Source organism: Cyclobacterium sp. 10D3-21 (genome assembly GCF_055809755.1).
In genome coordinates this window covers 5,421,115-5,536,457 of record NZ_CM147924.1, presented here as the reverse complement: position 1 = coordinate 5,536,457, position 115,343 = coordinate 5,421,115, and the positions used below count along the sequence as shown (strand labels likewise).

94 protein-coding genes (2 of these 94 only partly in view) are annotated in these 115,343 nt (G+C 37.2%); 54 read left to right on the top strand and 40 right to left on the bottom strand.

From position 1 onward, the window contains the following. The 3 genes from AC0L7T_RS21355 to AC0L7T_RS21345 all read left to right on the top strand — a co-directional run. Nucleotides 1–246, top strand: the 3' portion of a protein-coding gene (locus tag AC0L7T_RS21355) for a hypothetical protein (protein WP_473338268.1). It extends 207 nt beyond the left edge of the window; the window shows 246 of its 453 coding nt (coding positions 208–453); the start codon falls outside the window, past its left edge; its stop codon occupies nucleotides 244–246. Between the two features lie 171 nt (nucleotides 247–417). Next, nucleotides 418–693 (top strand): hypothetical protein, encoded by a 276-nt coding sequence (locus AC0L7T_RS21350; protein ID WP_473338266.1) that lies wholly within the window; start codon nucleotides 418–420, stop codon nucleotides 691–693. 17 nt (nucleotides 694–710) lie between these two features. Next, nucleotides 711–1,202 (top strand): hypothetical protein, encoded by a 492-nt coding sequence (locus AC0L7T_RS21345; RefSeq protein WP_473338264.1) that lies wholly within the window; start codon nucleotides 711–713, stop codon nucleotides 1,200–1,202. On the opposite strand, the gene AC0L7T_RS21340 is transcribed toward AC0L7T_RS21345, so the two are convergent. After that, nucleotides 1,135–1,359: a hypothetical protein gene (locus AC0L7T_RS21340; protein ID WP_473343391.1), complete on the bottom strand. Its 225-nt coding sequence runs from the start codon at nucleotides 1,357–1,359 to the stop codon at nucleotides 1,135–1,137. The two genes, AC0L7T_RS21345 and AC0L7T_RS21340, sit on opposite strands and share 68 nt — an antisense overlap. 320 nt (nucleotides 1,360–1,679) lie before the next feature. On the opposite strand from AC0L7T_RS21340, the gene AC0L7T_RS21335 reads away from it, so the two are divergent. The 4 genes from AC0L7T_RS21335 to AC0L7T_RS21320 all read left to right on the top strand — a co-directional run bounded on the left by AC0L7T_RS21335 (nucleotide 1,680) and on the right by AC0L7T_RS21320 (nucleotide 5,117). Continuing rightward, complete coding sequence (locus AC0L7T_RS21335; protein WP_473338263.1) at nucleotides 1,680–2,573, top strand: hypothetical protein; 894 nt, start codon at nucleotides 1,680–1,682, stop codon at nucleotides 2,571–2,573. 10 nt (nucleotides 2,574–2,583) lie between these two features. Next, nucleotides 2,584–3,216 (top strand): hypothetical protein, encoded by a 633-nt coding sequence (locus AC0L7T_RS21330; RefSeq protein ID WP_473338261.1) that lies wholly within the window; start codon nucleotides 2,584–2,586, stop codon nucleotides 3,214–3,216. 456 nt (nucleotides 3,217–3,672) lie between these two features. Next, a complete protein-coding gene (locus AC0L7T_RS21325) occupies nucleotides 3,673–4,563 on the top strand; it encodes a hypothetical protein (RefSeq protein WP_473338260.1) in 891 nt (296 codons plus the stop codon). Then, on the top strand, nucleotides 4,551–5,117 hold the full coding sequence (locus AC0L7T_RS21320) for a hypothetical protein (RefSeq protein WP_473338259.1): 567 nt from the start codon (nucleotides 4,551–4,553) through the stop codon (nucleotides 5,115–5,117). The genes AC0L7T_RS21325 and AC0L7T_RS21320 overlap by 13 nt, the downstream gene beginning before the upstream one ends. 49 nt (nucleotides 5,118–5,166) lie before the next feature. Here the strand turns inward: AC0L7T_RS21320 and AC0L7T_RS21315 are convergent, their stop codons facing one another. Next, nucleotides 5,167–5,424 carry a hypothetical protein gene (locus AC0L7T_RS21315; RefSeq protein ID WP_473343390.1) on the bottom strand — a complete coding sequence of 86 codons (258 nt, stop codon included), beginning with the start codon at nucleotides 5,422–5,424 and terminating at the stop codon, nucleotides 5,167–5,169. Nucleotides 5,425–5,887: 463 nt separating this feature from the next. On the opposite strand from AC0L7T_RS21315, the gene AC0L7T_RS21310 reads away from it, so the two are divergent. From AC0L7T_RS21310 to AC0L7T_RS21295, 4 genes are all read left to right on the top strand, one after another. Then, nucleotides 5,888–6,589, top strand: a complete 702-nt coding sequence (locus tag AC0L7T_RS21310; RefSeq protein ID WP_473338258.1) for a hypothetical protein — start codon at nucleotides 5,888–5,890, stop codon at nucleotides 6,587–6,589. Between the two features lie 3 nt (nucleotides 6,590–6,592). Continuing rightward, on the top strand, nucleotides 6,593–6,913 hold the full coding sequence (locus AC0L7T_RS21305) for a hypothetical protein (protein ID WP_473338257.1): 321 nt from the start codon (nucleotides 6,593–6,595) through the stop codon (nucleotides 6,911–6,913). A gap of 284 nt (nucleotides 6,914–7,197) precedes the next feature. Beyond that, nucleotides 7,198–7,737: a hypothetical protein gene (locus AC0L7T_RS21300; RefSeq protein ID WP_473338256.1), complete on the top strand. Its 540-nt coding sequence runs from the start codon at nucleotides 7,198–7,200 to the stop codon at nucleotides 7,735–7,737. Next, a complete protein-coding gene (locus AC0L7T_RS21295; RefSeq protein WP_473338254.1) occupies nucleotides 7,734–8,249 on the top strand; it encodes a hypothetical protein in 516 nt (171 codons plus the stop codon). The genes AC0L7T_RS21300 and AC0L7T_RS21295 overlap by 4 nt, the downstream gene beginning before the upstream one ends. Here the strand turns inward: AC0L7T_RS21295 and AC0L7T_RS21290 are convergent. Continuing rightward, nucleotides 8,246–8,449 (bottom strand): hypothetical protein, encoded by a 204-nt coding sequence (locus AC0L7T_RS21290; protein ID WP_473338252.1) that lies wholly within the window; start codon nucleotides 8,447–8,449, stop codon nucleotides 8,246–8,248. The two genes, AC0L7T_RS21295 and AC0L7T_RS21290, sit on opposite strands and share 4 nt — an antisense overlap. Before the next feature lie 102 nt (nucleotides 8,450–8,551). Between AC0L7T_RS21290 and AC0L7T_RS21285 the strand changes: the two genes are divergently transcribed. From AC0L7T_RS21285 to AC0L7T_RS21265, 5 genes are all read left to right on the top strand, one after another. Continuing rightward, nucleotides 8,552–8,710 carry a hypothetical protein gene (locus tag AC0L7T_RS21285; protein WP_473338250.1) on the top strand — a complete coding sequence of 53 codons (159 nt, stop codon included), beginning with the start codon at nucleotides 8,552–8,554 and terminating at the stop codon, nucleotides 8,708–8,710. 108 nt (nucleotides 8,711–8,818) lie between these two features. After that, complete coding sequence (locus tag AC0L7T_RS21280) at nucleotides 8,819–9,067, top strand: addiction module protein (RefSeq protein WP_473338249.1); 249 nt, start codon at nucleotides 8,819–8,821, stop codon at nucleotides 9,065–9,067. Next, nucleotides 9,064–9,351: a type II toxin-antitoxin system RelE/ParE family toxin gene (locus AC0L7T_RS21275; RefSeq protein ID WP_473338247.1), complete on the top strand. Its 288-nt coding sequence runs from the start codon at nucleotides 9,064–9,066 to the stop codon at nucleotides 9,349–9,351. The genes AC0L7T_RS21280 and AC0L7T_RS21275 overlap by 4 nt, the downstream gene beginning before the upstream one ends. A 737-nt stretch (nucleotides 9,352–10,088) precedes the next feature. Beyond that, on the top strand, nucleotides 10,089–10,298 hold the full coding sequence (locus tag AC0L7T_RS21270) for a hypothetical protein (protein ID WP_473338246.1): 210 nt from the start codon (nucleotides 10,089–10,091) through the stop codon (nucleotides 10,296–10,298). Nucleotides 10,299–10,436: 138 nt separating this feature from the next. After that, nucleotides 10,437–10,748, top strand: a complete 312-nt coding sequence (locus AC0L7T_RS21265; protein ID WP_473338244.1) for a hypothetical protein — start codon at nucleotides 10,437–10,439, stop codon at nucleotides 10,746–10,748. Nucleotides 10,749–11,270: 522 nt separating this feature from the next. Here AC0L7T_RS21265 and AC0L7T_RS21260 read toward each other — a convergent pair. Next, nucleotides 11,271–13,133 carry a carboxypeptidase regulatory-like domain-containing protein gene (locus tag AC0L7T_RS21260; RefSeq protein ID WP_473338243.1) on the bottom strand — a complete coding sequence of 621 codons (1,863 nt, stop codon included), beginning with the start codon at nucleotides 13,131–13,133 and terminating at the stop codon, nucleotides 11,271–11,273. Between the two features lie 214 nt (nucleotides 13,134–13,347). On the opposite strand from AC0L7T_RS21260, the gene AC0L7T_RS21255 reads away from it, so the two are divergent. Together AC0L7T_RS21255 and AC0L7T_RS21250 are read left to right on the top strand one after the other, a co-directional pair. After that, a complete protein-coding gene (locus AC0L7T_RS21255; protein ID WP_473338242.1) occupies nucleotides 13,348–14,589 on the top strand; it encodes a hypothetical protein in 1,242 nt (413 codons plus the stop codon). A 32-nt stretch (nucleotides 14,590–14,621) separates the two neighbouring features. Next, nucleotides 14,622–16,661 (top strand): IPT/TIG domain-containing protein, encoded by a 2,040-nt coding sequence (locus tag AC0L7T_RS21250; RefSeq protein WP_473338240.1) that lies wholly within the window; start codon nucleotides 14,622–14,624, stop codon nucleotides 16,659–16,661. 818 nt (nucleotides 16,662–17,479) lie between these two features. Here the strand turns inward: AC0L7T_RS21250 and AC0L7T_RS21245 are convergent. After that, entirely contained in the window at nucleotides 17,480–20,446 is a 2,967-nt protein-coding gene (locus AC0L7T_RS21245; RefSeq protein WP_473338238.1) for a KAP family P-loop NTPase fold protein, read from the bottom strand. A 623-nt stretch (nucleotides 20,447–21,069) separates the two neighbouring features. Between AC0L7T_RS21245 and AC0L7T_RS21240 the strand changes: the two genes are divergently transcribed. The 4 genes from AC0L7T_RS21240 (at nucleotide 21,070) to AC0L7T_RS21225 (ending at nucleotide 25,011) form a co-directional block, all read left to right on the top strand. After that, nucleotides 21,070–22,719 carry an amidase family protein gene (locus tag AC0L7T_RS21240; RefSeq protein ID WP_473338236.1) on the top strand — a complete coding sequence of 550 codons (1,650 nt, stop codon included), beginning with the start codon at nucleotides 21,070–21,072 and terminating at the stop codon, nucleotides 22,717–22,719. Between the two features lie 771 nt (nucleotides 22,720–23,490). Beyond that, entirely contained in the window at nucleotides 23,491–23,700 is a 210-nt protein-coding gene (locus AC0L7T_RS21235; RefSeq protein WP_473338234.1) for a hypothetical protein, read from the top strand. A 537-nt stretch (nucleotides 23,701–24,237) separates the two neighbouring features. Next, the gene (locus tag AC0L7T_RS21230) at nucleotides 24,238–24,792 is read left to right on the top strand and encodes a hypothetical protein (protein WP_473338233.1); all 555 of its coding nucleotides are present in this window, start codon (nucleotides 24,238–24,240) and stop codon (nucleotides 24,790–24,792) included. A 30-nt stretch (nucleotides 24,793–24,822) separates the two neighbouring features. Continuing rightward, nucleotides 24,823–25,011: an energy transducer TonB gene (locus tag AC0L7T_RS21225; RefSeq protein WP_473338232.1), complete on the top strand. Its 189-nt coding sequence runs from the start codon at nucleotides 24,823–24,825 to the stop codon at nucleotides 25,009–25,011. 325 nt (nucleotides 25,012–25,336) lie between these two features. Here the strand turns inward: AC0L7T_RS21225 and AC0L7T_RS21220 are convergent, their stop codons facing one another. Then, complete coding sequence (locus tag AC0L7T_RS21220; RefSeq protein ID WP_473338231.1) at nucleotides 25,337–25,894, bottom strand: formyl transferase; 558 nt, start codon at nucleotides 25,892–25,894, stop codon at nucleotides 25,337–25,339. 949 nt (nucleotides 25,895–26,843) lie between these two features. Here AC0L7T_RS21220 and AC0L7T_RS21215 point away from each other — a divergent pair. Further along, a complete protein-coding gene (locus tag AC0L7T_RS21215) occupies nucleotides 26,844–29,363 on the top strand; it encodes a tetratricopeptide repeat protein (protein WP_473338229.1) in 2,520 nt (839 codons plus the stop codon). Between the two features lie 994 nt (nucleotides 29,364–30,357). On the opposite strand, the gene AC0L7T_RS21210 is transcribed toward AC0L7T_RS21215, so the two are convergent. Then, complete coding sequence (locus tag AC0L7T_RS21210; protein ID WP_473338228.1) at nucleotides 30,358–30,876, bottom strand: hypothetical protein; 519 nt, start codon at nucleotides 30,874–30,876, stop codon at nucleotides 30,358–30,360. Between the two features lie 997 nt (nucleotides 30,877–31,873). Between AC0L7T_RS21210 and AC0L7T_RS21205 the strand changes: the two genes are divergently transcribed. Further along, complete coding sequence (locus AC0L7T_RS21205) at nucleotides 31,874–32,422, top strand: hypothetical protein (protein ID WP_473338227.1); 549 nt, start codon at nucleotides 31,874–31,876, stop codon at nucleotides 32,420–32,422. Between the two features lie 223 nt (nucleotides 32,423–32,645). Here the strand turns inward: AC0L7T_RS21205 and AC0L7T_RS21200 are convergent, their stop codons facing one another. The 4 genes from AC0L7T_RS21200 to AC0L7T_RS21185 form a co-directional block, all read right to left on the bottom strand. Beyond that, nucleotides 32,646–32,900 (bottom strand): hypothetical protein, encoded by a 255-nt coding sequence (locus tag AC0L7T_RS21200; protein WP_473338225.1) that lies wholly within the window; start codon nucleotides 32,898–32,900, stop codon nucleotides 32,646–32,648. Between the two features lie 433 nt (nucleotides 32,901–33,333). Beyond that, entirely contained in the window at nucleotides 33,334–34,206 is an 873-nt protein-coding gene (locus tag AC0L7T_RS21195; protein ID WP_473338223.1) for an alpha/beta hydrolase, read from the bottom strand. 335 nt (nucleotides 34,207–34,541) lie between these two features. Next, on the bottom strand, nucleotides 34,542–37,052 hold the full coding sequence (locus AC0L7T_RS21190) for a DUF3857 domain-containing protein (RefSeq protein ID WP_473338222.1): 2,511 nt from the start codon (nucleotides 37,050–37,052) through the stop codon (nucleotides 34,542–34,544). A 474-nt stretch (nucleotides 37,053–37,526) separates the two neighbouring features. After that, a complete protein-coding gene (locus AC0L7T_RS21185; RefSeq protein WP_473338220.1) occupies nucleotides 37,527–38,018 on the bottom strand; it encodes a hypothetical protein in 492 nt (163 codons plus the stop codon). Nucleotides 38,019–38,237: 219 nt separating this feature from the next. Here AC0L7T_RS21185 and AC0L7T_RS21180 point away from each other — a divergent pair, with 219 nt between their 5' ends. After that, a complete protein-coding gene (locus AC0L7T_RS21180; RefSeq protein WP_473338219.1) occupies nucleotides 38,238–39,635 on the top strand; it encodes an arylsulfatase in 1,398 nt (465 codons plus the stop codon). A 372-nt stretch (nucleotides 39,636–40,007) separates the two neighbouring features. On the opposite strand, the gene AC0L7T_RS21175 is transcribed toward AC0L7T_RS21180, so the two are convergent. Next, nucleotides 40,008–41,456 (bottom strand): sodium:solute symporter, encoded by a 1,449-nt coding sequence (locus AC0L7T_RS21175; protein WP_473338217.1) that lies wholly within the window; start codon nucleotides 41,454–41,456, stop codon nucleotides 40,008–40,010. A gap of 62 nt (nucleotides 41,457–41,518) precedes the next feature. Between AC0L7T_RS21175 and AC0L7T_RS21170 the strand changes: the two genes are divergently transcribed. Further along, complete coding sequence (locus AC0L7T_RS21170) at nucleotides 41,519–44,602, top strand: glycoside hydrolase family 3 N-terminal domain-containing protein (RefSeq protein WP_473338216.1); 3,084 nt, start codon at nucleotides 41,519–41,521, stop codon at nucleotides 44,600–44,602. Between the two features lie 154 nt (nucleotides 44,603–44,756). Here AC0L7T_RS21170 and AC0L7T_RS21165 read toward each other — a convergent pair whose 3' ends face one another. After that, a complete protein-coding gene (locus AC0L7T_RS21165) occupies nucleotides 44,757–45,164 on the bottom strand; it encodes a response regulator transcription factor (RefSeq protein ID WP_473338215.1) in 408 nt (135 codons plus the stop codon). A gap of 469 nt (nucleotides 45,165–45,633) precedes the next feature. Here AC0L7T_RS21165 and AC0L7T_RS21160 point away from each other — a divergent pair, with 469 nt between their 5' ends. Next, entirely contained in the window at nucleotides 45,634–46,056 is a 423-nt protein-coding gene (locus AC0L7T_RS21160; RefSeq protein ID WP_473338214.1) for a Dabb family protein, read from the top strand. Nucleotides 46,057–46,107: 51 nt separating this feature from the next. Here AC0L7T_RS21160 and AC0L7T_RS21155 read toward each other — a convergent pair whose 3' ends face one another. From AC0L7T_RS21155 to AC0L7T_RS21135, 5 genes are all read right to left on the bottom strand, one after another. Continuing rightward, nucleotides 46,108–46,401 carry a thiamine-binding protein gene (locus tag AC0L7T_RS21155; protein ID WP_473338213.1) on the bottom strand — a complete coding sequence of 98 codons (294 nt, stop codon included), beginning with the start codon at nucleotides 46,399–46,401 and terminating at the stop codon, nucleotides 46,108–46,110. Between the two features lie 4 nt (nucleotides 46,402–46,405). Continuing rightward, nucleotides 46,406–46,966: an aminoacyl-tRNA hydrolase gene (gene pth / locus AC0L7T_RS21150; RefSeq protein ID WP_473338211.1), complete on the bottom strand. Its 561-nt coding sequence runs from the start codon at nucleotides 46,964–46,966 to the stop codon at nucleotides 46,406–46,408. Between the two features lie 300 nt (nucleotides 46,967–47,266). Further along, a complete protein-coding gene (locus AC0L7T_RS21145) occupies nucleotides 47,267–47,857 on the bottom strand; it encodes a 50S ribosomal protein L25/general stress protein Ctc (protein WP_473338209.1) in 591 nt (196 codons plus the stop codon). Between the two features lie 29 nt (nucleotides 47,858–47,886). Beyond that, nucleotides 47,887–48,813: a ribose-phosphate pyrophosphokinase gene (locus AC0L7T_RS21140; protein WP_473338208.1), complete on the bottom strand. Its 927-nt coding sequence runs from the start codon at nucleotides 48,811–48,813 to the stop codon at nucleotides 47,887–47,889. A gap of 135 nt (nucleotides 48,814–48,948) precedes the next feature. Continuing rightward, nucleotides 48,949–52,941 carry a response regulator gene (locus AC0L7T_RS21135; RefSeq protein ID WP_473338207.1) on the bottom strand — a complete coding sequence of 1,331 codons (3,993 nt, stop codon included), beginning with the start codon at nucleotides 52,939–52,941 and terminating at the stop codon, nucleotides 48,949–48,951. Between the two features lie 610 nt (nucleotides 52,942–53,551). On the opposite strand from AC0L7T_RS21135, the gene AC0L7T_RS21130 reads away from it, so the two are divergent. The 10 genes from AC0L7T_RS21130 to AC0L7T_RS21085 all read left to right on the top strand — a co-directional run bounded on the left by AC0L7T_RS21130 (nucleotide 53,552) and on the right by AC0L7T_RS21085 (nucleotide 66,232). Next, a complete protein-coding gene (locus AC0L7T_RS21130) occupies nucleotides 53,552–54,247 on the top strand; it encodes an endonuclease/exonuclease/phosphatase family protein (protein ID WP_473338205.1) in 696 nt (231 codons plus the stop codon). Nucleotides 54,248–54,501: 254 nt separating this feature from the next. Then, entirely contained in the window at nucleotides 54,502–55,446 is a 945-nt protein-coding gene (locus AC0L7T_RS21125; RefSeq protein ID WP_473338203.1) for a nitrilase family protein, read from the top strand. A 10-nt stretch (nucleotides 55,447–55,456) separates the two neighbouring features. Next, the gene (locus AC0L7T_RS21120) at nucleotides 55,457–55,870 is read left to right on the top strand and encodes an NUDIX hydrolase (RefSeq protein WP_473338202.1); all 414 of its coding nucleotides are present in this window, start codon (nucleotides 55,457–55,459) and stop codon (nucleotides 55,868–55,870) included. Between the two features lie 388 nt (nucleotides 55,871–56,258). Then, nucleotides 56,259–57,560 (top strand): aminotransferase class V-fold PLP-dependent enzyme, encoded by a 1,302-nt coding sequence (locus AC0L7T_RS21115; protein ID WP_473338200.1) that lies wholly within the window; start codon nucleotides 56,259–56,261, stop codon nucleotides 57,558–57,560. Between the two features lie 20 nt (nucleotides 57,561–57,580). After that, on the top strand, nucleotides 57,581–59,002 hold the full coding sequence (locus AC0L7T_RS21110) for a phytoene desaturase family protein (RefSeq protein ID WP_473338199.1): 1,422 nt from the start codon (nucleotides 57,581–57,583) through the stop codon (nucleotides 59,000–59,002). A 95-nt stretch (nucleotides 59,003–59,097) separates the two neighbouring features. Beyond that, entirely contained in the window at nucleotides 59,098–60,966 is a 1,869-nt protein-coding gene (locus AC0L7T_RS21105; RefSeq protein ID WP_473338198.1) for a tetratricopeptide repeat-containing sensor histidine kinase, read from the top strand. 683 nt (nucleotides 60,967–61,649) lie between these two features. Then, nucleotides 61,650–62,066, top strand: coding sequence for an OsmC family protein (locus tag AC0L7T_RS21100; RefSeq protein WP_473338196.1), 417 nt, complete (start codon nucleotides 61,650–61,652; stop codon nucleotides 62,064–62,066). Continuing rightward, a complete protein-coding gene (locus AC0L7T_RS21095; protein WP_473338195.1) occupies nucleotides 62,063–62,302 on the top strand; it encodes a hypothetical protein in 240 nt (79 codons plus the stop codon). The genes AC0L7T_RS21100 and AC0L7T_RS21095 overlap by 4 nt, the downstream gene beginning before the upstream one ends. 26 nt (nucleotides 62,303–62,328) lie before the next feature. Continuing rightward, nucleotides 62,329–63,339: a PDC sensor domain-containing protein gene (locus AC0L7T_RS21090; protein ID WP_473338194.1), complete on the top strand. Its 1,011-nt coding sequence runs from the start codon at nucleotides 62,329–62,331 to the stop codon at nucleotides 63,337–63,339. Continuing rightward, complete coding sequence (locus tag AC0L7T_RS21085) at nucleotides 63,329–66,232, top strand: ATP-binding protein (protein ID WP_473338192.1); 2,904 nt, start codon at nucleotides 63,329–63,331, stop codon at nucleotides 66,230–66,232. Before AC0L7T_RS21090 ends, AC0L7T_RS21085 begins: the two co-directional genes overlap by 11 nt. On the opposite strand, the gene AC0L7T_RS21080 is transcribed toward AC0L7T_RS21085, so the two are convergent. The 6 genes from AC0L7T_RS21080 to serA all read right to left on the bottom strand — a co-directional run bounded on the left by AC0L7T_RS21080 (nucleotide 66,225) and on the right by serA (nucleotide 74,081). Beyond that, a complete protein-coding gene (locus tag AC0L7T_RS21080) occupies nucleotides 66,225–67,490 on the bottom strand; it encodes a dihydrolipoamide acetyltransferase family protein (protein WP_473338190.1) in 1,266 nt (421 codons plus the stop codon). The genes AC0L7T_RS21085 and AC0L7T_RS21080 overlap by 8 nt on opposite strands. Before the next feature lie 81 nt (nucleotides 67,491–67,571). Beyond that, a complete protein-coding gene (locus AC0L7T_RS21075) occupies nucleotides 67,572–68,831 on the bottom strand; it encodes a competence/damage-inducible protein A (RefSeq protein ID WP_473338188.1) in 1,260 nt (419 codons plus the stop codon). Nucleotides 68,832–68,933: 102 nt separating this feature from the next. After that, nucleotides 68,934–69,437 carry a dihydrofolate reductase gene (locus AC0L7T_RS21070; RefSeq protein WP_473338187.1) on the bottom strand — a complete coding sequence of 168 codons (504 nt, stop codon included), beginning with the start codon at nucleotides 69,435–69,437 and terminating at the stop codon, nucleotides 68,934–68,936. A gap of 25 nt (nucleotides 69,438–69,462) precedes the next feature. Next, a complete protein-coding gene (locus tag AC0L7T_RS21065) occupies nucleotides 69,463–70,416 on the bottom strand; it encodes a DUF4412 domain-containing protein (protein WP_473338185.1) in 954 nt (317 codons plus the stop codon). Nucleotides 70,417–70,497: 81 nt separating this feature from the next. Beyond that, nucleotides 70,498–71,421, bottom strand: coding sequence for a universal stress protein (locus tag AC0L7T_RS21060; RefSeq protein ID WP_473338184.1), 924 nt, complete (start codon nucleotides 71,419–71,421; stop codon nucleotides 70,498–70,500). 767 nt (nucleotides 71,422–72,188) lie between these two features. After that, nucleotides 72,189–74,081 carry a phosphoglycerate dehydrogenase gene (gene serA / locus AC0L7T_RS21055; protein ID WP_473338182.1) on the bottom strand — a complete coding sequence of 631 codons (1,893 nt, stop codon included), beginning with the start codon at nucleotides 74,079–74,081 and terminating at the stop codon, nucleotides 72,189–72,191. 263 nt (nucleotides 74,082–74,344) lie between these two features. Here serA and AC0L7T_RS21050 point away from each other — a divergent pair, with 263 nt between their 5' ends. The 7 genes from AC0L7T_RS21050 to AC0L7T_RS21020 all read left to right on the top strand — a co-directional run bounded on the left by AC0L7T_RS21050 (nucleotide 74,345) and on the right by AC0L7T_RS21020 (nucleotide 81,236). Further along, complete coding sequence (locus AC0L7T_RS21050) at nucleotides 74,345–74,548, top strand: hypothetical protein (protein ID WP_473338180.1); 204 nt, start codon at nucleotides 74,345–74,347, stop codon at nucleotides 74,546–74,548. A gap of 15 nt (nucleotides 74,549–74,563) precedes the next feature. Next, nucleotides 74,564–74,947: a DUF983 domain-containing protein gene (locus AC0L7T_RS21045; RefSeq protein ID WP_473338178.1), complete on the top strand. Its 384-nt coding sequence runs from the start codon at nucleotides 74,564–74,566 to the stop codon at nucleotides 74,945–74,947. Nucleotides 74,948–75,056: 109 nt separating this feature from the next. Next, a complete protein-coding gene (locus AC0L7T_RS21040; protein ID WP_473338176.1) occupies nucleotides 75,057–75,734 on the top strand; it encodes a TetR/AcrR family transcriptional regulator in 678 nt (225 codons plus the stop codon). Beyond that, a complete protein-coding gene (locus AC0L7T_RS21035; RefSeq protein WP_473338174.1) occupies nucleotides 75,727–77,439 on the top strand; it encodes a peptidase domain-containing ABC transporter in 1,713 nt (570 codons plus the stop codon). Before AC0L7T_RS21040 ends, AC0L7T_RS21035 begins: the two co-directional genes overlap by 8 nt. Nucleotides 77,440–77,443: 4 nt before the next feature. After that, nucleotides 77,444–78,799, top strand: coding sequence for an HlyD family secretion protein (locus AC0L7T_RS21030; RefSeq protein ID WP_473338172.1), 1,356 nt, complete (start codon nucleotides 77,444–77,446; stop codon nucleotides 78,797–78,799). Further along, the gene (locus AC0L7T_RS21025) at nucleotides 78,796–80,193 is read left to right on the top strand and encodes a TolC family protein (RefSeq protein ID WP_473338170.1); all 1,398 of its coding nucleotides are present in this window, start codon (nucleotides 78,796–78,798) and stop codon (nucleotides 80,191–80,193) included. Before AC0L7T_RS21030 ends, AC0L7T_RS21025 begins: the two co-directional genes overlap by 4 nt. A 2-nt stretch (nucleotides 80,194–80,195) precedes the next feature. Further along, the gene (locus tag AC0L7T_RS21020; RefSeq protein ID WP_473338168.1) at nucleotides 80,196–81,236 is read left to right on the top strand and encodes a phosphatase domain-containing protein; all 1,041 of its coding nucleotides are present in this window, start codon (nucleotides 80,196–80,198) and stop codon (nucleotides 81,234–81,236) included. A 125-nt stretch (nucleotides 81,237–81,361) separates the two neighbouring features. Here the strand turns inward: AC0L7T_RS21020 and AC0L7T_RS21015 are convergent, their stop codons facing one another. The 3 genes from AC0L7T_RS21015 to AC0L7T_RS21005 form a co-directional block, all read right to left on the bottom strand. Further along, nucleotides 81,362–81,736, bottom strand: a complete 375-nt coding sequence (locus AC0L7T_RS21015; RefSeq protein WP_473338166.1) for a response regulator — start codon at nucleotides 81,734–81,736, stop codon at nucleotides 81,362–81,364. Between the two features lie 213 nt (nucleotides 81,737–81,949). Continuing rightward, nucleotides 81,950–83,581 (bottom strand): chaperonin GroEL, encoded by a 1,632-nt coding sequence (gene groL, locus AC0L7T_RS21010; RefSeq protein ID WP_473338164.1) that lies wholly within the window; start codon nucleotides 83,579–83,581, stop codon nucleotides 81,950–81,952. A gap of 53 nt (nucleotides 83,582–83,634) precedes the next feature. Then, nucleotides 83,635–83,913, bottom strand: coding sequence for a co-chaperone GroES (locus AC0L7T_RS21005; RefSeq protein ID WP_020890459.1), 279 nt, complete (start codon nucleotides 83,911–83,913; stop codon nucleotides 83,635–83,637). 227 nt (nucleotides 83,914–84,140) lie between these two features. Here AC0L7T_RS21005 and AC0L7T_RS21000 point away from each other — a divergent pair, with 227 nt between their 5' ends. Further along, complete coding sequence (locus AC0L7T_RS21000) at nucleotides 84,141–84,854, top strand: hypothetical protein (protein WP_473338162.1); 714 nt, start codon at nucleotides 84,141–84,143, stop codon at nucleotides 84,852–84,854. Nucleotides 84,855–84,909: 55 nt separating this feature from the next. Here AC0L7T_RS21000 and AC0L7T_RS20995 read toward each other — a convergent pair whose 3' ends face one another. The 7 genes from AC0L7T_RS20995 to miaB form a co-directional block, all read right to left on the bottom strand. Beyond that, complete coding sequence (locus AC0L7T_RS20995; protein ID WP_473338160.1) at nucleotides 84,910–85,887, bottom strand: sterol desaturase family protein; 978 nt, start codon at nucleotides 85,885–85,887, stop codon at nucleotides 84,910–84,912. A gap of 161 nt (nucleotides 85,888–86,048) precedes the next feature. After that, entirely contained in the window at nucleotides 86,049–86,414 is a 366-nt protein-coding gene (gene secG, locus AC0L7T_RS20990) for a preprotein translocase subunit SecG (RefSeq protein WP_473338158.1), read from the bottom strand. A gap of 14 nt (nucleotides 86,415–86,428) precedes the next feature. Further along, complete coding sequence (locus tag AC0L7T_RS20985; RefSeq protein WP_473338157.1) at nucleotides 86,429–86,764, bottom strand: hypothetical protein; 336 nt, start codon at nucleotides 86,762–86,764, stop codon at nucleotides 86,429–86,431. Continuing rightward, complete coding sequence (locus AC0L7T_RS20980) at nucleotides 86,761–87,303, bottom strand: hypothetical protein (protein ID WP_473338155.1); 543 nt, start codon at nucleotides 87,301–87,303, stop codon at nucleotides 86,761–86,763. The genes AC0L7T_RS20985 and AC0L7T_RS20980 overlap by 4 nt, the downstream gene beginning before the upstream one ends. 40 nt (nucleotides 87,304–87,343) lie before the next feature. After that, on the bottom strand, nucleotides 87,344–87,877 hold the full coding sequence (gene lptE / locus AC0L7T_RS20975; RefSeq protein WP_473338153.1) for an LPS assembly lipoprotein LptE: 534 nt from the start codon (nucleotides 87,875–87,877) through the stop codon (nucleotides 87,344–87,346). Continuing rightward, nucleotides 87,864–89,177: a sigma-54 interaction domain-containing protein gene (locus AC0L7T_RS20970; protein WP_473338152.1), complete on the bottom strand. Its 1,314-nt coding sequence runs from the start codon at nucleotides 89,175–89,177 to the stop codon at nucleotides 87,864–87,866. The genes lptE and AC0L7T_RS20970 overlap by 14 nt, the downstream gene beginning before the upstream one ends. A gap of 10 nt (nucleotides 89,178–89,187) precedes the next feature. Next, nucleotides 89,188–90,651, bottom strand: a complete 1,464-nt coding sequence (gene miaB, locus AC0L7T_RS20965; RefSeq protein ID WP_473338151.1) for a tRNA (N6-isopentenyl adenosine(37)-C2)-methylthiotransferase MiaB — start codon at nucleotides 90,649–90,651, stop codon at nucleotides 89,188–89,190. Nucleotides 90,652–90,944: 293 nt separating this feature from the next. Between miaB and AC0L7T_RS20960 the strand changes: the two genes are divergently transcribed. The 3 genes from AC0L7T_RS20960 (at nucleotide 90,945) to tamL (ending at nucleotide 99,909) form a co-directional block, all read left to right on the top strand. Continuing rightward, nucleotides 90,945–92,456, top strand: a complete 1,512-nt coding sequence (locus AC0L7T_RS20960) for a catalase (RefSeq protein WP_473338150.1) — start codon at nucleotides 90,945–90,947, stop codon at nucleotides 92,454–92,456. Nucleotides 92,457–92,561: 105 nt separating this feature from the next. Further along, a complete protein-coding gene (locus tag AC0L7T_RS20955; RefSeq protein WP_473338148.1) occupies nucleotides 92,562–97,589 on the top strand; it encodes a translocation/assembly module TamB domain-containing protein in 5,028 nt (1,675 codons plus the stop codon). Between the two features lies 1 nt (nucleotide 97,590). Then, nucleotides 97,591–99,909 (top strand): translocation and assembly module lipoprotein TamL, encoded by a 2,319-nt coding sequence (tamL, locus tag AC0L7T_RS20950; RefSeq protein WP_473338147.1) that lies wholly within the window; start codon nucleotides 97,591–97,593, stop codon nucleotides 99,907–99,909. On the opposite strand, the gene AC0L7T_RS20945 is transcribed toward tamL, so the two are convergent. The 5 genes from AC0L7T_RS20945 to AC0L7T_RS20925 form a co-directional block, all read right to left on the bottom strand. Further along, on the bottom strand, nucleotides 99,906–100,112 hold the full coding sequence (locus tag AC0L7T_RS20945) for a hypothetical protein (protein ID WP_020890445.1): 207 nt from the start codon (nucleotides 100,110–100,112) through the stop codon (nucleotides 99,906–99,908). The two genes, tamL and AC0L7T_RS20945, sit on opposite strands and share 4 nt — an antisense overlap. Before the next feature lie 265 nt (nucleotides 100,113–100,377). After that, nucleotides 100,378–101,454: a DNA polymerase IV gene (gene dinB, locus AC0L7T_RS20940; RefSeq protein WP_473338145.1), complete on the bottom strand. Its 1,077-nt coding sequence runs from the start codon at nucleotides 101,452–101,454 to the stop codon at nucleotides 100,378–100,380. Between the two features lie 8 nt (nucleotides 101,455–101,462). Beyond that, a complete protein-coding gene (gdhA, locus tag AC0L7T_RS20935; RefSeq protein WP_473338143.1) occupies nucleotides 101,463–102,812 on the bottom strand; it encodes an NADP-specific glutamate dehydrogenase in 1,350 nt (449 codons plus the stop codon). Next, complete coding sequence (locus tag AC0L7T_RS20930; RefSeq protein WP_473338141.1) at nucleotides 102,813–104,093, bottom strand: anthranilate synthase component I family protein; 1,281 nt, start codon at nucleotides 104,091–104,093, stop codon at nucleotides 102,813–102,815. An 84-nt stretch (nucleotides 104,094–104,177) separates the two neighbouring features. Next, entirely contained in the window at nucleotides 104,178–104,900 is a 723-nt protein-coding gene (locus AC0L7T_RS20925; protein ID WP_473338139.1) for a YceI family protein, read from the bottom strand. A gap of 689 nt (nucleotides 104,901–105,589) precedes the next feature. On the opposite strand from AC0L7T_RS20925, the gene AC0L7T_RS20920 reads away from it, so the two are divergent. Continuing rightward, nucleotides 105,590–106,105 carry a gamma carbonic anhydrase family protein gene (locus AC0L7T_RS20920; RefSeq protein ID WP_473338137.1) on the top strand — a complete coding sequence of 172 codons (516 nt, stop codon included), beginning with the start codon at nucleotides 105,590–105,592 and terminating at the stop codon, nucleotides 106,103–106,105. A gap of 107 nt (nucleotides 106,106–106,212) precedes the next feature. Here the strand turns inward: AC0L7T_RS20920 and aceK are convergent, their stop codons facing one another. Then, nucleotides 106,213–107,940, bottom strand: a complete 1,728-nt coding sequence (gene aceK, locus AC0L7T_RS20915) for a bifunctional isocitrate dehydrogenase kinase/phosphatase (protein ID WP_473338135.1) — start codon at nucleotides 107,938–107,940, stop codon at nucleotides 106,213–106,215. 216 nt (nucleotides 107,941–108,156) lie between these two features. Here aceK and AC0L7T_RS20910 point away from each other — a divergent pair, with 216 nt between their 5' ends. From AC0L7T_RS20910 to AC0L7T_RS20890, 5 genes are all read left to right on the top strand, one after another. Further along, a complete protein-coding gene (locus AC0L7T_RS20910) occupies nucleotides 108,157–108,798 on the top strand; it encodes an NUDIX hydrolase (RefSeq protein WP_473338133.1) in 642 nt (213 codons plus the stop codon). A gap of 50 nt (nucleotides 108,799–108,848) precedes the next feature. Further along, entirely contained in the window at nucleotides 108,849–110,048 is a 1,200-nt protein-coding gene (locus tag AC0L7T_RS20905; protein WP_473343389.1) for a DUF819 family protein, read from the top strand. A gap of 11 nt (nucleotides 110,049–110,059) precedes the next feature. Continuing rightward, nucleotides 110,060–110,311: an NAD(P)H-dependent oxidoreductase subunit E gene (locus tag AC0L7T_RS20900; RefSeq protein ID WP_473338132.1), complete on the top strand. Its 252-nt coding sequence runs from the start codon at nucleotides 110,060–110,062 to the stop codon at nucleotides 110,309–110,311. A 324-nt stretch (nucleotides 110,312–110,635) separates the two neighbouring features. Continuing rightward, nucleotides 110,636–114,589 (top strand): PAS domain S-box protein, encoded by a 3,954-nt coding sequence (locus tag AC0L7T_RS20895; RefSeq protein ID WP_473338131.1) that lies wholly within the window; start codon nucleotides 110,636–110,638, stop codon nucleotides 114,587–114,589. A 77-nt stretch (nucleotides 114,590–114,666) separates the two neighbouring features. Then, nucleotides 114,667–115,343, top strand: partial view of a hypothetical protein gene (locus AC0L7T_RS20890; protein WP_473338130.1) — the 5' portion only. It continues 631 nt past the right edge of the window; 677 of the gene's 1,308 nt are visible here — the first part of the coding sequence; it begins with the start codon at nucleotides 114,667–114,669; the stop codon falls past the right edge of the window.

Sequence of the window (115,343 nt, the reverse complement as noted above, 5' to 3'; positions counted from 1 at the left end):
TGGTCGGATCAGTATAGGGATCCGTATCATAATTGGTTGTTGATGGATACCGGTGGATTTAGGGATTTCTATGGTCTTATCGATGGTTTCGGTGGGACTAATTATGAAAGTGCCGGAGAATTGGCCAAAGGTATTGTTGCATCGAATGGATTGGTTATTTCCGTTGGCGTAAATGGTCCGGGAGATGGCAACGGCAATATAATTCCAGGTGAGGAATTTTATGTTTATTATGTAGATCAAGCTTAGGGGGGGACAGAGCGACATGCCTATGATTATGGAAGCTCTCTTTCGATAGCAGGAAATATTACTTTATTAGGAGGTCTTTCTTTTGAGTTAGGCTTTGTATGGGATAATGATGGTGACAGAACTGGCTATTTCACTCTTGGACCAAGTTTTGGTTTTGATGCCTCTATTGGAGTGTTGGCAAAGGATTACACACCAAGAAATCAACAGGATGGATTCGATGTTTCGGATTTGCAAGGTTTTGGAGCATCCTATAATGGAGCTGCATTATGGTATGATGGAACATGGGGAGGAAGTTTCGTAGACCATGATGATTGGTTTAATCTATTTACGGAAATGGGAGAAACCTATTATGAAAGTGGTGCTGGAGCATCTTTTGGCTCTCCGGCCGGAGGAACCTATGAATACACTTACACTTGGACGTTTTGGACTACCCTAGGAGGTCGCTAAAATTTAACATCAAAAAAATGAACAAAGCAAAGTATATCCTTTTGTCAATGGTTATAGTGCCTATTCTATTTTTCGCAGCGCGTAATGCTGGATTTTTAGGTATGGGTAATTTTATAGAAAGTAGAAACTGCAAGGATGAAGTGAGGTTGAGAGATAATGTCATTAAGGGGCAAGTCACTGATAAGTTTCGTGATAGCCATAATCATAATGTCAAAACAATCATTCTAAAACTGGATGATGGAACGACTAAAAAATCATCTTTTCTCATGTTGGACATTAGCGGGGCTTATGATGACCTTCGCATTGGTGACAGAATCGAAAAGAATTCTGGCAGCCTAATGCTAGCTATTCAACGAGGAAGTTCACAGCACCAAATTCAACTTGATTATAATTGTAGAAAAGATTTGGATCCTAGATCCCTGAATGGGTGTAGAATCGGCTTCACCCCGATATTCCCATACTCCTTTGCAGTCGTAATCCTTTCAATAACATTTGCAATGGCTTACTAAATAAATGTTCACCATTTTGACCATTCTCTTCAGTCTCACCGAGCAAATAACCCACACTAGTATCCAGAATCAGAGCCAGCTTCTTTGCAGCTTCTATCGATGAAGTCATCTCATCACGCTCATACTTACCTATCGTAGTGAGAGAAGTCTGGAAAATCTCTGCCAGTTCTTTTTGCGATAGGTTTTTGGCCTTGAGCCACCCTCTTGTGTGTAGTATCCTCTACACCCTCATATTCCTAAACTCCTTTGAAATCGTCATCCTTTAAAAGCCATTTGCAATGGCTTAGTAAAGCACTTCAAGGTAAATAAAAATTTAGTATTTTGATCCCTGTCTGATTAAGGTTGGAATAAACAGCCTAGATCTTCTATTTATTTATTACCAGCATTATTGATTTGTATATCCTTTAGATAAAAACTACTTTTATTTATGAGTAAAGCTTATCAAATAGGAAACGAGGAAATAAGTCTCTGACCGCCATGGTTCCAGGCTTAAGCCCTTATCATTTTGGGTTTAATAATCCGGTCCGGTACAATGACCCGCTGGGGCTGATGGGGCAGGATCCAGGTATTTGGGGTACGGGGAATGCACATGCTTCAAATGCATCAAAAAATCCACTGGGTGGATTTACAGGCCCGGGTTCGGGGAATCACTGGTCAGATGGAATTGGATATTCAGATTGGTCCATGTGGGGAGGTAGCCAAATGTACAAAGATGCTTTTGCCAGTGGAGGATTCAAATTTGGAGGGAAGTTTTACCATTTAGATGGAGATGGAAATCGCATTCAGTATGAAGAGAGAAATGGTAAGCTTGGCTATTGGGTGGATTATACTGCGACTACGTTATCTGGTAATTACCTGGATGGAAATACTACTTTGTCAGCAAAGCCATATCAATGGGTTAATGTTACCCAAAATGGGGGCAATTTATATGCTGAAATAAGTTACTCTTTCAATGAGATGAAGTATGATTACATGCTTGCAGAGAATGTGGGAGTCAATGCAATGTTTAATATGATTGGAAATTACTCAGTTAAAGAAATAGACGGAAAATATCATTTCTTTGCTTCTGCCGCAGGAACAACACCTGCAAAATCTCAAGGTGATGTAGCTTTCCAAGGGAGTGCCCAGGTAGTCGTAAATGGTAAAGCAGTAAATAACAATCCTTTTGTTTATCAAGACGGCTATAATGCGGCCTATCCTTCAGGGTTTCAAAACATAGGCGCAGTATCATTTGAGTTGCCGACCAGTGGGAATGTTATGATAAATCTAAACTTTAGTTATCATATAGTTTTTGGTTCGCAGGGTCAACGCCATTCAGCAATTATGACAATCCCCGTTCATATAAGACAAATAGGGTTACCACGAAATTGACGAGAATTTTATGAAATATAGGATAGCAATATTACTTTTATTTGTCTTGGCCTGTGGTTGTGATCAAGAGAATAATACTGAAGAAGTTGATGATGCATATCAACCAAATCCGGAAGCAGTAGAATTAAATAATAAGGCTGTTAGTTTTATTAGTAACGTAGCGCATAGTTATGATTCAATAAAGGGATCATTATATGATTCTGCGTTAATCTATCTAAATCAAGCTATAGAAGTTGATAGCATATATATTACAGCCTATACAAATAAAGCACAGATGTTACGAAATAAAGGGCAATTAAAGAAATCAATTGATGTATTAGAAAAAGTAGAATCTATAAAAACTGGCTTTGCAGAAGTAATAATGGGTCAAGGGCTAGTATATGAAAAAATGGGTAATATATCCCAAGCTCATAAAAAATATATTGAAGCATTGGAGGCATATAAAGCAAGATTGGAAGATAGTGCAGACCCTGTTAAAGTCAAGTTGGATATTGTTTTTTTGTATATGTTCATAGAAGATAAACATCGAGGCATGAATGATCTCGAATTTTTGAAAGAAGAATATCCAGATAATCAGCAAGTAATAGCTATGGAAAGCTATTTAAAGGGGTTTAATAAAGAAGAATTTATAAGAACTTACTAAAAGAAAAGTCTCTGAGATAAGGGTCCTCGACCTTGGTGTAGGTGTGTCGTGAAGTCCTTGATGTGGATCAAAGACATGTTGTAAAAAAGATGGTAGAAGGTCTACCGCAATCGCTGAGTAAGCAGAGGTTGCAAACCACCGCTAGGTGCTCTTTTGGTAACGAAATGGTGTTGAACGGAAAGAAGAAAAGGTTTGCTGGATGAATCAGGTGCGAATAAGAGAGACGATTGCAAGTGAATCTCCGATGAAGTGTCGATAAAAGGAATACATTGTCGAAAGTTCAAAAGATCACATTTTAAAAAACCGTCTGATTTAGGTTGAAATAAACAACCCAACCGATCTTCTATTTATTTATTATCCGGCATAATTTATTTGTAAATCCTGTAGAGATAAACTACTTTTAGTTGCAAGTGATGATTACTAAATAAGATATTGAGAAATACTTCCTTAGCCGTCATGAAGCCAGGCTTAAGCCCCTACCATTTTGGCTTTAACAATCCGATTCGGTACAATGACTCGCTGGGACTGATGGGTCAGGATGCAGGGATATGGGGTACGGGAGATACTTACGCCTCAAACAATTCCCAGAATCCGTTTGACTTTATGCCCAAATTTACCCGAACCAATCCGGGTTCTGGGAATCATTGGTCGGATCAGCATAGGGATCCGTATCATAATTGGTTGTTGATGGATACCGGTGGATTTAGGGATTTCTATGGTCTTATCGATGGTTTCGGTGGGACTAATTATGAAAGTGCCGGAGAATTGGCCAAAGGTATTGTTGCATCGAATGGATTGGTTATTTCCGTTGGCGTAAATGGCCCAGGAGATGGAAACGGCAATATAATTCCAGGTGAGGAATTTTATGTTTATTATGTAGATCAAACAAATGGGGGGGTACAAGATATTACCGAAAAATTCTATCAGCAGTTAGTACGAACAGAGTTGTTTTTCACGAATGCCAGAGAGATATTCGATAATGCTGATTTCACCGTTCCAGGTAATCAGAAAGCGGAGAAATTAAGATTCTTTGCTAATATGGTGAAGACTGGCGCACCCATTGATATAAAGCAACCAGGTAAAGGGTTTAGTGCCGGAGAGATTGGAAGACAGGCCATTTTTGAAGGCAATGTGTATGACTTTGACGACTTTGGAAATATCAATTTTGGATATGCAGCTCGTGTCTTTGGAATTCCTCTAGGTGAAGCAGTAAAAGCTGCAGGGTTTTATCAAACCTTCTTTCAAGGTAATCCTGATTTTAGTAATTGGGAAGGATTCTTTGATGCTTCAAAGGATACACGAAATATAAAGTATGGATACAATTTCACACCAATATGGGCAAGGTAGGATTAGGTGTTTTAGGAGTAATATGTTTTACCGGTGTATGGTTGTACAACCAATTTCAGGTTAACCCTGTACGGAATCAAATAGTATTTGAAGAAAATATTGAATCAGTAGCAGATTCATTAGGCAAGATGAATCGGTTACTTCATAAATTTCCAACACGTACCAGAAGGGTTAATTACTTCATGGATCGAGAAGGTTACCTTTATTTAGGTGCTGAAAAGATTGCGCCATTGAAAGGAGCAATAAACAATCCTAAGGTTCGTGATGATATGTTTTTTGAGAATTTTACGGATGATGAAATAACTCAATTCTTTTATTTGATGGCTTATCTCCTTAAGAACAATATTGACGCATCAAATCTTGAAAAACCTATTGGAAAATATCTGTTTAACTATAGGAGAACTGAAGAAAATAGATTTAATGATATGCGAGAAATCATGATCGTGGAAAGCTTTCGTGATACTTTAAACTCTTATTTTAAAGAGACTTTTCAAATATTAGATCGAAAATCAAATCTTGTCTTAATAGCTCCGAGAAAGGCAGAAATCCGATAAGAGAAACAGAAATGAAATGAAAGCCTCGAGAGATCGGGGCTTTTTTATATCACAGAATCTTAGAAGAACGGATAAAATGATCGATAGTAGTCAGTAAAGACTGTTTTTCCTTCTCAGGAAGGTTGGCAATAGCCTGTAGACGTTGCAACATCTTTTTATCCTTGAACAGGTTATCCTCTTCCGTCTCACCGAGCAAATAACCCACACTAGTATCCAGAATCAGAGCCAGCTTCTTTGCAGCTTCTATCGATGAAGTCATCTCATCACGCTCATACTTACCTATCGTAGTGAGAGAAGTCTGGAAAATCTCTACCAGTTCTTTTTGCGATAGGTTTTTGGCCTTGCGCCACCCGCCTGGGTGTAGTATCCACTACACCATTTTATTGCTAATCTCCTTTGAAATCTTCATCCTTTAAAAGCCATTTGGAATGGCTTACTTAAGCACTTCATAGTAAATAAAAATTTAATATTTTGATCCCTGTCTTATTAAGGTTGGAATAAACAGCCTAGATCTTCTATTTATTACCAGCATTATTTATTTGTAAATCCTGTGGAGATAAACTACTTTTAGTTGTAAGTAAGGATTAATAAAGAAGATGTTGAGAAATACTCCCCTGGCAGCTATGGTGCCCGGTTAAAGCCCCTACCATTTTGGCTTTAACAATCCTGTCAGGTACAATGACCCGTTGGGATTGATGGGGCAGAATGCTGGGATATGGGGTACTTGTGATACTTACACCTCAAATAACTCCCAAAATCCCTTTGACCTTATGCCCAAATTTACCCGGACCAATCCGGGTTCGGGGAATCATTGGTCGGATACATATAGAGATCCTTATCATAATTGGATGTCAATGGATACCGATAGTTTTAACAGTATGGGATATATATTTAAGTTTAAGTGGGTGGATGATCCGACTACTACTGTATCTGGTGATTACAGAGACGGATCACTAACAGTGTCAGCTAAACGACCGCAATGGGTTTTATATGATGTTCAATCATCAGGGGAGTATGGAAATCAATATGGTACTCGTCCAAGAAATGTTGAAGATTTTGTTGATAGGTTTGATGGAATGACCTATGATGAAATAATGCTCGGTAATAGTTCTTTCCTAGGGATAAAATACCCAAATAGATTAGCGGATGCTCGATATGGTTTTATAAGGGATCCTCAATCTCCAGGAACAGGAAGGCAGGTAGATATGATACACTTTATGGTAGTAGGCCAGAAAGGAGTAATGATGGGAGTTGCAAATGAATTTCAGCAGTGGGTTCAAGGAGTTTTTGGAAATGACCATGCAATGGGAAGTGCATTTCATCCGCAGGATTTGTATTCAAATAGACTAGGTGTAGAATTCTTTCAAAGTTATGGAACGTTAATAGAACAGAACCCTACTAAAATTGCACAATACATCGGGCAGTTTTTGAATGACCCTGGAAGAAATAGATATAAAAGCGTATTTGAATAAGTTATGAAAAAAAGATCTATAACAGTTGGCGCTATTGTACTATTAGTTTTATCTGTAGTTGCATTTTATAGCTATCAATTTGAAAGTAGTAGTGAAGCAATAATTGCTAAGAACAATTTAGAGAATATCCAAGAAGTAGAAATTGGAATGGATACTTCTCAAGTGTTGGCTATAATGGGAAATCCTTTAGATAAGAGAAATTATAAAGGAGAATTGTTTTATGATTATGAAATGCCTCCTGGAGTGTCTTTTCAATGTCAAATCATATTTAACCCATCAGGTCTAGTGATATTTATAAGCCCTGATCCTAAAAGTTTGAAATAACTTGAAAGTCCCCCTCCTGGGTGTAATGTGCTAGGTGTGTTTGTAACTACACCTTTCTATTTTAAGAATTTGCAATTCGAGCGATGTATGTTATTTCTATTTTATGGGAGAAGCTTATCAAATTCGTGATCAAGAATTGCCTTATTTCTTAACCTTTCAAGCCTGAAGATTTTGTTTATTCAAATGCTAGGAATTATTCAGGATTGAAAGGCTTAATTGAAGTGGATTGTTGGTAAGTTTGACGTTTATTCTAGTAGTATATTTGTAAGGATAATAGGGTGTAGTTGCAAACTACACCCAGATGGGGTGGTGATTTCTCTAACTTTAATCATGCCTTGAATATTGGTGGTGGTATTTATGGAGCAATGGAGGGTCTTACTTCAAGTCAGGGTTATTGGCTCGGCAAGAATGGAAAATATTATGAAGGGTTTTCAGGTCGAGGACCGAATCAATATACAGGAAGTAGAGCAAGTGCTCTAAAATCTGCCTATTCTTATAAGTTAGCCGGTAAGGCTGTTGTTATAGGTCAGGTGGCTCTAGGGGTTTACGTAACGAGACAAGGATATATTTCAGATGGGGGTCAATTCGGATATAGTGCTCAAAGGGCAGCGGTAGGTAGCGCAGCAGGAATTGGTTTTGGGTTGGTAGGAGCTCAGGCAGGGGCAGCAGCAGGAGCGGCTATTGGTGTATGGTTTGGTGGAGTTGGTGCTATTCCAGGTACCGTCATTGGAGGAGTAATTGGAGGCTTTGTCCTCGGAGTAGGTGGAAGCTATTTAGGTAGCTACTTTGGCGAAAGTGCAGTAGATCATTATCATGGGCGATGATGGGGAAAATGGAACTGTGGTTAAATATCGTGCACTACTGCCTTTATAAGGCTGAACACAAACGCTACTATTGGTTTAATAAGCTGAATCCATTCATGCTCTTAGGGAAGATACCAGCAGTAAAAAGAAAGTTTGAAGAGCAAGGGACTTCTCATTCAGAAGTAGTTAATAAAGTCTGGAATGACAAGCGTTTTGGTTTTGGAATCATGGTATCTGGCGGGGCAGTTGTTACATTTATTTTCTTGATAGGATTAGCAATTTTCGATATTACCAACGCCCTCTTAGGCTATCCGCTTGAACAGTCCTTTTTACCTTTTTTGATTTGCTTGGGATTAGCTTATTTGTTCTGTCATTTAATGGTTTTTCAGAATGACAAATACTTAAGTTACTTCAAGAAGCTAGATAAACGAACGAGAAAGGAGAAACGGAAATACGCCTTATTAACACTTTTGTTTGTATCAGGTTCTGTAGTTCTATGGCTATACAGCTTCAGGTTTTTGCCAGAGCTTTAGTGCGTCAGTTCCTGTCTAAGACTTGCTTTGAGCAAGAAAGCAGAAAGCAAATCCATGACGGTTTTCTTTTGATCGTCAGAAAGCTGCTGAGTTTTATTAAAAAGACTAAGAAGCTCGTTATCCACTATGTGGGTGCGGGCTTTTTCGTTTTGTTGTATATAGACAAACTGATCCAGAGACATATCCAGTACTTTGGCCATCTTCTTGGCAATCTCTAAAGAAGGAATTTTGCTAATTTTCTGGCAACCGATCAATAGCTCATGGAATAACAGGATTTGTGTATATTTACCTCTCAAACGAGAATGGAACTCCTGTGGAAGTATTTCCCTGAGAAATTTCAGGACAGGTTCGACGACTTTAGTGTGACACATACCGGTACGGACGTGGTACAGAAGGACGATTACTATCCTTTTGGAGGAAGTTTTAATGCCTATACCGATCTGAGTACGCCACAACAGTAATACCAGCACAGAACGCTTCAAAAGAGTAAGAAATCAAGACCAGAGAAAGTCGCCGGATCAATTTCATTCATTAAAATAAACCTAAAAATATTAAATAATCGTTATTTTGTGGAAAAGGAAATAATCATGGGAGCTGCACAAATTAGAGAAATACTTCACGAATACATTGATAAAGCAGATGAACGCTTTATTAACTTAATGTATGCTATGGTACAGGCAGACATGAAAGAAGAGAATTATGAGCTAAGTGATAAACATAAAAAAATATTAGATGAAAGAATAACAGCACATAAGGCCAACCCATCATCAGGATCTAGCTGGGACGAAGTAAAAGCCCGTATTAAAAGCCGGCTATGAATTATTCTCTTATTATTAAGCCAGAGGCAGAACTTGACATTTTAAGGTCTGCACAATGGTACGAGAGAAAGCAGCAGGATTTAGGATTACGATTTTTGGATGAAGTGGAAGAAAAGCTGGATTTAATAACTAGTAAACCACTTCATTATCAGGTCAGGTACAAAACTACCCGATTTTCTCTGGTAAAACATTTTCCGTATGCTATTCATTTTATTGTAGAAAATAAGAAAGTGATTGTTTTAGCCGTTTTAGGCACTCGGGAAGATCCTGAGAAATGGCAATAGTTCATCCTACTGGGCCGCTTAGACTGCTTGTTGGTGTGTCGTGAAGTCGTTGATGTGAATCATAGACATGTTGTATAAAAGATGGTCGTAGTTCTACCGCAATCACTGAGTAAGTGGAGGTTGCCATCCCATCTAGGTGTAATTAGCAATTAAACCTTTCTATCCATTGCAATGAATTTCATAAAAATTATTTTAAATCGGCCATTAGTAATGGTCTGCTATTACCCTGTTCCTATAGGGGGTAACTTGCCGGTGGCTGAGCGGAGTCGAAGCCATAGGTTAACATATCCGAAATACCTACCCCTTCCGCTCAGGGTCCAGTAATCCTAAATCCAACCTGCTCTCATTTGCAACGCCACCTTCCCTCCCTAGGTGTAGTATCCACTACCCTCTTTTATTCAAAATTTCCTTGAAAATCGTAATCCTATTTTTGCCATTTACAATGGCATACTAAAGCATAACTTAATAAACGAAAGTTTAAAATTGTGACCACTATAGGTCTAAGGCTCGAAAATGGTATCCAAACTGATTCAAGCTTAGTTCATTAATCGGTCAGTATTTATTATCCCTGTGGAGATAAACTATTTTTAGTTGCGGGTGAAGGTAATTAAATCTGGGTTCAGGTAACCCTCTGTTTTCTTAATTTCCTATCCTTAAAAAATGCTTAGGCAAACCAAACCCATCGAGCTTATTTGTCAATTTAACCTTATATTTAAGGCAATTATCAAATATCCATTATGGAAATAAAGTTTCAAACCAAAGAAGAGTGTAACCGAGAACAGCGGGAAGCTTTTCTAAAGCTGGCACCGGAAGACCGGTTTTATGCCTTTCTGGATCTTTGCGCAAACCTGAAAAAATTTCCTGTAAAATCAAGCAAGACGAAAGTTACCGAAAATTTTGTAATTGAAATTACAACTCATGACAAAAATCTGGAAGGAAAACATTGATGCATTTTTAAGGGAAGCCTCTCAGGAGGAGGTAAAGATGCTTTTGGTTGGGGGGGTGCAGTAAACTTCCATGGATATCAAAGGCAGTCTGCAGATGTGGGTTTTTGGATAGATACGACAGAAGAAAACTTTTCAAAAATGATCCGGGTATTTCGAAAAATGGGATATGAAATCCACCATTTCCCGGAAAAGGTTATAAATAGAGAGCAGAACATCTCTGTTAAGTTCACTCCCACGGATTTAAATCTGGAATTAATAACAAATTTTCATCTAGGAAAAAGCTTTAAACAAGCATTTGATGAAAGCGAAAAGGTGGTGATAAAAGACCATGGAATTTACAAATGGAACGTGCTCAATTTAAATGACCTGTTGGAAAGTAAAAAAAGGGCTTCCCGACCAAAGGATTTGCTTGACATCATGGAACTGAAATCAATCCATGGGATGAAATAATTTAGTTTTTTCCATTCCGTATGGTAGGTGCAGGTAAGATTGATCCCACTAGAAGTAATTTGTATTTACACCTTTCTATCCACCGGAACCGTACTTTAAAAACCATCTTGTAAAGGCCCATACTGGGTATAGGTGCGTCCTGAAGTCCTTGATGTGAATCAAGGACATGTTGTATAAAAGATGGTAGTAGGTCTACCGCAATCGCTGAGTAAGCTGAGGTTGCGAACCACCTCTCGGTGCTGTTTCGGTAACGAAACGGTGTTGAACGGTAAGTGGAAAAGGTTCGCTGGACGAATCAGGTGGGAATATAAAAGATGAATGCAAGAGGGAGTAACATCCTCTACAACACCCTTTTATTCCTAACCTCCTTTATTGGCATAAATCTTTTTATACCATTTGTTATGGCGTACCGAAATACCTTTAGCAAACGAAGCTTGATACTGGATGAAAAATACTGTATTCTCTCCCATAAGCATAGGGCAATGGTGCAATATTGGTCAGATCATTAAAAACAGTGGCAATTTACCTTAATTGTGTAGTGGGAAACTGAACCAGATACGAAGTGATTTTATTTGCCGGTGCATTGGAATCAATTTGATCTTTTTGGGCAATAAGGTATTCCCCATCCAATGTAACCGTTATATTCCTCCAGGCTCCTCCAGAACTAGGGAATTTTTTTACGATTTCCCCTTTAATAAAGTCAAATAATAATAAGCCTCCATATTTCTCAATCGCATAAAAATGGGTGTCGGAGATTCCATGATAGGCAAAATCGGCGTAAAGAATATTAACCCTATGGCCCCAATCAAGATAATTATTATTAACCAACACACTAATGTCAGATTGATGTGCTAAAACGATGATATCCTCGATTCTATTATATAGCACTTGATTGAAAGATGCCATTCCTGTTAATGCCTTGACAGTGATTAACGGGCTCGCTTTCTGCTCGAGTTTCATTAAGCCATAGGTGAAATGCCCTCTAGCATAAAAATATAGGCTGTTTTGGTCAGGGCTTGCCTCTAGTGATCTGACATTGTAGTATTTGTCTTCGCCGTATCCATTTTGCGGATGGGAAAAAATTCGGTTGTCATCGGTTGAATCAATCATAAACCATTCTGATCCACTAGTACCGGTTATATAACATGTAAAGATGCCCATGCCATCGTTCTTGAACGCTATTTCCACCACTCTATAGTCATTTTCTGGTCTTAATGGCACGCTAGGTAAGGCAAGTCTTTCCATAACTATCCCGGAATTGGGATCCACTACCGCTATTTCGGATCTTCCACCCACGTATAAAAGTTGGTTATATGGATTTAATGTGATGATACTATTGTGTTGGCTTGAAGGGGTCCAAGGAAACTCCTTGAGAATGGTTAAGGTAGACAGGTCAATCTTATATATTTTATCGGGGCTTTGGGTAAGTACCCATTGGCTGTCCTCACCCGGGACATTAAACCTACTAGCAATCATCCCATTCAATTGCAAGGACTTGGAAAAAAACTCAGCGCGGAATTCATCAATAAATAAATTTCCATATTGATCTTCCCACTCAATGTGAAAAGGATAGGAGAATCCCAATCTGCCACATCCATAAATAAAGGTGGCTAAATCCCCCTCAGTATTGTAGGAGGCTTCAGACACTTCGCCTAAACAACCCGTAAATATAGAGGTGATTCGTTTAATATTTACCTGTCCGTTAAATTGGATTTGAACGCGACTTTTGGTTTCAGATAAGCTTTCACCAACTATTCCCTCGACGCTTAAAATTCTGGAAGGAAGTGCTTGAAAGACCTCAATCACTTTCTCCACATTGCCAGCCAAAATTTTGATTTGACCTGTTCGATTTTCCGGCCCTTCCTCATTACTATCCCATTTTACTAGAATGGTACCTATTCCAATTTTACTATCTTCCGATACACTTAGCCATGTATCGACTGATGTTGCAGTCCAAATGGCATTGGATTCCACAGAAAGTTTAATTTCGCCGTTAACCACGGAAGCATTAATCACTTCATTTGAAACAGAAATTTCCACGTTGCCGGCTTCTAGGGAAACACTCTTCTCGTTTATTATACTTCCTGAAACGCTGATTTTTTCCGAACGACCGATATAATTTTCTTTGGAAAAATTTATTGTATAATCACCTCCATCCAGGTTTTTGATCTGGTATCTTCCAAATGCATTTGTGGTTGCCTGGTGTTCCATATTCCCGGATTGAACGGAGACCTGTACACCTTGCAAGCCGACTCCGGAAGATGTGATATACCCAAAAATATGACCCTGGAAAGTCGGCGTCTCTTCTAAATCTTCAGTACAACTTATAGAAAATAAAAAGACAAAAACCAGTTGGACAATCAAAAAACTACGTCCTATACGCATACAAAAATATTAATTTATCGTTTGGCGAAATTAAATAATAAGTTGATTATATTTGTGAACTGTAGAAAAAAAGTTTTTATATTATTACCAACCTATTATTTTTATAGCCCATATGTGGAGGAACCACCTTTTTTTTGGCTGCCAATTTTTTGGATTGCTTATAATCGTCTTTGGATGCCAAATTGACGAAGACGATATCGAGCCTATTCCGGGCATGGACGTATCTAAAACGCCTGTTTTAATAAATCACTTGGAAAATTCCGGGGAATTTGAAATTAAAAATACAGGAAATGTACCGCTAGAATGGAGTGTGTCCACCTCAGCCGATTACTACATGATTTCTCCCTTTAATGGAAAACTGGATCCAGGGCAAACCATTAATCCGAAAATAACTGTCTTCAAAGAAGAATTGCCGGAAGGAGTTTTTCTGTCAACAATTTACCTCCAAACAGACAAAGAAATATTTAATCAATTATACGTTGAAATTATTTCATACACGGAGCAAAAATGGTTGTTGGATGTAGGGATAGTAGATGCGGAGTATAGCAATGCTTTGGATAAAATAGTAGCGGCATCAAATAACAATTCACTGTTACTAATTGATGGTTCAAACCAAACAATAAAGTCAGTGGAATTAGGTATTCCGGCAACTGCAGTATCACTTCATCCGGACGGCAAGCATGCTGTGGTAGGACATATAGCAGCAGTTTCCTTGGTCGATTTGGAACAAGAAAAAGTCCTGAAACAAACGGGTCTCCCTTTTGAAATGTTTGACCTTGTAGCAGGACCGGACAACTATATTTACATTAACCCTGCCGGATATCAACATGGAGGGACGCTTTATAATTTAAATTTGGATAACAATCAAGGCCAGTGGTCATTTGGTGTTTCCATAGACGAAAGAACTAAACTTTCCTTACACCCATCGGAAAAATATGTTTTTGGGGTGAATATTGACAATGTATATAAATTAGATATCTCTAACGGCATAGCTGAACTTACATCTAAGGCACCGTATCATCTTGGTCATAAGATTGGGGGTGATATTTGGATACCTGAATCCGGAAACAAATTCTTCGCAAGAACCGGCAATGTATTTAGGATATCCGAGGATAATTCATTTGACTTTACCTATCTGGGTAAGACCTCATCAAGCGATTATTTTTTAACCATCAACCATGCTCCCAAAATCAGCAGAATCTACGGAATCCATAAGGTTGGAAATAAACAGGATATGCTGGCTATATTCGACTCCAATTTTCAATTATTAGAAGAGACACCCTTGCCAAATTTTTTAGTTGATAATTCAAATGGGAATTTTCAATTACTAAAATCCCATACACGCTTCGGTTTTTTTAATGCCCAAAGTACCGAATATTTTATTCTAAACCATTCCTCAAATCCAACCCAGCCCGGATCGGGTAAATGGGCACTTACCAGCATTGCTGTCAAATAATATTTAACAATTCTTCCAGACAAAGAATAAGAATGGAAACTCGAATTCTCGGTAATAAGGAAATTTTTTTGGCCATGAAAACGCTCAATTTCGTAAAAATCGCTTTGCTAATCTCTTGTATTTATTTATTCAATGGTTGTAGTGAAGAAGAACCAACGCTACCTTCAGAACCTACGATAGAAACTGGGGTTGTAGCCGTCAAAGAAATAGGTGGGGCTACGTTCAGCGGACTTTTAACAGGTCCAGAACGCATTACAGATCATGGTTTCATTTATGGGCAAGACTCTCTTTCAATATCGCCTTATAACAATAGATTGTCCTTAGGTAGGCCCACTGAATCAGGAACCTTTACACATGATTTGACAGTGGGCTTGAAAGGCGCTGAAATTTACTATTTCGGAGCCTATATAACCGTTGACGATGACTATCAATTTGGCGATATTAAGCCATTTTATTCTAATGGGAGTGTTCCCCCGGAAATTGATCGGATAAATCCTGAAAAAGGACACCTTGGAGAAGAAATTATTATATATGGTAAGAATTTTGGCACCAACCGTTCCTATACTCAGGTGAAATTTGGGGACACCTATTCAGAAACTTATTATGTAGTGGATACCGCTATTTATGTGAAAGTACCTGCAAATCTGCCAACTGATAAAATGCAATTGACAGTAACAGTTTTAGATAAGTCTACTGATACGTCCTTCGAACTTCATACTCCTGAGATTCAAAAAATAACTCCTGAAAGCGCCACATTTAGAGATATTATCACCATTCAAGGCGCTCATTTTGATCCCATTCCTACTCAAAACGAAGTTTGGCTTGGGGATATCAAAGCCATCTCTATCTCAAGTACCAGAGATGAAATAAAATTTGTCGTTCCCGATGATCTTCAGGTGGGCACTACCGTAATTAAAATAAAGAGTCAAGTACAGGAAGTTATATCCGAGCAATTTTTCTCCCTGCTAGCACCTGAAATTTTTGAATTTCCGGCATGCGCAGACTCTGATACCCAAATTGATATCAAAGGTGATAACTTTCATCCCAATTTTATTAAAAACAGCGTGTTTTTCGGGGATACTAAGGCGGAAATTATAGGTGGAGATAAGAAGAATCTACAATTGAAGGTTCCCCACGGCCCCTTTCCTAAGAGTAAATCCAAAATAAAAGTACAGGTTTCGGATGTGATTGTTGAGACGGACAGAGATATTTGTATAACTGACAAATGGGTAATGATCAGTAATTCATTATCTTTTTATTTTTATAGAGGCATTGGAACTTTCTCCTTTCCTGACAACGGGTATGTTTTGTCCATCTCCCATGACAGTAGAGATAGAAATCTTTGGGAATTTGATCCGAATAGCGAAGCTTGGACCAAAAGTGATTTGCCATTTTCTTCAGAGTACAACGGGTCAAGTTCTAACAATGAGAAGAAGGGATATGTCTACTTAACTACTGAAAAAAATAATTTTTGGGAATTTGATCCTGTGAGTAAGCAATGGAGAGAATTGAAGGATTTTCCCGGATATAAAAGATACGTTAGTGCTATGTTCTGTATCGGAAATCACGTTTATCTGGGTGCGGGCAAGATTTCTACTTTCGGAGGTACAACCTATTATAAGGATTTCTACCGATATGACATTGAGACGAATACTTGGGTTCGACTCAAAGATATTACAATCCCTTCATTAGGTGTCAGGAGGCCTTCAACTTTTGTTATTAATAACCAAGCTTACCTAGCAGGTGGAGATTTATCTAACGGTCATCACGACTTCTGGAGGTACAGCCCCGGTGAGGATCGATGGGAGCAGATGGCCGATCTTCCAGATGCTTACGACAGAGATTTGAGTTTTTCGCTGAATGGAAAGGGATACCTTACGAATAGAAATGCCTATGTTTGGGAATATGACCCTCTATTAGATAGTTGGGTAAGCTTCTATAAATATAGCCATTTTAGCAAACACGAAGGATTTGCCTTTATAACTGATGGCACTGCTTACATTGGCGGTGGAATTAGTAATTCTACCACCAAACCTCAACCTTGGAAAGAATTTTTCCGGTTGAAAAAATAAGCTTAGTGCAGGCTAAAGTAATGGTCTATGGTCTTTTACAGATAGAGATTTATGGAAATGTATCTCGTTTCTGCTTTTAACTCATGATTTAATTTGGTTATTCTACTATAGGCCTCTAACTGAGTAAACTTTTTTGTGTATTATTTCCTTGCCTAGGTGTAATATTCACTACATCCCTTTTATTACTAACTTCCTTTGGAGTCGTGAACCTAATTATGCCATTTGCAATGGCATACCAAAGAACTTCTTAGTAAACGAAAGTTTAAAATTTTGACCACTATAAGGCTAAGGCTTGAAAATGGCACCCAAAATTATCAAGGCTTTGTCCATTAAACGATCAGTATACATTTGTAATCCCTATGGAGATAAACTAATTTTAGTTGTGGGAAAGGCTTATCAAATCAGCCATCAGTAAATTTCGATTTTTTTTAACTCTCCAAGTGCTGGGATTGGCGGATGTGTTTTCGAGAAAGGATACAGGGATTTTTTCCTGGAGAACTTAACTTATTGCAGAAATCGAGCAGGACGAGATCGTCCCATGGAGAGATGAATATCTATGCGATATTCCTTATAACCTGGGCTGGGGGCAATATCCACGCCGCCCTTGTATTCCTAACTTTCTTTGAAATCGTGAACCTTTTTAGGTCATTTGTACAGGCAAATTGAACATTGTGGTCTTAGATAATGGATCGTAAGTAGGATGAAATAAATTCATTAGATTCCCGTAAGGGGAGGAGTTGTGAGAATAACTGAAGATTAAAGGTGTTCATGAGTCTGAAACTATGCTGAGTTGCTAGGTTCAATAGTCCTAGATTGTTTTAATTATTTGTATTATCTAATATTCTGTCAATTATCTTATTCATTTTTGAGATATATTCTTCTTCGTCAAATTTAGAATTAATGATTTCTGTTGGATTATTTGTCCAAGATTTATAATCTGAAAAAAATAAGGTTGTATCAATATCTAAATTATCTAAATTATGATTATTGGTAGCGACAACTGCTGCATAAAAATGTACAACTCTTTGGAAAATTAAGTTGATTTTATTTTCATTACCGACTTCAGTTAAAAACTGTTCAAATCCTTCTAAGCCATTTTTCCCTTTGTAGTCATTCCATATGTGAAAAACGAATGGTTCAAATACGTAAGTTGACTCGAAAGTCTCAGGATAATATTTTGGGCGAATTAAAGTATTTAAATAATCAAGAGGGTTAATTAAAATGGCTTCTCTTAAAATAGGGAAAGATTCTTGTAGTAACCTAACCCTATTAGTTTCTTTATCTATCGTATCAATACACGAATATAAAAGAAAATATAGGTTGATTTTATCAGAAGTAAATAAGGGGCGATTGGAGATTTTAGACCATTTAGTTAGTAAATCTAAAACCATGATTTGGATTTTTTCTTTACTTATTTGGAATGAAAAATCTCTTTGAGTTTCTTTTCCCATCTCTCGGTAGCAATATTGATAAATTATTTGCCTTAGAAAAAATGATATAAAACAACTTTTTTCAAATTCATTTTTATAGTAATCAAAAATATCCTTTACTAGTTTAACCTTTTGACTTTCATCAATTTCAGGTCCTTCTGCTTTGTTAATTCTTGCTACAATTTCCATGAGCTCCTCTTGCGGCCAATCTGTCTTGTTGAATAACACATTTAAATACGTATAAATCAATTTTCTAAATTGACTTATGCTACCATAAGACATTTTAAATTGATGGAATATTCCTAAAATTTCATAAATATCTTTATTACTTTTTAAATCTGATAAAATTGATTTTGAAAAATCATCTTCAAAAATTGATTCATTTCTTAAATCACGAAAGAATTGTGATAGAGTTTTTTTATTTGACAATGTTGCACCCGGATAAAAGTATAATGCATGGTTAGAGTCATAAATTATACTATTGTATGAGTTGTTTCTTTGCTTTTCCTTATTAAATAATGCTTTCAAAAGAAGTTCCGGTTTACCACCTTCATTGAGTGGTACATTATATAACTGGTCCAAATCAACCTGCGATCCATTTTTGTTATTAGCCTTTTCTTTAGATTTATCCTTATTTTCTTGAAGTATACTATACATCATTGATTCATTAACTGTTTTGGATACTAATGAAATAAGTTTCTTTAAATGTGGCATAATTTCAGTAGATTCTTTTATTATTAGAATTCCTTGATCATTTGTTAATAGATTTTCCTGATGTGATTTATGCGATAAAACCATCCAAATATTAATATATTTGAACTTTATTAAACTTAAAATAAACATATCTCGAAAATCAACATCATTTTCTACCTGGCTATAGTCAAAAATGAATTGATTTAAAAACCGGTGCACATCTCTTATGTTTTTTAAGTAATTTACAATGTCAAAATTGATATCTATATCTACTATTCCTTTTGATTGTACTTTGTCATTAGTAAACCTATAGGAATTAATAGGTAAACTATTTAATAATTGTTCGGATTTATTATTATTATTTAATTTTGAATACAGCTTGTCATAAAACACCTCATTTAATATTTTTTCGTCATAAATTGGTAAGAATAGTTCAAATTGAATGATTTTGTCTAAATATTTTCTATAATTATAACTGTTAATGTTTCTAACAGCATTATCTATATAATACCTATCATATGCGATTATAAAAAAACAATTATAAAAGTTTGATGTATTTCTAATAATTCTTAAGACTTCAATAATCTCTTTATTATCTAATCTATCTAAATCATCAACAAAAATAATTATTTTCTTTTTAAGATATTTCATTGACAAATTTATTTCTGTATATTTTTTTGTAATATCTTCATCTTGATAATACAACCCTATTCCAGTATTTATGATCTTGCTTAAGATGTCATTTGAAATATTTTGTAAAGAGTTAGAATAAACAATTATTTTATTTGATATAGTACTATCATATTTTTCAATTGAATCTTGTAATACATTAAAAAAATTATCAATTAAATTTTTAGGTTTATTACTAAACCAAGGGTTGAAATTAATCATTATGAACTTATTATCTGAGTTCATTGAATTAATTTCTTTTTTTAATAGGCTGAAAAATGAAGTTTTTCCGGCACCCCATTCTGATCTTATTCCAATTGCGAATGATTGTTCTGCTGTGGTTGAATTAATTCTTTTTGCGAGCTCTAAGGCTTTTGAATTCCAATTAAATAAATCCTTATAATTTTTGTCAAATCCTAATGGGACATCCGTAAAAAAACCTAATTTATTTCGTTTATTTTCTTTTTTTTTGATAAAATAAAGTTTAGTAAAGTGTTTAATGTAGTTTAAGTAAAATAAGTATATGAAAACTGATGAGAAAATTATTAGTATGTCTAAATATTTTATTTCATTGTAACCGTAAAAGTTATATCTTGTACCATTAAATCTGTAATAAGAATAAATTAATCCGATGAATATAATTATTGTTGAATGTGCTTTTGAGAATTTTTGTTGGTTTTTGTAAATGTTTATAAGGTATATTATTGTTAATGTCCATATTATTAAAATTATTAACAATCCTAAATTGTTTTGTTTATATGTAGATAATATATTTTGGACAATATATTTATCATATATATCTAAAAAATGATTCCAGAATAGTTGCATTGTAAAAAGAAAAAGCATTATAATTATACCTTTTCTTGAGTAAACTGAACTATGTAAATCAGTCCAAAATGGGTTTCTTTTTAATCTTTCAAATTTTAATTTTATTTTTTTTCGCCAATATTTAGCTCGATTATATTCAGTATTTGGTTTGGGTTTTGACAACATTTTTAATAATTCAACTGGTTTTAGGCTTCTACAAACTAATTATTTGTTTGCACATCAGCCTTTCTGATTTATGGATTTATTCTAAGTTTTGAAATATACTAAATTATTAAAGATTAATTTTAAATATTTAAAGTTTCACGCCTGGTTGTAGGTGTGTCGTGAAGTACTTGATGTGAATCAAGGACATGTTGTTTAAAAGATGGTAGTAGGTTTATTGTTATCGCCGTAAGTGCTAAAAATTAGGATTGATTAAAAGGTTTTATTGAAGTGGGATATTGGTAATTCCATCTTTTTACAATTATAATGGATAGAAGGGCGTATTGCAAACACAGCAAGACAGGGCAGAAGGCTTTACAAAAAAGGCGTGTCGAGATTTTTAATTTTGGAGAATTTAATATCTTTATCAATTACAGGTCGATAAAAATAGTTGGCTGTTTGCAAACTAACACCCAGTCACCTGGAGGATTTGTCTACGCTGAGCGGTGGTAAAGGGGTATTGGAAAAACCACTCGGGTTTGTATTGAGGCTGTAAACCTGCTCTGGAATATAGAAAAAGAGTGCTTGCCCAATTGAAAGAAAAAACCACTCAACAAGAATCAAGACAATACTAAAAAACACTCCTTATGAAAAATAGCTGCTATCTTTTGTTACTTATCACCCTTGTGTTTGCTTGCAAACAAAAACCAAAGACAATTATTCCACCATGGGTCCCATATGATGAAACTGAAGAATTAATTAAAAATGCAGCCCATGACTCTGAAAGAATGCCATATAAACGCATCCAATCTCAAATCATGGATAAAAATAAACTATGGGAAAATGTATCCGATCAAATTAGCGATTTCTCTGAAGAAGATTATCAAAGGTTAAAACCACTCATCTTAGAACAAGACATCCCCACAATCCAGTCCTATATCCGCACTGCTGATCTAACTTATAAAACATTAACGCAATGGTATCTTTACAGAATCGTCAAATATGAAAATGACAAAGATAAAATGCTGAATGCCATAGTTGCTCTCAACCCTAATGCTGTCCATGAGGCAAGAGAAAAAGACAAAAATAGAACTGCTGAAGATCATCCTATTTATGGTATGCCGATCCTCGTAAAAGACAATACAAATGTCGAGGGAATGCCGACCACTGCTGGAACTTATTTATTAAGGAATAATACAGCACCTGATGCATTTATTATAGAGAAAGCAAAGGAGAAAGGGGCGATTATTTTAGGAAAAACAAACCTTAGCGAATGGGCTAATTTCCTGTTTAATGGAGGTCCTAATGGATTTAGCGCTGTAGGAGGTCAAACACTTAATGCTTATGGTCGCAGAATATTTGACTCAAGCGGATCAAGCTCAGGTAGTGGCGTAGCTATGGCGGCAAATTATGCTGTAGCTGCTGTGGGTACAGAAACTTCAGGATCAATTCTATCCCCCTCAGGTAAAAGTTCACTTGTGGGATTGAAGCCAACTGTTGGATTGTTAAGCCGAGGTGGTATTGTTCCACTTTCCGGTACGCTGGATACACCTGGTCCAATGACCAGAAATGTAACCGATAATGCCATTCTGCTTTCTGCGATGGGTGGTGAAGATCCCGATGATGCTGCAACCAGAGACAATCCTAAAAACAAAAATTACTGGGAAGACCTGAGAGCCGGAACATTGGAAGGACTACGATTTGGGGCTAATAAAAGCTTTTTAGAGGATTCCGTATTTAGGCTAAACATAGAAAAAATTATATCATTGGGAGGCATCGTTATTGAATTTGAACCGGAAAGTATAGATTTTGATGGCTTACGTGATTTACTAGGTGCTGACATGAAAATAGACCTACCGAATTATCTGAATAAATATGCGGTTGATGATATTACATCGCGCACTATGGAAAAGATTGTGGCCTATAACAGGGAGGACTCTTTAGTCAGGATTCCATATGGACAAGCTCGCTTTGAAGAAGCCTCTAAAATAGACCTCAAGCCAGAAGAGTTAATTCAATTGAGAACAAGGTTACATCGTGAGGGGGTACGCTATTTTGAAACAACTATTGTAGCACATCAATTGGATGCAATCTTATCTCTCGATAGCCAAAATTCCGGCTATGCTGCTGCTGCCAAATACCCGTGCCTTACTATTCCTATGGGTTACATGGAAACCGGGCAACCCATAGGGATTACATTTATAGGCAGACCTTTTGAGGAAGATAAACTTTTGAAAATGGGATATGCTTTTGAACAAGCAACTAAAGCTAGAAAATTACCTGAAGACTATAAATAGAAGAAGCCCTATCTAAACATCATCGAATGAGGTGTCCATAGGTCTACAACCTGAGGACACACCTTTGGACTCATGCTCCAATTTGTGATTTTCTAGTGATTACATCACTTTCTGAGTAGGGTCAGGACAGGCAACTGCAAATCCCCATCTAGGTGTAATTAGCAATTAAACCTTTCTATCCATTGCAATGAACTTCATAAAAATTATTTTAAATCGACCATTAGTAATGGTCTGCTATTACCCTGTTCTCAGAGGGGTAACCTGCTGGTGGCTGAGCGGAGCCGAAGCCTTAGGTTAGCGAATCCGAAATACCTATTCCTTCGGCTCCGCTCAGGGTCCAGTAATCCTAAATCCAACCTGCTCTCATTTGCAACGCCACCTTCCCTCCCTAGGTGTAGTATCCACTACCCTCTTTTATTCAAAATTTCCTTGAAAATCGTAATCCTATTTTTGCCATTTACAATGGCATACTAAAGCATAACTTAATAAACGAAAGTTTAAAATTGTGACCACTATAAGGCTAAGGCTCGAAAATGATATCCAAACTGATTCAAGCTTAGTTCATTGATCGGTAGGTATTCTTTTGTAACTCCTGTGGAGATAAACTATTTTTAGTTGCGGGTGAGGGAAATTAAATTAGGGTTCAGGTAACCCTCTGTTTCCTTAATTCCTTATCCTCAAAAAATGCTTACCAACTGAGAGACCAACCGAATCCTTTGCGCATATTTGTCAATTTAACCTTATATTTAAGGCAATTATCAAATATCTATTATGGAAATAAAGTTTCAAACCAAAGAAGAGAGTAACCGAGAACAGCGGGAAGCTTTTCTAAAGCGGGCACCGGAAGACCGGTTTTATGCCTTTCTGGATCTTTGCGCAAACCTGAAAAAATTTCCTGTAAAATCAAGCAAGACGAAAGTTTCCGAAAATTTTGTAATTGAAATTACAACTCATGACAAAAATCTGGAAGGAAAACATTGATGCATTTTTAGGGGTAGCTTGCCGGTGGCTGAGCGGAGTCGAAGCCATAGGTTAACGCATCCGAAATACCTACCCCTTCCGCTCAGGGTCCGGTAATCCTAAATCCAACCTGCTCTCATTTGCAAGGCCACCTTCCTATTAATTTTAATGAACCTCAGTAAAATCAGATTTAGTAAGGGTATACTATAAACCTGTTGGCTATGGGTAATCTACCGGTGGCTGAGCGGAGCCGAAGCCATTGGTTAATGTATCCGAAATACCTATCTCTTCGGATCCGCAATGGATCCGGTTATGCGTCAGCCCAAATTAAAAATCCCTTCAAACGGCTCTATCAAGTCATTAGTCCATTTAGTTTCGCACGAAACAATCCTATCAGGGTTGTTCACCCTAATTCCATGTATCCGTGTTGGATAACTAACAAGAAGCTTATTGTGATTAATGATTTGGTATACACCGATTTGTCTTTAATAAAGTTGGTTTTTAGGTATAATTTAGTATTTTTATATTGTTTATCTATTAAAACATAAATTTAAGCACATGATATGTTTTTTAATTAGATCGTTTATATTTTCCGTTTTTACCTTGGGTCTGGTGTTGACACTCGATGCCCAGGCCCAGGAATTTAGCTATTTAAACAGGTTCCAGTTTCCTATTTCGGATACCACAAAATACCAGGCAAAATATTATCAGCAATCTTTTGAAAATCAAGACAGCCTGGTAGCAGGGATTTATACCCTGGACCACAGTATTCACAGTAAGAAAATTGTTTATTTTGATGAGAAAAAGGAAGAAACCCTGCGCAAAACATTTTTTTATGATTCATTGGGCAACGTAAAATCTTATAGGGAAAAGGATTTTGTTTTGGCATATGAATTTGAAATTGGTTTTTATCCCAATGGTATTGTGAAATCAAGGAGGGTATCCAAGTCAGGGGAAGAAGAAAAAGTCGAATTTTTTGATGAGAAGGGAAATCCTACAACTCCTCCAGCTGCTCTTGAAGGAGTTATGCCCATCCCATACGGGGGGATGGTGGGTTGGAATAAATATTTGGCTGAAAACGTGGAATTTCCTCTGAATGCCTTGTACAGGTGAAAGGGTGGTACGGTCTACATTTACTTTTGGTTGGATAAAGAGGGGAACATCGTAAATCCAGAAATTATGAATCCAGAGCAAGTCTATCCCTCCCTGGCCGAAGAAGCCCTACGGGTAGTTAGGGATTACCCCCATCAATGGACACCTGCCCAAAAGGATGGTGAAAACATTTCAATTGCTATGCGCACGCCCATAAGATTTGCCACGCCAAAACGTTAAAAATCGGTTAAAAGGGCAAGAGGACAATATGGTGACATAATTCTTCCACTAGGTGTAATATCCACTTCACCCTAGTATGCTTAACCCCCTTTGAAGTCGTGAACCCTTTAAGACCATTTGTATTGGCATCCCAAGATACTTCTTGGTAAACTTAAGTTTAAAATTCTGACCACTATAAGGCTAAGGCTCAAAAATGGCGTCCGTACTTATCCAGTTAGTGCTTTATACGGTCAGTATTCATTTCTAATTCCTATGGAGACAAACTATTTTTAGTTGTAGGAAAGGTTTATCAAATCAGCGATCAGGAAATGCTGAGTTTTAAACTTTAAATAAAAAACTCGATTTTTTCGGGAACATTTTTTACCTCCCTGGATCCCATTGTCTTTAAAATCAAAAACTTAATGTCCGCATATAAAGTTCTTTCGGAAGATTTAAAATTCCTTCCCTTTTCCAATTGAATTTTTCCCTTGGGCAAAAAAGGATTATTTTGGAAAATCTCCAATACTTTTGGAACAGTCTGGGCTAACAATAGGGTTGTTTTAATATTGACAGCCACTTCTCCGTCTCCCTTAACAAGCCTGGGACGGACCTGCGCCAAAATATTCCCGGTATCCACTCCTTTGGAGATATAGTGAATGCAACCGCCGAGGTATTCATAATCCTGATGATACAATGCCCAAAATAAAGTGTCATTTCCCCGATACTGTGGGGCCATTCCATAATGATTGTTGATAGCAGCGATTGTTGGAATTCGGATAATGTGGTCTTTTAAAATAGGTGCCTGAGATGTAAATAGGATGTCCGGTTGTAAACTTTGAATAAGGGCTTCACCTTTTTCTGTATTGATTTCCTGTGTTGAAAATTGAATTCGCTCACATTCCAAATCTTCATATCCATTATTATTGAAATGGCTGTTAATCCTGATGTTAAGAATCTTTTTCAGAATCTTTTTTCCCTTTTATTGAACCAATCCGCGAAGTTTATTCCTGTTTCCTTTTTAGAATCCGCAATAAGATGTATGAGCGTCACATCGCCAAAATTTCGAACAATTTCCTTTACCACCACCCTGTCACGAGGTGCTAGTCCACTTATAATTACAATTTTCATTTCTTTCAATCTGGTGAAAAATCAACCAATAGTGCTCGTATCATTACAGTATAAAAGATCAAGCCAATATGAGATCCCGATTGGGTTTAGTATCCACTACACCCTTTTATTGCTAACCCCACCTAGGTGTAATTTGCAATTACACCATTCTATCCACCTTAATGAAATTTAGAAAATCATTCTAAAATGGTCATTTGCAATGGCCAACTAAAGCCGATGCTAGATATGAGATAGAAAGCAGATAAAATATTTTTGAGATTCTTGCAAGGGCAGTAATTGGGGTAAACCGGGCAGCTTATTTTTATTTAATTGCCGGCAACCAATCTAGTGGTCCGAAAGCTAAAACACTTGACCTACAACTCAAATTCAAACCAAGGAATAGATGTATTTTTAATGGCTACAACACTTTACTTAAATTCTGCAAACCTTTAGAATAGCTTGGCCGAATCCTATTTCTTTTAGGTGCAAAGATAGCGCCAATGGGGAGTTTTGAAAATTATTCCACCTAAATATCATTAACAGGCTAAAATAATTGGGGAAATAATAAAAAATACTTACAAACTAATCTTAGGATTGTTCTTTTGACAACTATTGGCAATTGTGGGAAAAGCTCAATTAATGGCTATTTATCCTTTCTCCTTACATAAATTGTACTTTATGGTGATATTTTTTTAAAGTATTTCAGTATATTACCTGAGGCATTTAATGAGAGAAAAAGCAGATCCATGAAATTTGATAAGTCTTGTTTAGTTTTACTATTTACATTTTTAAATATTTTCCTATTTGCACAAAATACCAGTGGCAAAATTTTTGAAACTACTTTTCGGTGGAAGCCTGAAAATGGGAAAAATGGATGTGATGCAACAATAAACTTAAAGCTCAATTATTATTTAAAAAATGACAGGCCATGGGTCAACATTTCTTATACCATTGAAAAGGGGAATACCGTTTATTTCGAAGGAAAACAATATGCAAGGCAGCAAATAGGAGAAGAAGCCTACAATTCTATTAGGGTGCAACACCCAAGATTTGTGGTTGACCTTTATGAAGGCAGTAATTTTATTACATCAATTGGCTTCGATAGTAAAGGAAATATGACCTATGGAGGAGATTGGCTAAACATATTCGAGGGTCATATACATGCAGAACACACCAAGCGAAATCTTCCAAGTGGAGAGAGAGCTAAAGAGATTTTTTTAAGCAATGCATTTGCTATTAAAAATATGCGCCTCACTTATATTGACGCAGTAAATTTCCATTTGGTTAAAATGTATGCTTTGGGTGAAAATGATAGTAATGATAAAAGTGCATCAGCTATTCCAAGTACTGACTCCGACCAATCGGTAAGCAACAATAATGGCTACGAAACTTCTCAATCAAATTCCTCAAGCTACCAAAGTAGCACAAGTGCTGCAAATTCACATTACAAAGACGCCTTAGAAAGACAACAAGTTTATACCCAAAATTTAGAAGCCGCAGCTAATCAAATAGTTAATGTGGGTTTAAGTATTGCCAACGATATTCAACAAGCTAGGATTAGGAATGTAAATAATAAAAATGAAAACATAAGGGAATATCTTGAGGAAATTATCCCTTTAGACAAGGACTGCGAAGCCTTGTATACAACGGATTATTCAGACTTTCTTGTAAAGGAAAAAACATTACGAAGTTATGAAAACCTAGCCATTGATAATTTAAACTGGCTTATTGAAAAGGAAGGTGACGCAAGGTATAAAAATTTAAAATCAGAAATTTTTTCCAACCAAGTAAATAGACTAAGGAAAATATTAGCGTACAATACCGCACAGCTATTAAAAAATGAGAAGGAACTTGAAAATATGGCGCTAATCAATGAGTTTTATTATGCTAATTTAAATGAACTGGTTGATTTCGCAGGAGATTTGTCTACAGATTTGGGCTATCATAACAATAATGTTCATGGATCAACAGGATATGGATTGTTTAAATTTTGGAGAAATTTTGTTGACGAAGAGAAGAGTGAAAGAGCTCGAAAAATGTTAGCCGCTAATGAAACAAATAAATTTTTAGATCCTTTTTATGAAATATTTTTTTACGTAAGGCAAAATTATGTCAGCGACTATTATGACAAGAAAGCCATTGATTTATTTAAAGCAGCCAATGATCAAACCAAAAAGTTATTGCTAAAGGGTGTGCTTTTTGGAAGAAACTATGTTAAAGATTTAGCTTGGGATCAATTGTACATAAAAGATGACAGACTATTGAAGTTGTTTTTGGAAAATACAAACGAAAAAATATATTATTATGAAATTGAATTTAATGGAACCAAAGGGAAAGAAAAAATGCCTTTGTATAAATTCTTAAATTCAAAATATGGATTTAAAAATTCAGCGTCTAATGCACTTGTAAAAGATAAGTTAAAAAGAGATAAAAAATTAACTGGAAAAAATCCGGATGATTTTGTTGAAGAACAATTGGCAAAAGAAAAAAAAGCCGCTCTTTTTGAAAATGAAAAAAAAGAAATTCAAAAATTGATTTCGCAATCTCAAGTACTGTCTGAAAGTGGGGATTTTGACAAAGCCCTATCGCTTATTCAAAAAGCTAGAGTGGATTTCCCTAACAACTATGATTTAATAATAACTGAAGCACATATTTATAATAAACTCAATAATAATGACCGTTTTTTAGAACTACTCAAAGAAGGGGAAAAATCAGCTAACGCAAACGATGTATTGTTTTTTAATATTGGCGTACTTGAACAAGCAAATGAAAATTATGATGAAGCAGAAAACTACTATTTAAAAGCAATTGAGATTAATCCTGAAAATGTGGATGCTTATTATAATTTAGGAATTGTGTACAGTAAACAAGCAACCTTACTTAAAAATGACATCAATAGTTTTATAGACCAACCTGAAAAATATGACGAAATCTTCCTAGATATAATAGAAGTTTTCAGAAAGTCAATTTCAAACTATAAGCGTGCAGTAAAGTTACAGGAATACGATTTTGATACATTATTTGAGATGGGATTTACCTGTACTGCACAAGCAAATGAAATCGGGAAGCAGGCCAATAAAAAATTAGAATACCCAAAAAAATTCGGCTGGCTTTATTTGAAGAGGATGGAAATGTACAATCATTCATTGTTCTTTTTTAAAAAAGCGCAACAATTGGATGATACAGATGAGGACTTAAATAAAAACATAATAATCCTTCAAAAAATTGTTGATGATTTTAATGAGAAGCGTAGGAAAAAAAGCTAGGCTATCTTGAGGAATTTAGGCTCGCAGTTACCCTACTTTAATATCCCACTTTGGCTTCGTTCAGGATTCGGTTGTCTGTCTGGGCATTCAAAGTGATGGAAAGCAGCAGGGTTTAGGATTACGATTTTTGGATGATTGGAAGAAAAGCTGGATTTAATCACTAGTAACCCACTTCATTATGAGGTCAGGTACAACACTATCCGATTTTCTCTGATAAAACATTTTCCATATGCTATTCATATTCTTGTAGAAGATAAGAACGTGATTGTTTTAGCCGTATTAGGCACTTGGGAAGATCCTGATAAATGGCAATAGCTCATCCTACTGGGCCGCTCCGACTGGCTTTAGTATTATCTTCACCTCCGGCTGGGTGTAGTATCCACTACACCCTTTTATTCAAAACCTCCTTGAAAATCCTAATCTTATTTAAGCCATTTGTAATGGCCTACTAAAGCACTTCTTAGTAATCAAAAGTTTAAAATTTTGACCACTGTAAGGCTAAGGCTCGAAAATGGCACCCAAACTGATTATACCTTTGTACGTTAATCGGTCAGTATGCATTTGTAATTCCTATTGGGATAAACTATTTTTAATTGTGGAAAAGGCTTATCAAATCAGCGATCAGGAAATGCCGTATTTTTTTATATCCGAGTTGTGGGCTGGGGGATGTATTTTCGAGAAGGGATTACAGGGATTTTATCCTGGAAAACTTAACTTACTTCAGAAATCGAATATGACGAGATCGTCACATTTAGGGATGAATACTGTTTCGAGATTTCAAAAAGTTTGTCAGCAAAAAATTGCTCAAAATAATAGTGGAAAGACCTGAATATTATTTATATACGCTAGTGCTAAAAATTAAGATTGATTAAAAGGATTGATTGAAGTTGGATATTGGTAATTCTACCTTTTTACAATTATAATTGATAGAAGGGCGTTTTGCAAACACACCAAGACAGGGTAGTGTGAAAAAACTCTGCTATGGCTCCTGTCTTTAGAATAATTCCTCACAATCTTTTAAATATTTATTTGATAACCTTTGAAATCGTGCCCACATAAAAATAAAGAGAGATGTAACAATTAACCCTATCGAAATTATTAAAATATTATTAATTGAATTTTCAATATTGATAGCTATAGTAATGATTAAACAATTAATAATTCCTCCTCTTGCAATTCGGTCTCTACTACTTCTCATTTCAATTTGCTTTGATAATTCATTTGAATAAGATTGTACTTTTGCCAATGAAATAGTTATGACGTATTTTCTAATTCTATTGTTTGGAGAGAATTTATTAATAAATTTATCAATCAAATCAGTAAATAATTTCCCTAAAAAATCTACAACCATTCCAACTATGTAAATGATTCCAATAATTACTAGTGATAAAATTATTTGATCATTAAAATACGAATCAAGGTTTCTGACAAAATTTTTTAATAATATTTGTATCCAGATTAAAGAAATTGATCCAGTTAAAAAATATTCAATTAAAATCCCATTTAAATTCATAGTTGTAAAATTTAATAATATAAGGAAGTGGAGCAATTTTAGGTAGTCATTTTGTCTAAATAAATTACGGAATGAGATCAATCGTTATAAGTCATTGAATTTTTCAAAATATTTTTGGTAACCTTCATTGTACGATCTGAAGTGGGTGTGAATCTCATCAGTTAATTATTACTAATATAATCTAATTTATCTTTTTTTTGACATTTTAAACATTTTCTTAGTAGAAATTATCCCTCGACTGGATATAGTATTATCTTCACCTCCGGCTGGGTGTAGTATCCACTACACCCTTTTATTCAAAACCTCCTTGAAAATCCTAATCTTATTTAAGCCATTTGTAATGGCCTACTAAAGCACTTCTTAGTAATCAAAAGTTTAAAATTTTGACCCCCGCCTGGTTTAGGTTTGAATAGGTTGTCAAACTGATCTCTGCTCAGCCTTCAAAAGACTTTTACTTCAATCAGTGGTCGACAGGATTAGGTCTCGCTCAATTGCCTTCCTTTGGTAAAGCCAGTAATTCAGAAAATTATAAAGCATCTTTCTTTAGTAGCGAATAGGATTTCAATATAGGTTTGGAATTATTGTTTATTTCTAAAGATTAGCTTAAAAAATACCCTAATAGGGGTATTTTTTTTGAAAAAATAAACCCTTATCTTTCGAAAAAGAAAGAATTAGTAGGGATGGGGAAAGTTTTTTTAAAATGGGTCGGAATCGGTGTAACGCAATCGTAGAGCGAATTTTTTGGTTGAGGAAAAGGGGTGACATCTCCTTTGAAAAGTCTGAGCAAACAGGGTAAATAATGATCAAATGGACTTGCTTTGCTGTGGACTAGCGAAAAATTAAAAAATTCTTGTACAACTTCAAGCCTGCCTCTCAAGGTTGGTTCAGGGGATGACCCATACTAAAATTCACTACAAATAACAGTGGTACAAAACCAATCCCAGTTTAAAATTACAGCATTTACATAAACTATATAAACTAAATAAATAAAAACAGAATGAAAACAAGCTTATTATTTCAATTATCAGCAGTGGCTATTTTGACTGCATTTCTATTCACTTCCTGTTCTGAAGAGGAGGAACCTGAGGCCAATATAGGTACGCTAACGTGTAAAATTGGTGGAGAGACATTTACAGCAGTTTCTTTTGAAAACACCTTGGTAGGAGATGACACAGGTAAAAGATTTGACGTAAGGGCCACCGATGCATCAGGAAAAACACTGATAGTAACAATCAATGACGATGAACCTTATGGTACCAACTTTTCACATATAGGTGAAAAAGTCTACGTGGATTTTTTCAAAAATACACCTATAAACCTCGCTACAATAGGGACATTGATACATGTCGACCAGACATTTTTTATGACAAGCTGGGATGGAGAGGAATCTGGATATTCTTTGATTTCAAGTTCCGATTTATCAAGTAAAAGGATTAGTGGTGTCTTTGAATTTGAACTCGTAGATCCTACAAACAATGAAATAATACTCGTAACGGAAGGGAAATACACCAATGTGACCTATATTTCAGCCCCTATACCCGATTGAAAATGACAATACCGTCTGAGAAGTCGGATTTTGATATGGACCAGAAGTAGGTGTAGTTTTTTAACTACACCTTTCTTTAAAATAAAAACAACTTTAGAAAATCATCCCATACAGGCCATTTGCAATGGCCTGTCTCAAACCCTTATTCAGCAAAATCCTCAAAAAAATACAACTCCTTATCAATCTTATAAAACTTTAAAAAAATCATTTCAATATCACCCTATCAAACCTTTATTGCCCCAGGTTTGAATTTAAGGAAAACAAGTCGGGCCAGTAATAGCCAAGGGAAACCATGCATTATAAAATCTCCCCAATCGATTAATTTCATGCCATTGGCACCTCCTGCAATCCATTTGAGTTTGCCCCAAATATGTGGCTCTGGAAAAAAGGGTGCCAATCCCAACCAGGCGCACATGATCCCTACCAAAACCCAATTATTAATAGGGCTCTTAGTTGTTTTAACTTCTTTATTGACCATTGTTGTAGAATTTCGTTTTTAATGCAATTATTAATTACCACCAAGCAGGAGCCGCAGCTAAGCTTTATTTGTCTATACAAAGGTAGATTGCTTATCCATTCAAAGTGGTGACAATTGTTACAGTAAGTGATTCCCAAGGGCCAAGCAAACCTTATCTCAGAAGCTGTTACTTCTTTTGGTTTTTTTACTTTGACTAACTGCTTGATTTATATGAGGGCACATCAATTATAGGATTGGCTCCAACTTCACTCAGCCACTTATGGACTTCGCTCAGCTACCGCAGCTGGGTGTAATTTGCAATTACACCTTAATATTAATCAAAAATGTACTTAAGAAAACATTCTCTACCGGCCATTTGCAATGGCCTTCCTCAAACGCTCTCTCAGAAAAATATCCAAGACATTTTCTATATTTAACAGTCCTTGATTTTAGATTATTTTACTATCCCTTTAAGCCAGGTTTCGGCCAATTGTGGCCATGATTCTCCGGCAGGATTGCCAGTCCTTAGGCCATAGCCATGTCCTCCTTTGGGTAGTAAGTGCAAGGAAACAGGCACCTTGTTATCCCTCAATGCCGTAGCCATTACCAGCGCACTGTTGGCATGCGTGTCATCAGCTGTAGCAAAAAGAAACATTGGAGGGGTGTTTTCATTTACTTTCAATTCAGGGGTTAGGCTTCTGTTTTCTCCTCTGTCCAGGTAAGCAGGGTAGATCAACATGGCGAAATTAGGCTTTGCAGACACCTTATCCTTGTCATCTTGTGGCGTATAGGTTTCTTCATTGTACAGTGTACTCGCTCTTGCAGATAGTCCTCCACCTGCAGAGAAACCGATCAGCCCAATTTTGTCAGGATTCAATTTCCAGTCATTTGCCCCGCTTCTAACAATGCGTATGGCCCGCTGTATGTCATTCAAAGCTCCATCTTGCTTTTGCGGCACCCGGTATTCCAGTACGAAAGCGGTATAACCCAAGGTATTCAACCATTCGGCCACTTCATATCCTTCTTTATCGATGGCCAATATTTTATAGCCTCCTCCTGGACACACAATGACAGCTGCACCATTGTTTACATTATCATCCGGCAAGAAAACCTTTAAAGTAGGGTCGGTGACATCCGTCAATCGGGTAACTCCACCACTATTGTTATCTGTTACGACCGCGGGATGTTTGGCAGCCGTCTCTCCCGGTACTTTGCCAGGCCAAATGTGGATTAGGCCATCCTTTTGCGCATGCGCTACGAAAACAAGAGAGAAAAACAAGGAACAAAGTGTAAACAATACCTTTATTGGTTGAAGTCGGATTTTCATGGGAGGCTTCTATTTTTGGCGTTTCAGATCAAATCAATTTTGGAAATGGTTTCGTTTGCACTTATTAACAATATGGAAGAAAACGAGGCTTGAATATACCTTAAAAAAAATATTCTACCAATAGCTAATCATAGCAATGGTAGAGGGTGGTTCACTAAAAAAGCAATGATCATTATTCTTAAATCCTGATTTAAAAAAAATAATAAAGGGCAATGTAAATGCGCTTAATTGCTAAACCTTATGTATCGATTTGTATTAAGCCTTCCTTTGCGTAGGGTCCCCTCCTAAATCTCCTGGCTACAATTAAATTATGAAATTTGATTGAATTAGGGCTATTAATCTTCTTTTGGTATTGTTTGGGTGATTGGTACGGGGTATTTTTTGGCCTTCGGTTCAATATCTCTTCTTGTCTTACAGAAAGTCGACTTTACCCTTTCAGAAAGATTGAAATAGGGTATCCAGATACCTGCAGCCACGACAGCCTGTATAAGCGGCCTGTTTTCCAGTGTAAATGTTTCTTCGGTAAGAATGGTGTCTACCAGGATTGCCAGCAAATTGATCACATAGAAAATGGTCATTAGCATAGGTGTATTCGTCCTTCTGGTGAAAAACAGGAGGATGAGCAATAAGGAAAACACCACAAGTAATACATTGTTAGTCAATTCAAAGGCAACGGCTTCGGTTAGTCCCATATTAGAGGCATTTAACCAAAGGGATTTGTCTAAATATCCCACAGAGAAAAAATTAATAATGATCCAAATGGGTGTGATTATTATGCCGATGGCCGGCAAAACAAGCCATCCACCAATGTTTTTGTTTTCAGCATATACCCAAGGTTGAGGGTCAAAATCTTTATAAATTTTAATACTAAAATAGCTTCCGAAAACCAATAAAACCAGCACTACAAATATTGCCAAACCGCTCTTTTCACCTGTTGTGACCATGGGATTGTAGGTAAGGCTAAACATAAGGTCATTTTTTATTTTTTCATGTTCGGAAAGAAATTCAGATACCTTTTCTCCTTCAATAAAGCTTTCATTTAAATCATAGCTGTATTTTACTGCTATTCGCTCTCCATAGCCTTTGATTTCATTGGTGTATAAATAAGAGGAACCTTCAATTTTCCTTTCATCATCATTTACATTCCAAAGCTCAGGAAGCATTATTTGCGTTTCTTGTACAAAAGTGAAGGGATTCCCTAAGTTATAGAGACTATTACGGGCAATAGAACTAGGGTAATTAATCATTGACTCCAGGACCAGGGGATAGATTCTGGAATATATGAACGTTTCACCCTCATCTTGTAGCCAAAATTTTTCTATTTTATAATTTTCAACCACCAGCACTTCATTGTCCTTGAAACGATTTTCATCGTAAAAACGTATGTCTTCGGTTTCAACTATCCCTGGATATAGGTTGGTGTAAAAATTCAGGTATTCCTTTTGTATGGATGAAAGTGGATTGTTTTCAAATTCAGCCCTTATATTATCTGCTTTTCCTCCCCTATAAATCGTTTTGACCTCCAACATGGCCTGTCCCCCAATGCTGTCAACATAAATTTTCTCCTTAATATCAATCTCAGACTTTTTCGGTTTCGGAAGGGGTATCAATTCTGAAACATTATCCTTTATCAGCAATCCAAGCCCATAATCCGGGAAATAATTATGATCCAGATCTCCTCCCTGATTGGAGATGGTAGGGTCTACAAAATAATCTGTATCCTCTAGGGTAATGGCAACCACACAATGGTCAAATGCACTGTTGGAAGGATGGAGTTGATCAAGATTGTGCTTTAGGGAAGTATTGACCAATAAAGGAAACGCAGGAATGCCTTCTTTTTGTAACAAGGCAACCAATAACAGGGATTTATCCTTGCAGTCACCAAATTTCTGACGATATACTTTTTCCGGAGTGTGGGGTTTATAGGCCCCAATGCCAGATTCCAGTCCCAGATAACGAATTTCATCCTGTACCCAGCGAATCAAAGCCAGGGTTTTTTCCTTTTCCCCCAGGGTTTCCTTTATTGGATCTGGCAACCGGAATTTAGTATCCCTTGTCCTGTAGAGGGGCATGGCCCATTGAACTACATCTGCCCAGCTTTTTTGAGTGGATATGGAGGTCATGGGCAAATCCAGCGTCCAAATAGGAAGGTTATTATCCAATTCCACCGGTTTTTCTGGCCTGTTGGTCCAACTATAAACTTTACCATTCTTATTTTGCTGGATGGTTGGGTCCAGCTCATGGTTGATGTTTTTGAAATAGACTACCTGCTTGTTTTCTGCAAAAACCCGGTAATTGATATGGTTAACAGGGATGGTAAATCCATGGTATAAGTTTGATGAGAAATTGCCAAGGTGTATGGGATTAAAGCCCTCAATGGAATAACTTATGGCAATGACATCACCTTTTTGTACCCCATCCAAATGATATAAGGCAGTCATGCTTCCATCATACAAGTGCCTTTCTTTGCCAGATTCAGTGCTGGCCAGGGTGATTTTATTTAAATCCAATTGATTCAAAAATTTGTTGTTCCGTTCAATCCCGATTTTATGGAAAACCAATTTCTGAAAGCTTGGATCAAATTCGATGGATATATCAGACATTTCCTGTATCCCATCAGCAGTAAGCACCTGGTATCGATATTGATGGAAGACCGTTTGTTTAGCTAAATGGATCTGTCTTTCATAGTCTAAATAATAATAAGGCCAGTTTTCTTCTATGCCTGGCTTGGACAATGAGATGGGATCAATCCATTCAGGAGAAGGAGCTTTGGTGACGCTTGACTGAAATGCCTGGGATTGAAAGACAATGAACCCCATAAAAAAAATAATATAAACCTGTTTCATTTTCAATGAATTATAAAAAATATTGGAAATATAAGTATAGTTCAAAATAAAAACCAAGCCTTCACTACAATTTTTTTGATTACTGGTTTGATTTGGGTGGGTAGCAGGAGCATACGCTAGCCATCACTTCTGCTAGTTTTTTACAGTGATCAAAGCCTTTTAGTTTACCGTTCCTGATTAAACCCGAAATAGGCAACAGGGACATAATCCGGGTTAAAGAAATATAAAGACACGATTTTGGCGGTATTGCTGGGTTTTTTCTGCAACAATGCGGACAAAATCCAGCCCAGTTAACCACCAAACGATGCTTCAGCCGAGGTCTTAGAATTCAGGTAAAAAATTCGGTGTAAAAAGACCTGATTTAACTACCAAGGATAGTTATCCTATCCCATCATTTCGGTGCTGGCGAAATATCATTTTACATTTTTTTGGGATTGTATTGGTCACTGATAGTAAATGTAACCTTTCCAAGATTTACTCCCCCATTTCGTATTCGCTTTTCAGCACTTTTATGGTTAACACATTGTTGTCGGAGGAGATGATTTCCCACTCCTCTAATGTTTTACCACCCCAGAAAGTACCTTGAATATTTAGAATATCACCGTCTTTGGTCCAGCTGCCTTCAAAATCACTTGTGACAATAGGAGGGGTACCGCAGAAGCCACTGTTGGCACGGTGAATAAAAGTCCCATCATTAAGAAAATGATAGCCATAGGTATTCTTAGCTAATTTGTTCACTTTTTCCAAAGTCATGCCATTTTCATTGTAGGAGACATTGCTCCAGAAGCCTACGGGCAAAGGACCTGTTTCCGAGGCAGAAAGTTGAGGGTCTTCCACACAGGAAACAATAAAAAATAGGGCTATAAGTAGAAGGGTAAAAGGGCTTTTCATGGCTTTTTTATTTTTTGTTTTACCCAAGACGTAGAGATAAATAATTTTGTTGCGGTTAGATTTAAAAACCTCCATTTTTTTTAAAAGTTTTAATGCTTTGAGAGGGGGAACATTTTGGTTTTGGGTATTAAAGGATACCGTATTTCAATTGGTCAATAAAATTTGCGGAGAGAATTAGACAATCGTGTTCCCAATGATTCAGCCCGAATTGGTATATTGTCTTTGAACTAGCAGTGAACCCTATTGAGGTATTTGGGGTGGAAATAAAACAATCCTTTTATAAAAAGTCAATTGATGCATTTACTAAAGAAAACCATGGCTTTGGTATTATTGATTTTATCGATAGCGTTCCAGACCATCTACGCACAGCAAATCAATAGTAAGGAAAGGCCAAACATAATTTTTATCATGGCCGATGATTTGGGATATGGAGATTTAGGTGCTTATGGTCAGAAATTGATCCAAACCCCAAATATAGATGCCTTGGCCAATGAGGGCATGATGTTTAGTCAGGCTTATGCCGGTGGGCCAGTTTGCACCTCATCCAGAAGTGTACTTATGACTGGCTTGCACAATGGGCACACAGTGGCGAGAGACAATGTACCGCATTATCCAAGTTACCTAAAGGAAGGGGATGTCACCTTGGCTCAGGTGTTAAAGGAAGCAGGATATAGGACAGGTGGGGTAGGGAAGTGGTCTTTGGGAGATGCCCAAACGGAAGGCTGCGCCACCAATATGGGATTTGATACCTGGACAGGTTATTTAAATCAGGACCATGCCCATTATTATTACCCCAGTTACCTGGATCATGACGAAAGAAAGATTCTATTACCGGATAATCCCATTCTAAGAAACAATTACAGCCATGATATTCTCACAAATGCCACTTTAAATTTTATCCGTGAAAATAGTAAGACCCCTTTCTTTTTCTATTCTGCCTATACCATTCCCCATTTTTCAGCCCTCGAAGAAGATGAACATGGTGTAACTGTCCCTTCCACCTATCCTTATACGGACAAAGACTGGCCCGAAGCAGCTAAAAAATACGCCGCCATGATTTACCGTCTCGACAAGGATGTGGGCAAAATCGTTAAACTCATAGATGAGTTGGGGATTAGAGAAAACACCTTAATTATTTTCACCTCAGACAATGGAGGACATAGCAATACATGGAAAGGATTCAAAACCAATGGACAACTAAAAGGGTACAAGCGGGACATGTACGAGGGAGGAATAAGGGTTCCTTTCATCGCCTCCTGGCTCGGAGTCATCCCAGCTGGTCAACAATCAAATGAGGTGATTGGCTTTCAGGACATGATGCCCACCTTTGCCGGTTTGGCCAATGCATCCTTACCTGGAAATATCGATGGCATTTCTGTCATTGAGGCCTTGAAAGGGAATGCCCTTCCTGAAAATGACCGTGTGCTCTATTGGGATTTTGGTCACACCCGACGAAGGTATGACCAGGCCGTCAGGATTGGAAATTGGAAAGGAATCCGGAGAGGACAGGGCCAGCTGATAGAAATCTATGACCTTGCCAGGGATGTTTCCGAGCAGCATGACCTGGCCAAGGACCACCCGGACCTGGTCCAGAAAATGGACAGGCTAATGGAAACCATGGTGATTCCTTCCCCAAGGTATCGTGTGGAAGAAATATACAAAGGTGGACCAATCTGGAAAAAAGACTGGTAAAAGTAGGCCCTTATTTCAAGTGAAATAGAACGTTCTTTTTCGCCCGTAATCGGACATAATTCTGTTCGGAACCGAAGCAGATGAAACCTTTAAAATGCAAATATGGCCTAGAATAGCTATTCTAGGCCATATTTGCATTTTGGCACTTAATTGGTCTTTATTCTTTTCAAAAATTCGATTTTATCCATGAGAATATTTACAGGAATGATACTTTGGGCCATTTTGCTGGTCCTATGTTGGCCAATTGCCCTTATTGTATTATTGTTATACCCGCTGATTTGGTTGATTTTATTGCCTTTCCGTTTGCTCGGTTTTGGGGTTACGCTCACCCTTTCGATGATATTTGCATTGTTTATGCTGCCCTTTTCACTTTTACGCTGATGTAGCTCCTTTACTGGAAAGAAGCAAGCCAAGGTAGGTAATCGCCGCATTTACCAGAAGGATTTCAAAACCAAATTGGAAGCCATTGAACCAGGCAGCAGAATTCCAGTCGATTATAAATGAGAGGCAAGGGCTTAAGAGACAAATATATGGCACCAGCTTGTCCCGCACGGCCATTTTATTGGTCAGCCCAAAGGCGAATAGTCCAAGCAAGGGCCCGTAGGTAAACCCTGCAGCTTTAAATACGGCACTAACCACGCTTCTGTCGTTGACCTCATTGAATACCACTATGGTTAAAAATACAAGGAAGGTAAAACCAATGTGTATCCATCGCCTGGTTTTGTCCTGATTGATATTTTTGCGCTCGGGTAATTTGACTATGTCTATGCAAAAAGAGGTAGTCAATGCTGTCAAAGCAGAGTCTGCACTTGAGAAAGCAGCAGCAGTAATACCGAGTAAGAAAACCACTCCCGTCAACGTTCCAAAGTGATTCAGTGCCAGGAAAGGAAACAACTCGTCGGTCGCTTTGGGTAAATCGATACCATTTATTTCAGCGTAATGGTACAATAGCACGCCTAAGCCTAGAAATAAAAGGTTGGAAATGAAGAAGGTAATAGAGAACCAAAAGATGTTTTTTTGCGCATCTCGTTGATTGCGACAAGTTAGGTTCTTTTGCATGATGTTTTGATCCAGCCCATTCATGGCAATGGTGATGAATATACCTGCCGCAAACATTTTAAAGAAATTCTGACTTGTATTTCCCTCCCAAACGAAAATGGAAGAAAGTTCGCTGTTTTTTACTATTGTAAGCAATTCACCCCCACCCACACCCAGGTGCTTGCCGATTACCACAATGGTAATAAGGACGGCTAAAAGCAAAAAGAGGGTTTGGAGGGTATCTGTCCATACGATGGTTTTGATACCGCTTTTGTAAGTGTAGAGCCAGATCAGGATCATGGTGGTCAGAATCGAACCGTAAAAGGGGATACCGAAGGCGTCGAAAAAAGCGATTTGTAAAACAGTAGCTGCTAGAAAAAGCCTGAAGGAAGCACCTATGGTTTGGGAGACAAGAAAGATGGTGGCGCCAGAAATATAGGCCTTAGGTCCAAACCTGGTCTTTAGGTATTCGTAAATAGAAATCAGGTGAAGTTTGTAAAAAAGCGGAATGAGTACCAGTCCAATAATGGCATAGCCTACCATATTGCCCATTACAAATTGCAAATAAGCCCAATGGGTGTTGCCTACCTCCCCGGGAACGGAGATAAAAGTAACTCCTGATAATGCTGCCCCTACCATCCCAAAGGCTACTAGAAACCAGGGAGATTCCCTGTTTCCAGTATAGAAAGTCAGACTGTCAGATTTCAGTGAAGTTAGATAACTGATAAATAATAAAAGCGCAAAATAAACGGCTATCACACCAAAAACGAGCAATGGACTCATGGTTCTCTCTTTAAAATAGAATTTTTATCCCCAATGATAGGCATTTTCTTTAAATCATTTTAATGAGAAGCAACAAAAATGGTATCTTTCAAGCGAAATTGATAGCATTTGAAAGTATGAACAATTATAGACAAAGTACCAGAAGTTCTTTAGGTGGAGGAAACCTTGCCCACAAGCAGTCTTTCTATACAGTGGCAAAAAAGGGATTGCTCATTCTGATTTTGCTATCCCTCAATATAGTTTCACTCTATGCGCAGCATCAGCGGCCACCTTTTTTAGCTGAAAAATACGATCACTGGGCAGATTCAGTATTGTCTACCTTAACTTCAGAGCAACGCATAGCGCAGTTGATCATGATACCTGCTTATTCGAACAAAGACAAAGTACATGTGGATTCCATTGCTGCCTTGGTAAAGAAACACGGGGTGGGAGGAATTATCTTTTTTCAGGGAGGTCCAGTTCGTCAGGCACACATGATCAATCAATTTCAGCAACTTTCAAAGGTGCCATTAATGGTAAGCCTGGATGGGGAGTGGGGGCTAAAAATGCGATTGGACAGCACGGTAAGGTTTCCCTATCAAATGGCCTTAGGAGGATTGAGTGATGAAAGCCTAATTTATGATATGGGAGCAGAAGTGGCTCGGCAAGCCAAAAGAGCAGGGATTACCGTGAACTTTGCGCCAGTAGTGGATGTCAACAACAATGCAAACAATCCAGTAATTGGATTTCGCTCTTTTGGTGAAGAGAAAGTAAATGTAAGCAGCAAATCTATGGCCTATATGAAAGGCATGCAGGACAATGGCTTACTGGCTTCTGCCAAACATTTTCCTGGGCATGGCGATACGGAAGTGGATTCACATTATGGGCTTCCTGTGCTAAATTTTTCCAAAAAGAGATTGAAAGATTTAGAATTGTATCCTTTTCAAAAACTGATGGATCAGGGTTTGGGAAGTGTAATGGTGGCGCACATGGAGATTCCAGTTTTGGATAGTGCAGAAAATAGCCCCTCTAGTTTGTCCAAACCCATTGTTACGGATTTACTCAAAAATGAAATGGGCTATGAAGGACTTATCTTTACTGATGCCTTAAACATGCAAGCAGTGGCTAAATATTACCCTCCGGGTAAAGTGGATGCCAAAGCACTAGTTGCTGGGAATGACATGCTTTTAAATACGATGAATGTTTCCGCAGCGATTGAAGAGATAAAGGCAGCGATTGGACGAGGAGAAATTAGTCAAGAGGAAATAGACAAGAGAGTACTCAAAGTGTTAAAAGCCAAAGCCTGGTTAGGGCTGGATAAATGGGCACCTGTTGAAACGGATCATTTGATAGCGGATTTAAACAATTCAGAAGCTAACTTTTTAGCCGAAAAATTAACAAAAGCTTCACTTACCCTTCTTAGGAATGAGGAACAAGTTCTTCCTGTTAAAGGGCTTGAAAACACAAAAATAGCAAGCCTTTCAATAGGTGCAAATCAAAGGACTGCATTTCAAAATTACCTGGATCGGTACAGCCCTATGGATCATTTCATATTTCCTAAAGATGGAGGGATAGCGGATATTAATGCATTAAAAGAAAGTCTTTCTGGCCATCAATTGGTACTGGTAGGGCTTCATGGACTGGGTATCCGAGAGGGAAACAATAACTTTGGAGTAAGCCCTGAAATGGTGACCTTATTAAGGTCACTTATTGAGAGCCACACTGTTATCGTTAGCGTCTTTGGAAATGTTTACAGCCTGGGAAAAATTCAGGGTTTAGAGAAAGCGGCTGGGGTTATCGCTGCCTATCAGGAAACTCCCCTTACACAAGACCTAACGGCCCAAATGATTTTTGGAGGAATAGGAGCCAGTGGGAAATTACCAGTTACGATAAACCAGGCTTTCTCCAGAGGTGATGGGATAAAACTTGATGGAGGGATTAGAATGGCCTATACCTTGCCTGAAGGTGTAGGCCTGGCTTCAAAAGATTTGAATGGAATAGATTCCATGATGCAGATGGCGATCAAAATCAAGGCCATACCGGGTGGACAAGTGTTAATGGCTAAAGATGGCAAAGTTTTTTACCACAAAGCTTTTGGGTACCATACCTATGATTCCCTGCAGGAAGTAAGGGTGGATGACTTGTATGACCTGGCATCAATTACCAAAATCAGCACCTCCCTGGCGGCATTTATGCATTTAAAAGGTAGGGGTAAGTTTGATGAAAATCAGACTTTGGGCCATTATCTGAAAGCTGCCAGAGGGACAAACAAAGAGAACTTGGTCTACCGGGATATTTTAACCCACCAGGCAAGATTGCGTTCATGGATACCTTTTTGGATGTCCACAGTTAGAAAAAGTGGAAAGTTTAAATGGTATACCATGAAGGCGGATTCTTCAAGGCGTTTTCCTATAAAAGTAGCAGACAAGCTATTTATCCACCGCAATTATGACAAGAAAATTTATAAGGAAATCTTTTCCTCTCCTTTAAATGCTGAGCCGGGATATGTCTATAGCGATTTGTCATTTATTCTTGCGCCTAAGGTAGTGGAGGAAATCACAGGGGAAGACTTTTATGCTTATTTGGAAGAGAATCTTTACAAACCCCTGGGGGCTGGAACACTTACCTTTAACCCTTACCGAAATTTCGGCATGGATCGAATAGTTCCAACAGAGTATGATTCGGCCTTCAGGAAGCAACTCCTGCATGGCACAGTGCATGATGAGGGTGCCGCTATGCTGGGCGGAGTAAGTGGACATGCAGGCTTGTTTGGTACGTCCAATGACTTGGCCAAGCTGATGCACCTATACCTTTATGATGGGTTGTATGCTGAAGAACAATTAATTGCTTCAGGGGTGGTTCATGATTATTCCAAGTGTGTATTCTGCGAGGAGGGAAATTATAGGGGTATGGGGTTTGACAGGGCCAATAAACCGGGAGATCCAAATGGCAATGCAGCGCCTAGTGCTTCGGAGAAAAGTTTTGGGCATTCAGGATTTACAGGTACCTATACCTGGATTGACCCTGAAAATAAAATCGTTTATGTATTTCTCTCGAACAGGGTTAATCCTACCAGGGAAAACAGGAACATCTATAAATTAAATGTTCGGACCAATATTATGGAGGAAGTTTACAAGGCGATGAAAAAAGCAAAGCTTAGGGAATAACAACAGAAATTCACGCTCCATTTTTAATTGAGCACCTAGGGTGAGAAATAATTTATTTGAATTTTAAGGACATTGGAACTGTCAAATAGAAACAGCTATTTTCGTCTGACTTAGCAGATGAAAATAGCTGTTTACAGTATCACCTTAGGCTTAATCAATACTGTCCTTCGAGTATTTTTGCTTTAAGTGTTTTTACTTTATCCAGCGTCATTGGTTTTACGATATAGTCACTGACAAAATCATATTTTTTGGCTTTGTCCATTTCTTCCTGATTTATGGAAGATGAAATTACGAAGACTTTTATGGGATGATCATAGGAAACACTGCCGATTTTATCCAAGAGTTCCCAGCCATTCATTAAGGGCATATTGATGTCCGTAAGGATAACATCTGGCATCGGTTCATCCTTTTCAATTCTTTTTTGAAAATCTTGCCATGCTTCTTCACCGTTTAAGAAAAAAAGAGCTTGCTTAGTAAAGGAGGTTATTTCCATGATTTTTTTTGTACCAAAATTATATAGGGGATCATCATCCACTACATAGGTTAGCCCTATTTTACTCATAAAAAAAGATTTTTATTGGTATACCCGATAAAGATTCATGTTATTCATTCAACAAACCTTTTGTCAAATTCAAAATGTTAAAAAAGAATTTTGGAAGGGTTGCAATTATTTGAAAATCAACGGACTCATGGCTTTTCATGTCGTTACGATAGTGGTGCTATGTCTCCACTCCAACTCCACTGATTCCTCTTTAAAGACAACACTTTTCACTAACTCTACTACATAATTCGGGTTAAATGTAAATTATTTAATTCAATTTATGCCCCAATAGTGTGGAATTTTTAAGAAAACCACAATAATATTACGGTGTTTGTGGGGTTTCTGTTTAATATTAGTACGTGTCAACCAAGCTAAACGCTGTTCTATTTTATCCAAGAGCTAACATAATTTGATAGCAAGCATCTATTTTTGTTTTTTTTCTTTTACTTTACAATTCAGATGATATCAACACTTAAATCCTTAGCTTGCCATGAAACGATTATTTTCAATTGCAGTAGTATTATTATTAGCTGCTGGCTGCCAGCCGGGAGAGAATAAAGAGACCAATGAAAAACCCAAAGAGATGAAAGAAACGGTGAGCGCTGAAAAGCCTTTATTAAGACATGTAGTCTTATTTTCTTTTAAAGAAGAATCAAGTCCATCAGACATTGCACAAGTAGAGGAAGCATTTATTGGACTTCAGGATAAGATCCCTCAAATCATAGATTTTGAATGGGGAACCAACAATAGTCCTGAAGGGCTTAATAAAGGATTAACCCATTGCTTTTTCCTCACTTTTGAAAGTGAAGCTGATAGGGATATTTATTTGCCACATCCTGCTCATAAGGCATTTGGAGGTATTTTGGGGCCTCATCTTAAAGATGTAACGGTAGTGGATTATTGGACCAAGTAAACTTAAAAAAGCCTTTCTTTAAGAAAGGCTTTTTTAATAATCTGTAGGGATTTAATGCTTATGGGGAAGGGTTTTCTCCTCCATACTTACGTCATTTCCTTTACGTATCTGCATGCGGTAATATACCAATATTTCTTCAGCACCAGCATTAAGTACAGCTTCTTGTGCGTCTTTTGCGATTGCCATCAACCTTTCTTCCGGTCCTTCCATGACGGTCTCAAAAGGAGTAACCTCATATTTTACACCTGAAGCTGCAATGACCGCAATGGCTTTGTCTACTAATTGGTAGCTGTCCAAGGTTTTACTTTTTGGAACGATTTGAATACCAAGGTTAATGTTTTTCATTTTCTTATTTATTGTAAAAATTCATTGTTTTCTCTAAACCGATGGTGCTAAAGGCCGTGATCATCTCAATGGCTTTGTCCATATAAATTGGCAGGGCATCAATTTCTTCCTTTGACCATCTTCCCAAAACATAGTCTATTTGTCTTCCTTTTGGGAAGTCATCACCAATACCAAATTTAAGTCTGGAATAATTTTGTCCACCGGTTAGTTCTTCAATGTTTTTCAAGCCATTGTGACCAGCGCTGGAGCCTTTTGCTTTCAATCTTAATTTACCAAATGGAAGCGCAATGTCATCGACTACAACTAAAACATTTTCTTTGGGTATCTTTAATACTTTCATCCAATAATTGACAGCTTTTCCACTTAGGTTCATATAAGTGGTAGGCTTGATCAAATGAATTTGACGCCCTTTGTGTTTTAGCAGGGAGGTGAAGGCTAGCCTGTCACTTTCCCAGCTTAATTTATTTTCATCAGCCAGTCTGTCCAGGATTAGGAAGCCTACATTATGTCTGGTCAATTCGTATTCAGGGCCAATATTTCCTAACCCTACAACAAGGTATTTCATGTGCTTAGTTTGACTTTTCTAAAGTCGATATACTGTTTCAATTGGAATATGCATTAACTCCTCTTTCCTAATGGGGATCTTATCGAAATCAATTAAATGTCAAAATTTCCAACTTCGTTATACCAAAGTCAGCCATCAACTTGTGATCTCATAACTTATTGAGAAGGATTGAGACAGGTTATACCGAATCCAATTGCAAAATCTAGTAATAGAATCAACTTATTTTCTGACGAAGATAAAAAAATCCTGTTCCGTGAAAAACAGAACAGGATTAAAATTTCATTGAAATAAAGTTAGAGATTAAATTTCTCCTTCTTCTTCTTCACCTTTCTTACCTCTCAATGCTCTAGGGATACCTACAGTAGCGATAGTTACATTTGGACTGTTAAGTAATTCAAATTTCTCAACGCTCAAATCACCTACTTTTACTGATTTACCCAATTCAAGACTGGAAATATCAAATGGTATTTCGTCTGGAAGATCATGTGCAAGACCTTTTACCAAAAGAGTCCTGGTTTTGGTCTCTAATTTTCCACCTTTGATAATACCTGGAGAAGAACCGTATGGTTTTACCGGTATTTCCATTTTAATGGCTTTGTCATCACTAAATGCCAAGAAATCAGCATGAAGCAATACTTCACTTACTGGGTGAAATTGTGCTTCTCTTAGGATGGTTTTAATAATTGTGCCTTCGATATTCAGATCCACCATGTGAACTTCAGGTGTGTAAATCAAATCCCTGAACAAAATAGCAGGTGATGTGAAATGAATTTGTTCTTCAATGCCTGGTCCGTAAACAACACAAGGTACATTTCCTTCTTCACGGATGACATCAAGAGATCTTCTGTCGAGATTTGCTCTTTTAAACCCTATAATCTCAATTGATTTCATAATTTATGTTTAGTTAAAATATTAAATTCTTAAATAAAAAGGGAACTAATAGACGTATTCCCCGTGACAGCATGAATTGCTTTGGCAAATAAATCTGCTACGGTTAGTACTTTTATCTTAGAGGATTGCTGCATTGCTGGAATGGTATCTGTGATGACCAATTCAGAAAGAACAGATTTCTCAATATTATCATATGCTTTGCCAGACAATACCCCATGTGTAGCGATGGCCCTAACAGACGAAGCTCCTTTGTCCATGATGATTTGTGCAGCCTTGCACATTGTACCCGCAGTATCTACAAGATCATCAATCATGACAACATCCTTTCCTTCCACATCTCCAATCAACTGCATGGATGCTACCTCGTTGGCTCGTTTTCTGTGCTTGTCACAGACTACCATTTCTACTTCAAAATGCTTGGCATATGATCTGGTTCTACCAACGCCACCTACATCTGGTGAGGCGAAAATTAGATTTCCTAAATCCAAGCTTTTCAAATAGGGCACAAAGATAGCAGATCCATTCAAATGATCCAAAGGAATATCAAAAAATCCCTGGATTTGACCTGCATGGAGATCACAGGTCATTATTCGGTCTGCGCCAGCCGAGGTTATCATATTGGCGATAAGCTTGGCAGCAATACTGACTCTAGGCCTGTCTTTACGATCCTGCCTCGCATATCCAAAATAGGGGATTACAGCACAAACCTTATAGGCACTAGCTCTTTTGGCAGCATCGATCATCAAACATAACTCTAATAAGTTATCTGCGGAAGGATTAGTAGATTGAATCAAAAAGACATTGCAGCCTCTAATCGATTCATTATAACTGGGGGACATTTCGCCGTCACTAAATTTAGCTAAGGTTAAGTCCCCAAGTGCCTGACCATAAGCTTTGGCAATACTTTGCGCCAATAGTGGCGTGTTAGAACCTGAGAAAATTTTGGTCTCGGGCATGATATTATTTTTTTAGGTGGTTTTTGTTCAAAGGAATAACAAATGTAATAAAAAATTGACGGTTACCTTTTTTAGTCAAAAATAAAACGAAGGTATTTTTCCTTTTTAGTTCACCTAGGGAATGATAGTGGCTTTCTATAATGTTATCGGATCGACATTTTCAAGCAAATAGCCTATTTCTTCCTGAATCTTATTGCCTATTTTAAACAGGTTTTTATCTTGCTCTTGTTTACCCATTTGATCCGTTAACTGCAATAGGATAAAAAAGCCTGTTGTACCAGCTGAGCTTTTTATTTTTTTACTGATGTCCAATAGGGATTCAACATTGTTGTTTTTAAGTGCATCCTCTAAATTGGTTTTATTTTCTAACAAATTTAAGCGTGCTATTTTCAAAAGTTCTTTTCCTATTTCCTTGTCACCATCGAATAAGTCTAAAAGGTGGGTTTTATCAAAATGCTTAGTAATATAATGAGTCTTTTGGTTATTAGGTATTTGTTCAGTGGGTTCGGTTTTATGAAGCATTAAAAGCTTTATGATTCTTTCTGTTAGTTTACCCTGTACCAAAGGTTTACTAATATAATCGTTCATTCCAGCCTCTAGGCATCTTTCTTTTTCGCCTTTAACGGTGCCGGCAGTTAAGGCAATAATTGGTATGTCTCTTCCATGATCGATTGTTCTAATGGCTTTAGCAGTTTCGTATCCGTTCATTATGGGCATTTGGATGTCCATGAGAATAAGGTCCGGACGGTTTCTGATAACGTATTCATAGGCCAAAAGCCCATTTTCCCTCTCAATTATGTTTATTGTAGGACTTATTTTTGACAAAATTATTTTGGATAACTTCATGTTAACCGGATTGTCCTCAGCTATAAGGACATTGAAATTCTGGGTGGTTAGAAAATCAAAATTCTTTTCAGATTTAATCTGAATGTCGTTAGAATTATTAGCATTCGGGTTTTTTAGCTTATTAAATAATTGAACCATTTGATGATCTTTTATTGGCTTAATTAATCTATGGTGAACATTTAGCTTAGAAAGTTTGTCAATTTCCTGGTCATTGTCATTTGAGCTAGAAAGCAAAACAATAGGAACCTGTGCAATGGATTCGTTTTTTAAAGAACGTATTTTCTCTATGGTTTCGACACCATTTAAAAATGGCATACGAAGGTCTATTAGAATTAAATCTATTGGCCATTCATTTTCCAAAATTTTAAGCCCTTCTATACCATTGCTGGCTTCGAGGCATTGGATTTTTTTGACCTCTAAGATCTCTTTTACCAAATACCTGTTCGTTTGGTTGTCGTCTACAACCAATATTTTTTTCAGTCCAAGGTTGTCAAACAAATTTTCTATTTGACCCTCCTCTACTAAGAGGTCAATGTCAAAATAAAAAAGACTTCCTTTATTTGGTTCACTTTTTAATTCGAGTTTAGTTCCCATCAAACCCAATAGTTTGTTGGAAATGGTAAGTCCAAGTCCTGTACCTCCAAATTTTCTTGTAGTACTTGCATCTTCCTGAGAAAAGGCATCAAAGATTTTGAGCTGATTGTCTTTGGATATGCCTATTCCAGTATCCTTGACAGAGAAACGAAATTTCATGGGGCCATTATCTTGGACCTTTTTATCCAAAACTTCAACTTTCAACTCTACTTCTCCTTTTACGGTGAATTTAATGGCATTTGTTAATAAATTCACCAAGATCTGCCGAAGTCTGACATCATCACCAAAAACAAAGCGAGGCAAATGAGGAGAAAGATTTAAAATAAGTTCTAAGCCTTTCGAGTGAGCCTGGTAATTGATAATGTCCGCAACCTGTGTGCCCAATTCGAAAATATCTACTTTATCAATGGACAAGTCCATTTTTCCAGCCTCTATTTTGGAGAAGTCTAAAATGTCATTAATTAAATCTAACAATGAATGGGCTGAATGATAAACCGTCTTCATGTATTGAAGTTGGGTTTCAGACAATTGGGTTTTCATTAATAAATCTGAAAAACCTATAACACCATTCAAAGGCGTTCTGATTTCATGACTCATATTGGCTAAAAAATCAGATTTAGCTTTATTGGCATTTTCCGCACTTTCCTTGGCTACATTGAGTTGGGTGTCAAATTCCTTTCTGGCACTTATGTCCTGATAAGTGCCATACATTAGGGTAGGATTGCCATCGGCATCCCAGGAAAAAACCCTACCGACCTCAAAAACCCAAACCCAATGACCCTCCTTATGCTTTAAACGTATTTCACATTGGTAAACTTCGGTTTTTCTATTGAAGTGATTTTCTAACCTTTTTTCTTTTTCTATTAGGTCATCATCATGGCATAGCTCATTCCAATCCTTCTGAAAAAGAATGATTTGGTCATCTATCCCATAGCCGATGATTTCCCAGAACCTTTGATTTACCAAAATTTGCTTCGTCTCCATATTCCATTCCCAGGTCCCGGTATTGGTACTTGTAAGGATGGCATTGAGCCGTTTACCGTTATCTAATAAGGCTAGTTCAGCCTTTTTTCTGTCGCTAATGTCATTGGTGATACCAACCATTCCTATGATTTCACCGGTTTCATCAATTAAGGGTAGTTTTGAAATTAAGCAGAACCTCTTTTTTCCATTCCTTTGTTCAAGAACAACTTCTTTGTTAATTATAGCTTTCCCGTCAAATATAACCAACTCATCCTCAATTCTGGATTCTTTAGCTGTTTCAGCATTAAATAACTCTTCATCTGTTTTTCCTAAAGCTTCACTTTCATCAGTCAGGCCTACATATTCCAGTTCTTTTTGGTTAATAAGCGTCTTTTCAAAACGTATATTTTTTGTGTAAATATTGATGGGAATGTTATCGATAATTGTCTTTAATAAGGATCGTTCTTTGTTGATAGAAAGTACTGCAGATTCAAGCTCTTCATGCGTTTTAATTGATTCTGAAATATCTATTCCATTGAATAGTACAAAGGGTTGGCCTAGTAATGGTTCAAATAAAATACTGTTTATTTGAAAGGTATTGACCTGTCCTGATTTCGATGTGAGTAGCCCAACTCCATAGAATACCTTTTCTGTCTTTATTTTCTCTAAGTATTTATAAAAATTATCTTTATTTACGGCTAATTCCGAAATGTTAATTCCCGAAAGTTCTTCCCGTGAATAATTTAAAACCTTTATGCCGGATTGGTTTATGTGGATGATATTTCCGTTAAGATCATGCTTCAGCATTAGTCCCTGGGCATTTTCAAAAAAGTCCTGGTATTCTTTTACTGTATCCTTTGCTTCTATTACATTCTTTTTTTCAGGGCTTATAATTTTCAATACACAAAGAATGTCTCCATCTGAAGAAGGTAATTTTTCAAAACTTACCTCGTACCATTCAATTTGGTTATTGGTGCTAAGACAGTATTCCTTGACTTGCTTTTGTTTCGTTTCTATTGCAATTTGAATTAGTTTTTCAAACATTTCTAAATCAGCAGGCGGAAAATCTAATTCACTTATCCTATTGTTGAGAAATACCTCGGGTGGTATGAAAAGATTCCCACCATCTGCGCAGAAATATTCCCTGACTATAAGTTCTTTATCTAATATAAATACAATGTCACCGAATTTAGCAAGGACTTCTCTAAATTTTTTAATGGATTTACCCAGTCTGTTCCTATCAAGGGATAATTCAATTTGCTTGCTAACTTGTTTGCCTAAAGTAGCTAAAGCTTTCCTTTCCTTAGCTTCTAGTTTCCTGGGCTTATAATCCATGACACACAAAGCGCCAATTGGAAAACCACTTTCGGAAAGAATCGGAAAGCCTGCATAGAAAGAAATAGACTTTCCTTCTAATTCAATAGGGCCAATGGAGTCATTAGCGATATCGGCGATCTCTAAGGTGCCTGTTCTTGTGATGAAATGGAAGTCTTCAGCCTTTTCTCGTGTCACCTCGCTTATGGTCAAACCTACTTTGGATTTGAACCAAACCCTATCCTGATCCAAAATGGTTACCGCCGCAATTGGTGTTTGGCAAATATCCGCCACTAATTCTACCATATCGTCAAAGGAGGTTTCAGGTAGGCTGTTCAATATCTGACCAGCATCTATTGCTTTCAACCAATTTTTGTCCTTGACTGGATCTTTGTTAGTGGAAGTACTCATTAGGGGATTTTTACCATCAATTAAAGGTTGATTTTAAAGAAAATTACAAGTATTTCCTAAAATATCATCTCTAAATTTCCAGACATTGGCGTGGAAAAATCCATCATATTATTCGATAAACAAAATTAATTATTTATATAACATTTTTCATTATGTAAAAGATGGAATCTTGAAAATAAAAGAAATTCTATATTTGGGGAGGGATTTTGGTATCCATGCTTGTTTAGGGTAAGTTATACAAGTTTAATACAAAGAATCGCTAAAAGAAATAATTTAGCTGGCGAATGAAAAGGTAAAATTCATCTATTTAAAAAGTTTTAATAAATCTTGTTTGATCAAAAACGGAAGATTTTTTCTTAATTTTATTACTAAGGATTTTTAAACTTATTTAGCATTAACAATGGGATATATTGAATTTAGAAAAAACCTTAAAATATTAATAAATGGTACCTTTGTAAAACCAATTATTCATTCAAAATAAGCATAATTTATGAAAATGTTCCTTAAAAAAACATCTCTTCTTTTTTCTTTATTTTTTCTAGGTGTCATTGTCTTTTCTTTATTTTTCTCAATTGCTGTTTGTGCACAAAAGGGGGGGGATATTAAAATAATGGCATACAATATTCATCATGCCAACCCTCCTTCTAGGTCTGATAGTATTGATATTGAGGCAATTGTGAGAGTGATAATGGCGGCTGATCCAGACCTGGTAGCCCTACAGGAAGTGGATGTGAATACCATGCGTTCAGGAGTTGGTCTTAATCAGGCAAAAGAGTTGGCCATGCGCACAGGCATGAATTATTATTTTGAGCCATCTATACCTTTTCAATGTGGAGGGTATGGCAATGCTATACTTTCTAAATACCCCATTGAAGAAAAGTCCTTTTTTCAATTATCAGCAGAAGAGGGAACAGAACCCAGAGCTGTTTTGAGCATTCAAGTTACTTTACCTGGCGAGAGGGAGGTGAAGTTTGCTTCCACTCATCTTGATTTTAGTGCTAGTACAAATACAACCCAACAGGCTAAAGATGTCATTGCCCATTTTAGAAACGAGAAGCTGCCAGTAATAATAGCTGGAGACTTTAATGCGGTAGTAGGTTCGGATGCTATAAAGGTAATGGATAGCAGTTTTGATAGAACCTGTTCAGGAGAATGTCCGCCAACCATTCCAGTAAATAACCCTAAAAAAGCGATTGATTTTATTTTTTTCAAGTCAAAAGAAGTGTTTACTGTACAACAGCATGAAGTAATATCAGAAACTTATGCCTCTGATCATCTACCTGTTTTTGCTGTATTAACGTATTAAACAGTGGTCATTTTAGAGGATAATTCCGTAAAGGATAGTCCAAAATGGGATAATATTTATTACTTTACCTCTGAATCGTTAGGGCTTAGTTGAAACTGAAATACAAAGACTTATTTTGTTTTTTTCATTTGATTAGCTTATTTATTATTGAGGGTTTGATTTTACCAAGAATCAGTTGGCGGTCTTTCCTATTTATTCAAGTAATTGACGGCTCATCTTTATTGTCGAAAAAAGTTAATGAAATTTAAATTTATATGGATTTGAAAATAGCTTCAGCTCAATTTGAAAATAAAAGTGGAGACAAGGAGTATAACCTTAGTGTGATTGATGAATTAAGCAAAAAAGCCGCGGAAGATGGTGCAGATGTTATCGCTTTTCATGAATGCTCCATTACTGGGTATTCTTTTGCGCGCAACTTGAACAAAGAGCAAATGTTGGAACTGGCAGAAATTGTACCAGATGGCCCCAGCGTTCAGCAACTGATCCACATAGCTCGAAAGAACAATATCACCCTACTGGCAGGCCTATTTGAGAAGGATAAAGAAGGGCGAATTTTCAAATCTTACCTGTGTGTAGATGCAGAAGGTCTTCAGGCCAATTACCACAAATTGCATCCCTTTATTAATCCGCATATTAAACCAGGTTCAAGCTATTGTGTTTTTGATTATAAAGGTTGGAAATGTGGGATTTTGATATGTTATGACAATAATATTATTGAGAATGTAAGGGCAACCTGTCTATTAGGAGCGGAGATAATTTTCATGCCACATGTTACCATGTGCACGCCTTCTACCAGGCCTGGTGCCGGATTTGTAGCCCCTGAACTTTGGCAAAACAGAAAGAAAGATCCGACTTCATTAAGGTTGGAATTTGATGGGATGAAGGGTAGGCAGTGGCTTATGAAATGGCTGCCTGCTAGAGCTTATGACAATGGGGTTTATGTGGTTTTTTCTAATCCAATTGGAATGGACGATGACCAGTTAAAAAATGGCTGTTCCATGATCATAGACCCATTTGGTGATGTAATTGCGGAATGTCGAAAACTCGACAATGATTTGGTTATTGCTGATTTGTCTAGGGAGAAGCTTAAACTGGCTGGGGGCTACCGTTATAGGAATGCAAGAAGACCAGAACTTTACAAGGAAATACTAGGCCAGGAACATGATGCTACCCAAAAGGTAGCATGGTTGGACAATTAAGATAAAAAATATGGAAAGCCAAGTTCCCGAATGCTTTTATAGAGTGAGCGTAAAAGCCTTAATACGCGATGAAGAAAATCGCTTTTTACTGGTTAAGGAAGACAATGGTTTTTGGGAGTTACCAGGAGGAGGATTGGATTTCGATGAGTTTCCTCTGGAAGGCCTTAAGAGAGAGCTTTGGGAGGAAATGAAATTGAAAACCACCTATATTTCCAAACAACCAGCTTATTTTTTTACGGTTAAAAACCACAATAACGTATTTATCGCCAATGCGATGTATGAGACCCATTTAGAAAGTTTTGATTTTGAGCCTACGAATGAATGTGTAGAAATCCGGTTTTTTTCACCAAATGAAGTATTTGAAGAAAAGAACATTTATCCAAATGTTTACGCCTTTGCAGAATTGTATCAAAAAGAACCCTAAATCAATTTATCTGGGCTCTAAATGATGGATTATATCGTGCTTATTGACCTTTGCCAAAGAATTAGAAAAATGCCATGGCTTTTTTCTTGCACCGGAAATTACTCCGAAGTCTATTAAACTTTACTCGTTTAATTTTTCTTAAACTAATTCTATCACGCTTTCTTGCTCAAAAGAAGCTGGGAGCCTTTTGGTTACATGATTTGTAGGGAGGGAAATGGGCAGGATACTAGGAATCATAATGGGTATTCTTGGATTGATCTGCTTGGTAAAGATCCCTGCATTTTTAGATTATTTATAGTATTTTGCGCACCTGAAATGCCCAGAATCCTATTTTATTTTATCCAAAATGCCCGGTAGGTTAATTCTTTCCGGTAATAAAAAGAAAACCATGAAAAATAGTCCCAACAGAAGAAATTTTTTTAAAAAATCGATTGTACTAGCCGGCGCATTTTCAACAGGAAGTTTGTTTAACGAACTTCATGCAAAAGATTTTGAAAAAATAGCCAATGTATATAAAGACTTAAGCCCTGCTGATATAGCTAGTAACGAGGATTTTTGGTCCTTAATACAGCAAGCCTATCCAGCAAGCTCTTCACCGGTATTAAACCTTAATAATGGAGGTGTTTCACCCAGTCCTCAATTGGTTCTTGATGCGGTGGATCGCTACAGCAAAATGTCCAATATGGCGCCATCCTATTATATGTGGAGAATTCTAGACCAGGGAAGAGAGCCTTTAAGAGAAAAACTGGCACTATTGGGAGGCTGTGATCCTGAAGAAATAGCTATCAATAGAAATGCAACAGAGGCATTAAACACGGTTATACACGGTTTAGACCTTAATAAAGGAGATGAAGTAATTGGTAGTATTCAAGATTATCCCAACATGATGAATGCTTGGAAACAGCGAGCCTTGAGGGAGGGTATTGTGTACAATCAATTGTCTTTCGATTTTCCAATTGAAGACGAAGATTTTATTGTAGACATGTACAGGCAAGCGATTTCTCCTAAAACCAAAATAATACATGTCACCCATGTAATCAATTGGGTAGGACAAATTATGCCGGTAAAGAAAATCTGCCAGATGGCGCATGAAAGAGGGATTGAAGTAATCGTAGATGGTGCACATTCTTTTGGCTTACTGGATTTTAATATCCCCGATTTAGAAGCAGATTATTTTGGGACAAGCCTTCATAAATACCTTTCAGCGCCTATAGGAACAGGCATGATGTGGGTGAAAAAGGAACATATTGCTAAAGTTTGGCCTTTATTCTGCGATCAAGATCCGAAAAGAGGGGATATAAGGAAGTTTGAAACGCTTGGTACAAGGAGTTTTCCATTGGAACAAGGGATAGGTGAAGCGATCAATCTACACAATGGAATAGGTAAAAAGAGAAAAGAAGAGCGGGCGAGATATTTAAAGAATTATTGGGCAAAAAAAGCAGTGGAAATTCCAGGTGTAAACATCCATACTTCGTTAAAACCTGCATTCAGTTGTGCTATTGCGGGAGTATCGATAGACGGAATGACACCAAGAGTACTTGAAAGTACGCTTTTGAAAACCTATAAGATTCATACTTCACCTATTAGTTATGAAAATATAAATTGTGTCCGAGTTTCTCCTCATGTTTATACTAAACCTTCTGATTTGGACAGGTTAGTGAAAGCACTAGGTGAATTGGCACCGAAATAATGCCTCAAAAAATTAAATAAATGGTGGAAAAATCTTATGACGCAATAGTCGTTGGTTCAGGCCCAAACGGCTTGGCTGCGGCTATTGTGTTGCTTCATGAAGGGTTGAAAGTATTGCTGATAGAAGGCAAGGATCAGGTTGGAGGAGGGATGCGTACCAAAGAAGTTACGCTCCCTGGATTTCACCATGATATTTGTTCTGCAATTCACCCTTTGGTTTTATCTACCCCTTTTTTTAAGTCTCTTCCACTATCTGATTTTGGTCTAACCTATTTACATCCAGAGATTTTGGCCGCACACCCACTTTTGGAGAGCGATTCGGTAGCCTTATATCCTTCTTTGGAACAAACAGCAGATGCATTGGGAGTAGATGGAATCCGGTACAAAAACCTTATCGGGCCCTTGGTCTCCCATTGGGAAGATTTGACGGGTGATTTTCTCGGTCCTCTTAAAATGCCCAGAAACCCAGTGAAATTGGCGGCTTTTGGTATAAAAGCCCTTCAACCGGCTACCTGGATGGCCAAATCTTTAAGAACTCCCCAGGCCAAAGCATTGTTGGCAGGGATGGCGGCACATAGCATTCAACCTTTGAGCAATTGGGCGACTTCTGCTATTGGTATGGTATTAATGGCTTCTGGTCATGTAGCAGGTTGGCCTGTAGCAAAAGGAGGCTCTCAATCCTTAGCCAATGCCCTCTTGGGTTATTTTTTAGCCAATGGGGGAGTATTTCAATCGGGCTGGATGGTAAAAGACATTAATGAGTTACCACCAGCCAAAGCTATATTGTTTGATGTAAGCCCCAAGAATTTGCTAAAAATAGCAGGTGATAATTTCTCTAAATTGTATAAATGGCAACTCAGCCGGTATAAGTATGGAATGGGTGTATTTAAGGTTGATTTTGCACTCTCTGGTCCTGTACCATGGCTTTCAGAACAAGCCAGAAAAGCCGGTACGGTACATCTTGGTGGCCGTTTTGAGGAAATCAGAAAAGCTGAAGACATTATTTGGAAAGGCGGGTATCCTGATAATCCCTATGTTTTAGTGGGGCAACAATCAATCGTGGACGCAACTCGTGCCCCGGAAGGGAAACATACTTTGTGGGCCTACTGTCATGTGCCCGCAGGAAGTAAAATCGATATCACTGATACCATTATCCATCAGATAGAAAAGTATGCGCCAGGATTTAAAGATTTAATTTTAGCTTCAACTTCTATGAATGCGCAAGACTTTGAAGCCTACAATCCAAATTATATCGGTGGGGATATTAATGCGGGTGTTCAGGACATTACTCAAATATTTACCCGTCCGGCGATGAGGTCTTCTCCTTACAGGACATCCGCAAAAGGTATTTATATTTGTTCTTCTTCAACCCCGCCTGGTGGAGGAGTGCATGGGATGTGTGGAGTGTATGCTGGCAAGCAGGTGATTAAGGATTTATTTTGATGGTTTTTTAAGCGATTTCATTATCTTTAAGCGATTAAGTTTTTTTTAAATTTTGAATCAATTTTGAGCAAAGTTCACAAAGCAGTTCTTGAGTCATGCTTTATTTAAATATTGTATTTTTTATCACCCTTAGTTTTTTACAAGTTCAGGTTCTTTTTGGTGCCAATATAGAAGTCATTGACTCTTTATTGCATGAATCGATGTCGGTTCAATATGATCAAAAGGAGATGGCAATAGCCCACGTTAAAAAGGCAAGGGAATTGGCCAAGGATTCTGATGACCCAAAATTAATGGCCCGAATAAATAATCAGGAAGGCACGGTTTACTACATTTCAGGAGATTATGAACTTGCGCTTATAGCCTTTTTGGAAGCCTATGAATTTGCGATTATGGGTGATTTTATTCGTGAGAAAGAATACGCAATGAATGGCAGAGCACTTGTTTTGATGGTGGAAAGGGAATTTGAAGTGGCTAAAGATTTATTTGAAGAGTGTATCCGTATAAATGCCACAAAAGGCGATAGTGTTAGGCTGGCAAAAAACCATTTTAATTTAGGGATTCTATTCAATGAGATAGGAGACCTTGATAAATCAAAGGTACAGCTTAATACAGCGCTTAATTTTTTGACAAATTATCCAAAACAGGGTTTGAATTCAATGGTCAATAATCGAATGGCTAAGGTTTATTATGAGATGGGGGAACATGAGAATGCCCTGTCCAAATATAATTCCGTTTTGCAAGATAGTCTAACCCTTACCAATTGGGAAAAGACCTTTGCATTGACTGGCTTGGCCCAATTAAAGTTTGATACAGGTGATATTGAAGAGGCATTGGTGTTAGGAAAGGAGGCATTGAGTACCGCCAAGGTCCATGGAGCCAATTGGGATTTGCAAAAAATCACCAAACTCCTAAGTGTTATTTATAAAGAGGAGAAGAAATTCGAAAAGGCATTTCATTATTTGGAACTTAGTCAGTCTTACAGGGATAGCCTTTATGATGAAGAAAAGAGCAGACAAATTGCAAGACTTCAGTTGAAATTGTCACAAGTAGAAAATGAGAAATTAAGAGCGGAGAATGAAAAGGACCAAACAACACTAAGGCAGAACAATAGGCTCTTTGTATTTCTTATCCTGCTGATATTGTTTCTTGGTTTTACCATTTACTTTTACCGCAAGAATATAAAATTGAAGGAAAAGTTTAATAGCTCTCTGAAGAAGAAAAATAGGGCGATTGAAAAAAATAAAAACCTCATTGATCAAAAAAACAAAAATTTAATTGAAATAAACGCTGTAAAAACGAAGCTGTTAAGTGTTATTTCTCATGACCTAAGATCTCCAATAAATTCAATAAAGCAACTTTTGGAAATGAGGGGTAAAGGATATTTTACTGAAGAAGATGAAAATGAAGCATTCGATCACCTGACCATACAAGTTAAGAATACTGAAATGATGTTAAATGAGCTTTTGCAATGGGCCAATAGTCAATTAGATGGGTTGAAACCAAATCCATCTGAAGTGTCTCTTTCAGAGGTGGTAAGTGAGGTATTGTTGGGATGTAGTTTTCAGGCTAAAACAAAATTTTTAATTACTGAACATCGCGAAAAGAAAACTCCGGAAATACGGGTAGATAGGGTTCAATTAAAGATTATTCTTCAAAATTTAATTGGAAATGCAATTAAATTTACTCCCGAGTATGGTACAATAAAAGTGTATTATGAAATAAATGAGACATATGTAATATGTCATATTAAAGATTCAGGTGTTGGGGTTGATGAGAATTATCATGATTTGATCAATAGTGGGGATTATGCTAGAATTCCTTCAATGGTAGGAACAGCCAATGAGAAAGGTACTGGCTTAGGTATTTTGCTTGTGAAGCAATTTCTTGACCTCAATGGAGGTAAATTAAAAATGGAAAGTGAGCCAGGTCTTGGGACCCACTTTATTTTATACTTTAAGCGATAGTGGCAAGGCTACAATCCAAGCATATGTAGGCACGATTTTGGCGAATTTGCTCTTTTTTCTTCAACAATGCTGACAAAATCTCAAGTTAGCATCATTCCTTAACTTTTTCACCGATGTATTAGAGTCCGGGTTGAATAAAACATAATGTTTTTGAGGTGCTCCCAAAAAACGTGGGAATGAGATTTCAGGCCAATAATTAGGAGTGCAGGTTTCCTTTAGGGTGACTGTCGTATTTTATCCAGATTCCGTAATGGTTTAACCTTTAATTTGATTGCCTGAAAGAATTAAAAGGAAGGGAGTTCGATAATAGTATGTAAAGTTATTTTCTGTCCGGTACGTTAATTTTTATTAATTCTGATTTCATTTACTTGCTAAAGGATCTATTTTTTTAATCTTGGAGTTATAATCCTTTAATATGAGTTTAACGTTACTTAATATTGTTCCCTTAACCCAGTTTTAGCAATAAAGACCGTAGAAGTTTGTTTCGGTCTTTTTTCAAAAAGTGCAATAATCAAGGAAAATAGACTATTAAATATCGGGTCATAGCTCCGCTATACTGGTATTAAAACAAAAAATGATAAGCTGACGTTAAGTGATTTCTCCGAATGATAGAATGTTTATTGCGAATTTCGGGTTTAATTATTGAATGAATTATTAATCACCTAAAACCAAAAGTAATTACAATGGATAAGAAAGAAATAACACTTCAGATGATTTCTGACAGGGAGTATGAGACAGTCAATCCTGAGGGGAATAAAGTTCAAATGGATATGTACAATGGGTCAGAAAAGAAATTTCAATCACCTATGGAGTTGCTTCTTTCTGGATTAGCTGGATGTTCTGCTGTCGATGCCGTTTTAATGATGAAAAAGAAAAGGAAGCTTGTTGATAATTTTGAAATAAAAGCTGAAGGTATAAGAAATGAAGGGACACCAGCCTATTATAAAACAATCCACTTGCATTTTATTTTAACCTCCCCAGATGCAACTGAATTGGAGTTTGAGAAGGTGATCAAGCTGGCGGTTGAAAAATATTGTTCAGTTGCCTCAAGTTTAAAATCAGAAATTACCTATTCTACTGAATTAAAGAAGCTTTTATGAGGGTAGTTAGAGAAAGTAGTAAAGAGGGAATAAGAATTAGCTTGTTTGAGTGGAACAATAAATTTATTCTAAAATTCGAGTCAGGTAATTTGGAACAAACTTTCAAGGTTCCAGCGATGGATGTCCTTGAAGAAAAGGATTTAGATTCCTTAATGGAAGGAGATTTCTACAAAGAAGTGAAAAAAAGGTTCGATGAAATGCATCAATCACTTCAAAATGCTACAAAAAATTTCTAAATTTGTCTCAATTTAATTATTTGAAGATGAAATATTTATTTTTTGCAGTTATTCTGATATTTTTGTTATCTTCCTCTTGTCAATCGGATGTAAATACACCAATTGATAAAAATTTGTTATTATTAGATTCTATTATTCGAATTGTTGAAGCTGATTTATTGCCCTTAGAAGATGAGATTATGAAATTAGCTTCTTTTTCAACTTTTCTGTATGAAAAGGGGTATAATAAGACATCAACGGTACATGATGTTGATATAAAAAAATATGTAAGACTTCAAAATGGGTTGTTTTATAACCCCAATCCGAATGGCGAAGGAAGTACTGTTTTTATTTCACTCGCTTCAGAAAATATAGATTTATCCATTAAAGAAGTTTATTGGACAGCAGAGATGGACAGTGTATTTAAGGAAATTATTGATAATAGCCATTTGGTAAGCCAGGTATATTTTAATTCGGCAAATAAATTTAGTAGGCTATATCCTTCCAATGATCTTAATACTATGGATCCTTCTACTGACCTTACTTCATTTAACTTCTACTACCTTGGGGATGCACTTAGGAATCCAACGAGGAAATCCGTTTGGGTGGAGGAAGTATACATAGATCCTATGGGAAAAGGGTGGATGCTTTCATTGATACAACCAGTTTATTATAAAGATGAATTAAAGGGCGTTTTGGGTTTTGATATAACCATATTAGATCTGATGCGCAGATTCTTAAATGAATCAGACAAGAAATTAATCATAATAGACAGTCAGGGTAGTATTGTAGCGGGTGGAGAAGAGGCAATAAAAGCTCTAAATATGCCCCCACTAAAGAACCATACTTATATTCAAACAATTAATTCAGATAGTTTCCGAAAGGAAGACTTTAACTTGTACAAGAGTAAAAGTAAAGAAGTCCGCAGGATGGCTTCTAAATTTTTGTTAGAGAAAGCGAACTATCAAAGTTTTGAACTGCAGGGTAAATTATTTGAAGCATACAGTAGAAAAATGGATATTATGGGCTGGTATTTATTAGATATTCATGACGAATAGAAACTATAATCAGGGTGATGATATAATACAAGTACCAGCAAGGCCAAAAAGGCTTTGGTGGTTGATAGGCCTTGGATGTGGGGCGATAATTATTACCCTTATTTTAGCGCTCTTTTTTTATAATTCTATATCAAATAATCAGATAGACAATCGGAATTTTTTTTTAAATAAGCAACTTGAATTCGCAGCAAATGAAGCACAAGGATATTTAAATAGCCTCAATGAAGATTTGATTTTTTTCGCTAACAGCCAAGAGGTCAATAATCAGCGAGAAATAACTGGTCCCTCCAAGGAATTAGATGAGCTAAGAGCCAGGAGATTGTTTACCAATTACATGGATTTGATCGATACCTTGGTTATTAAAAAAGGTGATTTCACACAAGTGTTTAGCGTAAATGAATCTGATCAGCTGATTAAGAGCACCGTAGAGACGAGTTTGATCGAAAATAAATCTGGTACTCAGGATTTCATAGTAGTATCAGATAAAGGAGATGTTTTGCTTAATGTAAAATTAAACCTAAATAAATATTTCAACCGGCTGTTAGATAACTATTATCTGGGATCAAATACCGATAAATTGGTCTACATGAACAATGGGTTTTTCAAGATCAACGGGGAAGGTCATATATTTTTTCAAGACAAATCATTCAAGACAAAAATTATTCAGGAAATTAAAGGGGGGATTAGAGGTGATTATTCTGGTTTAATCTCAGGAGCTTTTGACGCCAAGCCGAAAGAATACCTCCTAGTTCAGTATCCTTTTACATTGATACACCTGAAGGATAATTTTGCCTTTGCTTTTGCTCAAGAAAAGACCACCATTGATTCAGCTATCTTTGAAAACTATTTTCACTTGTTTTTAGCCTTATTGGCCTTGTTAACTTTGGTCATCATTTTCATTTATAAATATTTCAAAATTACCAGTGAAAACAATAGGTTTCTGGAGTGGAAATCCAGACGTCTAAATCAACTTTTAAAACAACAAACCATATTACTTCAACAGTCCAAAGGATTTATATATTACCAAAACAAGGACGATACAATTTATAAGGTTAGTGAAAATGTAAATGAGGTATTGGGGTACCATCCCAATGAATTAGTGAATCGTCCCCTTGAAGACTTTATGGTTGGTGGAACTCAGGACTTTTTGGAAACAAGAAGGGCTTGCATTGAAGTAAAGAAAGAAGTTTATTCTTATGAATTTACCTCAGAAAAGAAAAATGGGATGTCCATTAGGGTGAGGATTTTTGAAAAATTAATTTACAACGAAGATTTAACTTTCGAAGGATCAGTTGGAATATTTACAGACATTAACGATAAATACAAAGCGGATCAGGAACTTATAAAAAGTGAAAACAGACTTCGATCAGTTTTAAATAGTTTGCCAGACATAATATTTATTTATAGTAACGAAGGAGTTTATCTTGACTACTATGTCCAACATGAGGAGTTGTTGATTGTTCCCCCCGAGCAATCCATTGGAAAGAAATTGGATGAGGTACTAACTGGCCAGGCAGGGGATAGGGCAATGCGAGCCTTTAATAAAGTTATCTTAACAGGTAAAATGCAAACCGTGGAACTCGATTTGCTACTAGATATTGGTAGAAGGTATTTTGAGGTGAGGTTTTTTAAATTGGATGAGGATCGGGTGATCTCTGTGGGCCGGGACATTACTGGACAAAGGCTTTGGGAGCGGGGTCTTAGTGAAGCAAAGGAAGCAGCTGAATTGGCGAATAGAGAAAAATCAAGTTTTCTAGCAAATATGAGCCATGAGATCAGGACCCCTTTAAATGGGTTATTAGGGATTACAGGCTTGTTGTTCAAAACACCATTGTCAACAAAACAACATGAATTACTATCCATAATAGGGGATTCTGGAGAATCGCTATTAAATATAGTAAATGACATTCTTGATTACTCGAAAATCGATGCTGGTAAAATGGAGTTGGATCCAGTAGCAATGAATTTCGCTGCCGAAATGGAAAAGATTGTAAATGTTTTTTCGGGCATGGCACTCCAGAAATCTTTGGCAATTAATTTAGAAATAAAAAAGAGCGTTCCTGGGACCATCATTTTGGATAAAGATAAACTGGCACAGATTTTTTTCAATATCATTGGGAATGCCGTCAAATTTTCTGAAAAAGGTGGTCAGATTGATGTCACCATTAGTGGCGAATTTATTTTTACTGAGAATTTAATCCTTACATGTACGGTTAAAGACAATGGAGTTGGCATTTCTAAAGATAAGATTCCACAATTGATTAAACCTTTTACGCAGGCAAGTGAAGCTTCCAATGGCGACTATAAAGGAACGGGTTTAGGGCTTGCCATTGCCAATAAGTTAATAGAGTTAATGGGTGGTGTACTTCATATTGAAAGTGAAATTGACCAAGGATCTACCTTCACTTTTGCCCTTATTTCTCAAGTTAGCGAAGATGAATTGATCATTTCGAAAAGTTCCTCTCATGCATCTGAAAATTTGGCCATTGAGAATTTGGCCGATAAGCATCCACTTGAAATTTTGCTAGTGGAGGACAATGACATTAATCTTAAATTTATGGTTATGCTTTTGTCGCAAATGGGATATACTCCTGATATAGCTTTAAATGGTATTGAAGCTATAAATTCCGTGGAGAAAAAGAAATTTGACCTCGTATTTATGGACAACCAAATGCCAAGGATGAATGGTATGGATGCAACGAAAATCATAAGAACCATGCCAAATGGCAGGAAAATGATGATCATAGGTTTATCAGCAAGTGTTTTCAAAGAAGACATCAAACTGGCGATGAATATTGGAATGAATGATTACCTAACCAAACCTGTGAAGATTCAACAAATCGTAGAAAAGATAAAAAATTGTATCCTTCTAAAAGAACGGTCGGTTAAATAATTGTTTCTGTATCAAAAGATTCTAGGTAGTCAGCAACTTTTTTCACAAACATTCCTCCAAGTGCCCCATCTACGACTCTGTGGTCATAAGAATGTGACAAAATCATCTTGTGACGGATACCTATCAAATCTCCAGTAGGGGTTTCTATAACCGCAGGTTTTTTTGTAATTGACCCTACAGCCATAATGGCCACTTGTGGTTGTACAATGATGGGAGTTCCCATGATGTTTCCAAATGAACCAATGTTGGAGAGTGTATAGGTTCCTCCTTTTAATTCGTCTGCATTTAATCGGTTTTCTCTTGCTCTCAATGCAAGCTCATTGACTTTCTTAGACAAACTAGTAAGTGATAATTGATCTGCATTTTTAATTACAGGCACAATTAAATTCCCATTAGCCAAGGCCACAGCAACACCAATATTGATGTTTTTCTTCTTGATGATTTTATCTCCTTCTACAGAAATATTCATCATGGGAAAGTCTTTCAAGGCTTTTGCAATGGCTTGAATAAAGAATGGGGTGAAGGTTATTTTCTCGCCTTCCTTTGCTTGAAAAGCAGCTTTGATCCGATTTCTATAATATACGATATTTGTTAGATCGGCCTCCATAAAAGAGGTTACGTGTGCGGAAATGTTTTTCGAATCCAACATTCGTTGGGCAATCATTTTCCTCATCCTGTCCATCTCCAGAATTTCATCGTTCTGACCAGAAGAAGTGGAAACTTGTGATACCTTCCTTTTTGAAAGGTATTCTAAAATGTCTTTTTTTGTAACCCTTCCGCCTTTTGCACTTCCAGCTATTTCTGCTAATTCTGAAGAATTCACATTCTCTTGAGTGGCTATACTCTGTACCAATGGGGAATAAAACCTTCTGTCCTCCAGGCCTATCGGTTCACTATTGGACTCCTTTCCTAAGATTAATGAGGTGTACTCTGGGACATCCTGAAAGAGCTCTTTCCCAATTTCGGTGGAAGGCCTGCTCGGTTTATCAGTTGTTTTACCTTCCTCCGTATTTTCGAGTTTTACCTCAATTATGGCAATTGGCTTACCAACTTCTATTATGTCACCTTCTTTGGCAAGTATCGTTTTTAAAACACCAGAGTGGGTGGCAGGTACTTCAGTGTCTACTTTATCCGTAGCCACTTCAAGTACAGACTCATCTTGGTCTATCATGTCCCCTTCTTTCTTTAGCCATGAAAGAATAGTGCCTTCCATAATGCTCTCTCCCATTTTGGGCATCACCATTTCCACTGTTGCCATAGCTTTTGCTTATTTTATTAATCTCCCTAGCTATAAAACTAAAATTTAGTAACTGGTTTACAAAAGGAAAATCCCTAAATTTTATTTTCTATTATGTAATATTGTCTCCCTCAATAGGTTTAAAGAAGCCGTGCTTGTTAATTGAATATTGATAAGTCGTTCTTTTGTGAGCTGTAACTTACGTGTCCAACATTTTTTGCCATCATGACAAGCGATCCAAACCAAACCTACTGGCTTTTCATCGCTTCCCCCTCCGGGTCCAGCTACACCACTTGTTGCCAAGCCATAGGTAGCATTGAATTTAAGCCTCACCTGTTTGCTCATCTCAATAACGGTTTCCTCACTAACTGCTCCCATTGAGGCAAGTGTTTCATGGCTTACCCCAAGCAAATTCTCTTTGAAAGCGTTGTGATAAGGTATTATTGATCCATTGAAATAATTACTTGATCCCGGAATACTTGTAACCACATGGGATAAATATCCTCCTGTACAACTTTCCGCGATAGCAATGTTTTCATTCCTTTGGATCAATGCATGACCTAATGCAGAAGCAATGGTATCTGTATTATAACCATAAATGTATTTTTCAATTAATGGTTCCAATTTGTCAATTTGATCATCAACTTCCTTGACAATAGGAGGGAGTGCCTCTCCAAAACCAGTTAATCTCAACTTGACTTCTCCCAATGAAGGCAAATAGGCCAAACGTATATGTGAAGGCAGCTGTTCTTCCCATTCAGAAATTATATCGGACAACCAACTTTCGCCAATGCCTATTGTCTTTACTAACTTATGGTAGATAATAGGTAATTTATATTTCTCTTTAATTCTAGGAATCACTTCATTTTCCATAAGATACCTCATCTCATGAGGTACCCCAGGCATTGACATCCATGTGGATCCATATTCTTCAAACCACATCCCTGGTGCTGTACCCACTGCATTTTGAATATAGGTGCAATTGGAAGGTAAATAAGCTTGACTGCGGTTGGTAGGGGATAGCTCCCTTCCACGGCTTTCAAAAAACTTGCGTACATCCTCAAGTGCATCAGGAAAAAGCTTCATTGAGGAATTGAAAAATTCTACAAGAACGTTTTTTGTAAGGTCATCTTTAGTAGGACCCAATCCACCAGTCATTAGTACGATGTCTACTTTTTTTGATGCTGCTTTAAAAGCATGGATCATTGCCTCCGGATCGTCTCCAATAGTGGTTTTTCTTATAACTCTAACCCCAATTTTGTCCATTTCTTCACTCAACCATTTACTATTGGTGTCAAGGATTTGGCCATAAAGTAATTCATCGCCTATGGATATGATTTCTGCTGTAACAGGTTTATGCATGTAACACGGTTTTAACCTTAAGTGAATTCAAAATTAAAAGTTTCATAGTAGCAATCTTGAATATGAGGTAAAAATTATAATTCAAATGGTAAAAATTGCTCACTAGAGTAGGTCTTTTCTCCTATAGGTCACAAAAGCGTAGTTGAACCGATTGTTTTCGTCTTTTTTATGATAGTCAGTTTCGGTAATTACCCAATCTTTTTTGTCAAAATCAGGAAAAAATGTATCTGCTTCTGGTTTGGCTTCTATTTCTGTAATGATCATTTCTTGACTAAATGGTAAAGCTAATTTATAAATTTCTGCTCCACCCAAAATAAAGATTTTATCTAAATTTTTTAGTCGTCCGATGGCTAGCCCATCCTCCAAACTGTGGACCACTTTATGACCATCTGGGACCTTATAATTTAAATTACCAGTAATTACAATATGGATCCTTCCTGGAAGAGGTTTTTTCAAAGATTCAAAAGTTTTTCTACCCATGATCACATGATGACCCGCAGTAGTGTTTTTGAAGTGTTTAAGGTCTGCAGGAAGGCGCCAGGGCAAATCGCCTTTTAAGCCTATAGCATTGTTAGTAGCCTTGGCTACAATAATAGAGGTGATCAATTTTGATACAGATGTTTAAAGATTATTATTTAGTTGCTTTCAGCGGATTAGGATAGTCAGTCAAATCAAAGGTTGTGGATTGTGTATTGTCTATTTTTATTATCTTCATTTCTGAGGAACTTTGATCTTCTTTGTTTTTAAAAGTCATTTCCATGATATTTCCTTCAGGGAAACTACCAAAAAAAGTACTGTTTTGTTCTTTCATTTTCTTGGTTACAAATGGACTGTTTTTACTCCAAAATCCATCTAAACCTTCAATAGGATCTTTGCTTATCCAATACGTTCCTTCCGAATCTTCCGCATCCATGCGAAACTCTTCGCAACTGTACCCTTGAATGTCTTTGGTATTGCCCGTTTTTTCCAAGGTCACATTTTTGAATGATTCGTTAACTGTACTGTCAGCATAGGTATCCATCATTCCACCATAGTCCATCCCGAAAGCCATACTGGATTTCTCCTTTTCATTTTCCATCAACATGATGGTGGCTTTGTTTTTATGATCCATGATAATAATGGATTTTTCCTTTTCATTTTTATCATCCGGATCAATGAACTCCATTCCGAAATAATCAGGACTTTCAGACAAAAATGAATTAAAAATCACAGGATCCTCTTCTTTTCCCTTTTCATTAGTACTATTGATTTCCATCACTGCGATACCAGAAAAACGGTACTCGCTTTCAGTGTCAACGTCCATGTTAATTGAGCCCATGATTTTGGAAAAATCATAAGATCCACCTTCTTGATCAGATCCAATTTCTCCATTGCTGCCACCATCATCATCCCCATAGAGGTTTCTGAAAGTTTTTTCAAGCTGCCTTTGAGTAGCTTTCTCCATTTCATTGGCGACTGTCTTTTCTACAGCTCTGGATACTCCGTCGGATGCAGCTTTTTTTAGCTTTCTCAATAACTGGGATTGCGCATCAAAACTAAAAAAGGACAAGGAAATTATTAATAAAAACAATGATTTCACTTTCATAACACACCTGTTTTAGAGACAATATAAAGTTATGAAATATTAGCAAAAAGTCCTAAACTTTATTTTTTTGTATGTAAAAACCTAAATATCAAGTATGTATTCAATTATCCCTGCATTTTTGCCCTTAGGACGGGTTACCAATAAAGGAACTTTGTTATTGGTTTGAATTAGACGTTCGGCCAGGCTACCAATGAATAGAGCTGTGGTAGCAGTCCTGCCTTTGGCACCAATAATGATGATGTTTGCATCTATTTCCTGGGCCTTATTGATGATGTCAACTACTGGGTCATCATCCTCATCTCTAGTGTAAAGCGGGGTTATATTATGGCCTTTTGTATCTATTTTTCGGATGAATTTTTTGTAATTAACCTGAGCATGCATCAGCATAATTTCACTGAACTCATCGTATGACTTTCCGGTAAAATGATAACCAGAAGGCACCGAATAAACATTTTGACAGATTATTTCAGATTTCCCATCATTCTTCTCTGTGATTTCAATGGCTTCTTCAAGCGCATCTTTAGAATAGTCAGAAAAATCACTTGGGACAAGTATCTTTTTAATCTTCGGAAGACTGTTTTCTGGAACAATTAAAAGCGAGCATGAAGCTCTTCTTGCCAATCGTTGGGTGATTACCCCTGATCCAGTAATAGTGGTTTTTTTTCCTACAAGTATTAAATCGGCTGATTTTTCACTGGCAAGTTTGAGTATTTTTTTTGAAAGCTGCCCTTCTCTTACTATATAGGCTGTATTTATATTTAAGTCAGGGTCTAAGTTTTCCTTTACTACCTGCTTCATCTGACTTTTACGTTCCTCTACCATATTGTCAATAAGGTTGGGGAATTCGGACAAAACATCTTTAGGGATACTTAAGTTTCTAATGATATTCGTAAAGTAAATTTTTTTTGATTGGTTGCTTTTTGCTATAAAAGTGGCAAATTTCACCAGCGTTTTGTCCATCTCTGATTGATCAAGGCAAACAATTATTTTTTTGATTTGATACATTATTTAAAATAATTAAAGATTCTATCCGATAAAAGCTGTTTAATCTGGACATTGCAATAGGATTTCTGAAAGCTTGTGCGAACACTTATCAAGAAATGATTCCATTATGGAATTGGTCATCTATTGCCTATTTCGGGTTTATCTATTTTTTACGCCTGACTTTAATTGCCTACAATTTTTAAATTAGTAAAATAATTTCTTATTACAATTTTTTGTTTTCTCTTTTTGAGAAGAAGGCTCATACTAATTTTTATTTATTTTTTTTAAGTCGGAATTTAATGTTTTAATATTTCTAGTCCCTCTCCAAAAATATTGTAATCTCAAGGAAATCAGGCCATTTGAAGATTGAAGCATGGTTCAGACATAAGAAGAGGATGATAGTATATAAATACCTGATTGTTAAGTGTTTCTATAATGTAATAGGGAGAAGATGTTCCTTTAGGTGCATGAGTGATATTAAGCTTCGAAATTCAAATACCCTATGATGAGGTTTGAGGTTTCCTCATATAGATTGTATATTTGTAGTGTGGTTCGGGTCAGCGACATGTTCAAACTTCACAATTTAATTAATATACCGAGTGAAGCACATTTTCAAAACCAGGCCTCATCTTTCATTTGGAAGACCTCGTATCTTTATTGATGCAGGATAACAGTGGAAGGTTGCGAGAAAGGTGCAGCTCAAATCTTGTTTTACCGGAGGTTTGTAACACTCCATGATTCGGACCATATTTTAAGGGGACTGCTTGTCAGTCCCCTTTTTTTGTTTTTTAGTACAATACTCTAAATCTGATCGTGCCGTGTATGGCTTTCAGTTCTTCGATTACTTTGCTGCTATAAGCTTTGTCAATATCAGTAATGACATAACCGATTTTTTCATTTGTTTTAAGGTATTGTCCCACAATATTGATATCATAATCCGCCAATATCTTATTGATACGTGCCATTATCCCTGGCTCATTAAGGTGAATATGAATCAACCTGTGTGCATCATGCAGGAAGGGCAATTGTATATTAGGGAAATTGACACTATTGTAAGTGTTACCAGTATTGATGTATTCAATGATCTTACCTGGGACAAATTGGGCGATGTTCTGTTGTGCCTCTAAGGTACTTCCACCAATATGTGGGGTAAGGATGGTGTTAGGTAAACCTTTCAGTTCTGATTCAAAAGGCTCACTGTTGTTTTTTGGTTCCTTAGGAAACACATCGATACCTGCACCTGACAAGTGGCCTGATGTCAAAGCATCACGAAGTGCAGCCACATCTACCACATGTCCTCGACTTAGATTGATCAGATAGGCCCCTTTCTTCATCAGGGCAATTTTTTCTTTATCAATTAATAATTCATTGTCCTTTCTGCCATCAACATGTAGAGAAATTACATCGCAGGTTTTAAGTAATTCATCTAAGGAATCTACTTTTGTGGCATTGCCTAAAGCAAGTCGCTCTATCACATCATAGTAATAGACATTCAAGCCCATATTCTCAGCTAAAACTGACAATTGAGAACCAATATTACCATAACCTATAATCCCCAATTTCTTGCCTCTGATTTCAAAACTACCATTGGCACTTTTATCCCATTTACCAGCATGCATACTGGTAGTTTTATCTACCATACCTCGCATCAAAAAGATTATTTCAGCTATTGCAAGTTCCACAACTGATCTGGTATTACTGAACGGGGCATTAAAAACAGCAATCCCTTTCTCTTGGCAGGTTTCCAGATCAATTTGATTGGTACCTATGCAAAAGGCCCCTATGGAAATCAATCTGTTGGCATTTTCTAAAACCTTTTTGGTGACCTGAGTTTTAGATCGGATGCCAAGCACTGAGACTTTTTTTATTTTTTCGGCCAGTTCCTCTTCAGAAAGAGCAGAACTAATTACCTCTACATTGTAGCCCTCAGCTTTCATTAGTTCAACGCCTATTGGGTGTACATTTTCCAATAATAGAACGTTGATACGGCTTTTTGGATAGGAGAATTTTTTGTTCATATTATTCACATATAAAATTTCATCCAGACTCGGTGCAATGTGATCAGCTTTGGAAGAAACAGAAGGGCGGTGAATGTTTTCTGTAAAGGCATAAAATTTATTGGCTACTCCTGATGCTTTTATCTCATAGTCAGTATAACCATCTCCAATGACATAAATGTCTCCTGTTAAGTTTAACTTCTTAATTGTATCAGGTTTGCCATTGTTCTTTGAAAGCGGATTGTCTTTATTAAAACCAGTGATTTTCCCAGATTCATCGTATTCAAACTCATTTGCAAATACATTCTCTGGTTTGATCCCGAAACTTGTTACAATGGGTGCTACAAAATCCTTGAAACCATTAGAAATTATATAAATGTCATTCCTATTCTCAATCAAAAACTCTTTGTTTCTTTGGAAGGAGTCGGACACTTTTTTCATTAAAGCAGAAATCAATTCAGAGATTTGGTCCTTATTGGCATTCAAAATTTCTACTCGCTGGATAAGGCTCTCTCTAAAAGTGATTTTACCTTCCATTCCCTGGTCAGTAATGTCTTTTATTGATTTTAGTTTCTCAACCTTTAAAGGATCATCTTTCAAGCTAATTTCACCTAAAATATCCAAAGCTTCTACCTTGGTAAAAGTGCTGTCAAAATCAATAATAAACTTTTTTGTGGCAATCATTTTAAAGCATTTTTAATGAGTTGCAAAATTAATATATTATTGGGGAAATTGAAGTTATTGATATAAAATAACTCAACTACAAAATAAAAATTATTGATCAACAAAGAATCTGGTATTTGGTGACCCAAATTTTATGGCGGAAATTTTAAAGCTTTTAAGCTACAAGCGAAATTAGAACATAAAACAAATTAACTTTGACCTCTTCATGGTCACAATCGGAGGCTATTTTGAACAATGATTTCCCTACTAAAATTAACATTCGTATGCCATTAGCAATAGACAATATTAGAGTAGGCCGTGTATACAAGCTTGTCAACTACGGTGAGATCAGGTTTTTAGAGGCCATGGAGAGGACCGGAAGGGAAAACTTTAAGATGAAAGATTTAGATACTTTAGAGTACTATGAAATTGAGGAGCTTTTGCGATGGGGAAAAGGTAAAGATTATGATTTGGACGAAGTCCGCTAATTAAGTATAAATAATATGAATGAAAAAAGGAGTTTGACTGGTGCTATTCTCAAGGCAAAATGCCCGAGATGTAGGAAAGGAAATATTTTCCCCGTTTCAGTCTTTAGTTTTAAAAAATTAACTGAAGTAAATCATAGTTGTCCCAATTGCGGTGCAGAACTTGTTCCTGAGCCTGACTTTTATTATGGCGCCATGTACATCAGCTATGCGCTGTCAGTGGCACTGTTTATTAACGTTATGATTGTCTTAAATTATGTGTTCGATGACCCGGAACTTATGGTTTATATCGTCTCTGTAGTATTTTTTAATATTGCTTTATTGCCTTTAATGCTCAGGTATTCTAAGGTTTTGTATCTCTATGGTCTAGGTAAACTTTCTTACGATCCTAAGCAAAAATAACTGAAATAACCTCAAAAGATTTTATAGGGTAAATTTATTTTTTTTCAGTTAGTAAAACATACTGATAATTAGTTCGTATAACTGTGTGTTAAACTTACTATATTTTTGTATGCACCGTTTACTGAACAATACCATTATCCCTGTGAAATCCGGGATTTTCATCAAGGACCCTCTAAGTTCCGATTTAGGTAAAAAAGTACTTGAAGAAAGCCTTGTATTGATAGATGAGCTAGGAATGGAAGCTTTCAATTTCAAAAGGCTATCGGCACATGTAGGTAGTACTGAAGCAGCCATCTATCGGTATTTCGAAAACAAACACAGATTATTATTGTATTACATCAACTGGTATTGGGGATGGCTCGAACATAATCTTGTATATGGTACTGCCAATATGGATAGACCCAGAGATAAAATCAAAATGGCAATAAACCTATTGGTAGAAGGTCCTGCGTTTGAGGAGAATTTATATCTAAACATAAGTTTGCTTAGAAATGTTGTAACCGAGGAATCCAACAAAGCCTTTATGACCAAAGAAGTAAACAGTGAAAACAACAGTGGTTTTTTTGATCAATTTCATAATTTCAGTGAACGAGTGGTCCGGATTTTCTTGGAATTTAATCCCAATCACCCATTTCCAAAGGCCTTCGTTTCAACCCTCATCTGGTCATCGATTATTAATGGTTTCTGTTCTAAGCATGTGCCAAGTTTGATTGAGGATAATTTCCTTGGCCAACCTAAAGTGGACTTCTATTACAATTTGGTTTTTAATTCACTTAAAAATGAATGAGAATTTAATTAATACACCTTTAAAGAGGTTCTTCAGTCTTTTGAAGAATGAAAAGAAAGAGATTTATGCGATTTATTTTTATGCCGTGCTTAATGGTCTTGTATCGCTTTCTCTTCCACTGGGAATACAGGCAATTCTTAACTTTATTTTGGGAGGAAGGCTTACCACTTCATGGGTAATTCTAGTGATTATTGTAGCGCTTGGTGTAATATTTGGAGGCTTTTTGCAGGTTAGCCAGCTCTATTTATCTGAGAAATTACAACAAAGAGTACTAAGCAATTCAGCAATTGAATTTGCTTATCGACTTCCGAGGTTAAAAATGGAATCTTTACGAGGAGAATATGCACCAGAGTTGGTAAATAGGTTTTTCGATACAATTAATCTACAAAAAGGACTGTCCAAATTGCTTATTGACTTTAGTACGGCCTCACTTCAAGTCTTTTTTGGCTTGATTTTGTTGGCAATCTATCATCCATTTTTCATCATTTTCTCCTTTATCCTGGTACTTACCATTTACCTGATCTTTAAATATACCAGCCCCAAGGGAATGAAGACCAGTTTGAAGGAGTCCTCTGCTAAATATGAAATTGCATTTTGGTTGGAGGAAATAGCAAGGACTTTAGAAACCTTTAAGCTCTCAGGTTTTTCTCCTTTACCGTTTAAGCGGGTGGATGAATTGGTGAAAAAGTACATCAATTTCCGAAATGCTCATTTTTCTGTACTAATATTTCAATATAAAGTCTTGATTGCCTTTAAGGTGATTATTGTTGTGATTTTACTGGTGGCAGGGAGTTTATTGTTAATGAACAATGAGATCAGTATAGGTCAGTTTGTTGCTGCAGAAATAATCATTGTATTGATTATCAACTCAGTAGAAAAAATTATACTTAGCCTGGAGACTGTATATGATACCCTTACCGCGACTGAAAAATTAGGGCTTATTATGGATATGGATTTGGAGCGAGCTACGGGGAAAGTGAATGCTTTAAATGAGGAAAAGTCAGGCTTGTCTTATGCCTTTAAAAAGGTCACCTTTTTTTCTGAAGACAAAGAGAAACCCATCTTAAACAATTTTAATTTTGATATAAAGGAAGGTGAAAAAGTGGTCATTACAGGAGAGAGTGGGGCCGGTAAGAGTACCCTGTTACAAATAATGGCAGGATTGAAAGAGGACTATCAGGGAAAAGTGATTGTGAATAAATTACCTATGGATACGTTGTCTCTGGAAAAATTAAGGTCAATGATAGGGGATAGTCTGTCTAGACAATCCATTTTCCATGGAACTATCAGAGAGAATATAACAGTAGGGAATGAGGAAGTGTCCGAAACCATGTTAAGGAATGTTTTGGAAGTGGTTGGTTTAAACGATTACGTTTATAGGCTTAATGATGATTTAGACGCAATGCTTTTGCCAGAAGGTAAAAACCTTAACAATGCTCTTATAAGTAAAATTATTTTGGCAAGAAGCCTATGTTTTACTCCCAAATTGCTTTTGCTTGAAGAGGAACTCAATTACCTGAGTCAAGAAGAGTCTGAACGGGTATTTGACTTTATCTTTTCAGGCCCTTGGACAATGGTGATGGTTTCTACGCAAGAATCTCTTTTGAAAAGAGCGGAAAAAATTGTGGTGATGAAGGCTGGGGAAATTGCTTTTGAAGGTGATTTTTACAACTACCAAAGCTATAAAAACCAGAATAAACGGTAATACAATGCTAAATATTTCTAAAAATTCGATCAGAGAATTAATTGATCTCAATTCTTTTGACAGTTATCAATTGACACTTTCAAGTAATCAGAGTCGTCGAAGAATAAGGATTTTGCTGTATTTAATGATGACAGGGTTTGTTTTTCTTTTTTTACCATGGACCCAAAATTTCAGGTCAAAAGGAACATTAACAGCATTGAAACCGGAACACAGACCACAAACAATACATTCAATTATTCCTGGGAGGATTGAGCAGTGGTTTGTTCAGGAGGGAGATTTTGTAGCCAAAGGGGATACCATCCTTTTTCTCTCTGAGGTAAAAGAGCAATACATGGATCCTGACTTGCTTAGCCGGACGCAATTACAAGTTAATGCAAAGGAATTGTCCGTTAAATCTTATGAAGCAAAGATCAGGGCACAAGAACAACAACTGTCTGCCTTAAAAGAAAATAATACGCTGAGGAAAGAACAGGCACAAAATAAACTTCAGCAGGCAAATCTAAAAGTACTATCGGATAGTATTATGTTAGAGGCTGAAAAAGTTAATTTCTTAGTGGCTGAAAAGCAGTTTCTCAGGATGGAGAAATTGTACGCTGAAGGATTGAAATCACTTACCGATCTGGAAACAAGGAAAATAAAACTTCAACAATCTCAGGCAAAAGCATTGAGTGCTGAAAATAAACTCCTTGGCAGCAGAAATGAATCCATTTCCGCCATAATAGAGCTAAATGCCATTGACAATGATTTTAGAGACAAATTGGCTAAAGTGAATTCAGAAAGATTTTCAGCACTTTCAGGTCAGTATGATGCTGAGGCCGGGGTCAATAAATTGAAAAATGAATTGACCAACTATACCGTGAGGTCTGGAATGTACTATGTATTGGCACCCCAGTCTGGCTATATCACAAGGGCGATTCAGGTGGGGATTGGTGAAACCATTAAAGAGGGGGCAGAAATAATCAGCATCATGCCTCAAAATTATTCCTTAGCGGTAGAGATTTATGTGGACCCTATAGACCTTCCATTGGTTAAATTAGAAAGTAAAATCAGATTTATTTTTGATGGATGGCCAGCGATAGTTTTCTCAGGATGGCCTGAATTGTCGAATGGAACCTTTGGAGGAAAAGTATTTGCCATTGATAATTTCACCAGTACAAATAATAAATACAGGGTATTGGTAATCCCTGATCCAGATGAAGAACCATGGCCGGAGGCCTTGAGGATTGGCGCAGGAGCAGACGGAATTGCTTTGCTAAACGATGTCCCGGTATGGTACGAAATATGGCGTCAAATGAATGGTTTCCCACCAGATTACTACACACTTCAGGAGTCTAAGGAAATAAAAAATCAAGCGAAATGAAATACAATATTGGTTTACTTGGACTATTATTGGTATTCTTATCTACAGCTCTTAAAGCCCAGGATAAGACCCTTTCTTTTGACCAATTTATGGTGTGGGTGCAGCAGTATCATCCCGTTGTCAAGCAAGCGGACTTGTTATTAGCGTTTGGTAAGCAGGAAATGAGGAAAGCGAGAGGTGGCTTTGATCCTTATTTGTATGGGAGCATAGATGAAAAACAATACAAAGAAAAGGAGTATTACAACAAACGAGAGGGAGGCATTTTACTACCGACAATTGGAGGAGTGGAATTTCAGGGGATGGTCGAGCAAAATAGGGGAACCTATCTCAATCCAGAACAAAACGTGCCCAATAATGGGCTATATGCAGTAGGTGCTGCACTTAATGTAGGGAATGGGTTGTTTATCGATAAGCGTAGGGCAGCGCTTCGACAGGCTAAAATTTATAATTTGGCTACTATTGAAGAGAGAAGACAACGTTTAAACTTGCTGTATTATGAAGCTACCGTTGCGTATTGGAAGTGGGCTGGATCCCATGCAGATTTGAAGGTACATGAGGAGGTGTTAAAGCTAGCAAAGGTAAGGTTTGAAGGAGTAAAAGGACGTTTTGAACAGGGTGACCTTCCAGCCATTGATACTGTAGAGGCCTATACCCAGGTGTTAAATAGAAGCATTAAATTACAAAAGGCAGGCTATGAATTCTTCTCAACTACCCAGGAATTGAGTGTTTACCTTTGGGATGAAGAAGAAAAACCTATAGACCTTGAACCATTGGTTGCACCAGAGCAACTTTTTATGGAGCCTTCTAGTGAACTGAACAAGGCCTTTTATCACCAAGCTGTACTCAACCATCCTGAATTGCGCTTACTTGATTATGATCTTGATTATCTGGATATAGAGCGTCGGTACAAGGCAGAACAGCTAAAACCTAAAATTAAGCTGAAATATAATTTTTTGACAGAAACTTTTGGAGGCTTGGAGCAAGTTGGTTTCTTAGAGAATAATTATAAATTTGGAGTTCAGGTCGCTACTCCCTTATTGTTGAGAAAAGAAAGAGGAGATCTGGGAATTACCCGTACAAAAATTGTGGATGTTAATTATAAGCGAGATTTAAAATTTGAGCAATTAAGTGCAAAACTTAGGAAAGTTTTCAACGAATACGAAGTTTTAAGTCGGCAATTAAATATTTTCTCTCAAAATGTTCAGGGATTGGAAAAGCTTGTAAAAGGTGAAAGGATTAAGTTTGATTTAGGAGAAAGCTCCTTGTTCTTAATTAATGCTAGAGAAACCGGATTATTTGATTCCTATTTAATTAATAATGCGCTGTATGTGGACCTAAAGATTGCCTATTCACAGATCAGAACAGCAGCTGGCCTGGGATTTGAGGACTTATAAATATGAAATACATTTATCTTTTAAGATGGTTATCATGGCCATTTCGATATTTTTTCACCATAATTAAAAAGAAACTAGGTAAACTAGACCTACTACGAGTTGAGGTATTTGTTGTTTTAGGGAACAGCACGCATCTTTTTGTAAAAGGCAGGGTAGTGGAGGCCTATAAACAGAGCAGACCCTCAGATAAGAATACCATACTGCATAATATACTTGCTACCTTGAGAAGGTACGCTGGAAGTAGCGTGCCAGATGCGAAAGTAGAACTAATGGTGGGAGGCCTGAAAAAGACATTGGTTACGGATGAAGAAGGGGTTTTTGAAATCCTTTATGAAATTAATGGAGAAATATCTAAATCATTAAAAACAGTTCAATTATCATTGCTACCAGAAGAGGGATTGAAACCAGAAGTGGCATTTATTACCAAAGAAATCTTAAGATTTCAAAAGGAATACCCACGCGCTATAATTTCAGATATAGACGATACGATTATAGTCTCTAAAGCAACCGATATTCAGGAAAAATTCTGGCTTTCCGTTTCTAAGAATGCCTACACTCGACGCCCTTTTCCAGGCGTTAGTGATTTGTACCGCCTATTATCATCAAATGGAGATTACCCTGTTTTTTATGTTTCCAGTAGCGATTGGAATCTTTTTGACTTGATCCAGGATTTTATGAAATATAGACATATTCCCTCAGGGCCAATATTTTTAAAAGATCGACACATGAATTTAAAAAATATCTGGAAATCAGGTGGTGGCAGCCATGAGCATAAAGTGGAAAAAATAGCATTTCTGATGGACTTTTATCCTGACTTAAATTTCGTCCTTATAGGAGATAGTGGTCAGCATGATCCTGAGATTTATGCGGAAATTATTGGCAGATTTAAGCATAGGGTGGAGGCTGTGTATATTAGACAGGTTGGGGCTATAGATTTTTCCCGAGAAAAGGAATTGAACGAATTGCTTCCTGAAAATAAAATAGCATGGGTAAAAAACTCAACAGAAGCTATTGAACATGCCAAAACTTACTTAGCCCTTTAAATAGAAGCGTTTAATAGGGTTTTCATTTCTCCGGGTTAAACTCACAGTAAAACTATTGATGTTGAATACCCTACTCGAATAATTTTTAATTGATTTACTCAATCTGGTAGTAGGAATAAATGCCCTTACAGTAGAGATTCTAATTTTTCATGGGTGAGTGGTTTTTCAATAAAACCGCTTACAAAAGGAAATTGTTTTGATTTTTGCCTGTCTTGAAAGTCTATGGAGCTCGAAAGCATAATGATACGATCTTTCCTTTCATTTTCAAGTTCCAGATACTGGCTTAAAAAATCCCAACCATTCATTACAGGCATATTAATATCGACAAGGATCAATAACCTTTTCTCCAATTTTGGATCTTTAAGGTATTGTAATGCTACCTCAGCCTCTAAAAATTCGATGGTCTTAGGTGATAAATTTAATTTGTTGATTAACCGTTTATTGATCAGATTGTTTATAGGGTCATCATCAATTAAAACAATTAAATCGAATGGATACATTGACTCTTAAATAAAAACTTTTCTCTCTCTCGTTCTCTTACATCTGAAATTTAACACTATAATTCCACTATTAAAATAAAGTTCTAAATTTTCGCAGGTTTGATTGCATTAAAATTTAAACTAAATAAATAGGATAAGGTTTTTAGCTAATAAAAAGTAAAAAAAAAGGGAAACCATTATAGTTTCCCTTTTCAGCGTTTTTTATGAAATGAATTACATCATTCCACCCATTCCTCCGCCACCACCCATTGGTGGGCCTGCAGGGGTTTCTTCTTTAACGTCAGCTACCACACATTCTGTAGTTAGCAATAATGCAGCGATTGATGCAGCATTTTCCAATGCAAGGCGCGTAACCTTAGTAGGATCAATGACTCCAGCTTTGAACAGGTCTTCATACTTGTCTGTTCTCGCATTGTAACCATAATCTCCTTTAGAGTCTCTGATTTTATTGATTACTACAGATCCTTCTCCACCTGAATTGGAAACGATTGTTCTCAAAGGTGCTTCGATAGCCTGCTTGATGATGTTGATACCAGTATCTTCATCTTCGTTTAGCCCTTTAAGTTTTTCAAGTACCAATGCAGCTCTGATAAGTGCTACACCACCACCTACTACTACACCTTCTTGTACAGCAGCTCTGGTTGCATGAAGTGCATCATCAACTCTGTCTTTTTTCTCTTTCATCTCCACTTCGGTAGCAGCACCTATGTATAGGATAGCAACACCACCAGAAAGCTTAGCTAATCTTTCTTGAAGTTTTTCACGATCATAATCAGAAGTAGTTTTTTCAATCTGAGATTTGATCTCATTGATTCTAGCTTCGATTGTAGCTTTTTCACCAGCACCATTAACGATGGTAGTGTTGTCTTTATCGATATTGATTTTCTCGGCAGTACCTAGGTAATCAACAGTTACATTTTCAAGTTTATAGCCTCTTTCTTCAGAAATCACAGTGCCTCCTGTAAGGGTTGCGATATCTTCTAACATGGCTTTTCTTCTATCTCCGAATCCAGGAGCTTTAACAGCGGCAACTTTAAGTGCACCTCTGATTTTATTTACTACTAATGTAGCAAGAGCTTCTCCATCAACATCTTCAGCGATGATCAACAATGGTCTTCCAGATTGAGCAACTGGCTCTAATATTGGAAGCAATTCTTTCATTGCTGAAATCTTTTTGTCGTATATAAGAATGTAAGGGTTTTCCAATTCAGCCTCCATTTTCTCCGTATTGGTAGTGAAATATGGAGAAAGATAACCTCTGTCAAACTGCATACCTTCAACAGTTCTTACTTCTGTTTCAGTACCTTTTGCTTCTTCTACAGTGATAACGCCATCCTTGCCTACTTTTTTCATGGCATCAGCGATCATTTTGCCGATTTCCTCGTCATTGTTGGCAGAAATTGTAGCTACTTGTGCAATTTCTTTAGAAGTAGAGATTTCTTTGGATGCGGCTCTTAATTCTGCAACGATTGCTTCTACAGCTTTGTCGATACCTCTCTTAAGGTCCATTGGATTTGCTCCAGCAGCTACATTTTTAATGCCTACAGAAAAAATGGACTGAGTCAAAACAGTAGCAGTAGTAGTACCGTCACCTGCGTCATCAGCAGTTTTGGAGGCTACTTCTTTTACCAACTGAGCACCCATGTTTTCAATAGGGTCTTCTAATTCTATTTCTTTAGCTACAGTTACACCATCTTTAGTAATAGAAGGTGCACCAAATTTTTTATCCAAAATTACATTTCTTCCTTTTGGACCTAATGTCACCTTTACTGCATCAGCTAGGGCATCGACTCCTTTTTTTAGGCGATCCCTTGCGTCGGTATTGAAAAATAATTCCTTAGCCATTTTTTAAACTTTTTTGAGTTTTAATTGATTAAACTTGATTATAGGACCTTTAATTAAAGGATAGCGAAAATATCCGCTTCTCTCATGATCAGATAATCAGCACCTTCTACAGATAGCTCAGTGCCAGCGTACTTGCCATACAAAACAGTATCGCCAACTTTTACAGTTAATGGCTCGTCTTTTTTGCCATTACCAATTGCGATTACGGTACCTTTTTGTGGTTTTTCTTTGGCAGTATCAGGGATATAAAGACCTGAAGCCGTTTTTTCTTCTGCGGCAGCGGGCTCTACCAAAACCCTGTCTGCTAGAGGTTGGATGTTAACTTTAGACATGTGATTTAGTTATTTTTAAAGTTTAATTTCTATAATACAAAACCCTATTTACACTTTCTATGCCAATCCTATTATTGACATTTTTACTGACATAAAGTCTTAATTACCTATCAATATTGACAGTTTTATCAAAGACCAAATTATATAAACCTGTCAATTTTGCGGAGAGTAATTGGTAATTATGTCACATTTACGTACTTTATACATGTAATTTAATAGAATAATTTATGAGAAATTTATCGGACAATTGGATAGCTGAAGGCTGGGTGGATTTTGAGTACAAAAAATACCTGCTTTTGGCCTATTTAAAAGAAGTTGAAAAAGACTTCAAATCAGTAAAACTTTACCCTCCTTTGGCGGAACTGATCAGGCATCATCAGAAACTTGAAAACCTGAATATCAACCGACATCAGTTAAAGGCCGCATTTCCTCGTGAAATTCAATCTGTTAATTTCAAGAAAGCGACCATTAACTATAAGGACAAAACCGAAGAAGATGAAGTGATGAAACAATTAGGAGAAATCATCACCTATGCCTTGCCACAAATTGAAAAGCAAATAGAAGAGGGCAAGAGTATTTATGATTTCATAGAAGATCAGCTGGAGATAGAGCCCGTTGGGCTTTCGGCCATCTATCAGAAGGAAGGATATGCTTTGGTCTCTAATGGCTGTTCAAAAGATATTTTGGTTTACCGCTATAAGATTGATTTTTTCCAAAATAGCCTGGACAAATACCGGGGCATAGTCCTAAAGTTTATTGCGGCTTTCAAACGAAACCTAACAAATACCTGTCAACGAATAAAACTTGATTTGATTAAAAACTTTAGCGATCTACCTAATCCGTCTACCTGGCGTATTAATTCCAAACAAGATGTGCCTTTACAGGAGAGCCTTTTACCCATCAGTAAGCGTTTATTGCTAAGAAATATTGTCATTAAATAGAAAATGGGAAGAATATATTCTTCCCATTTTCTATTTAATGAATATGAATTTGTTTTTAGTCTTCCTTTTTCAATAGTGAATTCTCATTGGATACCAATATAGGAGTGGGACTAGTTGAAACAGTACTTTTCAATTTAGTTGATTCTTTTTCAGATTGTTCTCTGAGTTCTCTGTTTTTAATAACCTCATCGCCAGGTTTACCAAATAGGATCTGGTATACCTCTTTTCCATCTTTGGCTTTTTTGATGTCACTCACTATATCTGCCCATTCATGGAAAACCAAATAAACGGGATTGTAAGAAGTGACTGGCTTGGTGATACCATAGGTCGGTCTTTCTTCCTCTGCCTTAAATGTTCCAAAAATTCTGTCCCAAATGATAAAGGTAGAACCGTAGTTTTTGTCTAAATAATGGGCATCGCTTCCATGGTGCACTCTATGGTGAGATGGCGTTACAAAGAAATATTCAATTGGCTTAGGAAGCTTTTTGATATATTCCGTGTGGATCCAGAATTGATACAATACAGCGACCTGATGGCAAATAAAGAAGACGAATGGGTTGAAGCCCATCAACATCACAGGTACAAAAAAGATGATCTTAATATGCTGTGTCCATCCTAATCGAAAGGAAACGGAGAAATTGTACTTCGTAGAGTTGTGGTGAGTGATATGTGTTGCCCACCAAAAACGTTGCTCATGAGTAACGCGATGTGCCCAATACCTTGCCAGGTCTATTGCGAAGAAGCAAAATATAAATGACCACCAGGTTGGAGGTACTTTCCATGGGACAATGTTCCAGCAAAATAGTGCTATCCCAAATGTGAATGCTTTTATCAAGGCGCTAATTCCTACATTCACAAGCCCAATTGTAGATGCAGCGAGGAAATCTTTTTTATCGTAGGTGTCTTTTTTTTTGTATAAGCTGATGCCCCATTCTATAAATACTAATAAAAACATCACAGGAGCGGCCCATAAAATGACATTAGGCCATTTGTCCGCACCTAAATCTTCCATACTTAAATGATTTTCAAACATAGACAGTAACTTTGGTTGTTTTATTCAGGATTTTAAAACGACAATTTAATCATATTCCGGCTCTTCTTCAATTTTTGATTACTTAAATAATATTAAAATTTAAAATTAAAAAAGGCCTGTTGATTTCAACAGGCCTTTTTTAATCTTGTTTGTATTTTTTATTATTCCTCTATTTCTGGAGTTGTCTCCAATGGAGTCGCTTCCTCATTTTCATCAGAAGGCAGAATTGATTCATTGTCAAATGATGGGGTAAGAATTTGTTTTTGGGCATTTTCCACATTAGGAGAAGAAAATCCTGAAGAGTTGCTTTCATGGAAGGCTGAAGAACCCAAGCACAAAACGAAAATGGCAATGGCTAATACCCAGGTAGCTTTCTCTAAGATATTACCGGTTTTGGTGACGCCCATGATTTGTGAGGCACTACCACCAAAAGCTGCTCCTGCTCCTCCTTTGGAATTTTGACCTAGAATGACCAAAATTAATAAAATGGCCAAAACAATAATGATACTGATGATTACTACAAACATGCTTGATATTTATTTTATTCTTTTAACTTCTCAATTTGATCTGCAAAGAAAGCCTTTTTCTTTGGAAAGTTCAATATTAATTTTTGATATATTTCTATGGCCTCATTTTTTTTGTTTTGCTTGGCCAATAATTTGGCGTAAGACTCGGAAACCATATTGTTATTTAGAAGGGTACTTTTTTCGGACAAATCTGGTAATTCTATCATCTCATCCATTTTCTCCCTTTTTAAACGTATAGGCTTCTCCTTAAATTTATCTATTAATTCTTGATGGTCTATTTTAGGCTTTTTAGCAATCGATTTTTTAAGATTTTCGCTTTCCTTTTCGATCAAAGTGTCTTTTTCAGTCACTTTTTCGGGTAGGTCCTTTTTTTTAAGTTTTCGGAATTATCGGAATTTTTAGGTGTTGCTTTATTGATTTTTTTCAAATTTTCTTCCAAACGCCTTAAAATTTCATCTCTTTTAGGCCTGGAAATATTCTCTGATGGATTATCCTCCATAGGGATTGTTTTTTCTTCGGGTAGGGAAGGATTATCTGTGTCTGTAGCCGCTATTTCAATCTCTTTTTCCTGTTGAACCGTTGGTTCTTCCTTTACTTTTTCGGGAACGGAAACTTCCGAGATCACCTCTCCTTCAAGAGCTAAAGGAACAATAGGGGATGTTCCTGTCAATAAACTTTTCAACCTTTTCCTCTCAGGGCTTACCACAGCAGCCCAATGAAGCAATGTTTTGGATTCACCAGAGGCTTTATCCCACTCGTATTTAGCTGCAAGTACTCTCGGTGCCAAAAAGTAAGGGAATTCCTCTTGAAGTTTCAATGCTTTTTTTAAATCAGCATTGTCAAGATTGTCGGCTTTATTAATAAGTTCTAAGAATGCTTGAGCGTTCACAGTATCAATATTTAAATAGGTTCTTTAAATATAACAATTTTTACCAATTGGCCACAGTAGATGTGAAAATATCCTGAATGATACTTTCAAAAATCTCTTCTACCAATTCAGATTCCACCTGTAGCAAAGTTGTGTTTCTTGGGTCGTAATCTTTAAAGAATGAAAATGTATTTTTTGCGTTTTCTTCTTCATTAGACATATTGATGAACTCCAATTCCACCGCAATCGTGATGCGCATTTGTCCCGCCCTGTCAGGTTGATTACTATTAGTGCTGGATACGGTAGCTTGAGGGGTTATGGTGTACTTGGTAATGGCCCCCAGGAATTGTATGTCTCCATTGTTCTGAATCAACTCCAATTGAGTATTTCGCTGAAAATAGTCCTTCAGGTCTTCGGTGAATAACTGTCCCATATTGGCTGGTCCTCCGCCCGAATCATTGAAAAAATTAGCTACCGAAAAGGTATTGGTAACATTGTAATCAAGCGTAGTACCTGTGAAACTGTATTCAATTTTGCAGGCTGTTACCAAGCAACTAAAACTTAATAAAAATAATACGATTCTATTGAATATCATATTGCTTGATCTTCCTGTAAAGTGTTCTTTCAGAGATTCCCAAATCCATTGCAGCATATTTTCTCTTGTTATGGTGTTTTTTTAATGCTTTGGTAATCAATTCTTTTTCCTTTTTTTCCAAAGATAGCGAATGGTCGTCTTCTTCATGAATTATGTCTTCAATTACATCCTCTTCGTAATTTTTTCTTGTGCTCTCTTTTTCTTCCTTCTGTTCCTTCTTGGCAGTGCGAGACTCCAATACCAAAGGTAGATTTTTTGAAGGATTGGGATTGTCATCATAGTGCGAGGAGGACTCCATATCTTCAAAAAGATTTTGATGCTTTTCCATTATGTTTTGATCCAATCCCCCCGAATGATATGAATCTAATATAAGTTTTTTTAAATCTGTCATGTCCTTTTTCATATCGAAAAGGACCTTGTATAAGATTTCCCGCTCAGAAAAATCCGAAAAAGCATCCTGCTTCTCATGAATTCCCTTAATTGATGCAGGTAAACTACTTTTTTCTTCAGGAAGATATTTGATTAAGGTTTCTGCATCGACTTCCCTTTCCTCTTCCAATAACGAAATCTGCTCCGCTAAATTCTTTAATTGTCTGATATTTCCCGGGAAAGGAAATTTGAGGAGTAGTTTTCTTGCATCTTCCGTTAAGGTGATGGGCTTAACCAAATACTTTTCAGAGAAATCAGTGGTAAATTTTCTAAACAATAAGGCGATATCATCTCCCCTTTGTCTCAAAGGAGGGACAAAAATGGGAACTGTGTTTAGCCGGTAATACAAGTCCTCCCTGAATTTACCTTTATCCACAGCCTTTAACAGGTTAACATTGGTGGCGGCAATTACCCTTACGTCAGTTTTTAAAACTTTCGAGGAGCCTACTTTTATGAATTCCCCATTCTCCAATACCCGTAATAGTCTCGCTTGAGTTCCTAAAGGCATTTCTCCTATTTCATCCAGAAAAATAGAGCCACCATCAGTGACTTCAAAATACCCCTTTCGTGCCTCATGAGCACCTGTAAAGGAGCCTTTTTCATGACCAAATAACTCAGAATCAATCGTTCCTTCTGGTATCGCACCACAATTTATCGCTATGAATTTCCCATGTTTGCGGCGGCTAAGTGCATGGATGATTTTAGAAAATGACTCTTTACCACTACCACTTTCACCAGTGACCAACACGGTCATTTCCGTAGGAGAAACTTGCATGGCCACCTGAATGGCATGGTTTAGCAAAGGGCTGTTTCCAATTATTCCAAATCTTTGTTTGACGCTCAATATTTCCGATGCACTTATAGAGATCATGTTTTCTTATTTATTGGTTGACAATTTCTCCAAATAGGGTCGCCGATGTACAATCCGTGATCCTAACCTTGGCATAATCCCCAATATTTAAATTACCTTTTGGAATAATCACCACTTTATTGGCTGAATTCTTGGCCTTTAATTGATCGTTAGACCTTTTAGATAGTCCTTCTACCAAAACCTCCTGAACCTGACCAACTTCTCTTTGATGCCTTATAAGTGATAGTGTGCCTTGTTTGTCAATGATCTCCTGAAGCCTGCGTTTTTTTACAGGTAGTGGAATATCATCCTTGTATTTCTTTTCTGCTAGGGTGCCAGGTCGCTCGGAATAATAAAACATGTAAGAAAAATCATACTGAACGATATCCATTATGCTTAGGGTGTCCTGATGCTCTTCCTCAGTTTCAGAGCAAAATCCTGCAATCATATCTGAAGAAATCCCACAATTCTCACCCAATATTTCACGTATTTTTTTGATCCGATCCAAATACCATTCACGGTCATAAGTCCTGTTCATCATCTCCAAAACTCTGCTGTTGCCACTTTGAACAGGTAAATGTATGTATTTACAAATATTGTCGTAACGCTTCATCGTTTCCAACACCTTGTCCGTAATGTCTTTGGGATGAGAGGTGGAAAACCGAACCCTAAGTTTTGGGTCTACATTGGCTACCATTTCTAGTAAGTCCGAAAAATATACTACTTCATTTATTTCAGATTCCTTTTTATTAAGACGGGCTTTATTGTTTTCCTCAGAGGACCACTTATAGCTGTCTACATTTTGCCCTAAAAGGGTAACTTCTCTGTAGCCCTGATCAAACAACTCTTTGGCTTCTTTGGTAATGGAATGTGGATCACGACTCCGCTCTCTTCCTCTTGTAAAGGGTACCACACAAAAGGAACACATATTGTCACAGCCTCTCATGATTGAGATAAGGGCACTTACTCCGTTGGAATTTAGTCGTACCGGAGAAATGTCAGCATAGGTCTCCTCCCTGGAAAGAAATGTGTTTATTCCTTTCTCGCCGTCCTCAGCCAAGCTTACAAGATTGGGCAGGTCTCTGTAAGCATCAGGGCCTACTACTAAATCCACCAGTTTTTCTTCTTCTAAAAGCTTTTCTTTTAAGCGTTCTGCCATGCAGCCCAGCACACCTATCTTGAGTTCACGGTTAGCCTTTTTGACTTGATTGAACTGACTTAGCCTTTTACGCACCGTTCTCTCTGCCTTTTCTCTAATAGAGCAAGTGTTAAGTAAAATCACATCAGCCTTATTGTAATCTGAAGTAGTATCAAATCCTGTTTCCTTCATGATGGAAGCGACAATTTCGCTGTCCGAAAAATTCATTTGACAACCATAGCTTTCGATATATAACCGCTTTGTTTTCCCTGTATTTTCTTCAGCTGTTACTTTATAATCACAACTCGTTGCTTCATCATCACTGATGATTTCGATATCCTTTATAATATTTTCCATTGGCTGACTATATTTCAGATCGCAAATTTAATAAAATACCGACATATTGACAGTAGTTCACTTTATTATTCTGACATTATCCACGTAAAACATTAAAATCAGGAAAGAAAAAGAACAGGGAATTTTTTTTTTATAAGTTTTAATGCTTTTCTGGGTGGAATTCCAACTTTCGCTTAATGTTATTGATAATATCTATCGAGTTATAGAAACAATCAATTTTCACTATATGTATTTAACCCTTATCTTTATTTCGAACATATCATAAGCGTGAATCTAAACCTAAAAGTAGTATTATGTCAGATGAAAAAAATCACAACAAATTAACGACGGCATCTGGAAGGATATATGTTGAGAATGAAAATTCTAAAACTATAGGACCCAGAGGACCAATTCTTTTAGAAGATTATATTCTTCATGAGAAAATGGCTCATTTTAACAGAGAGCGAATACCAGAACGGGTTGTGCATGCAAAAGGATCCGGAGCATTTGGTACTTTTACTGTCACAGAGGACATCAGCCAATATACCAAAGCCAAAATATTTAATAAAATAGGGAAAAAGACAAAAGTATTTCTCCGATTCTCAACTGTTGGGGGTGAAAAGGGATCACCTGATACCGAAAGAGATCCAAGAGGATTTGCAATCAAATTTTATACCGAAGATGGTAATTGGGATTTGGTTGGGAACAATACCCCGGTATTTTTTATTAAAGACCCAAAAAAGTTTTCAGATTTTATTCATACCCAAAAAAGAGACCCTTATACCAACTGTAAATCCCCAACAATGATGTGGGACTACTGGTCTTTGACACCAGAATCCTTGCACCAGGTTTTAATATTAATGAGTGACAGAGGAACACCCGTAGGATTCCGACATATGAACGGTTACGGTTCGCATACTTTTTCCATGATCAATGCAAAAAACGAAAAAGTATTTGTGAAATACCATTTTAAAACTGCCCAGGGGATTAAAAATTTTACCGATGAGGAGGCTGCTCAGATGAAATCCAAAGACCTTGATTTTTCTCAACGGGATCTTTTGGAAGCCATAGACAATGGGGATTTTCCAAAATGGAACATGAAAATTCAGGTCATGACTACAGATCAGGCCAGAAAGGTAGATTTTAATCCCTTTGACCTTACCAAAATTTGGTCTCATTCTCAATTTCCTTTGATTGATGTAGGTGTTTTGGAGTTGAATAAAAACCCAGACAATTATTTTCAGGATGTGGAGCAATCTGCTTTTGCTCCTGCGCACATTGTGGATGGGCTTGGATATAGCCCAGACAAAATGCTTCAGGGCAGGTTACTTTCCTATCCTGATGCCCATAGGTATAGGATTGGAGGGAATTATGAACAGATTCCAGTTAACAGGTGCCCTTTTGCGGTGAATAATTATGAAAGAGATGGCAGGATGCGGGTAGATGGTAACGGAGGAAAGAAGCCCAATTATTGGCCCAATAGTTTCGACGAGATTGAAGTTGATAAGGCTTATCAGGAGCCATCAGAACAGCTTGATGATACGATTGCGGATTGGTATGACAGAAACAGCAAAATAGGTGACAATGACCACTATTCCCAGCCTAGAAGATTGTTTCGGGATGTTATGACCAAAGAGGAGCAAGACAATACCATCAATAATACTGTAGGAGCGATGAGTGGCATTACTGGACCCAAAAGAGATGTTATTATAAATCGTCAACTTTGTCATTGGTTTAGAATGGATGAAGAATTTGGTATGCGTGTCGCTAAAGGATTAAATGTGGACATTAATGCAGTTATGTCTTCTTCTGCAGATTCCCATTGACAGAGTTGGTATAATAATTGATATTATTATTTATGGACTAATTATAACATATTTATATAGGAGTGGATAGTTCGTCCACTCTTTTTTTTAATAAAAATAACTACATTGGCGCAAACCTTAGGTAAAAGAATTTTTAAAATAGGAGGATGGGTTTTACTCAGTTTAGGCTTGTTAATACTCATCATAATTCTATTTGTCCGAAGCCCTTTCGGTCAGAAAATTATCGTGAATAAGGTTACCCAATATGTAGCCGAGAAAACCCAAACCAAGGTTAACATTGACAGATTATTTATAACCTTCCGAGGCAACCTTTATCTGGAAGGGCTTTATTTGGAAGACCCTAAAGGAGATACGCTAATTTACAGTCAGCAGCTTGAAACGGGGCTTGAGTTAATTCCATTTATTCGAGAAAATAAGATAAGTATTTCAAGACTTGAATGGGAAGGCTTAACCGCTAATATTCAGAGGGATAGTGCTGGTACATTTAATTTCAACTATCTCATTGAGGCCTTTGCAGGTGCCGAGAGCAGTTCAGATACCACCATTACAGATACGACATCATCGGAGACAAGTGCCTACCCTGAAATTAGCCTGGGCCCGGTAAAGGCAGAAAACTGGAAGGTGAATTATAAAGATGATTTGTTGGGTTTGGAGGGCAAACTTGATCTAGGAAAGTTATTGATTCAAATCAAAAGTCTTGACCTGAATAAAATGGATTTTCATGTCAACAGTTTTTTATGGGAAAATTCTGCTATAGCCTACCAACAGTCCAAGCCTTTTCCTCCAAGTGAAGATTCAACTAGCAGTCAGGTACCCTTGCCTTTGCTGATATTAGAAGAACTCTCATTAAAAAATATAAATTTAGACTATGTTTCCTTGCCTGATGGCATGGAGGTACATACAACATTGGGTGACTTGCTACTGGAAATGCCTGAAGCGGATCTTGAAAAACAAAGGGTGTTAATCAAAAACTTCTCGCTCCATGACTCTTTTATTGATTATCAAAGCATGGAGAGCAATCAGGAAAGGGATACACCTAAAATGGAGGAAGAAGGTGAACCATTTAGTTGGCCCCAATGGGAGGTGGAGTTATCCACTTTGAATCTTTCAAACAATAAAATGAATTATCGGGTAGATGGCGCTCAAGGTGCTGTTGCAGGGTTTGATCCGAATGACATAGGCGTCGAAAACTTTAATCTGGAAGCCAATAATTTATTTCTTAAGCCAGAAAAGGCCGGGCTAGCCTTGAATAAATTTGAGTTCATTGAAAAATCAGGTTTTAAACTAGAAGATTTTCAATTTCAATTAGGTTTAGACAATGAATCTTTGCTTTTGACAGATTTAATTGTCGCCACCGGCAATAGCCGTTTGAAAGGGAAAATAAGCATGCAATATCCTGGCTTAGGGGAGGTCTTGGGAAACCCTGAAAGTGCGACATTGGATATAGCGCTCAATACAATTAACATTGGCATTCGAGATGCCTATTACTTTTCTCCAACACTTAAAAATAACCCTTACGTAAAAACCTTTGCTAATAAAAAGCTTAATGCGACTTTATTCGCCTCTGGCAAATTAGACAAAGTAAACTTACAAAAACTTTCCGCAGGATGGGGTAATTCTACCCGAATTGGACTCTCCGGTACGGTTATAGAACCCCTTGATATGGACCGGGTTTCCTGGATAATAAATGATTTTAATTTTGTTTCAACTGGTAAAGACCTAAATCTCTTTGTACCTGAAGACAGCCTGGGTATTAAATATCCAAAGCGTCTTGACCTATCTCTTACCTCCTCAGGATCCCTCAATGAATTCAGTCTGGAGTCAATTCTTAAAGCCTATGAAGCTTCAGTAAAAGTAGATGGTAAGATAACTACCAAAAACGGGGCCTACCTTTATGACCTAAACACTAGTATTGCGGCTTTACCTTTGGGGAAAATATTGGGTGACACGATAACTTATGGTGAGGTTGACATGGAATTGGCTGCCAAAGGCAATACTGGTCCTCTGGATAAAATCGATCTTAAATTGGATTCAAAGGTGACCAATTTGACCTACAATGGTCACAATTATAAAGGTATACAGTTGAGTGGGGAGATTGTAGATGGAGATGGAGAAATAAAGTTAATGCATAAAGATGAGCTACTGGATATCGGTTTGCTGGCAACAGTAGATTTAGATACAGCTAATTATAATGTTGGCTTAGATTTGAATTTAATTGGAGCTGATTTGTATGGGCTCAACATTACAACACAAAAAATACGCACCAAATTTTCCATGAATGCTACATTTGTGGGCAATTCAGAAAACTTTGAACTTCACTCAAAGCTGGAGGAGGGGACCGTAGTTTTGGAAGACCAGGCCTATCCCATGGGAGATTTGGACCTGGCCTTGAGAATTTTACCAGACTCAACAGGATTGACCATTCAAAGTAACCTTTTGGTAGGACAATTGAGTTCCAATGTAAGTCCTGGAGAAACATACCAAGGGATTTCCCGTCATTTTAATCGGTATTTTCTAGACAGCACATTCCAAACTGTATCAGATACCTTAAGGCCTGTCAATGTAAAAATGGACTTTACCATACCTTCTACTTTACTCTTAAATCAGGTAATCTTGCCTGGGTTAGAAAGGATGGAAGAGGGAACAATTCAATTGGCATTTGATGAAAAAAGAGCTTCTTTGAAAGGGAGAATCAATTTCCCATACATTTCTTATGCCGGAGCTATCGTGGATAGCTTGGACCTAAACGTAGAAAGTGATTCCGCAGATTTCAAATTTGATTTCGGTGTATTGGGTTTGTCTTCTGGTCCGCTGGAAGTCGGCCCAACGTATTTCACGGGTGAAGTGCTCGAAAACCTCCTTTATGTCAATTTTAATTCCTCACATGAAGACGAAGTTTTAGCAAATATAAATTTTGATTTGGGTATTGCTAAAGATTCATTGAGGATACATATTGCTCCCGATAGTATTGTTTTCAACAAATTGAAGTGGGAAGTACCAGCGGGCAATGCCTTTACTTTAGGACAAGATTGGTTAAGTTTTGAGGAATTTGAATTTTCACGGGGCAAGCAGCTTATATCATTTAGCAATGAGTCAGGAGAGAGTTCTTTTGGTCTTACATTTAATGATTTCAGGTTAAGAACTTTTACCAGCTTATTGAATCCGGAGGAAATATTGGCTGCAGGCATTGTCAATGGATCAATTAAGGTGGAAAATCCTTTTGGGGCCATGGGGTTGCAAGCAGGCATTACCGTTAAAGAAATGGAGTTGCTTAAAGTTCCGTTAGGCAATTTATCTCTGGATGCCACAGGCAATGACCAAAAGAATTATGATTTTGATTTAAGAATAAAAGACAAGGGTATAAACCTGGATTTAACAGGTGGCATAATTGCTGATCCTTTGGGGGCAAGGTTAAACCTGGACCTTGCTTTAAATAAATTTGAGTTAAGTATATTGGATGGCCTATCTGCTGGAGCCATTAGTGGTGGGAAAGGATTTATTTCAGGAGATTTCAAAGTAGTGGGTAGTACAGCTGAGCCAAATTATGATGGTAATTTGGTGTTCAATGAAACAGAATTTACAATCGCCACATTGAATTCCAGGTTTGCTATAGCTGATGATGAAATTAGGGTCGATAACCAAGGTGTATTCTTGGATGAAATAACCATAAAAGATGCGCAAGGAAATAATTTTGTCCTTGACGGGGATATAATAACCGATGATTTTATTAATCCCCAATTCGATCTTTCTCTGAAAGCGGAAAACTTTAAGGTGTTAAACTCCACAAAAGAAGACAATGATTTGTTCTATGGAGATGCCATAATAGGCGCAGACGTAACGATCAAAGGTGATCTTAATTTGCCAATTGTGGATGCCAGACTTAGTGTGGACAAGGGAACCAATTTGAGTGTAGTAATTCCGGAAAGCCAATTGGATATAGTGGAAAGAAATGGCGTAGTGACATTTGTAAACCGAAATGATCCCGAGGATATTTTAACCAAAAGACTAGAAGAAACCAGCAATACCGGATATACCGGATATAAAGTGGCAATGTTACTAAATATTTCACCAGAGGCTGTATTCAATCTGGTAATAGACGAGAGATCAGGAGACAATCTTATGGTGGAAGGCGCTGCCGACCTCCGGTTAAACATGGATCCAAATGGAAGGGTTACCCTTACGGGGATTTATGAGCTATCCAAAGGGCATTATGAATTGAGTTTGTACAATTTGGTGAGCAGAAAATTCGAAATTCAGAGTGGGAGTACCATTACATGGGCGGGAGACCCCATGGATGCCAATATGGACATTACAGCCATATACCGCATCAAAACCTCAGCCGCAGATTTGATGACAGCAACGGCAGCAGGTGGTTCTCTTGAGACGATGACCAAATACCGCCAGGAATTACCTTTTATCGTTTACCTGAATATTGATGGAGAATTGCTTAGACCAGAAATTTCATTTAAAATGGATATGCCTGAAGATCAAAGGGGGGCAATTGGCGGAGCTGTTTACACTCAGGTGCAGCAATTGAACAATCAGGAAGGTGAATTGAATCGTCAGGTTTTCTCACTTTTGGTGTTGAATAGATTTTTTCCTAGTGGGGAAAGTTCCAGCAGTGGAGGTACCACTGCCATGGCCAGATCAAGTGTCAGTCAGTTGCTTTCAGGACAACTAAATACGTTTACTAACAGTATTGTTGGAGGTACAGGGCTGGAGCTGGATGTAGGCCTGGATAGCTTTGAGGACTATGAAGGGAATTCATCTCAAGCCAGAACACAGCTCAATGTAAATGCAAGTAAACGCTTCCTTGATGACCGATTGGTAGTGCAAGTAGGGAGTCAGATAGACATAGAAGGGAGTTCCTCTTCAACTGGGACTAGTAATTCCCTTTTAGGGAATATAAGCGTGGAGTATTTGCTTTCCGAAAATGGACGCTATCGATTAAGAGGTTTTAGAAAAAATCAATTCGAAAGCTTTATTGATGGACAGTTGGTCGTTACAGGTCTATCCGTAATTTTTAATAGGGAGTTTAATAAATTCGAGGACTTGTGGAAAGGAATAGAATCGAAAAGAAAAGAAAGAGCCACAGATATAAAAGCAGGAGAGGAGACAAATGAGAAGGAATAGGGTGAAAAATTTACTCGGTTTTTGGAAGATCAAGTCATTAAAAATTATTGGGCTACTCATGCCCATGTGGATTTTAGTAGGTTGTGGCGTTTCAAAGTTTATTCCTGAAGATGAGAAATTGTATACAGGCGCTACTTTAGAAATTAATAGAGACTTTTCAGTCAAAGGTTTCAAGGAACTCCATGCTGAGCTAGAGGGCTTGCTTAAACCTAAGCCAAATAGCAAGATCCTGGGTATGCGTATTGGTTTATGGAGTCATTACAAGGTACAAAAGGAAAACCCTGGTTTTATTAACCGATTTATTTATAAAAAAATTGGAGAAGAACCGGTTTATTTCAGTAGTGTGGAAATGGAAAAAACCGAGGGGCTGATCCTAAACAGGCTTGATAACAATGGATTCTTTTTTTCAGAGGTCATGGCTGAAGCGGATCAGAAACCCAAAAAAGCTGCTGTTAATTATACAGTGGATTTGGCTCAACCTTACCAGCTGGCTTCTTACCAATATGAAAAGGATAGCTTGCCAATTGATCGAAGTATAAGGAAATTGCTAACCGCTACAAAAATTGCTGAAGGGGACTATTTCTCTTTGGAAATGATGAAAAATGAAAGGATAAGGTTGGATGAAGGCCTTAAAAATGAAGGTTTCTACAATTTCAACGCTGATTTTCTGATTTTTGAAGCGGACACCAACCAATACGATGACAAGAAATTTGACCTTTTTCTTAGACTTAAACAAAATGCTCCAGAAAAAGGGATTGTTCCTTATGAATTAAATAGTATACGAGTGTATCCAAATTATTCATCAGATGAATATGGGCAAGAGACAGACACTACAACCATTGAAAACATAGACTTCATCCAAAATGGGCTCTCATTTAAACCTGAACTGCTACATCAATATATTTTGATCGAAAAGGATAGCCTTTTTAACGCCAAAGATACCAAGTTAACCAGTAGCCGATTAACAGGGATAGGGAATTATAGGTTTGTTAATCTAAGGTACATAGAGACTGATACTACTATTAGTGGAGGCAAAGGGTCGTTGAGCGCCAATATCTATCTTACGCCTCTAGAAAAGCGTTCTCTTAGGGCTGAACTTCAAGGGGTATCCAAATCAAACAATTTTGCAGGCCCGGCTTTATTGCTGAATTATAGGAATAGAAATCTTTTCCATGGTGGAGAAACTTTCAGTCTGACAGGACAAATCGGCTACGAGAGCCAGATAGCTTCCGGCCAAAGAGAAAATTTAAGTGCCTTTGAGGTTGGTTTAAAGGGGGATCTGATTTTCCCTAGAGTTGTATTTCCTATTTCAATAAAAGAAAGATTTGCCTATTCAGTGCCAAAAACGAAGATTAGTTTAGGAACTGAATATCAGGATAGACGAGGATATTACAGGTTAAATACTGTTTCGGCTTCTTATGGATATTTTTGGAATGCCAACCGTTTCGTTTATCATGAGATTACGCCGATAGCCTTAAACTTTGTGGACCTGTCCAAAACCTCAAGTGAGTTTGATGAAATATTAGACAGTAATTTATTTTTGAAACAAAGTTTTGAACATCAATTTATAGCGGGAATTACTTATAGCTTCGCCTTTAACAAGCTCATGGACAAGTATAGGGAGCATAGCATCTATTTCGGTGCTAACCTTGATTTGGCTGGGGGAGGGTTGCGCTTGGTAAACAAGGTACTTGGCAGTGAGAATCAAAATACTTTCTTGGGCTTCAATTATGCCCAATACAATAAAGGTGACCTAGACTTTCGGTATTACTGGCGATTTACTGAGGAAAAGTTACTTGCTTTTCGCTTTTTTGGTGGTGTAGGATTGCCTTATGGAAATTCAGTGTCCCTACCATTTGCCAAACAGTTTTTTTCTGGAGGGCCCAATAGCATCAGGGCTTTTAGCATTAGGTCCCTGGGGCCCGGTTCTTATTCACCAGCTACTGAAAGCACTAGTAATTATTTTGACCAGGCAGGTGACATTAGGTTAGAGGGGAATTTAGAATTTAGGTTTCCAATCGTCCCTTACCTAAAAGGAGCTGCATTTGTAGATACCGGAAATGTATGGTTGGTAAATGAAAACGAAGCCTTACCAGGTGGTAAGTTCGGAAAGAATTGGTACAGGGAACTGGCTGTAGGTGCAGGGATTGGCTTGAGGGTAGATATCGAATTCTTCGTGATTCGCTTTGATTTGGCCACTCCCCTCAGGAGTCCATTTTTACCTGAAGGAGAGCGTTGGGCCAAAGAATTTAAAATTGGGGATAGCGATTGGAGGAGTGATAATTTGGTTTTTAATTTCGCAATCGGTTATCCTTTTTAATTTTCAGATTCAGGTAGTTCATTTACCTTATCTTTTACCTTAATCAAGCTGTATAAATAGCCCAGCATAGCAGGCGTGACTATGGAGAAGGTAATTAATTTCCCGATACCACTTGATTTTTTCATGGCTAAAGTTGCGGTTATAATGGCCAATGGGATGCCATATTTCAAGCCAAATTGTTGGTATTTTTTTTCAGTATTCATGTTTTTTTTTATTTAGTTGAAATTTTTAAGCCTGATTTTTACAATGAAATCTTCTGACTCTAAATCAAAAGTCATCACAGCACATTGCTTACAGGTTGTCGTATAATAAAAACAATATTAATGCCGTATTTTTTTTACGTCATTAGTAAATTGTTTAGGGGCAAAACGATGTAATTACATCTTTCTGGAGAGGCATGGGATAATAACCTAGATTGTCATACCTGAGTAAAAAATGATCATTTACCAAGAAAATTACATTACTGGATCAATAATCGATCTTTAGTTGTTCTCCAGATGGGCTGTCCTGATCTTTCGACACAAGGTTTGAAAGGCTAACACCAAGTAGCCTTATTGGTAAAATTAGTGGTTCTTGGTCAAGGAGTTCATTGACGATGTTTTCCATGCTCGAAATGAGGATTGGAGATAAAAGTGTTTTGCTTCGCGTTTGTAAGGTAAAGTCATTGTATTTTATCTTAAGCGTAAGTGTTCTGCCATAGGCACTGTTACGTTCTAGTCTCCGGTAAAACTCGGGCAATAGTTTTTCCTTTAAAGTAGTTTTAATTGCGGAAGTCGCTATCAAGTCTTTTTCAAAAGTATGTTCTACCCCTAAGGATTTTCGGATTCTGTTTGGTTTGACTTCACTCTCATGGATTCCCCTGACAATATTATAAAAATGAAGACCAGATTTTCCAAATCTACTGGTAAGAAAAGGCAAAGAATACTGCTTTAAGTCGTATCCATAATAGATACCAAAAGCATTCATTTTCTTGGCCATTACTTTGCCTATACCAAAGAACTTCTCAATTGGCAATTTTTCCAAAAAGGCTTCCGCTTTCGCAGGCGTGATCAAAGCCTGACCATTAGGTTTGTTAAGGTCAGAGGCTATTTTGGCTAAAAATTTATTGTACGAAATACCTGCAGAAGCATTCAAGCCTGTTTCCTCCTTTATTTTTTGACGTATCTCTTTTGCGATTAAGGTGGCAGAGGGAAGGCCGAAATGATTGGTAGTTACATCCAGAAAAGCCTCATCCAGCGACAAGGGTTCTACAAGATCTGTATAGGTCAGGAATATTTTCCTGATTATCTGAGAGATTTCTTTATACCTTTCAAATCTTGGTGGTACAAAGATTAAATTGGGGCATTTAAGTGCTGCCAGTTTGGAAGACATGGCTGATCGGACGCCAAATTTTCTAGCTTCATAACTGGCAGCAGCTACCACCCCCCTTTCCTTGTTTCCTCCAACAGCAAGGGGCTTGTTTCTGTATTCAGGATGGTCTAACTGTTCTACCGAAGCGAAAAATGCATCCATGTCCACATGTATGATTTTCCGGTAGTTTTCCATAATTTGTCTTATACTGTTCCTTGGGCATGCATTGCTCTTGCTATCTTTTCGAAGGCACCGATATTGGCTGCATTGAGATAATCTTGTTTCTGTAAATCATGTTTGTCAATTGTTTCCAGACATTTTTCATGGATATCTTTCATGATCGTCCTCAATTGTTTTTCAAGATCATTTTTTGTCCAATAGCGTCCCATTCTGTTTTGGGTCATCTCCAGACCTGAGACGGCCACTCCTCCCGCATTAGAGGCTTTTCCAGGGCCATACAAGACCTTGGTTTTCTGTAAATAATTAATGGCTTTCGGTGTACAAGGCATATTTGCTCCTTCAGCCAAAAGCATCAATCCATTTTGTTTAAGAAGTTTGGCATCCGATTCATCCAATTCATTCTGAGTGGCACAAGGAAAGGCACAATCTGCAGGAATGGACCACAGGTTTTTATCTCCTACAGCAGTGAATTTGGCTGAGTCATATTTTTCAGCAAAAGTAGAAATACTCTTCCTTTGCCCATTTTTTACAGTTTTTAAGAACTCCAATTTTTCCTCAGTCATGCCCTCTGGATCATGTATATATCCAGTAGAATCTGAAAATGCCACTACTTTAGCTCCTTCATGAAGTAATTTTTCAATGGCAAATTGAGAAACATTGCCAGCTCCGGAAACCAGACAAACTTTATCTTTTAAATTTTCATCGATTTCAGTGAGCATGAAATGGGCAAAATGGATAAGTCCGTAACCTGTGGCTTCAGGTCTTAAAAATGAACCACCCCAGTCTTTTCCTTTGCCAGTAAGCACTCCCTGGAATTCGTTTTGGATCTTTTTATACGTCCCGAACAGGTAGCCGATCTCTCTTTCTCCAACACCTATGTCTCCAGCAGGAACATCTGTAAAATGACCAATATGACGATAGGCTTCCATCATCCAGGCCTGACAAAAACGCATCACTTCCCCATCTGACTTCCCTTTAGGGTTAAAGTCGGAGCCTCCTTTTCCTGCACCAAGCATTAAGCCTGTTAATGCATTTTTAAACACTTGCTCAAAAGCCAAAAATTTAAGAATACTTTGATTAACACTTGGGTGAAAGCGCAAACCTCCCTTATAAGGGCCCAATGCACTGTTCATCTGTATTCTGTAGCCTTTATTAATTTGTACCTTTCCTTGATCGTCTGTCCAGCATACGCGAAATGAAATTATTCGCTCTGGTTCACAGATTCGTTCAAAAAGTTTGGCGTCAACATATAAGTTATTGGCATTAAGGACGGGGAGAATACTTTCAAAAACTTCTTCTACTGCTTGGTGAAATTCTGACTCGTTGGGATTTCTATCAATTACGGATTTTAAAATATTGTTCAGTGTTGACATTTAATTTGGGTTATTGATAATTTTATAGGTGTTTTTTAAAGTTTTAATAATTGAAGAGGCTTTTAGCAAGCATTCCTGGTATTCATCACCGGCATCCGCATCAATTGTAATGGCACTACCGACTCCAAAATAAAAGTTTTTTTTGGTTTGATCTATAATTAAGCTTCTAATAATCACACAAAAATCAAAATCTCCATGCTCATCTATGTAGCCAATACTTCCTGAAAACCATGCTCTTTTAAAGTTTTCATAGGTCTCAATCAACTCCATACATTTTATTTTTGGTGCTCCTGTCATGCTTCCCATGGGGAAGGTTTTAGAAATAATCTGTTCAAAACTCACTGTAGGAGGCAATTGGCAGACAATGGTAGATATCATCTGGGTAACCTGTTTGAAAGAATAGATCCCAAACAACTCTTCTACTTTTATTGTCCCAGTTAAGGCCATTCGGGCAAGGTCATTTCGCATCAAATCAACGATCATGAGGTTTTCTGCCCGCTCTTTCTCACTTTCCGCCAAGTGCTTTTTTAATGCTTCATCTTCTTTAATGCTATGGCCTCTTTTGATGGTTCCTTTGATAGGTTGGGTTAGCAATGTGTGCCCTTTTTTCTTTAGAAACCTTTCGGGTGAGGCACAGCAAAGATATAAATTTTCAGCCTTGAACAAGGCACTAAATGGCATGGGTGAATTTTTACATAAGTCAAGAAATATCCCTATAGGGTCTATACTGGAAACCTTTCCATGGAAATCCATGCAGTAATTCAATTCATAAATATCTCCTGCTAGAATATGGTCTTGAATTTTGTCGAAAGTTGCGCTATAACTTTCTTTATCATGTGAAGAATGGAGGCTACAACTGCCATGATTAGCTTTAAATGGTAGGCTGGTATTTAGAATATTTGTGTAGGAATCAACAGGGTCTATACAGTAAATTGTTACCTCTTCTTTATTTAAGTAAATGGTTAATTCAGGACTAAAAAATAAACTGTCAGGGCAACTTATTTTTTCGCTATTGTTGCTGGAAAGCTTTTCGTATTTATTCTTCTGATCATAGCCGAGAATTCCTACTTTTGGCTTATTATCAGGCAATTGATTTATATTTTCTAGACTTACAGCTTTTGAGCCTGCGTAAAAAACATGCTCAAATCCACCTGAAGGATAGTCTATCTCATGAGAAGTAAAATAACCAAAATAGGCGAATTTATGATTGGCCCATTCCAGCATTTTAGGTACCCATTTAGATGTTTTGTTTACAGTGAGCTTGTTTTCAATTGATGACATTCTTGCAAAAATAGGGAAATGCCATGAAAAAAGGGGGATAATTTTATCCCCCTTTTAAATAATAAATTGATAGGCTATAAATTATTAATTGGCTTTGATGTCAAAATTCACACTTACAGTGTTGTAGATGAATTTATCCTTGGCCTTGTCTACTGCAGTTGCTTCGTCTCCATAAGCCAATCCCCAATCAGTTCTGTTTATATTAAAGCCTGCCTGTGCTGACACAGTTCCGTTGGCCAAAGTTACAGCAGCTGGGAATTTAATGTTTTTAGAAGTACCTCTGATGGTTAAGTTACCACTGATCCAGTGGGTAGGAGTAGCTGGAGCCAATTCAGACTCACTCTGTGGAGTGTTCTCAGTCTCAAATTGTTCCTGATCTTCAATATTGTCATCAGCTGTAAAAGGGCTTACTCCTGTGATCACAAAAGTGGCCTGGGGATGGTTGGCGGCATCGAAAAAATCATCTGACTGTAAATGATTCCATAACTTGCCATGGTTTTCAGTACCTTCTTCCATATCGTGGATTTCAAGGCCTGTAACGTCAAAAGTAAATTCACCGGCAGTAATGGCATCGCCATTTACAGAAATTTCTCCCTTAGTTACCGGGATAATTCCAAAGTGCTGCCCTGTTGGCTTGTAGCCTCTCCAGTTTACTGTGCTAGCATTGGTGTCTAATTGTAGCGTTTGGCCACTTACTTGTGCTTCTTCTTGGGCCTCAGTTGTTTCAACTGTATTACTACTTTGTCCACAGGAGAAAGTTAATAAAGCTGCTGCGAGTAAAAAACCTGATAATTTGAATGTTTTCATAATAATGAATTGATTAAATAAGTTTAAGATTGGTTTCGTAATTATATGTATATACACTTAAACTAAATGTAAAAAAAAAAGTTCATTTTTTTTGAGATTAAATCCACGAAGATTTAAGGACGATCGGAATTAATATTGAATTACACAATTATTAAAGGAATAAGTACTATAAAGGTAAGAAAATCAGTGGACTTGACTTGGTCATTTCGAATGCTGATCTAAGACTAAATTCATGTATTATGTAAGCCTTTTTATTTAATAAATCTACCCCTTTGTTTGAACCTATTCGAATTTAGCACTTAGGCCTTTTCCTGTCTAAAATTCTTATTTGGCACTGGTGCCCGATTATTGATGCCCTAGTAATTATATTGAGTGATTATGACCGCGCGGCGAATCAGCAAGAAATAGATCGCCGATTGTCTGCTTCGAGATCAAAATTTTTATAAAATTGCTAACAATCCTGGTTTACCCTTGGCCTCTGTCCTTGTAAATATAAGATATAGCTGAAGTTAAGGTGGTATTATGTTTTGATTTTCGGAGAAGGTGATGAAATTGCAAGAAAATCAGCCGGATTAACTTGGGTGAAGTTATAAATAGTCAGGATTGACTGATTTTGAAGTATCTCTTGTTGAAATAGGTTGAAACATCTTCTAATAATTGCAATACGTACAGATAGAAAAAATATAGATATGGCACTGGTAAAAAAAGTAAATGACAAATCTCCACAATGGGGCAAAGACTGTTGGCTTGCAGACAATGCAACCCTTACAGGTGACGTGGTAATGGGGGATAATTGTACCGTTTGGTTCAATGCTGTGATCAGAGGGGATGTACATTATATTAAGATTGGTAATAAAACCAATGTTCAGGACGGTGCGGTTATTCATTGTTCTTACCAGAAATCACCTGTAAATATTGGATCAGAGGTATCTATAGCTCACAATGCGATTGTCCATGGTTGTACGATAAAAGATAGGGTTATGATTGGCATGGGAGCGATTGTCATGGACGATGCGATAGTCAATGAAGGGGCAGTCATCGCTGCAGGAGCGGTGGTCCTTGCTGGTACCATCGTAGAAAGCAATTCAATATATGCTGGCATCCCGGCCAAAAAGGTAAAGGATACAGGGAAAGAAATGGAGGAGACAATATTAAGAATCGCCTCCAATTATCCCAAATATGCAAGTTGGTACAAAGATGAATAAAGCAATATCATTTTCGTTCCCTTGCCATGAGCCATCACTCGTTTTTGGGACAATTGCGTGCGGTATGGAATAATTGGCAGGAAGCCTTAAACCCGAAATAGAAGGTTTTATACCACCTCATCTGGCCTAAACCTCATGGATTCGGGGTAGGGAAAGGCGTGAATCATTTCGCCCTTCTTCAGTTTGTTCTGGATGGATGACCAATATTCAGGATCAAATAATTCTGGGTTGGAGGCTATAAAATAAGCGCGTACATCCTGGCGGCCGATCATAAATCGCTTGAAATCTTCTGGAAACACATCATTTTCGTGGATTTCATACCAAGGTTTAGAAGCGTAAATTTGATCATAAGTTTCGGGTTTTGGTTTGGTACGAAAATTCATTCGATCGAGAAATTCTATTTCATCGTAGTCATAAAATATCACCCTGTTTTGTCGGGTAACACCAAAGTTTTTTGTCATCATATCTCCAGGAAAAATATTGGCCTGAGCCATTTGTAGGATAGCTTTGGCATATTCATCTACTGCATGCTTAGCTTCTTCGAGGCTACATTCTTCCAGGTAGAGATTCAATGGACGCAACCGGCGTTCAATGTACATGTGTTTGATAATGAGGGTGTCTCCCTCGATGGAAATAAGAGAATTTACATTCGTTTTTAGATCCTTCATCAAAGAAGGATCTATTCGATTGAGAGGAAGTCTGAAATTCTCAAATTCATGCGTGTCAGCCATTCTTCCTACCCGGTCATGGAGGCCCACAAGCTTGTATTTTTCTTTTACCTGCTGTCGCGTCATGTTTTTTGGAGGTTCAAAATGATCCTTGATCAACTTAAACACAATATTGTAGGAAGGTAGCGTAAAGACAGTCATAACCATCCCTTTAATACCCTCCGCTAAAATAAAGTTGTCGCTGCTACGCTCCAGGTGATTTATGAAATCTTTGTAAAAAGCCGTTTTGCCATGTTTGTTAAACCCAATGGCATTGTAGAGTTCATAGGGTCTTTTGTGGTGGATTACCGATTGGAGGAAATTAACCGTCTGGGCTGGAATATTTATTGGAGCCATGAAATAAGACCTGGAGTAACTAAAAATCCCACTCATGATGTTAGGGTCAAAAATCAAGGTGTCAGCAAATACACCCTTTTCATTGTGGAGAAAAGGAATAATAAATGGCATCCATTTGTTACCCAGATAGGTTCGACCAATTAAATAGGCCGCCTTATTGCGGTAGAAAACGTCTTTTAATACTTGTGTTGTGGTTTCATTGGTAGCCCTGTACCTGCTCAAGATCACTTTTTTTACACTTTCTACTAAATGGCGGATATCGTTTTCTTTTTGATAATAGGGAACGCCAAAATCAAAATCTTCCATCATCCTTGCAAAGGCCTCATGGAGGTCAGCTTGCGCAGGATAATTGTGAAATAAGGAATTATCGATTTCTCCAGAATCCAATGTGCTGGGCAAATCGTAGAACATTAAAGCCTCATGAATTACTTTACCAGGGAAAACCTTTCTAAATACGGAATTGAAAAATGTCCCAGCCAACTCCCTGTCTGCATTTGGAAAAATGGCCTCTTGATAGGAAGCCCGGATTTTTTCCCAGACCATCTGATCCCCGGCTTGATCCATTAGCAACTCCTTACAAGTACTTGCAATTTCCCTGAGATGATCTTTGTACAAGCGTAATCTCTCCCTATGGTTGGCATGTAATTGTTTCCAATCCCTGTCCCGAAAGTTTCCAGGGATTCTTTGGGTAATTTGATTGAAATTATTAATGTAGGATACATAACCATTTAAAATAGTTTCAACTGTACGTTTTAGAAGTTCATTATTCATAATGGCTAATTCTTTTAAAAAGGAGTTGGTTTGAGGTCGATATTAGAATATTATTTTTTCATGACAAAATATTAACCTTTGGATTTGCAAATTTATTCTTTAATTTCGTTCCTGTTTATTCATTTGTTGGATATAACACAATAGGTTTAATAGGTTTGATAAGTAAAAAAGGCCTGAATATTATTCAGGCCTTTTTTTAATTTATAACTACCACATATGGATTTTATTCGATTGGTTAACAGCTTGGAAAGAGTACTTAATGGCCCCTTACCAGGAAGGTCTGCTCAAGAGCGAATGGCTCCCATTCCCCTTGAAATGGAGCGTTTTGAAAGGCAGCAAATGATAAATGCAAGAAAAGGGGCTGTATTAATGTTATTTTGCCCCTCTGAAGATAAAAAAAGCATTATTATTCCGTTTATAAAAAGAGCTACTTATGAAGGGGTTCATAGTGGACAGATTGCTTTGCCGGGAGGTAAGAAGGATCTGGAAGATAGGGATCTGGGAGAAACAGCACTAAGGGAAACAGAAGAGGAGATTGGAGTACCAAGGAAGAATATCCAAATTTTAGGAAACTTATCCGACCTTTTCATCCCTCCAAGTAATTTTTCTGTCAGGCCATTTATAGGCTATTCTACTGTACCCCCAGTATTCACAATTGATGAAAGGGAGGTGGATCGCCTTGTAATTTGCAGATTTGATGAATTAATAGATGAGGCCATAATAAAGAAAAAAGGAATGAATCTGGCAGGAGGACAACAAATACAAGCCCCTTATTATGAGATCAATGAAGAGGTGGTGTGGGGTGCTACTGCGATGATATTGAGTGAGTTTTTAACACTTTGGAAGGAAATCAAATAATTGTGGAAGGTGCACTGATAACAAACGATGCGGTAGTTTTTGGACTTTTGATGGGAGTGCTTGGGTTTGTGTTTTACACTTCAGCAAGTAAGCGACCTTTCTTCAAAACGATGTATCGGTTTGTGCCGGTAGTCTTACTATGTTATTTCTTACCTGCATTATTCAATACAACTGGATTAATATCAGGAGAAGATTCTCAACTTTATTTTGTTGCATCGAGGTATCTCTTGCCTACCTCACTGGTTTTATTAACCTTAAGCATAGACCTGAAAAGTATTGCCAGGTTAGGACCAAAAGCCTTAATTATGTTTTTGACAGGCACATTCGGTGTTATTATAGGCGGTCCTGTTTCATTGTATATTGTCGCCCAGTTTTTCCCTGAAGTATTGGGAGGCATAGGGGCTGATCAAACCTGGAGAGGGCTTGCTACGATTGCGGGGAGCTGGATAGGCGGCAGTGCTAATCAGACGGCCATGTTGGAGCTTTTTGGGGCAAGCCCTAAGTTATTTAGCCAAATGATAGCGGTAGATGTAATTGTCGCAAATCTATGGATGGCATTTCTATTGTACTGGGCAGGAAAGCCAGGTTTTTTTGACAAAATTTTAAAAGCAGATACTTCCGGCATAACCGCTCTTAAGGAAAAAGTGGAGGCTTATCAAAAAGACAATCTTAAAATACCCACATTATCAGACACGATGACCATCTTAGGTTTGGGCTTCTTCATTACGGGATGCTCCCACTTTTTTGGTACTTACTTAGGTGATTATATTGGGACAAATTTTCCAGGATTAAAAAGCTATTCTTTGGATTCTAGTTTTTTTTGGTTGGTGATTCTTGCTACTACTGGTGGATTACTTTTGTCTTTTACCCGTTGGAGAAAATTAGAGGGAGTAGGAGCATCCAGAATAGGTAGTTCCTTGCTTTATATTTTGGTAGCTACCATCGGTATGCAAATGGATTTAGGTGCAGTGTTGGACAATCCAGTATTTTTTCTAGTCGGTATTATTTGGATGGCATTTCATATTCTTTTTATGCTTATAGTCGCTTTTATAATTAAGGCCCCTTTCTTTTACGTGGCAATTGGTTCTCAGGCGAATATAGGAGGGGCTGCTTCAGCGCCGATAGTTGCGTCAGCCTTTCACCCTGCACTCGCCCCTGTAGGGGTTTTACTTGCTGTTTTAGGTTATGGAGTGGGTACCTATGGTGCCTATATTTGTGGAATATTATTGCAATTAGCATTTGGAGGTTAAAAAAAATAGCCATGAAGCCAAGGAGGAAATTTATTTTTGTATGTAATGGGAAGGATTGTAAGAAAAATGATGCAAAATCCTTTTCTGAAGCCATAAAAAACACGATAAAAGAAGGTGAATTAAGAGGTAATTTTAAACTGGTTAAGTCCAAATGTATGGATTGCTGTAAATCGGGTCCAGTGGCAGTATTTAACAATGAACTTATAAAAAAGGGAGACAATGAAGAACTAGTACTTTTACTTAAAAGCGACCTTAATAAATGACTATTCCTCAAATGGGCAATGACCATTTTGTTAGGCGTTTATTTTCCCTTGGGTTTTTTGCAAGGGAGACTATTTTTAAATATTTCTAAGCAACAATATATTTAAGATTAACCCCGCTGATTTTCAATTGATTTAGTTGAATTGGACGGGTTTTTTTGGCTGGAGAAAGTTCCAGATTCAATAGAATTCAAGTTTTTTTTATTCAATATTGTTAGAGATTTAATTATTGTTAGTAACTTATAGAATTAATCCTATAGGACCAAAAACTACTGGTTCTCAGTTTTTAATTTTTGTATTGTGACAGGTTGACACCTGATTTTAATCATGAAAAAAGAGTTTGATAAAAATCTCTTTCAGGGTGATGAGAAGAGCCTTGATTTATTTTTGGTATTCGATTACAACCAAGTGATATTTACTTCCGATAATTGGCAGTACCAATTATCAGATAATATCTCATGGGATACCTATTTGTCTGGATTTAAAGGTTTAGTCGATGAAGTAAATTTATTTTTCAAGGACGAGTATCAATCTCAAATACATCTGTCGGCTATACACGATCAAAATCCTGAATTTCAAATTTCAATTGAAGGAAAGCGTGTTGAAGGTAAAGGGAAAATTTGCATTGTAAATGGGAAATTCCAAGCAACTGATTCAATAAAAACGGAGGATATTTTATTGGATAACGAACTAAATGTCACCTTAGGTCAGGAAGATGCCGCAGCCATTTTGAAAAAGAAAATGGAATTTGACCAACAAATCAACGCCGTGTCTACTGCATTTTTAAATGTTTCAGAGGCAGAGTGGGACAATGTTTTTATGAAGGCGCTGTCCATGGTGGTCAAGTCTCAGAATGCTGAAATTGGCAATTTCTTTTATGTAAATCATGAATTACAACAACTTGAATGTTTCTTCGAATACAATGAAAAGCCTGTTTCTGAGGAGGCTAAAATAAATAAAAACATTCCTATAGAGGGGCAAAGTGATTTTCTAAGCAGCTTAAGAGCAGCTGGGTTTATTGCAGTGGAAGACTTAAGGAATTTAAAAAGTAAGCATTCCTTTGAAACTGTTGTAGCTGAGAAAATGGGTATTATTGCGTATATAATAGTTCCTATTTTTGCAGAGAATAACCTATTAGGTTTGTTTACGCTTGGCAGTTCTGAACCTCAACCTCACTGGAATCTCAACCACATCAATAGATTTGGAATCAAGCAATTGGCTGATGTATTTGGAGGGGCGCTTGTCAACCGATCTACAAAATCCAAGTTGTTTAGGAATGAAAAATTACTTAGTTCCACTGAGACATTGGCAAAGTCTGGCTCCTGGAGATTGCAAAACACCGGAAGAAAGATTTTCTTTTCCAAAGGAATAAATAGAATTTTCAATTTGGATTTATCCATTGATGTCATAGACATTGGTGATTTTCTAGACCTAATTCCAGCTAGTGACAGAGACCTGGTCAAATCCAAGGTGCAGGAAGCCTTGAAGAATCGAAAATCTGTTTCAGGAGAATTTGTCTTTACCAATCCCAATGGCAAGGAAAAACATATTTCCTATGCCATTCAAGTCAATCAACTTACCAGCCAGAGCAATCTTGAAGTATTTGGTTATTGTAATGACATCACAGATAAAAAAACAGTAGAAAGAAGGCTACTCTTCGAATCCCAGATTCTTGCTCAAGTCAATGAACCAATATATGTTACAGACCTGAATTTAACGGTTGTTTACATGAATGAGGTAGCCATATTTGAAGGGGAGCCTAATCAAAATGGGCATGGGGGAAAAATTAGTGATTTTTTTAAAATTACTAATGAACCTTCAATATCTTTCAAAGAGTTGATAGACAAAGCTTCGGATAGAGGGATTTGGGTTGAAGAAGTGCAGATATTGGATGATTCCGGACATGTTCAGCCCTATGAAGTTTCTGTTAAACCGATACGAAATGCAGAAATAGAAAAAATTGGCTATTCTTTTTTGGTCAGGAACCTTACCACCAAGATACAGCGAGAGAAAATGGCAAAAAAAGCCAAGCTGATCATCGAAAACAGCCCGGCAATTTTATTTGAAGTAGAGCCAAACGAAGGATTTAAAATTTCCTATATCACCGAAAACATCAACCAGTTTGGTTACATTTCAGAAGATCTGGTAAGGGATTCGGTGAGTTTGATGGATTTTGTCCATCCTGAGGATCGTTGGGTTTTCGAAAAGGAATTGATTCATCCGGAAAAGACACAATACAATAGAGAATACAGGTTACTTACCTCAGATGGCAATTTCAGGTGGGTTGAGGATAAAATACGGCCCATTTTTGATACAGAAGGGAAGGTAGTTCTTTACGAAGGCTTATTGCAGGATGTAACAGAAAGAAAAAAAGACAGGCTTGAAATTGAAAAAATTCAGGACAGGTATCGGGTGCTCGCTTCAAATATTCCCTTTACCAATGTTTTTCTAATTGATAAAAATTATAGGTATTTGGTAGCCGAAGGGTCAAACTTCACCAACTGGGGTTTTGACAAGTCCTATTTTATAGGGCGGACTTTGAAAGAAGTTCACACGGTTACCCGGAGGGTGGTAGAGCCATTAGTTATTGAAGCAGTAAAAAAGAAAAAAACACTTAGCGCCCTCTTAACTTATCTTGAGCGGGTTTATGAATTAACGGCCAAACCCATTTTTAAAGGAGGTAAGTTGGAATATATTCTGGGAATTGTAAGGGATATTTCAGAGGAGTATTTGGCCAAGAAGGAATTGAAGAAAAGTGAAATAAAGTACAGGAGCCTGGTTGAGGAATCCACTGAAATAATCTTTTCAATCACGGCCCAACTTGAATTAAGTTATGTTTCTCCAAATATTAAGCAATTTTTGGGTTATGAGACCTACGAATTTACCAGTGGTGACTTTACCGATTACCTTCACCCTGAGGATGCTCAGGTATTGCAGGATGGTAATTCCAGCCCTATTAAATATTTCGAGGATCACCCTGAATTTGAGTTTAGGTTAAAACATAAACATGGACACTATAGGGTGTTTAGTTCGAGCGGAAAAGTAATACGGGACGAAAACCATCAGGTAAGGTATTATACAGGAATAGCCAGGGATATCACCAAACTAAAGGAGACTCAGAAAGAGTTGTATAAAGCCAAAGAAAATGCCGAAGCTGCCTTAAATGCTAAAAGCCAGTTTTTGTCCGTAATGAGTCATGAAATCAGAACTCCTATGAATGCAGTAATTGGGCTTTCCCATTTGCTGATTGAGGACAAGCCAAGGGAGGATCAGCTGGAGAATTTACGGACCTTACAGTTTTCTGCAGAAAATTTACTAGGACTTATTAATGATATACTGGATTTTAATAAAATTGATTCAGGAAAGCTAATCTTGGAAAAAGTACCCTTTGAACCAAAAAACCTGATCAATAGAATAATACATTCATACAGTTATCAAATAAGGGATAAATCTCTGGAAATCATTTACGAGCCAGACTTTGCATTGCCCAAACTACTTATAGGTGACCCTGTTCGAATCGCTCAAATTCTCAATAACCTTATTAGTAATGCCATTAAATTTACTGACGAAGGATTTATTAAAATTTCTCTTGAGCTTGTCAGCCAGGAAGGGGAATGGGTAAATGTACGGTTTACAGTTAAAGATACCGGGATTGGAATAGCGCCAAGTAAGGTTCAATCTATTTTTGATGCATTTACTCAGGCAAGTACAGATACTACCAGAAAGTACGGTGGAACTGGCTTAGGGCTGGCGATAGTTAAAAAACTCACGAAATTATTTGGCACAGAAATTCACCTCGAGTCCAAATCTGGGGAAGGATCTACCTTCTGGTTTGATATAAATTTCAAAATCCAGAATGAGATGAAATTAAAGACAATTTCTGAACCACTGGCTATGGACGGCAAACTTGGGGACAAGAAAATTTTGGTGGCAGAGGATAACCTGGTGAATCAGGTGTTGTTAAGGAAATACTTGTCCAAATGGGGAGTTGGAGAAATCAAATTTGCCGAAAATGGAAAAATTGCTTTGGATCATTTTATCAAACAAGATTTTGATTTGATTTTATTGGACCTACAAATGCCTGTGATGGATGGTTTTGAGGTAGCAAAAATAATTCGTAAACTAGACCTGCTTTCTAAAAGAAATATTCCGATTATTGCCCTTACTGCCTCTTCTTTACTGGAAGTAAAAGACCAACTTGAAGCCTCAGGAATGGACGATTACATTTCCAAACCTTTCACACCAGAGAACCTTTATGGTAAAATTATCAATTATCTCTGATGTGGGATTGATTTTTATGGATAAATGGTAGCGGAATTCACCAGCTAAAATGATATCTTTGCAACTTTAATAGCCCTATGAGATGGATTTTATATATACCGCTTTGGCTGGGATTGGCCTATAATCTGCATGCACAGGGCAATGTTTCCGAGCGATCAACGATTTACGTTTTGGCCGGTTCGTCAGGTGCAAATTTAAGAGAATTCAATGAAATGCTTTCCGATAAGGGTATTTCAAACCTTAGAGGAGGGTACTCTACCCTTGGAATTGGTTATCAATACCGTTTGTCCGATTTCATTCTTGGTTTTGAGCTTTATCAAAACAAAGGGGCTAACTCCTATTATAAAGATTATATCATAGATAATCGGAGCACACGCTTTTATATGAATGTAGGGTATTCACTTACTGAGGAAGGTAAATTTCATCTCATTCATTACATGTCCCTAGGGGCTGGATACCTGGATTTTGAAATGCTTAAAGACCAGAGCAAGGTGGATGACCTTGGAGTTTTTCTACAGCAACCAGAACAGGGTTTTATTTTAAGGGAACGCAATATTCACAAAGGAACGCAAAATTTTGGCGGATTTTTGACCGAAATAGGCTTCCAATTTGGCTACGATTTTAACGTTCCAGGACTTGAAGAAACGGTTGGTCTCCTTGGGAAATTTGGGTATTCCTTCAGCCCATTTGAGGGAGCTTGGAAAATGAATGAGGTTACGTTTGACAACTTGCAAAGTGGGGCGTTTTTCAGGTT

What these genes read in the sequence shown, in the direction of transcription:
- AC0L7T_RS21345 (WP_473338264.1), top strand. Translation starts at nt 711, where the DNA reads ATGAACAAAGCAAAGTATATCCTTTTGTCAATGGTTATAGTGCCTATT.
- AC0L7T_RS21335 (WP_473338263.1), top strand. Translation starts at nt 1,680, where the DNA reads ATGGTTCCAGGCTTAAGCCCTTATCATTTTGGGTTTAATAATCCGGTC.
- AC0L7T_RS21330 (WP_473338261.1), top strand. Translation starts at nt 2,584, where the DNA reads ATGAAATATAGGATAGCAATATTACTTTTATTTGTCTTGGCCTGTGGT.
- AC0L7T_RS21325 (WP_473338260.1), top strand. Translation starts at nt 3,673, where the DNA reads ATGAAGCCAGGCTTAAGCCCCTACCATTTTGGCTTTAACAATCCGATT.
- AC0L7T_RS21320 (WP_473338259.1), top strand. Translation starts at nt 4,551, where the DNA reads ATGGGCAAGGTAGGATTAGGTGTTTTAGGAGTAATATGTTTTACCGGT.
- AC0L7T_RS21310 (WP_473338258.1), top strand. Translation starts at nt 5,888, where the DNA reads ATGCCCAAATTTACCCGGACCAATCCGGGTTCGGGGAATCATTGGTCG.
- AC0L7T_RS21305 (WP_473338257.1), top strand. Translation starts at nt 6,593, where the DNA reads ATGAAAAAAAGATCTATAACAGTTGGCGCTATTGTACTATTAGTTTTA.
- AC0L7T_RS21295 (WP_473338254.1), top strand. Translation starts at nt 7,734, where the DNA reads ATGATGGGGAAAATGGAACTGTGGTTAAATATCGTGCACTACTGCCTT.
- AC0L7T_RS21290 (WP_473338252.1), bottom strand. Translation starts at nt 8,449, where the DNA reads ATGGCCAAAGTACTGGATATGTCTCTGGATCAGTTTGTCTATATACAA.
- AC0L7T_RS21285 (WP_473338250.1), top strand. Translation starts at nt 8,552, where the DNA reads ATGGAACTCCTGTGGAAGTATTTCCCTGAGAAATTTCAGGACAGGTTC.
- AC0L7T_RS21275 (WP_473338247.1), top strand. Translation starts at nt 9,064, where the DNA reads ATGAATTATTCTCTTATTATTAAGCCAGAGGCAGAACTTGACATTTTA.
- AC0L7T_RS21270 (WP_473338246.1), top strand. Translation starts at nt 10,089, where the DNA reads ATGGAAATAAAGTTTCAAACCAAAGAAGAGTGTAACCGAGAACAGCGG.
- AC0L7T_RS21265 (WP_473338244.1), top strand. Translation starts at nt 10,437, where the DNA reads ATGATCCGGGTATTTCGAAAAATGGGATATGAAATCCACCATTTCCCG.
- AC0L7T_RS21260 (WP_473338243.1), bottom strand. Translation starts at nt 13,133, where the DNA reads ATGCGTATAGGACGTAGTTTTTTGATTGTCCAACTGGTTTTTGTCTTT.
- AC0L7T_RS21255 (WP_473338242.1), top strand. Translation starts at nt 13,348, where the DNA reads ATGGACGTATCTAAAACGCCTGTTTTAATAAATCACTTGGAAAATTCC.
- AC0L7T_RS21250 (WP_473338240.1), top strand. Translation starts at nt 14,622, where the DNA reads ATGGAAACTCGAATTCTCGGTAATAAGGAAATTTTTTTGGCCATGAAA.
- AC0L7T_RS21245 (WP_473338238.1), bottom strand. Translation starts at nt 20,446, where the DNA reads ATGTTGTCAAAACCCAAACCAAATACTGAATATAATCGAGCTAAATAT.
- AC0L7T_RS21240 (WP_473338236.1), top strand. Translation starts at nt 21,070, where the DNA reads ATGAAAAATAGCTGCTATCTTTTGTTACTTATCACCCTTGTGTTTGCT.
- AC0L7T_RS21235 (WP_473338234.1), top strand. Translation starts at nt 23,491, where the DNA reads ATGGAAATAAAGTTTCAAACCAAAGAAGAGAGTAACCGAGAACAGCGG.
- AC0L7T_RS21230 (WP_473338233.1), top strand. Translation starts at nt 24,238, where the DNA reads ATGATATGTTTTTTAATTAGATCGTTTATATTTTCCGTTTTTACCTTG.
- AC0L7T_RS21215 (WP_473338229.1), top strand. Translation starts at nt 26,844, where the DNA reads ATGAAATTTGATAAGTCTTGTTTAGTTTTACTATTTACATTTTTAAAT.
- AC0L7T_RS21210 (WP_473338228.1), bottom strand. Translation starts at nt 30,876, where the DNA reads ATGAATTTAAATGGGATTTTAATTGAATATTTTTTAACTGGATCAATT.
- AC0L7T_RS21205 (WP_473338227.1), top strand. Translation starts at nt 31,874, where the DNA reads ATGAAAACAAGCTTATTATTTCAATTATCAGCAGTGGCTATTTTGACT.
- AC0L7T_RS21200 (WP_473338225.1), bottom strand. Translation starts at nt 32,900, where the DNA reads ATGGTCAATAAAGAAGTTAAAACAACTAAGAGCCCTATTAATAATTGG.
- AC0L7T_RS21195 (WP_473338223.1), bottom strand. Translation starts at nt 34,206, where the DNA reads ATGAAAATCCGACTTCAACCAATAAAGGTATTGTTTACACTTTGTTCC.
- AC0L7T_RS21190 (WP_473338222.1), bottom strand. Translation starts at nt 37,052, where the DNA reads ATGAAACAGGTTTATATTATTTTTTTTATGGGGTTCATTGTCTTTCAA.
- AC0L7T_RS21185 (WP_473338220.1), bottom strand. Translation starts at nt 38,018, where the DNA reads ATGGAGGTTTTTAAATCTAACCGCAACAAAATTATTTATCTCTACGTC.
- AC0L7T_RS21180 (WP_473338219.1), top strand. Translation starts at nt 38,238, where the DNA reads ATGCATTTACTAAAGAAAACCATGGCTTTGGTATTATTGATTTTATCG.
- AC0L7T_RS21175 (WP_473338217.1), bottom strand. Translation starts at nt 41,456, where the DNA reads ATGAGTCCATTGCTCGTTTTTGGTGTGATAGCCGTTTATTTTGCGCTT.
- AC0L7T_RS21170 (WP_473338216.1), top strand. Translation starts at nt 41,519, where the DNA reads ATGAGAAGCAACAAAAATGGTATCTTTCAAGCGAAATTGATAGCATTT.
- AC0L7T_RS21165 (WP_473338215.1), bottom strand. Translation starts at nt 45,164, where the DNA reads ATGAGTAAAATAGGGCTAACCTATGTAGTGGATGATGATCCCCTATAT.
- AC0L7T_RS21160 (WP_473338214.1), top strand. Translation starts at nt 45,634, where the DNA reads ATGAAACGATTATTTTCAATTGCAGTAGTATTATTATTAGCTGCTGGC.
- AC0L7T_RS21155 (WP_473338213.1), bottom strand. Translation starts at nt 46,401, where the DNA reads ATGAAAAACATTAACCTTGGTATTCAAATCGTTCCAAAAAGTAAAACC.
- pth (WP_473338211.1), bottom strand. Translation starts at nt 46,966, where the DNA reads ATGAAATACCTTGTTGTAGGGTTAGGAAATATTGGCCCTGAATACGAA.
- AC0L7T_RS21145 (WP_473338209.1), bottom strand. Translation starts at nt 47,857, where the DNA reads ATGAAATCAATTGAGATTATAGGGTTTAAAAGAGCAAATCTCGACAGA.
- AC0L7T_RS21140 (WP_473338208.1), bottom strand. Translation starts at nt 48,813, where the DNA reads ATGCCCGAGACCAAAATTTTCTCAGGTTCTAACACGCCACTATTGGCG.
- AC0L7T_RS21135 (WP_473338207.1), bottom strand. Translation starts at nt 52,941, where the DNA reads ATGAGTACTTCCACTAACAAAGATCCAGTCAAGGACAAAAATTGGTTG.
- AC0L7T_RS21130 (WP_473338205.1), top strand. Translation starts at nt 53,552, where the DNA reads ATGGCATACAATATTCATCATGCCAACCCTCCTTCTAGGTCTGATAGT.
- AC0L7T_RS21125 (WP_473338203.1), top strand. Translation starts at nt 54,502, where the DNA reads ATGGATTTGAAAATAGCTTCAGCTCAATTTGAAAATAAAAGTGGAGAC.
- AC0L7T_RS21120 (WP_473338202.1), top strand. Translation starts at nt 55,457, where the DNA reads ATGGAAAGCCAAGTTCCCGAATGCTTTTATAGAGTGAGCGTAAAAGCC.
- AC0L7T_RS21115 (WP_473338200.1), top strand. Translation starts at nt 56,259, where the DNA reads ATGAAAAATAGTCCCAACAGAAGAAATTTTTTTAAAAAATCGATTGTA.
- AC0L7T_RS21110 (WP_473338199.1), top strand. Translation starts at nt 57,581, where the DNA reads ATGGTGGAAAAATCTTATGACGCAATAGTCGTTGGTTCAGGCCCAAAC.
- AC0L7T_RS21105 (WP_473338198.1), top strand. Translation starts at nt 59,098, where the DNA reads ATGCTTTATTTAAATATTGTATTTTTTATCACCCTTAGTTTTTTACAA.
- AC0L7T_RS21100 (WP_473338196.1), top strand. Translation starts at nt 61,650, where the DNA reads ATGGATAAGAAAGAAATAACACTTCAGATGATTTCTGACAGGGAGTAT.
- AC0L7T_RS21095 (WP_473338195.1), top strand. Translation starts at nt 62,063, where the DNA reads ATGAGGGTAGTTAGAGAAAGTAGTAAAGAGGGAATAAGAATTAGCTTG.
- AC0L7T_RS21090 (WP_473338194.1), top strand. Translation starts at nt 62,329, where the DNA reads ATGAAATATTTATTTTTTGCAGTTATTCTGATATTTTTGTTATCTTCC.
- AC0L7T_RS21085 (WP_473338192.1), top strand. Translation starts at nt 63,329, where the DNA reads ATGACGAATAGAAACTATAATCAGGGTGATGATATAATACAAGTACCA.
- AC0L7T_RS21080 (WP_473338190.1), bottom strand. Translation starts at nt 67,490, where the DNA reads ATGGCAACAGTGGAAATGGTGATGCCCAAAATGGGAGAGAGCATTATG.
- AC0L7T_RS21075 (WP_473338188.1), bottom strand. Translation starts at nt 68,831, where the DNA reads ATGCATAAACCTGTTACAGCAGAAATCATATCCATAGGCGATGAATTA.
- AC0L7T_RS21065 (WP_473338185.1), bottom strand. Translation starts at nt 70,416, where the DNA reads ATGAAAGTGAAATCATTGTTTTTATTAATAATTTCCTTGTCCTTTTTT.
- AC0L7T_RS21060 (WP_473338184.1), bottom strand. Translation starts at nt 71,421, where the DNA reads ATGTATCAAATCAAAAAAATAATTGTTTGCCTTGATCAATCAGAGATG.
- serA (WP_473338182.1), bottom strand. Translation starts at nt 74,081, where the DNA reads ATGATTGCCACAAAAAAGTTTATTATTGATTTTGACAGCACTTTTACC.
- AC0L7T_RS21050 (WP_473338180.1), top strand. Translation starts at nt 74,345, where the DNA reads ATGCCATTAGCAATAGACAATATTAGAGTAGGCCGTGTATACAAGCTT.
- AC0L7T_RS21045 (WP_473338178.1), top strand. Translation starts at nt 74,564, where the DNA reads ATGAATGAAAAAAGGAGTTTGACTGGTGCTATTCTCAAGGCAAAATGC.
- AC0L7T_RS21040 (WP_473338176.1), top strand. Translation starts at nt 75,057, where the DNA reads ATGCACCGTTTACTGAACAATACCATTATCCCTGTGAAATCCGGGATT.
- AC0L7T_RS21035 (WP_473338174.1), top strand. Translation starts at nt 75,727, where the DNA reads ATGAATGAGAATTTAATTAATACACCTTTAAAGAGGTTCTTCAGTCTT.
- AC0L7T_RS21030 (WP_473338172.1), top strand. Translation starts at nt 77,444, where the DNA reads ATGCTAAATATTTCTAAAAATTCGATCAGAGAATTAATTGATCTCAAT.
- AC0L7T_RS21025 (WP_473338170.1), top strand. Translation starts at nt 78,796, where the DNA reads ATGAAATACAATATTGGTTTACTTGGACTATTATTGGTATTCTTATCT.
- AC0L7T_RS21020 (WP_473338168.1), top strand. Translation starts at nt 80,196, where the DNA reads ATGAAATACATTTATCTTTTAAGATGGTTATCATGGCCATTTCGATAT.
- AC0L7T_RS21015 (WP_473338166.1), bottom strand. Translation starts at nt 81,736, where the DNA reads ATGTATCCATTCGATTTAATTGTTTTAATTGATGATGACCCTATAAAC.
- groL (WP_473338164.1), bottom strand. Translation starts at nt 83,581, where the DNA reads ATGGCTAAGGAATTATTTTTCAATACCGACGCAAGGGATCGCCTAAAA.
- AC0L7T_RS21005 (WP_020890459.1), bottom strand. Translation starts at nt 83,913, where the DNA reads ATGTCTAAAGTTAACATCCAACCTCTAGCAGACAGGGTTTTGGTAGAG.
- AC0L7T_RS21000 (WP_473338162.1), top strand. Translation starts at nt 84,141, where the DNA reads ATGAGAAATTTATCGGACAATTGGATAGCTGAAGGCTGGGTGGATTTT.
- AC0L7T_RS20995 (WP_473338160.1), bottom strand. Translation starts at nt 85,887, where the DNA reads ATGTTTGAAAATCATTTAAGTATGGAAGATTTAGGTGCGGACAAATGG.
- secG (WP_473338158.1), bottom strand. Translation starts at nt 86,414, where the DNA reads ATGTTTGTAGTAATCATCAGTATCATTATTGTTTTGGCCATTTTATTA.
- lptE (WP_473338153.1), bottom strand. Translation starts at nt 87,877, where the DNA reads ATGATATTCAATAGAATCGTATTATTTTTATTAAGTTTTAGTTGCTTG.
- AC0L7T_RS20970 (WP_473338152.1), bottom strand. Translation starts at nt 89,177, where the DNA reads ATGATCTCTATAAGTGCATCGGAAATATTGAGCGTCAAACAAAGATTT.
- miaB (WP_473338151.1), bottom strand. Translation starts at nt 90,651, where the DNA reads ATGGAAAATATTATAAAGGATATCGAAATCATCAGTGATGATGAAGCA.
- AC0L7T_RS20960 (WP_473338150.1), top strand. Translation starts at nt 90,945, where the DNA reads ATGTCAGATGAAAAAAATCACAACAAATTAACGACGGCATCTGGAAGG.
- AC0L7T_RS20945 (WP_020890445.1), bottom strand. Translation starts at nt 100,112, where the DNA reads ATGAATACTGAAAAAAAATACCAACAATTTGGCTTGAAATATGGCATC.
- dinB (WP_473338145.1), bottom strand. Translation starts at nt 101,454, where the DNA reads ATGGAAAACTACCGGAAAATCATACATGTGGACATGGATGCATTTTTC.
- gdhA (WP_473338143.1), bottom strand. Translation starts at nt 102,812, where the DNA reads ATGTCAACACTGAACAATATTTTAAAATCCGTAATTGATAGAAATCCC.
- AC0L7T_RS20930 (WP_473338141.1), bottom strand. Translation starts at nt 104,093, where the DNA reads ATGTCATCAATTGAAAACAAGCTCACTGTAAACAAAACATCTAAATGG.
- AC0L7T_RS20925 (WP_473338139.1), bottom strand. Translation starts at nt 104,900, where the DNA reads ATGAAAACATTCAAATTATCAGGTTTTTTACTCGCAGCAGCTTTATTA.
- AC0L7T_RS20920 (WP_473338137.1), top strand. Translation starts at nt 105,590, where the DNA reads ATGGCACTGGTAAAAAAAGTAAATGACAAATCTCCACAATGGGGCAAA.
- aceK (WP_473338135.1), bottom strand. Translation starts at nt 107,940, where the DNA reads ATGAATAATGAACTTCTAAAACGTACAGTTGAAACTATTTTAAATGGT.
- AC0L7T_RS20910 (WP_473338133.1), top strand. Translation starts at nt 108,157, where the DNA reads ATGGATTTTATTCGATTGGTTAACAGCTTGGAAAGAGTACTTAATGGC.
- AC0L7T_RS20905 (WP_473343389.1), top strand. Translation starts at nt 108,849, where the DNA reads ATGGGAGTGCTTGGGTTTGTGTTTTACACTTCAGCAAGTAAGCGACCT.
- AC0L7T_RS20900 (WP_473338132.1), top strand. Translation starts at nt 110,060, where the DNA reads ATGAAGCCAAGGAGGAAATTTATTTTTGTATGTAATGGGAAGGATTGT.
- AC0L7T_RS20895 (WP_473338131.1), top strand. Translation starts at nt 110,636, where the DNA reads ATGAAAAAAGAGTTTGATAAAAATCTCTTTCAGGGTGATGAGAAGAGC.